The sequence below is a fragment of the Pseudomonas sp. AM14(2022) genome (assembly GCF_036346455.1).
Lineage (GTDB): Bacteria > Pseudomonadota > Gammaproteobacteria > Pseudomonadales > Pseudomonadaceae > Aquipseudomonas > Aquipseudomonas putida_A.
This window is the reverse complement of record NZ_JAOTNY010000009.1, coordinates 115032-230374: the sequence shown is the minus strand read 5'-3', so window position 1 is coordinate 230374 and position 115343 is coordinate 115032. Positions and strand designations below refer to the sequence as shown.

Sequence of the window (115343 nt, the reverse complement as noted above, 5' to 3'; positions counted from 1 at the left end):
CGCACATCGACCATCACGAACATCCCGCCATCCGGGCGGATCGGTTGCAACCCCGGGCAACCACGCAAGCGCTCGCACACCAGATCGCGGCGCAACCGATATTCCTCGCGCATCTGCGTCACCTCCGGCAGATCGCTTGCCAACGCGACCTCCGCTGCTTTCTGCACAAAATCCGGCAGGCCGAAAAGCATGCTCAACGACAGGTTCACCAGATGCTCGGCCAGCACCTTCGGCCCGATCGACCAGCCAATGCGCCAGCCGGTCATGGCATGGGATTTCGACAGGCTGTTGATGGTTGCCGTGCGTTCGGCCATACCCGGCAGACTCGCCGGGCTGATGTGCTCGCCCTCGTACAGCAGATCGCTGTAGACCTCGTCGCTGATCAGCCACAAATCGTGGCGCACGCACAGCGCCGCCAGCTCTTGCCAGATCAGCAGCGACAGGCTCGCGCCGGAAGGATTATTGGGACTGTTGAGCAACATCGCGCGGGTCCTCGGCGTGATCCGCGCGGCGACATCGGCGGGGTCAAAGCGAAAGCCATTCTCCGGCCTGACCGGCACCGGCACCACTGTCGCGCCGCACGCGCCGAACACACCCTCATACGTCACGTACATCGGCTCGGCGACGATCACTTCGTCACCCGGATCCAGCAGGCATTGCGCGACCGAATACACCGCGCATTGCGCGCCGGGCAGCACGATCACGTGCTCGGCATCCACCACCTGACCGCTGCGCCGCTGGTGGCGGGCGGCGATCAATTTGCGCAGCGCCAAGCGGCCACGCACTTCGGAATAATGCGTATCGCCGGCCAGCAGACTGTCGATGGCGCCGTGGATGATCGGCAACGGCGTGTCGAAATCCGGATCCCCTACACTCAGCAGCAGGATATCGACCCCCTCGGCGCGCAACTCCAGCGCTCGGTCATGAATCTGCCAGGCAGCGGCTCCCTCCCCGGCGATGCGTTGGGTCAAGGCTGAATAGCGCATGTACGTCTCCTGATTGCGCGGTTTCCAGCCTTCACCCTAGGTCAAATCACAAAGCGCGCCACCATCGCATTCAAATCCACCGCCAGACGCGACAGCTCATGGGTCGCGGCGCTGGTTTGATTCGCGCCGGCGGCGGACTGCGTGGCCAGATCACGGATGTTGACCAGGTTGCGATCAACTTCACGGGAGACCTGCGCCTGTTCTTCCGAGGCGCTGGCGATCACCAGGTTGCGTTCGTTGATCTGATGGATCGACTGGGTGATCTGCTCCAGCGCCACGCCGGCAGCGCGGGCCATTTCCAGGGTGGTTTGGGTACGCTGGTTGCTTTGCTGCATCGACGAAACCGCTTCGCCGGTGCCGTTCTGGATGCCGGCGACCATTTTTTCGATTTCCTGAGTCGATTGCGCGGTGCGATGGGCCAAGGCACGCACTTCGTCCGCCACCACCGCAAATCCGCGTCCGGCCTCACCGGCACGCGCCGCTTCGATGGCCGCGTTGAGGGCCAGCAGGTTGGTCTGTTCGGCGATGGCGCGGATCACATCCAGCACCTTGCCGATGTCGCGACCCTGCGCGGCGAGGCCTTCGATCATTTGCGCGGTGCTCTGCACGTCATGGGTCATGGTCTGGATCGCGTCGACGGTTTTCACCACTTGATCGCGACCTTCACGGGCGGCCTGGGTCGACTGGTTCGAGGCTTCGGACGTCGACACCGCGTTGCGTGCGACTTCTTCCACAGCGGCGGTCATTTCGTTGACGGCGGTGGCGGCCTGTTCGATCTCGTTGTTCTGCTGTTGCAGGCCACGGGAGGCTTCTTCGGTGACCGCGCTCAGCTCTTCGGCCGCCGCGCCCAACTGAGTCGCGGAGCCGGCGATCTGTTCGATGGTTTTGCGCAGGTTGATCTGCATCGTGGACAGGGCTTGCAGCAGTTGGGTGGCTTCGTCTTTGCCGTCGACTTCAATCGACTGGGTCAAGTTGCCGCCAGCGATGGTTTGCGCAGCCTGTACCGCACGGTTCAACGGGGTGACGATGCTGCGGGTCAGCAGCAGGGCCAACACGACCGTGGCGAGCGCGGCGACCACGGCAACAACGATGATGCCGGTAATGGCGCTGTCGTAATGCTCACCGGCCTGGGTGGAGGCGACTTTCGCACCCGCCGCGTTGATCGCGATCAGCTTGTTGAGTTGCTCGCCCATCTGGTCGGTGCCGTCCTTGATTCGCGTGTTGATCAAGGTGCGCATCTCGTCGACCTTGTCCTGACGCGACAGCTCCATCATCTGGTTTTGCGCTTGCAGGTAGTTGTCGAGCGTGGTCGCGAACGTCTGATACAACGCACGCTCTTCGCTCTCTGCCGGCAACGCGGCGTAACTGGCCTGAGCACTGCGCACCTTGTCCACCAGCACGCCGATGCGCGTTTGCGCTTCTTGCAGACCTGCCGGGTCGCGGTTGACCAGAATCCGGAACGACAGAATCCGCAGGCGCAGAACGTTTTCCGTGACCACGCCAAGGTAGGTGACGCTGGGCAGTTGGTTGGTATCCATGTCGATGGAAGCCTGGCGGATGGTCGACATACGGTTGACGGCGAACACACCAAGGACAATCACCAGCAAGGCGATAAAGGCAAAACCGAGGAAGGCACGGGGCGCGATATTCAGGTTACGCAAGGACATGGTTGGACTCTCGGATAGAGGTAACTGCGAGCGTCCTTGCCATCATCACTGGACCTTGGGGGCGGGACCAGTCAGGCGTCACTGTTCGAGGGAATCTGTGTGCGCCTGATCTCTGTATCGGCGGGGCTTTAGGAAGATTTCGTGTAAAGCGAAAATATTTTTCAAGGTGTTTCACCACTGAAACACCGTGAAGCTTGGCCTACTTCTGTGGCGAGGGAGCTTGCTCCCGCTGGGCTGCGAAGCGGCCCTATATCCTGCCACCACGTATCATAAGTCTCACCGCATCAGCCGGATTGACGACTGCTGCGCAGCCGAGCGGGAGCAAGCTCCCTCGCCACAACATCTTCAGGGCATCAGCTATTGAGTTTAGCCATCTGCCAGACCCGGGCGATGTCCGTCGCCCGTTCGCGCAACAAGCGTGGAGCTTCGGCACAGGCCTGCTCCAGGGTCATCGGGCCGCTGGTGACGGCGAATGCGGCGTCGATTCCGTGCTCGTAGAGTTCCTGATAACCCTCACCCAAGGTGCCGGCGATGACGATCACCGGCACGCCGTGCTGCTTGGCAATCCGCGCCACGCCGAACGGTGTCTTGCCGCGCAGGGTTTGCGCGTCGAACCGCCCTTCTCCCGTGATCACCAGATCGGCGCCGTTGACCGCTTCGGCCAGCCCGACCAACTCGGCCACCACTTCCACGCCGGCCTGAAATTGCGCGCCAAGAAACGCCTTGGCCGCAAAACCCAATCCCCCCGCCGCACCACTACCCGGCTCATCGCGAACGTCCTTGCCCAACGCTTGCGCGCAGAGCTCGGCGAAATGCCCCAGCGCCTGATCCAGTTGCTGCACTTGTGCCGGTGAAGCGCCCTTTTGCGGGCCGAAAATCGCCGAGGCGCCGTGCGGGCCGCACAGCGGATTGTTGACGTCGGCGGCGATGTCGAAGCGCACGTGGGCCAGACGCGGATCAAGCTCGCTCAAGTCCAGTCGCGCCAGTTGTGCCAGCGCCAAGCCGCCCGGCACCAATGGCTGACCCTGCGCATCGAGCAATTTCACCCCGAGCGCCTGCATCGCGCCGGCGCCGCCGTCGTTGGTGGCGCTGCCGCCAATCGCCAGAATCACCCGTTGCGCGCCGGCATCCAGCGCGGCGCGAATCAGTTCGCCGGTGCCGAAGGTGCTGGTGATGCAGGCATCGCGTTGCCCCGTAGGCACTAATTGCAAACCACTGGCCTCGGCCATTTCGATGATCGCGGTGTGATTGTGTGGCAACCAGCCCCACGCGGCGTCGACCGGCGCACCCAGCGGCCCGCGTACTCGGGTGCGGCGCAGTTCACCCTCGCATGCGGCGAGAATCGATTCCACCGTGCCCTCGCCGCCGTCGGCCATCGGGCATTTGACCAGTGTTGCTTGCGGCCAGACTTGCGCCAACCCCAGCGCAATGGCTTCGGCAACGCCTTGGGCACTCAGGCTGTCCTTGAACGAATCGGGGGCGATGACGATCTTCATGCGAATTCTCCAGTTCCAAGGCTCCTCATGCTGCCAGTCGGCCTGCGCATTGACGCCGGTCCGCTGCACAAGCGCGGTGGGCGTTTATTGTTCATTTCTACAAAAGCCTTGGGGATGAATGTTGTGGCCCTATCGCGAGCAGGCTCACTCCTACAGGGGAATGCATTTCAAATGTAGGAGTGAGCCTGCTCGCGATGGCGTCTCTGAAAACACCCGATCAACTCGGGTCAGTCTGCGGCAGCAATTGCACCCCGAGATATAGCGCCAGCATCCCGTCGAGCTTCAGCGGATCTACCCCGCTCAACTCGGCAATCCGCTCCATCCGATAACGCAAGCTGTTGCGATGAATGCCCAGCGCATCGGCGCAGGCCTGACTCTGCCCGTCGTGTTCACACCAACTGCGCAGGGTCGCGAGCAACTGGCCGTTACCGTCCTTGGCAATCACTTTGCGCAACGGTTTGAGCAGTTCATCCAGCGTGTCGTCATTGCGATGGCGCCAGAGCATCACCGGCAAGCGATAGCGATTGAGCGTCAGCAGTCGCGACTGCGGCAGCACCTCACGCCCATAAGCCAGCAGATCGCCAACCCGCCGATAACAGCGGCGTAACCCGGCCAGCCCATCCGCCTGCCCACCCACAGCGATGCGCAGAATGTTCCAGCCCAGGCCATCGAGTTTTTCCAGCAAACGATCATGCTCAACCGTTTGACTTGCGGGTCGGCACCACAGCAGCGATGACTTGGCCGAACTCACGCACCAGCTGTCCGGATAGCGCGAGGTCAACCACGCGCTCAGCGCCTCGACGGTCTGCCCCGGCCCATGCTCCAGACCCAGTTCGAACAGATACGGCACCCGGGTCAATTGCGGCTTGAGCCCCAGTTGCTGCGCCTCATCGACCAGCCGCGGCGAGTCGCCGGCTTCGCTCAACAGCAACGCCAGCAGGTCATCGCAACGCTGGCGCCGCCATTGCTGCTCGGCCTGCTGGTTGCGCTGACCGACGAGCATTTCGGCGGTCATGCGCACCAGTTCGGCGTAGGTGCGCAGTTGCTCCGGTTCGCCGGTGATGCCGAGCACGCCGATCAGGCGTTGATCGAGCATCAGCGGCAGGTTGATGCCCGGCTGCACACCCTTCAAGTGCACGGCGGTTTGTGCATCGATCTCTACCACCCGCCCGTTGGCCAGCACCAGTTGCGCACCTTCGTGACGGGTGTTGATACGCTCCAGCTCGCCGCTGCCAAGGATCAGGCCCTGGCTGTCCATGACGTTGACGTTGTAGGGCAAAATGGCCATGGCCCGGTCGACGATATCCTGAGCGAGGTCGTGATCGAGTTCGAACATGATCGGCAAAATCCTTAAGCAGCGGCGGCGGACGGTTGTTCACCCGCACAGGGTCTGGCGGCAAACCCTGTGCTCAGGCACAAAGACAATCCGGCCACAGGTGGCCGAGACTCTCGGGGCGATCAACGTTAACCTGTGCATCGCAAAAAATCATAATAAAGAGAGAGCCGCTATGTCGCAGAGCGCCGCAGCTACCCAGACCATCGACGACGGTAAAAACGCCGTCTACAAACGCATCACCCTGCGTTTGATCCCCTTCATCTTCATCTGCTACCTGTTCAACTACCTCGACCGGGTCAACGTTGGCTTCGCCAAACTGCAGATGCTCGACGCATTGAAGTTCAGTGAAACTGTATACGGCCTCGGTGCCGGGATCTTCTTCATCGGCTACGTGCTGTGCGGCGTGCCGAGCAATCTGGCCCTGACCCGATTCGGCCCGCGACGCTGGATCGCGCTGATGATGATCACTTGGGGCACGCTGTCGACCTGCCTGTTGTTCGTCACCACCCCGACCCAGTTCTACACCCTGCGCCTGTTCACCGGTGCGGCCGAAGCCGGGTTCTTCCCGGGTGTGGTGCTGTATCTTTCGCAATGGTTTCCGACGTTCCGCCGTGGCCGGATCATGGCGCTGTTCATGTCGGCAATTCCGGTCTCGGGCCTGCTTGGCAGCCCGTTCTCCGGCTGGATCCTCAATCATTTCGCCGCCGGGCAAGGCGGACTGGCCGGCTGGCAGTGGATGTTCCTGCTGCAAGGCATTCCGACCGTAATCCTCGGCGCCCTCGCCTATTTCCTGCTCAGCGACAGCTTCGCCAATGCCAAGTGGCTGAGCCCGCACGAGCGCGCGGTGCTTGAGGCGGATCAGGCCGAAGACCTGGCGAACAAACCGAAAACCACCTCGGACTCGCTGCTCGCGGTGTTCAAGAACCCAGCGATCTGGGCTTTCGGCTTGATCTACTTCTGCATCCAGAGCGGCGTGTACGCGATCAACTTCTGGCTGCCGTCGATCATCAAGAACCTCGGTTTCAGCGACAACCTGGTGATCGGTTGGCTGAGTGCGATCCCCTATCTGCTGGCGGCGGTGTTCATGCTGCTGGTCGGGCGTTCGGCGGACTTGCGCAAAGAGCGTCGCTGGCACTTGGTCGTACCGATGCTGATGGGCGCCCTCGGTCTGCTGATCGCGGTGAACTTCGCCGCCAACCCGGCCATCGCCATTCTCGGCCTGACCATTGCCACCATGGGCGCGCTGACCGGTCTGCCGATGTTCTGGCCAGTGCCGACTGCCCTGTTGAGCGCGGGCGCCGCGGCCGGTGGTCTGGCGTTGATCAACTCGATGGGGCAAATGGCCGGTTTCCTCAGCCCGTACCTGGTGGGTTGGGTCAAGGACAGCACCGGTTCGACCGATGCGGCGTTGTATTTGCTGGCGGGTGTGATTGTTGGCGGGAGTTTGCTGGCATTGCGCATGACGCGGACGCTGCGCGCGTAATCACGCTTCCAGATCAAAAGATCGCAGCCTGCGGCAGCGCCTGCACGGAAATACGCGTTTCCCTGTAGGAGCTGCCGCAGGCTGCGATCTTTTTTTGCTCACTGATTGCAACGCCCGAACTTGCCAATGACGGAAAAATCCCGCAAAAACGCACGAATTTTTAAAGGATTTTTACCAATGAGCTCGATACTCGATCTGGAGATCTTCGTTCGCGTGGCCGACTCCGGCAGCATCTCCGCCGCTGCCCGCGCGCTGGAACTGACGCCGGCCGCCGCAAGCATCGCCTTGAAGCGTCTGGAAACCCGCCTCGGCATCCGCCTGCTCGCGCGCTCTACCCGAAGCATGCGTCTGACCGAAGAAGGTCGGCGTTATCTCGACAGCGTGCGCCTCGCCCTGTCCGCCCTGGCCGAAGGTGAGCAGGCACTGAAGCAACACGGCGAAGGCCTCAGCGGTGTGCTGCAACTGGCGGCGCCCTCGGACTTCGGGCGCAACGTGTTGTTGCCGTGGCTGGACGATTTCAAACGTGAACACCCGAATATTCAACTGCAATTGCTGCTCAACGATCGGCACGCCGATCTGTTCCGCGAAACCGTGGATGTCGCGCTGCGCTTTGGTGTGCCCAGTGATTCGACGCTGGTAGCGTTGCCGATTCTGCCGGCGCATCGCCGTGTTGCCTGCGCCAGCCCGGACTATCTCGCCCGCCATGGCACACCGCAACATCCCGGCGAACTGCGCGAACACAGCGCCCTGCTCTACCTGCGCAATGGTCGGCCCTACAACACCTGGCGCTTCAGTCGCGAGGACGAAACGCTGGAAGTGGAAGTCCACGGCGATTACTTCAGCGATGACGGCGAAGTCGCGCGACGCTGGGCCGTGGCCGGGCATGGCATTGCCTACAAAGCCTGGCTGGACGTCGCCGAGGATGTGCGCGGCGGACGCCTGCTGACGCTGTTCGATGACTGGCATGGCGAGAGCGTGCCGTTCAATCTGCTGTGCCCGCATCGGGTGCAGGTGTCCGAACGCGTTCGGGTGTTGCAGGCGTTTTTGCAGACGCGTTGCGCAGCGCTCAGCCGATAATTCACTTTGCCCCGTCGGATGCTTCTGGTATTTGATTGGAGTTTTCCCACCCGATAAAAGGATTTCGGCATGAGCTACCGCACACTGGGGCACTCGGGGTTGCAGGTGTCCACCCTCACCCTCGGCACGATGATGTTTGGCGAGCAGACCAGCGCCGAGGACTCGCTGCGCATCATCGACAAGGCCTGGGATCAGGGCATCAATTTCATCGACACCGCCGACGTCTACACCAACGGCCGCTCGGAAGAAATCGTCGGCGAGGCGATTGCCCGCCATCGGCACGAATGGGTGTTGGCAACCAAGGTCGGTTTCGGCCCGGCGGACGGCGTGCCGAACCGCAGCGGCTTGAGCCGCAAGCACATCTTCAATGGTCTGGAGGCCAGCCTGACCCGTCTTGGCACCGATTATCTCGACATCTATTACCTGCACCGCGAAGACCACAACACGCCGCTGGAAGTCAGCGTATCGGCAATTGGCGACCTGATTCGCCAAGGCAAAATTCGCTACTGGGGCCTGTCGAACTATCGCGGCTGGCGCATCGCCGAGGTGATTCGCATCGCTGACAAGCTCGGTATCGACCGCCCGGTGATCAGTCAGCCGCTGTACAACATCGTCAACCGTCAGGCCGAGACCGAGCAGATCAGCGCCGCGCAAACCTATGGCCTCGGCGTGGTGCCTTACAGCCCGCTGGCCCGCGGCGTGCTCAGCGGCAAGTACGCACCCGACGCCACTCCCGACGCCAACAGCCGCGCCGGGCGTCAGGACAAACGCATTCTGGAAACCGAATGGCGCGTGGAATCGCTGCGCATCGCCCAGCAGATTCAGCAGTACACCCAGGGCCGTGGCGTCGGGATTGTCGAATTCGCGATTGCCTGGGTGCTGAATAACAGCGCGGTGACCTCGGCGATTGTCGGGCCGCGCACCGAACAGCAGTGGGATGCTTATACCAAGGCGCAGGCGGTGCAGATCACGGCGGAGGATGAAGCGTTTATCGACTCGCTGGTGACGCCGGGGCATGCTTCGACGCCGGGGTTTAACGATGTGAGCCATTTTGTGTCAGGCCGTAAACCGCGTCAGGCCTGAAAGCCTCACAAGCCGGGCATCAGCGGCGTCAGCAGATTACGAGGGCAACACAAATCCATTGTGGGAGCCTGCTCGCGAAGAGGCCGGCACATTCAACATCTGCGTTGTCTGGCACACCGCTTTCGCGAGCAGGCTCGCTCCCACAGGTTTTGTGCTTATCTTCAGGATGTGGGAAATATTGATCACTCGGCCAATATTCAGCACAAAAACCACGTATCCTGCGCGCCCTGTTTGATCACCATCCGCGAGGACAGTTTGTCTAAAGGTATCGCTCTATCGGTTTCAGCTTCGGTGCTGTTTGCCGTCATGTATTACTACACCTCGCTGCTCACCCCGTTGAGCGGCGTGGAAATCTTTGGCTGGCGGATGCTCCTGACCGTGCCGTGCATGACCGTGTTCATGCTGGTGTCGGGTGAATGGCGGCGGGTGCTGGAGTTGCTGCGCAAGGTGGCGGGCTATCCAAAGCTGATTGGCGGTCTGATTGTTTCGTCGGGTTTGCTCGGCGTGCAGTTGTGGCTGTTCATGTGGGCGCCGCTCAACGGCTACAGCCTCGATGTGTCGCTGGGTTATTTCCTGTTGCCGCTGGCGATGGTACTGACCGGGCGCATTGTGTACGGCGACAGCCTGTCGTACCTGCAGAAAATCGCGGTGTTCTTTGCCGTTCTCGGCGTGGCGAACGAGCTGTATCGGGTCGGCGGATTTTCCTGGGCGACCCTGGTGGTCGTGGTCGGTTACCCGCTGTATTTCGTCCTGCGCAAACGCCTGAAGACCGACAACCTGGGCGGTCTGTGGGTCGACATGACCTTGATGCTGCCGGTGGCGTACTGGTTCGTGCGCGGTGGTGAGCAAGGTTTCGCCGTGTTCGATCAGTATCCGGGCTTGCTCTGGCTGATTCCGCTGCTCGGTCTGATCAGTGCTTCGGCGCTGGTGGTGTACATCATTGCCAGCCGCTTGCTGCCGTTCAGCCTGTTTGGTTTGCTCAGTTACGTCGAGCCGGTGTTGCTGCTCGGCGTGGCGCTGTTGCTCGGTGAAAGCATCAAGGCCGGCGAGTGGCTGACCTACATTCCGATCTGGCTCGCCGTTGTGGTGCTGATCTTCGAAGGCTTCAAACACCTGATGCGACAACGCAGGTCTTAAAAGCAACACAAAACTACTGTGGGAGGGGGCTTGCTCGCGAAAGCGTCAGTTCAGTCAACAACGACCTTGAACGAAAGACCGAATTCGCGAGCAAGCCCGCTCCCACAGTTTTTTCTGACGCAAAAAAATCCCGGCTGTGCATGACTGCAAGCCGGGATTTTTTCATTCTGGCGGCGGATTACTCGGTCGCGAGCACACCACGACGCACCTGATCACGCTCGATCGATTCGAACAGGGCCTTGAAGTTACCCTCGCCGAAACCATCATCGCCTTTACGCTGGATGAATTCGAAGAACACCGGGCCCATCAGGGTTTCCGAGAAGATCTGCAGCAGCAGGCGCTTGTCGTCCGGGTTCGACGAGCCGTCGAGCAGGATGCCGCGCGATTGCAGCTGGTCAACCGGCTCGCCGTGGTTCGGCAGGCGGCCTTCGAGCATTTCGTAGTAGGTGTCCGGCGGCGCGGTCATGAAGCGCATGCCGATCTTCTTCAACTGATCCCAGGTCTTGATCAGGTCGTCGGTGAGGAACGCCACGTGCTGAATGCCCTCGCCGTTGAACTGCATCAGGAACTCTTCGATCTGCCCGGCGCCCTTCGACGACTCTTCGTTCAGCGGGATGCGGATCATGCCGTCCGGAGCGGTCATCGCTTTCGAGGTCAGGCCGGTGTATTCGCCCTTGATGTCGAAATAGCGGATCTCGCGGAAGTTGAACAGCTTCTCGTAGAAGTTGGCCCAGTAGGCCATGCGGCCGCGGTACACGTTGTGGGTCAGGTGGTCGATGATTTTCAGACCGGCACCGACCGGGTTGCGATCAACGCCCTCGATGAACACGAAGTCGATGTCATAGATCGAACTGCCTTCACCAAAACGGTCGATCAGGTACAGCGGCGCGCCGCCGATGCCCTTTATCGCTGGCAGGTTCAGCTCCATCGGGCCGGTTTCGATGTGGATCGGCTGAGCACCGAGTTCCAGTGCGCGGCTGTAGGCCTTTTGCGAATCCTTCACGCGGAACGCCATGCCACACACCGACGGGCCGTGTTCGGCCGCGAAGTACGAAGCGACGCTATTGGGTTCGTTGTTGAGGATCAGGTTGATCGCGCCCTGACGGTACAGGTGCACGTTCTTGGAGCGGTGGGTCGCGACTTTGGTGAAGCCCATGATCTCGAAGATCGGCTCCAGGGTGCCAGGAGTCGGCGATGCGAACTCGATGAACTCAAAGCCCATCAGGCCCATTGGGTTTTCGTATAAATCTGCCATGGTGACGCCTCATCATTCTTATCAATTAACCAGAGTTATTTGTCAGTAATGCTGAGACCGGCGGGAGGTGCGCAGGAGATGCCTCGCACACTGCGGGCGAGGAAGTCACCGTAGATCAGTTGAAACCCGAATATCTTCATTGTCGACCCAAGGCTCTTGCGGGCGAGGCTTCTGCTGCCAGAAGACGTTTATTATTGTATGCGTAACCCGATTCTACACAGCGTAAATAGGGTTGTCTGCCCTCTCTATAAAATCCGCCTTTTTCGCATCGGTGCAAGGGGTTTGTTGCACAGGTAAATCCCGACCAGCACCAACCCGCCGCCCAGGCACATGCTCAACGTCAGTTGCTCGCCGAGCAGCAGCGCGCCGAGCACCACCGCGGTCAGCGGATTCAGGGCAATGAACACGCCGGATCGGGTCGCGCCGATTTTGCGGATGCCATCGTAGTAGCCGATGTAAGCCAGCGCCGAGCCGAACACGCCGAGGTAAATCAGACTCAGCCATTGTGCCGTGCCAAGGCTGATCAAGGCTGCCCCGCTCACCTCGCCACTTAGCGTCGCCAGCGCCCACAGCATCGCGCTGCCGATCAACACCGAAAAGGTCACGGTCTGCAGCGGGCCGATGGATTGGTTCAGCCCTCGGGAAAACAGCGAGTAAACACCCCAGCTCAACACGCAGCCAAAAATCAATAGATCACCGATCCACGCATCGGGTGTCACGGCAAGTAATTGCGGGTCACGGCTGACAATCACCAGGCCGGCGCCCGTGATGCAGATCGCGATACCGGCGACTTTCGCCCGACCCAGGCGCTCTTTGAACAACAACCACGAGGCCAGACCGATCACCGCCGGGTTCAACGCGACAATCAACGAAGCCCGTGAAGCGTTGATGTACCGCAGACCATAAAAGAAGCACAGGTTGTAGAGGAAAATGCCGAAGAACCCGAGCAACGTCAGTTGCAGCCATTGCCCGGGTGTCGGTCGCGCCAACGGGATACGCGCTATCCACAGAAACCCGAGCAACGCCACGCTGGCGAGCAGGAAGCGCAGGCTGGCGGCGAACAACGGGCTGAGGCTGCCCGTCAGAAAACGCCCTGCGACAAAGGTCCCGCCCCAAATCATGGTTACCGCTGCCAGCGTCAGGTAAACCGGCCGGTCGGAGGCCGTTAGGTGGGTTTGCTCAAGGTTGCGCATGATGTTCCAAACGAAAGAAGTTGAAGGATGGCGTATCATTCACCTCATGCCCTCTCATCGTAAAATGAGTAAACACTCATGACCCTCACCCAACTGGAGATCTTCTCGCTGGTCGCCGAACTGCGCGGATTTACCCTCGCTGCCCATCGTCTGGGGATTTCGCAGTCGGCGATATCCCACGCGATGAAATCGCTGGAACAGGAGTTGGGCGTGGAGTTGTTGCGGCGACACCAGTCGCAGGTGGAGCTCACCGATATCGGCGAGCAACTGCTGCAGCGCGCACGGGCCATGCTCGGTCTGGCCAACACGTTGCGACAGGAGGCGGCCGATGCGCGGGGCATGAAAAGCGGTACGTTGCGTATTGGCTCATTCGGCCCGACGTCATCGATCAAGTTGCTGCCGAAGATTCTGCAGCGCTATCGCGAAGTGCATCCGGGCATTGAAGTACACATTGATGAGGGACCGGACCGGCAGGTGCTGCGGTGGCTGGAGGAGCGGCGAATCGACGTCGGTTTTGTGGTGCTGCCCGAGGAGCGCTTCGACACTTTTGCTCTGGTCGAAGATCAGATGGTTGCCCTGCTGCCGTCCAATCACCCATTGGCCGCACAGGCCGCACTGAGCCTCAAGGATCTGTGCACTGATCCATTTGTGCTGACCGAGGCCGGCTCATCGGAACTGGTTTCGCGTCTGTTCAGCGCCGCGCGCCTGCAACCGAACATTCGCTATCGTTGCTCGCAATTGCTCAGTACGCTGGACGTCGTCAGCCGGGGCGATGCAATCACCGTCGTCGCCGAAGGCTCGTTGCCGGACACTCCTGCCCCACGTTACGTGAAGAAACCGCTGTTGCCGGCGGTGCAACGCCTGATCGGCCTCGCTGTCCTCGATCAGCGTCAGGCGTCGCCCGCCACGCGGGCATTTATCGAACTCGCTATACAGATCAACCAGCCGTGAGCAGCACAAGCGCCAACGGCCATCTATCATCCCTTCTGACTCCGCTGTTTTCACCGGTGCGCCGTTGCCAGGCCAGCATTCGAGAGTTCCAATCCATCGCAACAGGATGCGCCTATGCCCTTGACCGTCAGACCCCGCCGCAAACGCAGCGTACGCATTTTTGTGAGCCTGCTTTGTGGTGTTTTGCCCGTCCTGCTAGGCGGCGGGATTCTGTATCTGCAAGCCGAACGCACCTTGCAACAGAGCACGCAAAATACCGCCGAGGAGGCGTTGCGCCAGTTTGAACTGATGCTCGACAACACCGCCCAGGCCGCCAGCGAACTGCTGCCCTTGGCCGGTCAGCCCTGCGACAGCGTCAAACTGGCCTTGCGTGAACAGGTGACCCGTCGACCTTTTGTGCGCTCGACCAATCTGGTGTGGGACAACAACCTCTATTGCAGCTCGCTGTTCGGGGAGTTCAAGGAGGCCGTGAACCCGGGTGACTATACGCAGGGCAAACTGTGGTTGATGAATGGCAACCCCGTCACGCCCAACACCGCGCTGTTGGTGTATCGCCTCAGCGAAGGTCGCGGCGGCGCGCTGACCACGCTCGACGGCTATCATCTGAGTAACATCCTGCGCCTGATCGGCCGGCAGACGCTGCTGTTGTTGCAGGTCGGCGATAACTGGCTGTCCGCCGATGGCAAAGTGCATCAGGGCGCCCTGCCGCCGTTGCCGGTGGCGCAAAGCATGCTCGCGTCTTCGCGCTATGCCTTCAGTGTCAGTGCAGGCTTCCCGCAGGGGCAAACGTGGCGCTACATGGCCGGCGAATACCCGCCGCTGTTCAGTCTGCTGATATTTTTCGGGGTGATCGCGGGCGCTATCGCCCACGTCCTGCAACGGCGCGCCACCTCGCCTAGCCATGAGATGCTGCGCGCGCTGGAGGCTGGCGAATTCATTCCCTACTTCCAGCCGGTGGTGCATGGCGACAGCCGGAAGTGGTCCGGCGCTGAAGTGCTGATGCGCTGGAATCACCCCAAGGAGGGTCTGGTGCGTCCGGATCTGTTCATTCCGTTTGCCGAACATTCAGGCCTGATCGTGCCCATGACTCGTTCGCTGATGCAGCAGACAGCCGCCCTGCTCGGCCCGTTGTCGGCGGAGTTCGACAAACCGTTCCACATCGGCATCAACATCACCGCCAGCCATTGCCAAGATCTGCAACTGGTCGAAGACTGTCGCGGGTTTCTCGCTGCTTTTGCCCCCGGCAGTATCAACCTGGTGCTGGAGCTGACCGAGCGCGAGCTGATTGAGCCAACCGATGTCACGCACCTATTGTTCGAGCAGTTGCACGCGCTGGGGGTAATGATCGCCATCGACGATTTCGGTACCGGCCATTCAAGTCTGGGCTACCTGCGAACATTCAATGTCGATTTTCTCAAGATCGACCAGAGTTTCGTCGCGATGATCGGCATTGATGCGCTGTCGCGGCATATTCTGGACACGATTATCGAACTGTCGGCCAAGCTCGATTTGGGTATTGTTGCCGAAGGTGTAGAAACTCAGGCTCAGGCTGACTATCTGACCGCACACCACGTCAACTTCCTGCAGGGCTATCTGTTCGGAAAACCCATGCCTGGCGCCGACTTCATCGATGCATTAAGTCACCATTAACTAAAAATAAATTAAGCCCGGCGCTGCGACCGGGCGCACCAAATTGATACAAAACACCACTGTTGTTACATGACGACAAGATCAGGATTTACTCTTGGCGCATTAACTACTACAATTTTTTCAGCCTGTGCAAGATTGGCAGGTGAGCCATTATCACCGAGTCGCTTCAAGGCTCTTGGCTTATAGCTTTGTTTGCGGTTGGTATCAGCCAAACACACTATTGGAGTAAAGATATTGTCCAGACTCGCTGAATTTCGTGCAGCTGAAAAGGCCCTTCAGGAACAGCTCAAGCAGTTGGAATCACTGAAGAACGATGCCGGGCTCAAGAAAGAAATCGAATTCGAAGAAAAGCTCCAGGGGCTGATGAAAACCTACGGCAAAGGCCTGAAAGACATCATCGCCATCCTCGATCCGAACCCGTCCAAGTCCGGCCTGCAAGTGTCTGCCGCACCGAAAACCCGCCGCGCTCGCGTGGTCAAGGTCTATCAGAACCCGCACACCGGTGAACTGATCGAAACCAAGGGCGGCAACCACCGCGGCCTGAAAGCCTGGAAGGAACAGTACGGTGCAGCCACCGTTGATTCCTGGTTGCGCGGTTAATCTTGCGTCAACAAACAAGCCCTGCTCTATGCAGGGCTTTTTTTTCGACAATATCTAACAAAAGCAACGATTTCCCCCGCGCTAATTATCAATTCGCTTTAACACCCACAAGACGTGAGGCCAAACAGTTTGCGCCAGGATGTTGCGGCCGTAACCGCTGCTAAACTTTGTGCTTAATTCCTTCGGGTATCTAAACCCGTAGCGGTGCAAACAGACGCTTAAAGTTTCAAGCTGTTTCTCACTGCGACTATTTCCTCGGCGCTCGCCTTATAAACCTCAGCCTGACCCGCGTAAGAAAGTACATAAGCCTTATCCGTCGCGACCGCAGCAACCAATGTTTGCGACAACACATGACGGCCGTTTTCGGTGATCGTGCAGGTGGTCTCCAGTGCATCCAGAGCGGCGAGTTTTGCCGGATGTATCTTGTTGCAAACGCTTTGATAGCCACCCTGGAAGAAGTCTTTCTGAATAGATTTGCGCATTTCCAGCAGGACACCCTGCACATTGACCTGATGGCCTGCCTCAACCTGGCTCATGGTCAACTCCATCACCATCACCTGATTGCCGTCAGCATCGTTTTTCACCGCGCGCTGGCGCGAAACCTGAGGGGCTTGATCAGGCAGCGCCTCTACTTCCCAGCCTGAAGGCCAGGTGATACTGGGCTGATCCGCCAGCGCCGGACCGGCAAGCAGCGATGAGAAAAGGCAAACGAACAGCGCTTTGAACGGTCGGATCATTACCAGAGGCACTCGCAGATTGAGCAGCAAAGTCTGAGGCCCGGCCGCCCACAGAGCAAGCCGCGCATTCGGTTTGGCGATGCCGCCCCGCATGCGTATCATTGCGTCCATTCACTCGCCCCATTGTTACGGAGGGCCTATGAGCCTGCACGAACTGAACACTTTCCCCGGCGTCACCGCCACTCCAGACAGCGCAACCCGCAACTTCGTCTTCAACCACACCATGCTGCGTGTGAAGGACATCACCCAGTCGCTGGACTTCTACACCCGCGTACTGGGCTTCTCGCTGGTTGAAAAGCGTGATTTCCCGGAAGCCGAATTCAGCCTGTACTTCCTCGCGCTGGTCGACAAGGCGCAGATCCCGGCCGACGCCGCCGCCCGCACCGAATGGATGAAGTCGATCCCCGGCATTCTGGAACTGACCCACAACCACGGCACCGAAAACGACGCCGACTTCGCCTATCACAATGGCAACACCGACCCACGCGGTTTCGGCCACATCTGCATCTCGGTGCCAGACATCGTCGCCGCGTGCGCACGTTTTGAAGAGCTGGGCTGTGATTTCCAGAAGCGCCTGACTGATGGCCGCATGAAAAGCCTGGCGTTCATCAAGGACCCGGATGGCTATTGGGTTGAAATCATTCAACCTGCGCCGCTGTAACTGACTGCAAATTTCTCCTGTAGGAGTGAGCCTGCTCGCGATAGCGGTGTGTCAGGCCATGATGTTTTGAATGTGCAGCCGCCATCGCGAGCAGGCTCACTCCTACAATTGGATTGTGTCAGGCATAAAAAACCCATGATCGCTCATGGGTTTTTTCGTTTCAGCGACTGCCGTTTTACGCCGGCGCGGAAGTACGGATCAAGTGATCGAACGCGCTGAGGGAAGCCTTGGCACCCTCGCCCACCGCAATCACGATCTGCTTGTACGGCACAGTGGTCACGTCGCCGGCCGCGAAGATCCCCGGGATCGACGTCTCGCCACGGTTGTCGACGATGATTTCACCACGCGGCGACAGCTCGATGGTGCCTTTGAGCCAGTCGGTGTTCGGCAGCAGACCGATCTGTACGAAAATCCCTTCCAGCTCGACGCTGCGCAGTTCGTCAGTATTGCGATCCTTGTAACGCAGGCCGTTGACCTTCTCGCCATTACCGGTGACTTCAGTGGTTTGCGCACTGGTGATCACGGTGACGTTTGGCAGGCTGTGCAGTTTGCGTTGCAACACCGCGTCGGCACGCAGTTGCACGTCGAACTCCAGCAGTGTCACGTGGGCAACGATACCGGCCAGGTCGATGGCCGCTTCAACGCCGGAGTTACCACCGCCGATCACCGCCACGCGCTTGCCTTTGAACAGCGGGCCGTCGCAGTGCGGGCAGTACGCCACGCCCTTGTTACGGTATTCCTGCTCGCCCGGCACGTTCATTTCACGCCAGCGCGCGCCGGTCGCCAGGATCACGCTCTTGGCTTTCAGGGTCGCACCGCTGGCGAAGTGGACTTCGTGCAGCTCGCCGTTCTTGCCGGGAATCAGCTTGTCGGCTCGTTGCAGGTTCATGATGTCGACGTCGTACTGCTTGACGTGTTCTTCCAGCGCCGTCGCCAGTTTCGGGCCCTCGGTTTCCTGCACGGAAATGAAGTTCTCGATGGCCATGGTGTCCAGCACCTGACCGCCGAAGCGCTCAGCCGCAACACCGGTGCGAATGCCTTTACGGGCAGCATAGATAGCGGCCGACGCACCGGCCGGGCCACCGCCAACTACGAGCACATCAAAGGCTTGTTTGGCGCTGATTTTCTCGGCCTGACGCTCGATGGCGCCAGTGTCGAGTTTGGCGAGGATTTCTTCCAGGCCCATACGGCCCTGGCCGAAGTTTTCACCGTTAAGATAGATGCTCGGCACGGCCATGATCTTGCGATCGTTGACTTCGTCCTGGAACAACGCGCCGTCGATGGCGACGTGACGGATGTTCGGATTCAGCACGGCCATCAGGTTCAGCGCCTGGACCACGTCCGGGCAGTTCTGGCACGACAGCGAGAAGTAGGTTTCGAAACTGAACTCACCCTTGAGCGAGCGGATCTGTTCGATCACTTCGGCACTGGCTTTCGATGGGTGGCCGCCGACTTGCAACAGGGCCAGCACCAGCGAGGTGAATTCATGGCCCATCGGGATGCCGGCGAAACGCAGGCTGATGTCGGCACCCGGGCGATTGATCGAGAACGACGGCTTGCGGGCATCGGTGCCGCTGTCGATCAGGGTAATTTGGCTCGAAAGACTGGCAACGTCTTTCAGCAGGTCAAGCATTTCCCGGGATTTCGCACCGTCGTCGAGGGAAGCAACGATCTCGATCGGCTGGGTAACCCGTTCCAGGTACGATTTCAACTGGGCTTTAAGATTGGCGTCCAACATACGGGCGATCTCCTGTGTCTTTATTCGAGGCGAAAAAAAGCCCGAGCGAATCTCGCCCGGGCTTTTTAATGGGCGGTGCAGCTTACTGAAGTAGGTGCGGAGTCCCGCCCTGTGTTGCGTGCGTCACAGACTCAGATCTTGCCGACCAGGTCCAGGGACGGAGCCAGAGTGGCCTCGCCTTCTTTCCATTTGGCTGGGCAAACTTCGCCTGGGTGAGCAGCAACGTACTGAGCAGCCTTGATCTTGCGCAGCAGCTCGGAAGCGTCACGGCCAACGCCGCCATCGTTCAGTTCAACGATTTTGATCTGGCCTTCAGGGTTGATCACGAAGGTGCCACGGTCAGCCAAGCCAGCTTCTTCGATCAGCACGTCGAAGTTGCGGGAGATGACGTGGGTCGGGTCGCCGATCATGGTGTATTCGATTTTGCCGATGGCTGGCGAAGTGTTGTGCCAGGCAGCGTGAGCAAAGTGGGTGTCGGTCGAAACGCTGTAGATTTCCACGCCCAGTTTCTGGAACGCAGCGTAGTTGTCGGCCAGGTCTTCCAGCTCGGTTGGGCACACGAAAGTGAAGTCGGCTGGGTAGAAGAACACTACGGACCATTTGCCTTTCAGGTCAGCGTCCGAGACTTGTACGAAGTCGCCGTTTTTGAACGCGGTAGCTTTGAACGGTTTTACTTGGCTGTTGATGATAGGCATTGATGACTCTCCGTCAGGGTTGTGAATTCGATGGGTGAATCCTACCCACTCACTCGACGGATGGCTCATTGGCAAACCTGATGCTGCTGATTTGTTTTCGCTATTAGCGGACTGTATTAATAGAAGAAAACCATATCTACGACGAAGCCGGTTTATCCGTGATCCGGGCCATCCCGTGAAAGGGGCTGGCTTCAACATAGCGCATGGCTGACTTCATATCCTTCCAGCCGACGTAACTCATCAGCGATTTCAGATCCCAGCCGCTTTGATGCGCCCACGTGGCAAAGCCGCGACGCAGGGAATGGCTGGTGTAACGCTCGGCCGGGATGCCGGCGCGCTCGAGCGCCTGACGCAACAGCGGAATGATGCTGTTGGCGTGCAAACCCTCCTCGCTCAGATGGCCCCAGCGGTCAACGCCGCGAAACACCGGGCCGCGTACCAGCGCTGCCTCGGTGATCCAGTCGATATAAGCCTGCACCGGGCACAGCTTGAGCAGCGCCGGCGCCTGATACGTCTGCCCGAGGTTGTCGCGGTCGCCCTTGCTGCGCGGCAGGTAGAGGGTGATGCCGCTGCCGGCGTGCGCCTGCACGTGCTCAATCTGCAGACGGCACAACTCGTCACTGCGGAAGCCCCGCCAGAAGCCCAGCAGAATCAGCGCCCGATCGCGATAGGCCTTGAGTAACTGCGGACGATCCTGATTCTGCCTGGCACTACTGGCTTCCTGTTCCAGCCAGTCAACCACTTGCTGCAGATCGTGCAATTGCAACGGTTCGGCCTGTTTTTCCTGCGCCGGATGCAGTGCGCGAATGCCTTTGAACACTTTGCGCACCACCGGCGCCTTGGTCGGATCGGCAAAACCCTGACTGTTGTGCCACTGCGCCAGCGCTGACAGCCGCAGTTTCAGTGTGTTGATCGACAGCACCCCGGCATGCTCGACCAGATACCGCGCCACGCTGTCGGCGGTCGCTGGCAGGAAGCCGCCCCACTTCACTTCGAAATGCTCGATCGCAGAACGATAACTGCGGCGGGTGTTGTCACGGGTGGCGGCTTGCAGATAGCGATCGATCTCGCTCATGGACAGTGTTCTCGCAGGCGTACTGATTGCTGGATGAAAAACCCGATTCAGGGGTCTGACATTGGGTAATACCAGTATATCCCGCCTGTGATTAATCAAGCATTTAACTTTATTTTCAGCGTGGTACACTGCGTACTTTGGTGGCATGTACCACAGTACGTAATGGTAGGAGTTAAAATGGCCCGTGGTGGCGTTAACAAAGCAGTGGTGCAGATCGCGCGCTCAGCGATTCTGGCCCGAGGCGAACACCCCAGCATCGATGCAGTACGCATCGAACTGGGCAACACCGGTTCGAAAACCACGATCCATCGCTATCTGAAAGAGCTGGATGACGGCAGCCAACCGGTCGAAGTGTCCGCGGAACCGATCAATGACGAACTGACCGCACTGGTCTCGCGTCTCGCCCAGCGCCTGAAAGAACAGGCGCAAGAGCCGATCGAACTAGCGCGCGAGCAGTTCGAAGAGCAGCGCGAAACCCTGGAAGCGGAACTCAAGCAGGTGCGCCAGGCACTTGAGCAACTGGAACAACAGCACGACATTCAAGGCGCGGCGCTGGCCAAGGAATCCGAAGCGCTAAAAGAAACCCGCTCGATGCTGCAGACCGAGCAAACCCGCAACGCCGGACTCAATCAGGCGCTGGCTGATTTCGAATTGCGCCTGCAGGACAAGGACGAGCAGATCCGCTCGCTGGAAGAGAAACACCTGCACGCCCGCGATGCTCTCGAGCATTACCGCAACGCCACTAAAGAGCAGCGCGAGCAGGAGCAGGCCCGTCACGAAGGACAGCTGCAGCAGTTGCAGATGGAATTGCGCCAGGCGCAACAAAGTGCACTGGTGCGTCAGGACGAGATCACTCAGTTGCATCGCGATAACGAACGCCTGCTCACGGAAAACCGTGGCACCCAGCGCGAACTGAGCCTGATGCAGGATCAGCTCAAGCACAGCAACCAGCGTCAGGATCAGTTGCTGGAGCAAGCCACTCGCGTCGACAACGAACGCACCCTCCTCCAGGAACGCCTGCGCGTGGCCCTGCTGGAAAGTCAGACGCTGAAACAGGATGCCGACGAACAGCGGCAGCTCAATCAGTCACTGGAAAAGGAACTGACCAAGACTCAGGCCAGCCTCGAGGACAGCTTGCGTCTGGCGGCTACCGTTGCGGCAGCGCCAGACACAGCCAAAGCGAAGGACGCTTAAGCGCCGACCGGCGTACGCATGGTGACGAACTCTTCGGCGGCCGTCGGGTGCACCCCGATCGTGTCGTCGAAGTCACGCTTGGTCGCGCCAGCCTTCAGCGCGATCGCCAAGCCTTGGACAATCTCCCCCGCGTCCGGGCCGACCATGTGGCAACCGAGGACTTTGTCGGTCTTGCCGTCGACCACCAATTTCATCAGGGTTTTCTCCTGACACTCGGTCAGCGTCAGCTTCATCGGGCGGAAGCGGCTCTCGTAAATAACCACTTCATGCCCCGCTTCCCGCGCCTCTTCTTCGGTCAAGCCGACAGTACCGATGTTCGGCAGACTGAACACGGCGGTCGGGATCATCTTGTAATCCACCGGACGGTATTGCTCAGGCTTGAACAAGCGCCGCGCCACCGCCATGCCTTCGGCCAGTGCCACTGGCGTCAGTTGCACCCGACCGATCACATCACCCAGCGCCAGAATCGACGGCTCGCTGGTCTGGTATTGCTCGTCAACCTTGATGAAACCTTTGTCGGTGAGCTGCACATCGGTGTTTTCCAGCCCAAGGTTGTCCAGCATCGGACGCCGGCCCGTGGCGTAGAACACGCAATCGGCTTCCAGCACGCGGCCATCCTTGAGGGTCGCTTTCAGGCTGCCGTCAGGCTGTTTGTCGATGCGCGCGATGTCGGCGTTGAATTGCAGATCCATACCGCGCTTGGTCAGCTCTTCCTGCAGATGCTTGCGCACCGAGCCATCGAAACCACGCAGGAACAGATCACCGCGATACAGCAGCGTAGTGTTCGCGCCCAGACCGTGGAAAATCCCGGCGAACTCGACCGCGATGTAACCACCACCGACCACCAGTACCCGCTTCGGCAGCTCTTTGAGGAAAAACGCCTGATTGGAACTGATCGCGTGTTCGTGCCCCGGGATTTCCGGAATCTGCGGCCAGCCACCCGTGGCAATCAGAATGTTTTTCGCGGTGAAGCGCTCACCGTTGACCTCGACCTCGTGCGGGCCGACGATCTTCGCGTGGGCTTCGTGCAGGGTCACGCCGCTGTTGACCAGCAGGTTGCGATAAATGCCGTTGAGGCGATTGATCTCGCGGTCCTTGTTGGCGATCAGGGTCGCCCAGTCGAAATTCGCTTCGCCCAGGCTCCAGCCGAAACCGGACGACTGTTCGAAGTCTTCGGCGAAATGCGCGCCGTACACCAGCAGTTTCTTCGGCACGCAGCCGACGTTGACGCAGGTGCCGCCCAGGTAACGGCTCTCGGCCACCGCCACTTTCGCACCGAAACCGGCGGCGAAGCGCGCTGCACGTACACCGCCGGAACCGGCACCAATCACATAAAGGTCAAAATCGTAGGCCATTGCTATCTCCTCGGCAGGCCAACAGCATACCCGCCGCCGTCTATTGGGCAAGCGCCGTGAGCAGCTTTTCGCCCGTCTCGGCGAAGTCGGGAAATATCTCCAAATAATAATATTTCTTGTTTGTTACTAAATCGTCGTGCTGCGTCTCGTCTTTGAACCAATGGATTTTTTCCCTCGAAGACAAGGAGTCGGCTGCGATGTTCGCGCCCATTACCCGTTCCATGACCCTGACTGTCGGCTTGTTCAGCATGGCGTTGAGTCCCGATCTGCTGGCTGAAACCGATCCTGAAACAGCGCCACCATCCGCCGCCCAGGCGCTGGAACTGGACGCCACCAGCGTCAGCGCCGAAGGCCTCGGCGTTAACACTGAAAACACTGATTCCTACACCACGGGCGCGATGAGCACCGCGACGCGGCTGAACCTGTCGATCAAGGAAACCCCGCAATCGGTGTCCGTGGTCACGCGCCAGCAGATGGATGATTTCAAGCTCGGTACCTTGTCCGAAGCCATGCGCCAGACCACCGGCATCGTCGTGCAACACAACGACTCGGATCGGGTCAGCTATTCGGCGCGGGGTTACCCGATCAACAATTTCCAGATCGACGGAATGCTCAACACCTTCGGGCGCATGAAGTCAGACTCGGACACCATCATCTACGACCGCATCGAAGTGGTACGCGGCGCCACCGGCCTGACCACCGGCGCGGGTGATCCTTCAGCGACGATCAACATGGTGCGCAAGCGCCCGACTGCCCAGTGGCAGGCACTGGCCGGGGTCAGTGGCGGCAGCTACGACAACTACTACAGCTATGTCGATGTCGGCGGGCCGCTGGCCTTCGATGGTCGGCTGCGCGGGCGTACGGTGCTGGCCTATCGCGACAGCCAGTCGTTCCGCGACAAATACGCGCTGCAGCGCGAGGTCGGCTACGGCATTCTCGAAGCTGATCTGACCGACTCCACGGTGCTTGCCGTCGGTTACGACTATCAGGACAAGCAGGTTCAGGGCACCTCCTGGGGCACCGTGCCGTACTGGAACGCCGACGGCAGCAAGGCCGGCCTCGGACGGTCGACCAACATGGCGACATCCTGGAGTTCCTGGCCGCTGAAGGACAAGACCGCGTTCGTTACCCTGGACCAGCAATTGGGTAATGGCTGGAAGCTGAAGGCCGCCTACACCCACCGCGAAAGTGATACCGACGGCAAGGTCTATTACGGCGGCGCCGGTTTTCCCGAGACCGACCGCAGCGGCATGACGGCCTACATGGGGCACATGCTCGGCACGCAGAAAATGAGCGTGTACGACTTCAACCTGTCAGGGCCGTACCAGCTGTTCGGCCGCGAACACGAGATGATGTTCGGCTACGGCGAGGCGGAAAACCGCTCGACTTCGCCCTACGCCTTCAACAGTCCCCAAGCCGCCGACTACGGCAAGATCCGCGACTGGAAATACATGGGTGACATCGGCAAATTCGCCGACACTGTCACCAGCCTGCCGGGCGCGCGAGGCATCACCCGGCAGAAAGCCGGTTATCTCGCGACACGTCTGAGCCTGACCGATGAGCTGCATGCAGTACTCGGCAGCCGCTATGGCAGCTGGGACGAATCCAGCACCGATTACTACTATGATGCGCAGCAAAAACTGACCAGCACCGATGCCACCCATCAACGCCAGAATGATATCTGGACACCCTACGCCGGCCTGCTTTACGACCTGACGCCGGAGTACACGGTTTACGCCAGCTACACCGACATTTTCAAACCGCAGAGTAAGCGCGACAGCAACCGCAATTACCTCGACCCGGTGATCGGCAGCAACTACGAAGTCGGGCTCAAAGGCAGCCTGCTCGACGAACGCCTGAACCTGGCGACGGCAGTGTTCTGGAGCAAACAGGACAACGTCGCCGAGCGTGACAACTCGGTACCCCCGGACCCGGTGAGCGGCGAGGAGTTTTTCAAGTCCGGCGGCAAGGGTAACAAGGTCAATGGCTTCGAGGCCGAAGTGTCCGGGGAAATTCTCAGCGGCTGGAACATGACCGCCGGCTACACCTACACCCACTCCGTCGACGGCGAAAAACAGCGCAGCAACACCGCTCAACCACTGAACATGCTGCGGCTATCCACCGCCTATCGTCTGCCGGGCAACTGGCACGCATTGACCGTGGGTGGCGCGGTGAACTGGCAGAGCGACGTCTACGGCGCGGCCAACCGCCCGGTCGGGCGCGGCGCCAACGGCCGGATCATCACCGAACCGGCGCGGATCAACCAGGAGGCCTACACCGTGGTCAAGCTGATGTCGCGCTATGAGTTCGACAGGCATCTGTCGGCGTCGCTGAACGTCGATAACCTGTTCGACAAGAAGTATTACGACAACGTCGGCTTCTACAACGGCGTGTACTGGGGCGACCCGCGCACGGTGACCTTGAGCCTGGACTGGAAGCTCTGACCAATCCACGCAAACAAAACCCCTGTGGTGAGGGGATTCATCCCCGATGGGTCGCGAAGCGGCCCCACTCTCGAGGTGACGCGCAATGCGTCACCAAATCCCGTCGCCACCGCTGTTAACCCCGAGTTAATTCCCCGCCGGGACACTGTGCCCCGAGATCTGCTTCATGGACGAACGGCTCCCACGTTTTTCAGTAGGAGGCACCATGAAAACCACCACCGCCATTCTTGCCGGGCTACTCGCCCTCGGTTCCGCCAGCGCCTTTGCCGAGGGCGGCGCCGAACGCATGCGGCATTACTACGACAACTTCCCGGTCCACCACGCGCCAAGCGAACAGCCGACCGATAGCAAAGCAGCGGAACTGAAGGTTCCGAACGATCAGACCGCGCAAGTCACCGAGTCTTATCGCGACTGATTCACCGAGCAACCGATGGACCTCCGATGGCTCCGCTCTGGCCTCGGAGACGACAGTTGGGCGCCCTGTCCGGGGCGCCTTTTTTTATGCCTGCAGATCCTTGATCCAGAACAGCATACGGCCATGTTCCGGGTCGAACATGCCGGGGGCGAAGCCGAATTTGCGGTAGGAGTTCTGTGCCACCTCGTTGCCTTCGAGCACTTCCAGGGTGATCTTGCAGCAACCGCGCTGACGGCAGATTTCCTCGACCTTGCGCAGCATTTTCTGACTCAAGCCGAGGCCGCGAAATTTGCTCACGACCGCCACGTCATGGACATTGACCAGCGGCTTGCAGGCAAACGTCGAGAAACCTTCAAAGCAGTTCACCAGCCCTGCCGGCTCGCCACCGACGAACGCCAGCACACTGAACGCATGAGGCCTGCGCGCAAGTTCTTCCGGCACGCGACGCAACAGTTCCGGGTCAAGCGAATGGCCGCCGCCCATGGGATCTTCTGCGTAATGATTGAGCACGATGCCGATGGCTTCGGCGTGCAGTGGATTGGTGTAACTGGCTTGCAGCACAAGAATTTCTGCGGAATCCATTTCCATCCCCGATCATGGCCCCGGCGTGCAAAGTGCGCACCTGAAAGGCTGTTCGACCTTACCGCGAGGATGTTGCGGGCCACAACCGGATCTTTTGATTTCCAGGCGTCAGCGCCCCCAGATCAGCTCTTCGGTCCAGCCCAACTCGGCAAAATCCTGAGCACGCAACCCGCTCTCGCCGGCGCAGAAGAACTCATCCAGTTGCGGCGGTTTCACCGTGGTCGCGCTGAGCATCGCGTGCACCTGCCCACGATGATGAATCTGGTGCTCGAACAGGTGCGACAGCATACGCAAGCGACTGTCATGCTGCGGCGTTTCCCGGGCGATGGTGACGATCCGCCCCAGATCGGCATCGCGCAGTTGTTCGCAATAAGCGATCAAGCGGCGGTCCACGTGTGCCTGCTCTTCACGCAGCGCCGCGGCCTCGGTAAACGGCTCGTCATGGTTGAAAAACACATAGCAATCAGGATGCGGTTCGTCACCGCGCAACTCGCGTTCCAGAGCGTCGACGTAGAACCAGTCGCACGTCAGTATGTGATTGAGGGTGAGGCGGATACTCGGAAAGAAGCTCGTTCGCGGCGCCGCCAGCTCAGTGGCGTCGAGCTGATTCCAGGCTTTGCCGAGGCGATGATTGGCCCACGCGTTCTGGTAGGCCATGGTCAGTAAATGATGCGACAGCGGTTGGCTCATACTCGCGCCCTCTTCGCTCAGGATTCGGCAAAACGCTGCAACTGCATCTCCTGCAACCGGCTGAGGGTGCGCCGGAACGGGAATTCCAGATAACCCTCGGTGTACAGCGCCTCCATCGGTACCTGGGCCTCAATGTACAGCGGCACCTTACGGTCGTAACACTCGTCGACCAAGGCAATGAAGCGACGCACGCCGTCGTCGTGCACCGACAGTTGCGGCAACTCACGGTCACCGGCCACCACCTGCGCCGAGCCGTCCTCGGTGCCGCGAGCGATGCGCCCTTCGCGTTTCTGCGCGCTGAGGTTCGGCACGTCGCTCAACAGAATAGACCGATAGTTGTCGCACAGTGCGATGAAATCCATCGCGGCAAATGGTTGCTCGCAGAGATCGGCATAGCGGCACCAGAGCACCGTCGCACTGGCTTGCACCACGTTCAGCACACGATGGCCGACGGGCACCGGCTCGGCGCTGGCGGGCTGCCCGGCGTTGAGTGACTGGAAGACCTGCTCCAGAGCACTGCCCTGTCCCGGCGCAGCGACAAAATAGCGCTGCTGACCCGCGCCCGGATGCAGGCGATGATCCTCGGCACCATTTACCGCCACCACTTGCATGTGCGCCTTGATCGCGGCAATCGCCGGGACAAACCGGTCGCGGTTGAAGCCGTCGGCGTACAGCTCATCCGGCGGCAGGTTGGAGGTGCAGACCACCACCACGCCTTCGTCGAACATCACCTGAAACAGCCGCCCGAGAATGATCGCATCGCCGATGTCGTTGACGAACAGCTCGTCGAAACACAGCACCCGCACTTCCGCCGCCAACTCTTTGGCCAGCGCTCGCAGCGGGTCGGCGATGCCGGTCAACTGGAACGAGCGCTGGTGCACCCAGCCCATGAAGTGATGAAAGTGCTGCCGTCGCGCCGGCACCCGCAGGCTCTGATAGAACTGATCCATCAACCAGGTCTTGCCGCGCCCGACCGGGCCCCACAAATACACGCCGGTTACCGAACGGGCACCGGCGTGCAAGGCTTCATGGCATTTTTGCAAGGCCCAGACCGCATGCTCCTGGGCTTCATCCTGGATGAAACCGTTGTGCTCGATCGCGTGTTGCCAGGCGCTTAAAGGAGAGTCGAAAGTCATGCGCGGCAGTATGCCACGATGTCCCTGAAAAACAGGTGCCCTTTTGTGGGAGCGGGCTTGCTCGCGAAGGCGTCAGGCCAGCCAGCAGCATCGTTGAATGACACACCGCTTTCGTGAGCAAGCCCACTCCCACATGGGTTTTGTGGGGGGCAAAGATCGACTGTATATCTCGCGACCTCAAAACAGCGTGCAGCAACTGCCTGGAATACAACCTCCTGTGGGAGCGGGCTTGCTCGCGAAGGCGTCAAGTCAGCCAACATCACCGTCGAATGACACACCGCTTTCGTGAGCAAGCCCACTCCCACATGGGTTTCGTGGGGGGCAAAGATCGACTGTATATCTCGCGACCTCAAAACAGCGTGCAGCAACTGCCTGGAATACAACCTCCTGTGGGAGCGGGCTTGCTCGCGAAGGCGTCAAGTCAGCCAACATCACCGTCGAATGACACACCGCTTTCGTGAGCAAGCCCACTCCCGCATTGGCTTTGTGGGGGGCAAAGATCGACTGTATATCTCGCGACCTCAAAACAGCGTGCAGCAACTGCCTGGAATACAACCTCCTGTGGGAGCGGGCTTGCTCGCGAAGGCGTCAGGCCAGCCAGCAGCATCGTTGAATGACACACCGCTTTCGTGAGCAAGCCCACTCCCGCATTGGCTTTGCGGTGTTTTAAAGGTCGACTTTGTGTCGGGCGGCGTAGAGGCAGAGCATTTCCATCGCCAGGGTTGCCGCTGCCAGTGACGTCACGTCCGCATGGTCATAAGCCGGCGCCACTTCCACCACGTCCATGCCCACCAGATTGATCCCGCGCAAACCGCCGAGGATTTCCAGCGCCTGCACCGTGCTCAGCCCGCCACACACCGGAGTGCCGGTGCCCGGGGCAAAGGCCGGATCCAGGCAATCGATATCAAACGTCAGGTACACCGGGTGATCGCCGACCCGTGCGCGAATCGCCTCGACAATCGCCTCGCTGCCACGCCGATGCACCTGGCGGGCATCAAGCACGGCAAAGCCCTGATGGTCGTCATTGGTGGTGCGCAACCCGATCTGCACCGAACGCGCCGGATCCACCAGCCCTTCCCTGGCCGCATGCCAGAACATGGTGCCGTGATCGACACGTTTGCCGCCCTCGTCCGGCCAGGTGTCGCTGTGCGCATCGAAGTGGATGAGTGACAGCGCGCCGTGTTTACGTGCATGGGCCTTGAGCAACGGATAAGTGATGAAATGGTCGCCGCCAAACGTCAGCATCGCGCTGCCGGCATCAAGAATGCGCTCGGCGTGGGCCTCGATGCTTTCCGGGATGGTGTGCGGCGAGCCGTAATCGAAATCGCAATCGCCGTAGTCGATCACCGCCAGATGATCGAACGGGTCGAACGCCCACGGCCAGTGGCGTTCCCAGGCGATCCCGGTGGATGCGGCGCGAACCCCCCGTGGCCCGAAGCGTGCGCCTGGGCGGTTGCTGGTGGCGGTGTCGAACGGCACCCCGCTGACCGCCACGTCGACGCCGCGCAAATCACGGCTGTAGCGGCGACGCATGAAACTGGTGATCCCGGCGTAGGTGCTTTCGGCACTCGTGCCGTACAGGCTATCGCGGGTCATGGCTTGGTCATTGAGCATCGGCACGTCCATCGGTGTGCTCCTTTTATTATTGATGGCTACGGAAAGTGGTCCACAGACGCGTGCGCTGACGCATGTCCTTGAGGCTCATGCTGCGGTCGGCGTACAGGCGTTCGCGCATTTCGGCGGGCGGATAGATGTCCGGATCGTTGCGCACGGCTTCGTCCACCAGCGGCGTCGCGGCCTGATTGGCGGTGGCGAAAAACAGCGTATTGGTCAGCTCGGCCACCGACTCGGGGCGCAGCATGAATTCGATGAACGCCCGCGCCGCTTGCGGGTTTGGCGCGTCCTTGGGAATGGCCAGATTGTCCTGCCAGATCAGCGTGCCTTCGCGCGGAATCCGGTAGGCGACTTCGTAGGCTTTGTTGGCCTTGTGCGCCTGATCGGCCGCCATGCTCACATCGCCGTTGTAGGTCAGCGCCAGACAGACGCTACCATTGGCCAAATCGTTGATCTGCCGGCCGGTGGCGACATACAGCACCGAAGGCTGGAGTTTCTGCAACAAGGCTTCGGCGGCGGCCAGATCATTCTTGTCAGTGCTGTAGGGATCCTTGCCCAGGTAGTGCAGCGCCAGACCAATGACTTCCTGCGGCGAGTCGAGCACGGCAATCCCGCAGTCCTTGAGCTTGCTGGCGTACTCGGGTTTGAACAGCAGATCGAGGCTGTTCAGCGGCACGTCCGGCAAGCGCTTTTTCACCGCCTCGACGTTCAGCCCCAACCCGAGTGTGCCCCAGGTATAAAGCACGGCGTAGCGATTGCCGGGATCGACGGCGGCGAGTTTTTCCAGCAGATCGGGATCAAGGTTGGCGTAGCCCTTGAGGCCTTGATGCGGGATTTCCTTCAACGCGCCCGCTGCCAAACCCCGGGCCAGCACGCTGGACGACGGCACCACCACGTCATAACCGCTGCCACCGGTCAGCAGTTTGGTTTCCAGCACCTCGGAAGTATCGAAGGTGTCGTAGCGCACATGAATACCGGTTTCCTGCTCGAAACGCTGCAGCGTCTGCGCCGGCACGTAATCGGCCCAGCTGTAGAGATTGAGGGTTTTATCCTCGGCCTGTGCCTGGATGACCACGGACAACAACAGCGCGGGAAAACACAGCTTGAACACGGGAGCCATGACGAACACCTGACCGGAGGAAGTGGTGGCAGGATGCGCCGTCGGATACATTGCAGAAATATCAAGTTTGTTAACCTGACTTTATCCCGGAGTAATGTAATGCTCGGTCAGCTTCACGACCTCGATTTGCAGTTGCTGCGCCTGTTTGTGCGGGTCGTGGAATGTGGCGGCTTCAGCGCGGCGCAAGGTGAGCTGGGCCTGAGCCAGTCCAGCATCAGCCAGCAAATGGCCAAACTGGAAACCCGTCTCGGCTATCGCCTGTGCAGCCGCGGCAAAGGCGGTTTCAACGTCACGCCCAAGGGTGAGCAACTGCTGATCGCCATTCGCGCCCTGTTCCAATCCATCGAGACGTTCCGGCATCAATCCAACGGCGTTGCCGGACGGTTGATCGGTGAGGTGCGGCTGGGATTGTCCGAGGCGGTTGATCAGTCGGTGCTGCTGCGGGTGGCGGATGCGATCAGGCGCTTTCGCGAGCGCGATGAGTCGGTGCGCATCGAGTTGATCAGCGCGATGCCCGGCGAGATGGAGCGCCTGCTGCTGCAACAGCGGCTGGACTTGGCCATCGGTTATTTCTCCCAGGTGCAGAGCGCTTTCGACTACCGCGAGCTGTTCCGGGAAACCCAGCATTTGTATTGCGCGCAGGGGCATTCACTGTTCAGCGTCGATACGCCCGATGATGCCGCGCTGCAGGCCTGCGATCGGGTGGATCATCCGTACCGGTTCATGCGCACGGGCGAGCCGTTCCCGGACAAACGCTTTTCCGCGCGTTCGGAGCAGGTCGAGGGCACCCTCGCCTTCATTCTCTCCGGCAAGCACGTCGATTATCTGCCCGATCACTACGCGCGCGTCTGGGAGGACAAGGGCTTGCTGCGCGCGCTGCGGCCCGGGGAATTGAGTTTCGAAGTGGCGTTTCATCTGGCCCGGCATCGTGCTCAGGTGCCGGGGGATGCGCAGAAGGCGTTTGAAGAGGATTTGCTCAGCGCGTTTACATGACTTCTAAGCTTTTGTGGCGAGGGAGCTTGCTCCCGCTGGGGTGCGAAGCAGCCCTCCGCATTATCCAGTCAATAGTGTTTTACGACTGCTACGCAGCCGAACGGGAGCAAGCTCCCTCGCCACAACAATGTGTGGCAGGGTGCGCGGATTACCGCCAACACCAATAAAACCTGACCTTTCAGGCAATTTTTGCTCGTTGCCCTCGCCGCCCTCTTCCGGCATCCTGCGCCTCCATTTTCTGACCCGGCCCCGCCTCGCGGCGCGCAAACACCATGACCGCCTCTGAAAAAGTCCCGCGCAACAACGATCTGATCTACGGCCTCAACGACCGTCCGCACCTGACTGCAACCGTCTTCGCCGCGCTGCAACACGTGCTCGCGAGCTTCGTCGGCATCATCACCCCGACCCTGATCATGGGCGGCGCCCTCGGTCTGCAAAGTGAAATTCCGTACTTGATCAGCATGGCGCTGTTCGTCTCCGGCCTGGGCACATTCGTCCAAGCCAAGCGTTTCGGCCCGGTCGGTTCCGGTCTGTTGTGCCTGCAAGGCACCAGTTTTTCCTTTATCAGCGTGATTCTCAGTGCCGGGTTCATGGTCAAGGCCCGGGGTGGCGGCACCGATGAAATTCTCTCGACAATTTTCGGCGTGTGCTTTTTCGCAGCCTTCATCGAAGTGGTGCTGAGCCAGTTCATCGGCAAACTGCGGATGCTGATCACCCCGGTGGTCACCGGCACCATCATCACCCTGATGGGCCTGTCGCTGATCAAAGTGGCGATGACCGACATTGCCGGCGGCTTCGGCGCGCCCGATCTGGGCGCTGCCAGCCATGTGTTTCTGGCCGCGTTGGTGATCGGCACTATCGTTGTGCTGAACCGCGTCGACGTGCCGTTTCTGCGCCTGGGTGCGATCGTCATCGGCCTGACCCTCGGCTACGTGGTCGCCTGGCTGATGGGCACGGTGGATTTCGCCTCGATGCCCGAAGTGCCGCTGGTCAGCGTGCCGGTGCCGTTCAAGTACGGCTTCAACTTTGACTGGGTGGCGTTCGTGCCGGTGGCGGTGATCTTCCTGGTTTCGCCGCTGGAAGCGGCCGGTGACCTGACCGCCAACTCGATGATCTCGCGGCAACCGGTCAAGGGTCCGCTGTACATCCGCCGAATCAAATCCGGTCTGCTCGCCGATGGCCTCAACTCGGCGATGGCAGCGGTGTTCAACAGCATGCCGATGGTCACGTTCGCGCAGAACAACGGCGTGATCCAGTTGACTGGCGTGGCCAGCCGCTACGTGGCGTTCTTCATCGCCGGCCTGCTGGTGCTGCTGGGGCTGTTCCCGATGATCGGCGCGGTGCTGCAACTGATGCCTAAACCGGTGCTCGGCGGCGCTGAACTGGTGATGTTCGGCACCGTGGCCGTGGCCGGGATCAAAATCCTCGCCGAGGCCGGCCTGCATCGGCGCAACATGTTGATCGTGGCGATCTCGGTGGGCATGGGCCTGGGCATCGCCGCCGTGCCGGAAGTGCTACGCGAGTTGCCGCAAGCGCTGCGTAACATCTTCGAATCGCCGATCACCGTCGGTGCGTTGTGCGCTATCGTGCTGAATATCTTCCTGCCGGAAGAATTCATTGAGCTGGAAGAAGACGATTTCGATCCGGAAGCGTCGATTCTGCAGGTCATGGAAAACCCCGATCTGCCGGCCAAAGCTGAACCTGCAACGGCCGCGGCGGTCGCACAGTTGAACCGCTGACGCTGCGCCATGAAAAAAGGGCTGAGCCGGCAACGGTTCAGCCCTTTTTCGTTGAGAGACTGTTTATGCGCCGCGTCCACGCCGTCATCCTGTCCCTGCTGCTGTTGTCCCTGAGCGCCTGCGCGCTGTTTCCCAATCGAGATCCGGTGAACATCAACGTGGTCGGCCTCGAACCGTTGCCGAGCCAGGATCTGGAAGTGCGTTTCGCGATCAAGTTGCGGGTGCAGAACCCCAATGAAACGGCCATCGATTACAACGGCATCGCCCTGGATCTGGAGGTCAATGGCCGACCACTGGCCTCGGGCGTCAGCGATCAGGTCGGCTCGATCCCGCGCTTCTCGGAAACCGTGGTCAGCGTGCCGGTCAGCGTTTCCGCGTTGTCGGTACTGCGCCAGACTCTGGGTTTGAGCCAGACACAAACCCTCGACAACCTGCCCTACGTGCTGCGCGGCAAACTCGCGGGCGGCGTGTTCGGCACCATGCGATTTGTCGACAGCGGCAAGCTGAGTTTGCCGAAGGCCACTGCTGCGACGTGGTAACCGACTGCACATACTCTCCCCTGTGGGAGCGGGCTTGCTCGCGAAAGCGTCAGATCAGCCAACATCATCGCTGAATGTGACACCGCATTCGCGAGCAAGCCCGCTCCCACAGGGTATGTGTCAGTCCCGAAGTCATGCGGTGAAGCGTACGCCGGGTTTGGCCCGCTCATCGACACTCAGCTCAAACACATCCGGCCGCGCATAGTGGCCGACCACGTCATAGTCGTACCGCGCCCGCACCAGCTCATCAGTATCGATCTCAGCCGTCAGCAACCCGGCCTCCCCACGTAGCGGCCCGGCCAGCACATCGCCCATCGGCCCGACAATCACACTGCCGCCGGCAATCAGCGGCCGATCCGCCGGCCAGTTGGCAATTTCCACGCCCAGCTCGTTCGGCGAGGCCTGTACCTGACAGGCGCTGACCACAAAGCAACGGCCCTCGTGGGCGATGTGACGCATGCTGACCTGCCACATCTCGCGCTCGTCCACGGTCGGCGCGCACCAGACTTCAATGCCCTTGGCGTACATCGCCGTGCGCAGCAGCGGCATCATGTTTTCCCAGCACACCACCGCGCCAAGTTTGCCGACCTGTGTGTCGAGCACCGGCAGCGTCGAGCCATCACCCTTGCCCCAGATCAGCCGTTCGGTGCCGGTCGGCATCAGTTTGCGATGCTTGGCCACCAGCCCCGCCTGCGGATCGAAATACAGCGCCGTGCAATACAACGTGCTGCCGGCACGCTCGATCACGCCGATCACCAGATTGGCCCCGGTGCGCGCCGACAAACCGGCCAGCGCCTCGGTTTCTGCCCCCGGCACGTCAATGGCGTTGGCGAAGTAGCGGGCGTAGGCCTCACGCCCCTCGGGCAAGCGATAGCCCAACTGCGTGCCGAAGCCCTCACCTTTCGGATAGCCACCGAGCAACGCTTCTGGCATCACCACCAGTGCCGCGCCGGACTCGCTGATCGCGTCTTCCCAGCTCAGGATCTGTTCCAGAGTTTCACCCTTGCCACCGGGCAAGGCGCCGATCTGCAGGGCGGCGACGATTGATTTGGGCATTGCGGTCACTCCATCGGGTTCAAGTGTTGCCGATTCTGCGGCGGCGCGGGATCATGAATAAACACCGATTCACTGCTGAATGATATGAGCCAAATGAATATCGCAACCGTCGACCTCAACCTGATGAAAGTCTTCGAAGCCCTGCATGAGGAGTCCAGCGCCAGCCGTGCGGCGCTGCGCCTGGGCGTGACGCAATCGGCGGTCAGCGCGGCGCTACGCCGCTTGCGCGAGGTGTATGGCGATCAATTGTTCGTACGCACCGGGCGCGGATTGGCGCCGACGCTCAAGGCCAATCAACTGAAACCGGTGGTCAGCGAGGCGCTGAACAAATGTCGGCAGAGCCTGGCGATGGTCGATCCGGCGGCCCACCACTATGACGGCCGATCAGTCACCGTCGGCCTGTCGGATGATTTCGAAATCGCTTATGGCCGGCGCCTGATCGAAGCCATCGCTCGCAGCGCTCCCAAGCTACGGCTGATCTTCCGCCAGACCCACAGCCAGATCGTCGCCCGCGCCCTGATGGAACGCAGCATCGACCTGGCGATCACCGCCGGTGGGTTCGCCGAGCGTCTGCTCAGTCGTCAGGTGCTGGGTGAAGGGGATTATGCGTGTCTGGTCGATCCGGGCAGTCTGGCGCCCGGCCAGCAGAACATCGATTTGCCGGAGTTCGTCGCCCGCGAGCACATTCTGGTGTCCTCGGGCGGCTTTATCGGCATCACCGATGAAGGCCTGGCGGCGCTGGGTCTGAGCCGGCGGGTCTGCGCCTCGACCACGCACTTTGCCGCGCTGCCGCATCTGCTCAAGGGCAGCGGCGCGGTGGCAACCATCCCCCGCCATGCCGCTCAGGCCATTGCCGAGCTCAGCGGGCTGGTGCTGCTGCCCTGCCCGCTGGCGTTGCCGCGTTACCCGATCGAACTGGGCTGGCGCACCAGCACGCAGATCGATCCGGTAGTGATCAAGGTGCGTGAGGCGATTGTCGGATGTTTCAATGCGGACTGAGGCGGGTGTTACTTGTTGGCTGCCATCAGTCGATTGACCTCACTGCGCACCATGTTGGCGAATTCCGGCGGGGACATGCCATCCAGCTCGGCGCGCACCCACTCGGCCCATTTGCCCTTGCGCTTGGAGCGTTCGCCGAACAACCGCGCGGCTTCGCCTTTGGCTTTGCCCAGATTGTTCTGCCAGAGTTCGAACAGACGGGATTTCTCGTCTTCCAGCGCTGCGCGCTCGGCGAGGGATTTGTCGGCCAGATTGAAACTCATGGGGAAATACCTGCTGCGTAAAATGGCGACATCTTACACGCTCGGCGGAAATCTCCCGCGCAGGTTTTTCTTTCGCACCTAAAATCAGTGCAACTTTTCAGTCAGCGCCACACTCCATTGATCACTGTTCATCCATCTGCAAGGAGTCACCCAATGGCCCGCAAATCCCGCGTGCAAGCCGTCGAAGACCAAATCAAGGATCAGGCATTCAGCGAACTTCAGGCTTTGATCGAAGAGTCCGACAAACTGCTCAAGAGCAGCGCCTCACTGGTGGGCGAAGAAGCCGAGACCCTGCGCGGACAAATCGCCCTGAAACTGCAACAGGCGCTGGATTCTGTTTCGAGCGTGCGTGAGCGCACCAAACCGGCGGTCGAGGCCACCGAGAGCTACATTGGCGGCCATCCATGGCAGACCGTAGCGATTTCCGCCGGTTTCGGTCTGGTGGTGGGCCTGCTGCTCGGTCGTCGTTAAGTGACATTTGCCTGATCCCATTCTGTGGGATCAGGCAGTAAACCTGTGGCGAGGGAGCTTGCTCCCGCTGGACTGCGCAGCAGTACCTCTGCTCTCAAGCAGACAACGGGGGGCCGCTTCGCGACCCGGCGGGAGCAAGCTCCCTCGCCACGTTTGTTCTATGCCAATTATTCCCCGGCCAATTCGCGCAACTGCGCCAGCGTCTGCTCCTCCAGCACAATCCCCTCGGCCAGCGACCGCGCGCGCTGCAAATGCCGACGATCACCCGGCAAGCGCTTCAATCCCACCCCATGCATCTGCCGCACCAGTTCTTCGCTGCGCTCGGCAAAACTTTGCCCGGCGGATTTGCTTGGGTCGATGACGATCAGCAGTTGTCCGGTCCACGGGGTCTTGGCCCCGGGATGGTTCGCCCAGTCGAACTCGAAGGAAAAATTGCCCCCCGTCAACGCCGCCGCCATTAGCTCGACCATCATCGACAATGCCGAACCTTTATGCCCGCCGAATGGCAACAGTGCGCCGCCCTCAAGAATGGCCTTCGGATCCTGCGTCGCCTGACCGAGACCGTCCACGCCCATTCCGGCGGGCAGACGTTCGCCCTTGCGCGCCGCGATCTGCACGTCGCCGTGAGCGATGGCGCTGGTCGCCAGATCAAAAACAATCGGCGCACCACCGGCCCGCGGCGCGGCAAAGGCAATCGGGTTGGTGCCGAACAGCGGCCGATCGGCGCCATGCGGCACCACGCAGGTCATGCTGTTGACCACGCTGAGCGCCACCAGCCCTTCTTCGGCAAACGGCTCGACGTCCGGCCACAGCGCCGCAAAGTGATGGGAATTGCGAATCGCCAACACCGCGATCCCGGCGTTGCGCGCCTTCTCCACCAGCAACGAACGAGCAGCGGCCAGCGCGGGCTGGGCGAAACCGTTGCCGGCATCGACTCGCACGAAACCCGAGGCTACGTCCTCGACTTGCGGCACAGCCTGTCCATTGACCCAACCGCTATTGAGGGTCGAAACATATCCGGGGATACGGAACACGCCATGACTGTGCGAACCGTCACGTTCGGCACCGGCGCAATTGGCAGCCAGAGTGCGGGCGACGGACGCCGACGTACCGTGGCGCAGGAAAACCTTTTCAAGCAATTGCGTCAGCGCTTCGAGCGAGAGTGTGGACGCAACGGGGGAAGACACGGAATCGTGTGGCGCAGACATCTGAAGCTCCAGACTAATTATTGGAGGGAACAACAGCGTACGAACAGCTTGCCCAGCGATTAACCACGCCCGGTACGGGTGCTGTCAACCGTTGTGGTGCCGGCTTGTCGCGGCTAGCACATTGCGCTGCCGCTGGTGCGGTAACTATGTACCACCTCTGTTATCGATCCGGTCTTTAGTCTCGTGTCTCAATTTACCGGTGCACCGGACGGTGCCCTGAACGAGACCCGATGATGCCTGCTCCCATTCCTCCCCTGCTGTTCCAGCCCATCCTCAACTCCCCCGGATCGTGGCGCGGACTCGGCAATCTCCATCACTTGTCGACTGCTGACTTCCAATGGCTGAGTCACGTGCAACTGGCGACCCACGCACTGCGCAGTCAGCAGACCCCGCCCATGCTTGCCCAGCGCATCCTGCTCAATACCGCTGGTGTGCCAGCGGTGCCTCTAGCCGGCAGTTTCATACTCAGTGCCACCCCGGATGATCACGGGATCCTGTTGTACACACCTTTCGCCGGGCTGAAAAAACATGCCAGCCTCACCGCCCTGACCGCGCACCTGGAACAGCAGCTGAACAGCGCCAGCGAGGACGACCGACTGCTGGCGTTCCTCGCCTTTTCCCAACGCAAACGACTGGCAGAACAGCACGGCATCAGCGTGACCTACCAGCTCGTCGAAGGCGATATCTTCGAAGATCAACGCGCCGTCATCGAGCATTGCCAGCAGCTCAACACGCAAGCGATGCTTGATGAATTGATGCAACTGCCCGAACTTGGCAGTCTGCTCCAGACCATAGTCGACGCACTGCTGACGCCAACGATGCGCGGCGTCGATCAGACACGCACGCGCGTGAACCTGTACGCGACCACGACTGCCACCGGCCCGGCATCGACCGACCTCGCTTCGCGGCATGGGCTTGAAGCGCTGTCGCTTGGCGATGCGCTGCTGTTGCACTATCGCCACACCGGATGGCCGGTTGGCCAGACCCATGAGTTTTCGCACCCCGACCGGACTTTCCAGGCCAGTGATCAGCAACACTGGGAGACAGCCGTCACCACGGCATCAGGCAAACTGCTGGTGTTGCTGTACCAGCAAATGGAGCGCTACTGGAATGGGCCCAGTGCTGACGGAGCCTCGCGGCGCGACGTATTGGCGCAGATCATTCGGCAGCAGGCGCTGGCGGACTTTTTGCTCAAACGCGAGGCTGGCATCATCGATCAGCGCCAATTCGACAGCCTGCTGACGTCGCTGGGTTTCAGTGAAAGTCTGGCACCTCGCGCGGCCGTGGAAACCGTGCGTTTATGGGAGCACCAGGCAAACTTCGTGGAGCTGGCCGGCGCGCTGATGATCGGCCATTCCGAAAGCTGCCTGTATACCCCGACGCACGGCTTGCAGGTGCTCAAGGACTACGCAGATCTAAAATCCATGCTGCTCGGCAAGTTCGCCAGCCCCGGGCACGAAGACGAACTCTATGGTCTGCTGAGTCTCGACGAGCGCCAGCGCTTCCTCGGTTTCGACCGGCCGCAGGTTTCCGGCAAATCGATCGCCGGAGACGTGTTCAGCGTACTGCTCGAATTGATCATCACCAAGCAACGACAGAACATCGACTATGCCTTGCAGTTGTACCGGCACAGCGACGGCGTCGTGGATATCCGCGCACTGTTCGATAAGGCCCTGGACATCCGCTCGATGCTCCACGAGCGCCTTGTCACCCTGGATGCTCGCGGGCGCTGGAGCACCCGGCCGATGCTCAGCGGCAACCCATTGCCTTCAAGGGTGCTGGCGGACACCGCCGCAGCCGAAGTGCGCAAGTTCGCCAGCATCATGCCAACCATCGCCGCAGACTTCGCCGCCCAGCCGTTGACCGTCACAGCGCTGCAGCGTACCTACCTGCAAGGTATCGCAGCGAAGCTGGCGCACGCCCTGTCTGTCGGCATCAATGGCGAAGCACGGTTGAGAGTCCTGGACGGAACGCTAAGCCGTCATGCGCAAACCCTGGTCGACACCGTGTTCAATCCGGATCTCCCGGATCGCAGCCGCCGCAAGGCACTCAACGGGATTCGGCCGGATGCCTGGTCATTGACGTTACAGGTCGCCGGTGAGAGCGAAGTGCTGCCGCTGGCCAACTGCGTCCTGCTCACGGAACGCGGTGGCCTCGATACGCAACACTCCGGACGCGCGATCTTGTGGACCCCGGCTCTGGGCCTGGAAGTCTTCCGCTCGATCGAGCACGCCAGACAGGTTTTGAACCAGCGGCTGCTGGATCCGCAAAAAAGCCTGGTGCTGCTGGAAAACCTTTCACCACAGCACCAGAGGTTCCATCAACACTACACGCTGGGACGATTACAGCTGATCAGCGGCAATGTCCTGCAGGATCGCACCGAATCAGCGCTCGAACACTTTCTCCAGCGCTGTGAACAGGTGCGGGGCCGCCAATGGCCAAAGCTGCGCGAAACCCAGATCCTCAAGACGTTGAGTGAGCAAGTCGTGGAGACCAATCTGCAACGCGCCAGCGCTCTGGCGCAGGCCCTCGCTAAACAGCATTCGCTGCCTGCCTGGCTGGGAATGGCCAGGCTTGACGATCAGCAGTTGCACCTGGAACTGCTGGAACAGTGGCGGCACAGCGTCATCGACGACGAGGATTATCTCCACGCGCTGCCAACCTTGCGTGATTACATCCGGCAGACCCTAAAGACGCTGCTGAGCACCCGCTTGCACAGGCAGGATCTCGACCCCGAACAGATCACCGTCACTCCCGCGCTGAGCCTGATCGGGTCTGCAATGAGCCTGACCGATTTCGCCTTGAACCATGCGCATATTGCCCAGGACACTGCATTCACTCTCAGTTCGAGCACCCACCGAGCGCTGCCGACCGGACTCGACCAACAAGCGGTCAGGAGCCTGCTGTTGTCCTTGAACGTTGCGACAACATTTGCCAATAAGATCACCTCGGTGTTGTCCGCGAATGACGTCGACGCCGAACAACGCAAGCTGCGTTTCATCCAGCAACTACCCTGGCAACTGCTGCAACATGCCCATCAGTTACAACTGCAACAACGCTTGTCGACAAAAGCCTTCGACTTGATTACACAGGTGCTCGACATGCCCGATGCCGTCGCTCGTGCGACCGTGCAAGGGGCCGATGCGATTGTCCGGCCGTTGGCGCTGATCAAGACCGCCGGGGCATCCGCGATCAAGGCGCTGGGGCTGTACTTGATCGGCCCTGCGGAAAAATCCGGCCCTCAGGTGCTTTATGCGCCCTACCATGGAGAGCACGCATTCAGTGAGTTCGAGGACGAGGCAGCAGTGATCGCCGCGCTGAATACGCCGGGCTCACTGCAGGACCTGCTGCTGCGCCGCTTGCCGGAAAGTCAACGTTCGATCTTCAGCGCGTTGTTCAAGGCGAGCAGCGGCCAGACGAGCGAGATGACCCTGGCCACCACCCCGGTCGACGGCAACTTGCTGCTGCAGTTGTTCGACGACAATCTGGCCTTGTTGCCACACTTGCTGAGCAGCCATTCGCTGCCATCGGCGCAGGCGGATCGGGACGCCGCGAAGCACCTGTTCAGTTCCGGCATCCAGCAGATCCGGGGCCTGCTGCCGGGCAAACTCGCCTATGTGCAGTTTCTCTGGCAAAGCTACAAGGACTTCATGGGTTCGGCCGAAGCGTTGCAGGATCACCACTGGAAACGTGCGCTGGAAACCTTTGTCGCCGGCGCAGCGCAGATGATCAGTCTCGGGCGACTGGCGCTGGAGTCACGTCTGGAATCTCAAGCCGTGGCAGCGCCGCAACCACCGCAGCCAACCACGCTGAGCGCCCCCGTCCTTGCGCAGACAAAGCCGACCGATCCGCTGCGCACCTCGCTGCAGACATTCGAAGCTCCGACTATCGCCCTGAAGGATCTGACTCACGATGCTGCCGAGGGCACGTATCAGGATCTGACAACCAAAGCGACTTACGCCCCTATCGCCGGCAAAGTCTATCCCGTGGAGCGGCCGGGAGCCGTCTGGCAGATCAAGGGCGCCGAGCAGTCAGGCCCGGTATTGCAACACACCGCTTCCCGGCAACTGGTGCTGGACCCGGATCGCCATACCGTGCATTTCGGCAAGGCCATGTCGACGATGTTCAACCATTACGCCACCCATCGCCAGGCGCGGTACATGCTGAATATCGAAGCGCAAGGCATGGAAGAAATCCGCGCCCGCCATCCGGAAAAGGCCCGCATGTTGATCGAGGCAATTGATCTGGCCCGGCATTACGCGTTCAACAGCCTGCACAATCTTGCGCAGCTGAGAAACTATGTGCCGGGCACCCGCCTCGATACTTTTCTCAAGTCTTTTTTTGACGTGCAACGGATTGATGCCGACATTCTCGACAAGCTGAAGCAGGCCATCGTGCCGATCTGTGATGCCTTGGTCGATCCAACAGAAGACCTGTTGAACACCAGTCGCTTTGTGGTCGGCTCGAACAGACACAGCAGCTCGGGTGTAATAGCCTTTGTACTGGGTGGCGATTTACTCAAGAAAGTCCATTTCACCGAAAAGTTCTTCAATCAAGGGCTGGATTGGTACAACACAGGCCTGACCGAACCGTTCAATGTTGACGGGCATGCACGGGCAGCGACGCTGATCCACGAGTTTTCCCATCAGTTCAGCAAGACCGTCGACATCGCCTCCCTGGAAGCGCGGCGCCCGTTTGCCGACTTGATTGCTACGGTGACCGGTTACGGAGCTGCCCGCAAACAGGTACAGACCCGATTTCAGCGCGAAGCACTGTCACTGTCCACGCGCCGTGAAGAGCTGTTTTCGCGCTGGAGCGGCAACCTTCAGGAGTGGCTCGATATCGACGAGTTTGAGGGCATGGAACATGTGCGCAGGGAAGTTCTCAAGACCACGGGGACGAGGAATCTCGAGGACGCGCGAACGGCATTTCTCAGCCCGACCAACCCGCATCCACGCATCGACACGATATTGCGCAATGCCGATTCGATCGCCTTCCTGATTTGCGAAATGGGCCGCCAGCTGGATCCGGTAACCCAACCTCACGGAGGGCTCAACTGAGGTAAAAAAAATGCGCAGGCGGTTGGCCTGCGCATGGTTAATCGCTGGGTGAACTCAGTCTTTCTGGTCACGCAATACATTGCCCGAGGCGCCATCGATGCGGAACTCATATACCGAACCGTCGGCCTTGCGGCCCTTGCCTTTCCAGTAGCCGTCATTGTCGGCCTCGATTTCATAGACTTCGACGTAACCGGCCTTGGTTTTCACGATCTCGATAGCCTTTTCAATGGTGACCCAGCCCGCACCGGGACGATCAGCCATGGCGGCACCGGCGCTGAACAAGGCGGCAGTGGCGATTGCAGCGGCTAAGGTTTTTTTGATCATTTTTTCACTCCATTTGTGGATGATGTTCCTCTGATGTCCTGTTTTTGGGCGTCTGCCGGAAAAATAAGTTCCACTTTGATGGGCAATTGCCATGACGGATGTTCTCGGCACCCGGCTCGCAAGGTTAGAATGCAGCAAATCAGGACGAGTCAATGACCCAAGAATCCCTCTCGGAAGCCGAATACGATGCGATCACCGATGCCGCCGCGCACTGGTGCATGCGTCTGCACGCCGTAGACTGCTCCGCCGAGGAGCGTCTGGCTTTCGAGCAATGGCGCGATGCGCATCCGCTGCATGCATTCGAATACGAAGCGATGCTGGAGATCTGGGACGTTGCCGAACATCTGCCGCGTCCGCCGCTACCCCCAACGCTCGATGTGCCGCTGACCGTTGCGGTGCCCGCCTGGCGGCGCTACGCAATTGCCGCGAGCGTCTGCGCCCTGGCCTTGCCACTGGCGGCTTACAGCGGCTGGAATCTGGGCTGGTTGCCCAACAGCTATCAGCACTTTGAAGCCACCGACAATGTCCGTCAGGTCACCTTGAAGGATGGCAGTCAGGTCGAGCTCAACCTCAACACTGAGCTGACCTTCAGCAATTACAAGGACGAACGCCGAGTCACCCTGAAAAAAGGCGAGGCGTTTTTCGAAGTCAGCCACGACCTCTCCCACCCGTTCGTAGTCAGGGCCGGCGAAGGCAAGATCCGTGTGACCGGCACCCGCTTCAATGTCTGGCTCTACGAAGATCAAGTGCGGGTCAACCTGATCGAAGGCTCGGTGCTGGTAACCAGCAACGCCGCCCTGCCCGGCGACGGTCTGCGCCTGGGGCCGGCCATGCAGGCGCAGTACCGGCATGGCGACTACACGCCACAGATCAGCCAGACCTACGCCTACGATAACGCCCTCGCCTGGCGCAGTGGCAAGCTGGTGCTCGACAACCTGGCACTGAACGAAGCCTTGCCGCTGATCAATCGCTACCTGAGCAAACCGCTGAAACTGGCCGACGCCAGTACCGGCGCAATCCGTGTCGGCGGCGTCTACAACATCAAAGAGCTCGGCGGCCTCGTCAACACCCTGCCCAAGGTGCTGCCGGTCTACCTGACGCGTAACACCGAGGGTGATCCGGTGATCAACTCGATGCCGCGGCAGCCACCAAAAACCTGAAACCGGGCACCACCTGCCAAGGTTAATTCAGAGCAAAAAAAAGCCGCTGTTCCTGTCAAGGAGCAGCGGCTTTTTCGTTCAGGACAACTTACTGCGCAGCTACCCCGGCAGTCTTGCCCGCCACCTCGCGAACCGTCTGCACCTGATACTGCGGATCGGCAGCGATCTGCTGCTCAGTGAACGGCAACACGCTCCACTGCTTTTTCGAAAATGCCTCGGTCTGATCGCGAGAGTATTTCGACTCAGGGTCGCTCGACAGCGAGAACGCCAGCAGCCCTTGAGCGTGCGGGCCTTTGTCGTCGAAGGTCACCACTTGCAGGTAGCTGGTGCCGCTGACCACTTCGAGTTTGCCGTCTTCACGCGGCACGCTCTGGATCGCGTTGTAGATCCCCAGTGTTCCCGGCCCGCCGTGAATTGCGGTTTGTTGAGCGCCGCTGCTCGCCACCTGAATATCGCCCCAGCGGGTTTCAGGTTTGAGACCCATTTTCTGCGCAGTGGCAGCCGACGCCAGCAGCGCTTCACGCAGTGCCTTGCTCACGGCCGGTTGCTCGATCGCCAAGCCGCGTGGCGTGTGTTGCGGGTCTTTTGGATCGAACGGCACACGCCAGACATCCGGCGACGCTTGCAGCGCCTGCATGATGTTCTGGAAATGCACCAGACCAATGCCCGAATCCAGATTCGCCCGGCCATCCCAACCCTTGAGACTGGCGCAAACCAGCTTCAACGCGGCCGCGTCCGCACCCAGATCCGCAGCGCAGAACTTCAGCAGATCGGGCAGCACCTGAGTCGCCAGATAGACGTTGTCGTCCATCACCATCTGTTGCAGATCCTTCACCGCCAGCGGCCCTTTTTTGCCGAGTGTGTTCAGGCGCTCCAGCGCAAATCTTGATCGCAGGCCCAGCGGCTGGCCGTCCTGACTGATCAGCGGCGAGAACCCGGTCAGCGGTTGTGCCGGGTTCGCCAGCCACGCGGAATCGTTGGAATGCTGGACGAAGTCCTTGCGCAACAGTTGCGGCAGCTGGCTGGCGGCATAGATGCCCTTCTGCGCAGCTTGCGGATCGATATCCCAGGCGCAAGCGCTGTTGGAACCGTCGAGCACGATCATCTGCAAGCCGATGCGCGGGTCGCTGCACTTGGCCAGTTTGTCGGCGCTGACGTTCGGCACCACCGACAGGTTCATGTACAGCGTCTGCCCCTTGTCATCCACGGCCAGGGTGTTGACCCAGGGGATGCCCTGAAGCTTGTGCACCGAATCCTGCAGAGCCTTGAGGCTCGACGCCTGGTTCATCGCGTACCACTGCGTCAGCACGCGATCATTGTCCAGGTTGGCGTCGCGCAGGCTGTAGGCGTACTGATGATCCCAGTCGAGTTTGCCCGGCCATTGCACGATCGGGCCGAACTGCGAGCTGTAGACATCGCGCGAGACCGGCACGACCTGGCCGTCCGCCTGTTTGACCTGCACGGTAACGGTCTGCTTGTTCAACGGCAGCGACTTGCCGTCGAGCAGGTAGCGGGTCGGGTCTTTCGGGTCGAGTTGCAGACGATACAGGGTGAAATGTTTGGATGAATCCACCGTGTGGGTCCAGGCCAGATGCTGGTTGAAACCGATGTTGATCATCGGCAACCCCGGCAAGGCTGCGCCCATGACGTCGAGTTTGCCCGGAATGGTCAGGTGCATCTGGTAAAAGCGCATGCCGCCAACCCATGGAAAATGCGGGTTGGCCAGCAGCATGCCGCGTCCGTTGAACGAGCGTTCGCTGCCGACCGCCACGGCATTGCTGCCGCGATCCAGAGCGAAGCGCTGCAGGCGCGCGTCCGCCAACTGATAGGCCCGGGCATCGCTGCCGAGCTGCGCCGTGGCCTGCGGCGGCGTCGCGCCAGCCAGGGCTTCGGCGAACTGTCCGACCCCGCCCTCGACCAGCAGGCGTCGAGTGAGTTTGACCAGATCCTCGGCGCTGATATCACGCACCCACTCACCCTGACACTGTTGCGGGAGACCCTGCTGGCGGCGCTCGGCGAGATAACGGTTGTAGCCCGCGGCATAACCTTCCACCAGGTCGTGCACCTGCGCCGGTTGCGCCTCCCAGAAGGCTTTCACCGCTGCGGGAGTGTTGAGCCAGGTGAAGAACAGGTCGCTGACGCGATTCTCGCGTTGTTCGACGGTGAACTGCTCCGGCCCGAAATAACGCGAGCGCTGGCCATTGACCGTGACGATCTCGTTGGCCAGCAGGCACAGGTTGTCCTGCGCGTAGGCGTAACCAATGCCGAAACCCAGTCCGCGTTCATTTTCCGCGCGAATGTGCGGCACACCAAAGGAGGTGCGGCGGATATCGGCACTGGCTTGTGCAGCGGGACTGAACGCATGGGCGGACAAACTGAGTCCGAGAAACGCACCGGCGAGAGCCAGTCCGGTTAACTGTCGGGAAATAATCACACTCGCTCCTGAACGACAAGACAAGGATCGGCGCTTGCGCCGGATCCACTCTGAAATTGATTCATGCGCCTGGGCGCAAGACGGCTGTTCAGGAAACGAATGCGAGAAAAAAAATTTAGCCCGATTGAGGAAGGTGAAATTCACTGATTACGGGAAAACAACGAATAACCGACAAAATTTCTACATATTTCCTTTCATGATTTGTCGTGCTGAAACGTCTTGTTTACTGAGAGCAGTCAAAACGTTTCCTGATCGGGCTCTGAAAAGGAGTAACCCCATGTACAACTCGCAACTACCAATGGACGGTAGCCAGGCGTCACAAGGAGCTTCCATGAGTTCCCGCGCGAGCAGCTTCGCCCCCAGCCCCGAGCGTCAGGGCAATGAGCGTATTCGTCTGTTGCTGAAAAGCTTCGGCCTGCGCACCAGTCTGATTCGTCTGAAAGTCATCGACGCCCTGCTGGTCGCCGCACAAAGTGATCGACGCCTGGGCGTGCGCGGCGTGCACAGTCAACTGCTGGATCTGGATATTCCGTTGTCCTTTCTCAGCGTGCGCGAAGTGTTGAAGCGTCTATGCGCCGAAGGGGTTGTCACCTTCAACCCGGACAAGAGTTACAGCCTGCATCCACAGGCTGCTGCCGTGCTCAATCACGATTGAAGCGTCCCGCGATCGCCGTCAGGGCTTGACCTTGCGGCGCATCACCCCGTTGATCACCACCACGACCACCGCCACACCCATGGCGATGTACTGGAACATCTTCTGACTGATCATCCCGGCATTTTGCAGCCAGGACAGGCCGAGCATGATCGCCAGCACCGACAGGGCGATCAGGATCGAGTATTTCAAACGTTGCTTCTGGGTCATTGCGGGTTCCTGAAACTTTCAAATGTATCCGGTTTGTATCCGGTTGCATGCCATGCACATACCGTGTTGCGGGGATGGGCCTGGCCGAACGCGGTCTCATGTTACAGCCGATGAAGAGTTTTGGCTTCATGCCGGCGTAACCATGAGGATCTTTGAAATGTTCCGTCGAATCACCTGGCTGATTCCCCTCCTTGCCGTACTGACCTTGAGCGGCTGCATCATTTTCCCCCACGGCGGTTGGCATGATGGCCACCATCGTTATCAGGAAGGCCCCGGTTATTACCATCGATAGAACAGGACCGTTCGCCCGCCGGTGCGCCTGAAATACCGGTCGGGATACCTCACCAGCCTTTTCAATGCCAACCATGCCCGCCCGCCAGCGGGCATTTTTGTTGGCGCGCCTGTGCCTCGCCAATGCCTTTTCGATCAGCCTGCGGGGGTCAGTAAATACGCTGTAAGTATTTGAAATTTCATGTCGCAGCAAAGGATTGGCTGCCGCGACAACTCTGCCTCTAGTCTCTGCGAACTTTTCTCGCTTACTGAAACAGGGATGTTTATGCAGAGAACCTTGATCGTAATGACGCCCGTGCAGATTATCGGATTCTGCCTGGCCATTACCGCTTTTGAACTGCTCACCTATATGGCCAGCGACATGATCATGCCGGCCATGTTGACGGTGACCGGCGAGTTCAACGCCGATACCCGGCATGTAGCCAACGCCTTCAACCTGTATCTGATTGGTGGCGTGTGCCTGCAATGGCTGATCGGCCCCCTTTCCGACCGTTACGGCCGGCGTCGCTTGCTGTTGCTCGGTTGTGCGCTGTTCGGCCTGGCGTGCAGCGCCGCAGTCATAACGCAGCGCATTGAAGCCTTTAATGCGTTGCGCCTGATCCAGGGCTTGGGCCTGGGCTTTGTGGTCGCCGTCAGCTACCCGACCCTGCAGGAAGTGTTCTGCGAGGCCGATGCCGTGCGCCTCATGGCATTACTGGGCAACGTGGCGCTGCTGTCGCCGCTGCTCGGCCCCTTGCTCGGAAGCCTGCTGCTGGAATGGCTGAGCTGGCGACAGATGTTTCTGGGGCTGACGGCAGCGAGTGTGGTTGTCTGGCTCGCTCTGTTTGCCTGGATGCCGGAAACGATCGACGTCCTGCGCCGTGACGGCCAGCGACAGGTTCCAGCGGCGTTTTCGCTCAGGCAGATCGGCCTGAGTTACCTCGCGCTGCTGCGCAACCGACGATTCATCGGCGCCAGTCTGACACTGGGCCTGATGAGCCTGCCGCTGATTGCCTGGATCGGACTCGCGCCGGTGCTGCTCATGCAACGCCTTGAGCTGTCTGCGCTGGAATATGGCCTGTGGCAAATCCCGGTGTTTGCGGCGGTGATCCTCGGTAATTTACTACTGGATCGATTGCTCGTCGGGCACACGCTCGCCCAGGTGATCGGTCTGGCCCTGTGGCCGTTTTGCCTCGGACTGCTGGGGCTGATCGCTGCTGCCCTGAGTTCGGCTGCGCTGCCATTGGCCGTTTGCGCACTGGCCGTGTATGCACTGGGGCTTGGTATGAGCAACGCCACGCTGTACCGCCTCGCGCTGTTCTCCAGCGATGCGGGCAAGGGGCTGGTCTCGGCCATGATCGGCATGCTGTCGATTGCCGTGATGGGCAGCGGCGGCTCGCTCATCGCCATCATCGGCGGTGGCTCGAACCTGCAATCCTTTTCCCTGCTCGCCGGCCTCGGCGGCCTGCTGTGCCTGCCCCTGCTTTACCGCCTTCTGCGGCACCCGCCGCGCCCACCACACATCAATAAGGATATTCGATGACTCTGTTCCCCCACAGCGATGCGCTTTGCGCATTGCCGCAGCCCTATTGCCAGGAGGCCGTCCCCAAAGGGCTGTTCAATCTGGCCATGAGCGAAATCACCCGGTTTCACGCTCGCCATACGCCCGGTTATGGCCACTGGTTGAACGCCCATGCAATCGCTGTCGATGACCTGGACGAGCTCGACGACTGGTCGCAATTGCCACCGATTTTCGCCAGTTTCTTCAAACAACAGATGCTGCTCAGTCCGACGGGCGAAGACGCCCTGGAACTGACTTCCTCCGGCACCAGCGGGCAGAAGAGCCGCATGCGCTACGACGCGCGCAGCCTCGGCGCCGCGCAGTACATGGTCGAACGGATTTTCGCCCAATATGGCTGGATTACCCCGCATGCCCCGTGCAACTACCTGTTGCTCGGCTATGAGCCCGAGCAGAAAAACACCTTGGGCACATCCTTCACCGATCAATTCCTGTGCGGTTTTGCTCCCGCCAATCGGGTGGTTTACGCCCTGCGTCGCAATGGTAACGGCCACCAGTTTGATCTGTTCGGCGTGATCAGCGCCTTGCAGGCCTTTGCCGAAGAAGGTCTGCCGGTGCGCATCTTCGGCTTTCCCGCCTTTCTCTGGGAAACCCTGCAACGCATGCGCGCCACCGGCGTGGCAGACCTGCAATTGCCGGCCGGATCATTGGCATTTTTCGGCGGCGGCTGGAAAACCCGCGCCGCCGAAGAAGTCCCCAGACAAGCCTTGTATGCACGGATCCAGCAACAACTGGGCATCGCTACCCAAGACTGTCGCGACGGTTACGGCGCCGTCGAACACGCGGTGCCTTACGTCGAATGCGCCCACCATCACTTTCACGTACCGGTCTACGCGAAAGTGTACATACGCTGTCCGGTGGATTTTTCGGTCTTGCCCTATGGCCAGCGCGGCCTGCTGAGTCTGGTCTCGCCCTACATTTCCTCAAGCCCGGCCCATGCCGTGGTCATGAGCGATCTGGCCACGCTGCATCCCGGCATCCGTTGTGCCTGCGGTCTGGCCAGCGACTGGTTCCAGTTGCACGGCCGCGCCGGCACCACAGCCGCGAGGAGCTGTGCCATGGCCGCGTCCGAACTGCTGGGGAGGCACTGATATGTACCTGATCAACGGTCAGTTGCACACCGAGTGCAGCCTCGACAGCGCCTTGCACCAACTTCAGCGGGAGTTGCCACGAAGGCTACAGCTTCCACTGCAAACCAGCACGCTGCTCGCCACTGCCAAGGCCTTCGCCGAACGTCTGCAACAAGAAGAAACGGAACTGCCACTGGCTCCCGGTCAGCGCGAAGCACTTATCGATTTCTGCCAGCCTGCCGCCCTGCAAGCCAAATTGGATCGTGAACTGGGCCTGCGCCCGGAATCGCTGCGCCGTATCGACTATCGACAATCACGCTTCGAGCGCTGGAGTCCGCTGGGCCTGGTGGTGCATATCACTCCGGCCAACGCGCCGCTGCTGGCGTTCTGTGCGGTGATCGAGAGTCTGCTGAGCGGCAACGTCAACTGGCTGCGTCCCAGCAGCAGTGACGCTGGCTTCACCGCGCGCCTGCTTCAGGCGTTGGTTGCATGCGACCCGAGCGGACAACTCAATGGTTACGTGGCGGTGCTGCCGACCCGCACCGAACAGATCGGTCAGTTGTGCAAGCACGCCAACGGTGTCGCGGCGTGGGGCGGCGAAACCGCGCTGCAAGCCATCCGCCAGCAGATCCCGCCAGGCTGTCGCTGGATCGACTGGGGGCACCGCATCAGCTTCGCCTACCTGACCCCGGACGCGGCATCGCCCGCTGTCCTCGATGCGATTGTCGATGAAGTCTGCCGCCTCGATCAGCAAGCCTGCTCCAGCCCGCAATGGTTGTTGGTGGACAGCGACGACGCGCGCGTACTGAACGATATCGGGGCACAACTGGCCGCCGCGTTCGAGCGCCGTGCCGGTCAATGGCCGGCCCTTGCACCGACGCTTGAAGAGGCTTCGCAAATCACCACCTGCACGGCAATGGCCCGGCTGGCCCAGAGTTTTGCCGGGCAGACCGGCCGGGTCTGGAGTGCGTCGGGCTGGCGGGTGATCTGGAGCCATGATCGCCAGCTCGAACCTTCTGCGCTGTTTCGCAGCCTGTTGCTCAAACCAATGCCCCGCGAGCGGCTCAGCGCCACGTTGCTGCCCTGGCGCAACGTGCTGCAGAGCTGCGCCTTGCTGTGCCCCGAGGCGCAGATCGCTGAACTGGCGCAAACGCTGATTGCCGCCGGTGTGACGCGCATTACCCCGATCGAGACTATTCACGATGGCTACGACGGCGAACCCCACGACGGTGTTTATGCGCTGCAGCGCCTGAGTCGACGCGTATCGGTCAGTCTGCCGGCGAACATACTGACCAGCCACTCCACGCTTGATCAGCTGCCTGCCCCACCACCACTGACCGGACTGGCGATCATGGACAAGGGACAATTCGTCGGCCAGCCGCCGGATTCAGCGGCGCAGCTGTTCTTTCGCTCCGGCGGCAGCAGTGGCGCACCTGTGCTTTCCGGCTTCAGTTACCACGACTTCCAGCGCCAGATGCAGGCGGCCGCCGATGGCTTGCTCGCAGCCGGACTGGACCCGGCGCAGGACAGGGTCATGAACCTGTTTTTCAGCGGCGGACTGTACGGCGGCTTTTCCAGTTTTGCCAAAGTACTGGAACAACTGCAGGCCCGACACTGGCCGATGGGCGCCCCGGCGGACGACGATTACCACGAGATCGCGCAGATGATCGAGGCTCAACGGATCACCGTGCTGATCGGCATGCCCGGCACCCTGCACCGGTTGTTTATCAACGAACAACAAATACTGCAGCGCTATGGTGGCGTCGCCAAGGTCTTTCTCGGTGGCGAACACCTGAGTGAGCAAACCCGCGAGCTCTTGCAAAGCTGCGGCGTCAGCCTGATCCGCTCGGCGATTTACGGCAGCGTTGATGCCGGTCCCCTGGGCCATGCCTGCCGGGCCACGGCAGATGGCGTTTTCCATCTGATGAGCGACATCCAGCACCTGGAAATTGTCGATTTCGAGCATGACGTGCCGGTCGGTGACGGCGAATCCGGTCGTCTGCTGGTGACCTCCCGCGAGCGTCAGGGTCAGTCCGTGCAGCGCTATGACATTGGCGACAGCGGACGCTGGTTACCCGGCCCGTGTGCCTGCGGTCTGACGTCGCCGCGCTTCGAACTGCTGCAACGCCACGGCAACCTGCTGCGCATCGGCACCGATTTCATTTCGCTGGCGATTCTGGAGCAGCACCTTCAGGTGCCGTTTCAACTGGTTCTCGACCACGGCCCTGACGGCCTGGAACGCATGCGTCTGCACTGCCCTCTGGAGCCGGCCGAGGCCCACCGCCGACTGCAGAATTATTCGACGCTGATCACGCTGGTGCAGACCGGTTTGCTCACGCTGGACGTCGAGCAATGTGCCGTCGAGCAGTTCGCCCGAAACCGGCACAGCGGCAAGACTCCCCTACTGATTGATACGCGCCGCTGACAGCAGCTATCTGCACGCGGCCCATCGCCACTTCATACAAGAAAAAATCATGAACACGATCGTTGAATTGAACAATTTGCTCGGTTACACCCGCCAACATTCGGCCTATTGCCGCGAACACTTCAAAGATGTCGCGGCCCCCATCAGCGCTTTGACCGAACTGCCCCTGATCGACCCTGAACAATACTGGCGTGACAGTCAGCATCCGCATCAATGGCCAGTGTTGTCAGGCCCGCTGGAAGACGCGATGGTCTTCAAGACCGGGGGCACCACCGGCTCAGGAAAACTCTCGCTGTTTGCCCGCGCAGAATGGCAAACCCTGGTGCGCGATTTCGGCAGCCACCTCACGGCGCAACTGAACCCCGGCGACCGGGTCGCCAATCTGTTCTTCGTCGGCGACCTGTATGCCAGCTTCATTTTTCTTCACGACGCGCTGGCACATGTCCAGACTCCCGTCAGCGAATTTCCCTTCACCGGGGCCGTCGACAGCGCCGTACTGGCCGAGTCGATCGTTGCGTACCGGATCAATGTGCTGGCCGGTCTGCCGGCGCAAATGCTCAAATTCGCCGCCTGGCTTGAGCGCCAGTCACGGATCCTGGAGGGCGTCGAAACCCTGCTCTACGGCGGCGAAAGCCTGTTCGCCGCCCAGTTGCAAACGCTCCAGCGGGTGTTCCCGAACGCACGCATTGCCTCTATCGGCTACGCCAGTGTCGATGCCGGACTGATCGGCGTCAGCACCCGCGATTGCGCCCTGGGCGAACACCGGATGCTGGAGCGGCACAGCGTGCTGGAGATCATCGATGAGGTGAGCGGTGCCGTCATCGAAGAGTGCAACCGTAACGGCAGGCTGGTCCTGACCAATCTCACCCGGCGCCTGATGCCGGTGATCCGCTATCCGGTCGGCGACCTCGCCTGCTGGCGTGAACCGGCAGAGACGCCGATGCGCAAGTTCGCCCTGATGGGCCGCAGCATGAACAGCCAGCGCGTGCGGGTGAGCGTGTTGAGTCTGGATACCGGTGACATCGGCGAGCTGGTGCGCAAGATCGCCGCCAGCGATGACTGGCAACTGCTCATCGAACAGCGAGCAAGCAAAGATCTGCTGAGCCTCAAGTGGGTACCCTGCACGCGAACGGCTGACATCAGCCAGGCAAGCTCAACCCTGCACCGTGCGCTGATCGACCAATACCCGCTGATCGAGAAGCTGCAGTCCGATCAATTGCTGGAGCTGAACGTGATCGCCTGTGCGAACGATGAACTGACCTGTCATCCACGCTCCGGCAAACATCAGCGGGTCGTGGATCGACGGGTTTACGACCATCCGCAACAGGGGCAAGCGTGATGGACACGACAATCATCCGCCGCTATCGCGTCGCCGATGCGCCGGCAGTCAGCCGCCTGTTCGAAGAAATCTACGGCGTTCATTATCCTCAACCCCACGTGTATCTGCCCTGGATGATCAGCCAGAACCACAGTGACGGTCGCTGGCACTCGCTGGTAGCGGTGGTCAACGAGCATATCTGCGGGCACGCCACGTTGTTTCGTCAATCTGGCCGAAGCGCACTGGCGGAGCTGGCACTGACCGTGGTGCACCCGGACACTCGCGGGCAAAACATCGCCACCCAGTTGGGCCAGCAGCTGCTGATTCATGCCCAGGCGCTGGATTGCCGAGGCGTGACGATCAAGCAGGTCACGCACCACCCGTATACGCAGCGCATGGCCGCCGGCCTGGGGTTTCACAGCTGTGGTCTGTTGCCCGATTACGCGCCTTCGCCGTTCGGTGGAACAGGGCGGGAGACGATTGTTGTGGGTCACTGCAGCATCGACGGTTATCGGCGCCCGCTGCCGGCACTCGCCTGGCCGCAGGATTGCCGCGAGCTGATGTCGCGTCTGGAGGCGGTGTTTGGTACCACCGACCATACCGTGCCATGGAAAGGCCCGAAGATCCGCTTCGATCACGTATCCGGGCGCTACGACCTGCTGCTCAAGGCCCTCGATGACAACCTGCTCGAGCAATTGGGACAACTGCCGGCGCACTGGCTGATTTCGATCAGACTCAGACTCGCCCAAGGGTTTTCCAGCGCGCTGCGCAAACTGGCCGATGCTGGTTTCGCTTTCACCGGGATTGTCCCCGATGACCACAGCGACGGCTGGCTGGCACTGTTTCATCGTGGCTACCAGGCCTCCACGCTGAGCCTGCACTGTCCACACATGCAGCACCTGCAGGATCAGGCGCAGCAGGCCGGCGAAAGGTATCAGGACTAAAAACGAAAACGGCCCACCCAATCAATGGGTGGGCCGTGGGTGACCGGCTCAGGCCTTGGACTTGACGCCTTGATCCACCGGTTTCGCCGCGTTGCCTTCACCGTAGGTTTTCAGGTTCTGCAGCACATAGATCGCCTTTTTGTATTCAGGGATCAGGTTCTTGCCGTAGGCATTGCCATTGAGGCCATTGTTCTGAATGGCGTCGAGCTGGGTGGCGAAATACTCCAGCGCATTGAATTTTGCATCAGGGTCTTTGGTCACGCCGAAACGGTCGAACTTGTCGCCGGCATTGAGCAATGTAAAGGAGGTGATGTCGGAAATCAGCCCGCGCTCACGCAGGAAAACACTCAGATTGCTCAGTTGCTTGACCGAGACATTCGCCGGATCGAACCCCTTGATATTTTTGCGCAGGCCCTGCTTGTCCATTTCGGCAGTGTTCAGCGCGGTCGGATTGGTGCCGACCTTGGCGAGCATCTGCTGCACCTTGAGGCTTTGCTTGACCTCCTTCTTCGCGCCTGTATTGCGAACCAGCACCCCTGCCTTGCTCTCCCAGCCGCCGACAATGCCGATCGTCATGAGAAGACTCCCTGTGAAATAACCATGAAATGTCCTTGCTGGACTACTTGAATGCCGGGAAGTATCTACCGGCGAACTGGTGGCACCAACCCTTTTAGTGCAGCCGCTTACAATTTTTGTACATTCTCGATACAAATTGCCAGAAGCTCACGGTGCCGCGGTTTCATGGCAGTTTGACGATTGCTCGCGAAGCTTTTTTTTGCGCTGGCTGACAAGAGGGTCGATCCATTTGTATCGGAGTCGACACGCCCCTTCCGTCAGCCCGACACTTTCTTGCACCAAAGTACTTAAAGCTTCCCCGTTCGCCGACGATACGCTGGTGTGACCCCGCCGTTTTTCCCTCGACCCCACAATAAGAATCGCAGCTCAAGGACCGGTATCCATGCCCGCATTCCGCACCATTCAGGCTCGCTACACGTTATTTCTGGTTCTGTTCATCCTGCTGCTGTCGGTGCTGACCGTGGTCGGTATCAGCCAATTGGTCGCGCCCAAGCTGCGGCATACCGAAGAACAGGTGGTGCTCAACCGGATTGCCGAAGTCGCCGAACAGATTCAGGGCGAACTGAACAAAGTCCAGGCGCAGCAGCGCAGCATCACCCAGACCATTCCCCTGCTCGACAGCGCGGCCATCGACACAGTGTTGCCGGGCCTGGTGGATCAATACGGCGAGCTGAAAGTCTTCGGTGGCGGGATCTGGCCACTGCCGGGTCAGCGTGAGGCCGGGCGCAACAAGTTCAGCACGTTCTGGCACCGCGATGCCTCGGGCAAACTGGCGGTGAATACCTTCTGGAACAGCGACGCGGCGCCCAACTATTACGACCAGAGCTGGTACAAGGGCGGCATGCAGACCCCGCGGGGCCAGTGCGCCTGGGCCGCTGCCTATAAAGATGACGCGAGTGCCGAGCCGCGCACCAACTGCGCCATGGCGATCCAGAAAAACGGTGCAGCGTGGGGCGTGTCGACCATCGACGTGACGCTGGGCTTCTTCAACGATCTGGTGGCGCGCAAGGAAAAAGACCTCAACGCCGAAATGCTGATAGTCGAGGCCGACGGCAAGATCATCAGCAACAGCTCGCGCATCAGCGGCCCGATCGTGCTGAAGAACATCAGCGAACTGGCCGCCGGTTCGACCTTCGCCAGTCAGGTCAAGGCCGGCCTGCAGAACCGCGATCAGGCGCAACGCGTCGAGTTCGACAACAACGGCGAAGCCAGCACCTTCTTCATGCGCCCGATCGAAGGCACGCCGTGGTTCCTCGCCACCGCCCTGCCAACGAAAATGCTCACCGCCCAGCGTGACGACGTGCTCAGCAGCCTGAGCCTGTTGCAGATTCCGCTGGTGATCCTGCTGGTGTTGTTGCAGGTGTATGCGATCCGCCAACTGGTGTCGCGGATGAAAGCGCTGAAGGCCAACATCGACTTGCTGTCCAGCGGCGATGCCGACCTGACCCGGCGCATCACCATCCGTGCCGAAGACGAACTGGGCGCCATCGGCCACTCGGTCAACACCTTTATTGCCTACCTGCAGAACATGATCGGTGAAGTCACCCAGGCCACCGGCGCCATGGCTTCGAGCCTGGACGACCTGCAGCGTACGTCGGCCAACACCAGCCAGATTCTGCTGCGCCATGCTTCGGAAACCGATCAGACCGTTACCGCCATCACCGAAATGAGTTCGACGGCCGAGAGCGTCGCGCAGAACGCCGCAGAAACCGCAGCGTTCACCCAGCGCGCCAACGAGAACGCCGACCGCTCACGGGTGGTGGTCGGTGAAGCGACCAACAGCGTAGTGGCCTTGATCGACGAAGTGGCCAGCGCCACCCAGAAAGTCGAGAACATGCAGCAGGACGCGCAGCGCATCACCGAGATTCTCGGAGTGATCGGCGCAATCGCCGGACAGACCAACCTGCTGGCGCTCAACGCCGCCATCGAAGCCGCCCGGGCCGGTGAACAGGGTCGCGGCTTTGCCGTGGTCGCCGACGAAGTCCGCGCCCTCGCCGCTCGCACCCAGGCCAGCACCTCGGAAATCAACGAGATGTTGACCCGCCTGACCCAAGGCGTGAGCTCGTCGGTCAGCGCCATGGAAAACACTCAGGCCAGCTGCCAGTCCGCCGCTGACGCCACGGCGCGGGTCAACTCGGGTCTGGATGAAATGGCCGGTTCGGTCAGCCACATCAACAGCCTCAGCACGCAGATCGCTACCGCTGCCGAACAGCAGAGTGCGGTCACCGAAGAGATCAACCGCAGCATGGTGCAGATCCGCCACATGGTCGAAGAACTGGTGCACAGCGGCCAGGCCAGCGAACTCAACACCCGCCAGCTGCTGGAAGCCAACAACCGGGTGAGCGCGATCATGGGGCGGTTCAAGGTTCGGTGAGTCCCCTACCAGTCTATTGTGGCGAGGGAGCTTGCTCCCGCTGGGTCGCGAAGCGGCCCCAACTCTGGCAGCGCAATAAACAGGAAGCCGAAATTAACCGATTGGCGACTGCTGCGCAGCCGAGCGGGAGCAAGCTCCCTCGCCACAGAGCGCATCTCCATTCCGCCTGACAGATTTGTAATCTCTCGCTCAGCAGGCTGTCAGGCTTGATCCATGATCATCCTGCCAGCCTGCCTTGTATCAACTTGAAACACTCCGTTGATGCCCGGCAGGATAATCCGGTCAAAATACTTTCCTTTTTGACCGTCATCCTTGTCGAGAGCCCACCATGCGAACCTCCCTGCGACTGGCCGCCCTCAGCGCCCTGCTCCTGTCCTCCCTGGCCCAGGCCGCCGAGCTGATCCCGATCGAAGTCCATCGCGACGCCAATTGCGGCTGCTGCAAAAAATGGATCAGCCACCTCGAAGCCAACGGCTTCAAAGTCGAAGACCATGTCGAAAGCGACATGAGCAGCTTCAAGCAGCAACACGGCGTGCCACCGCGCCTGGGCTCGTGCCATACCGCGCTGATCAACGGCAAGTTCGTTGAAGGCCATGTGCCGGCGGAACAAGTGCTGGCCCTGAGCAAGCGCGACGATCTGCTGGGTATCGCCGCACCGGGCATGCCAATGGGTTCGCCAGGCATGGAAATGGACGGCATGAGCGATGCCTATCAAGTGATCGGCCTGAAAAAGGACGGCACGGATGTGGTGGTGGCAGACTACCCGGCCCACTGATGGCTGCCGGTTACGTCGGGCTGTTCGCCGCCGCGTTCGGCGCTGCGACGCTGTTGCCGCTGCAATCCGAAGCGCTGCTGGTCGGGCTGATCGCCAGCGACCGTTACTGGCTCTGGGGCCTGCTGGGCGTGGCGACGCTGGGCAATGTCCTCGGTTCGCTGGTCAACTGGTGGCTGGGGCGCGGCCTCGAACGCTTTCAGGATCGACGCTGGTTTCCCGTCAGCCCGAACCACATGGCCACTGCGCGCAAACACTACGAGCGCTATGGTCACTGGTCGCTGCTACTGAGTTGGCTGCCGGTGATCGGTGATCCGCTGACCCTGATCGCCGGCGTCATGCGCGAGCCGCTCGGGCGCTTTCTGCTGATCGTCACGCTGGCCAAAGCTGCGCGTTACACCGTGGTGGCGATGCTGACGCTGGGCTGGCTCGGTTGAACATTCCGGCCATGGCGTTGCCTGTGGTTAACGTCGCCCTAATCCGGGCGTTCCAGCATCAGCCGATTTCCATGGAGTTTGCCCTTATGTCCGTCACGCTATCCCGCTGGCTGCCCGGCCTGGTCCTGACTGCTGCGCTGCCGCTGTTCGCCCACGCTGCTGCGCCCACTGAAACTGCACCCGCCGATGGCCAGACCTATGGCCCGGAGCTGCAAGGTTTCCAATACCCCTACACGCTCAAACACTTTGCCTTTCAGTCCCAGGGTAAATCCCTGCAGATGGGCTACATGGACGTCGCCGCCCACGGCAAGGCCAACGGGCGCACCGTGGTGCTGATGCACGGCAAGAACTTTTGCGCCGCCACCTGGGACAGTTCGATCAAGGCCTTGAGCGAGGCCGGTTACCGGGTCGTCGCGCCGGACCAGATCGGCTTCTGCACCTCCAGTAAACCCGATCACTACCAGTACAGCTTCCAGCAACTGGCGACCAACACCCAACAGCTGCTCAAGGCCCTCGGCATTCAGAAAGCCACCCTGCTCGGCCATTCCACCGGCGGCATGCTCGCCACTCGCTTCGCGCTGCTGTTCCCGGATCAGGTCGAACAACTGGCGCTGGTCAATCCGATCGGCCTGGAAGACTGGAAAGCCCTCGGCGTGCCGTATCGCACCGTTGATCAGTGGTATCAGCGCGAACTCAAAGTCACCGCCCAAGGCATTCGCGACTACGAGCGCAACACCTATTATGACGGGCGCTGGAAACCCGAATTCGACCGCTGGGTCGACATGCTCGCCGGCCTGAGCAATGGCCCGGGCAAAACCCAGGTGGCGTGGAACTCGGCGCTGATCTACGACATGATCTTCACCCAACCGGTGTACTACGAGTTCAAGGACCTGAAGATGCCGACCCTGCTGTTGATCGGCACGTCCGACACCACGGCCATCGGCAAGGACCTCGCGTCCCCCGAGGTCAAGGCGAAAATCGGCCACTATGAGGTGCTCGGCAAGCAGGTCGCCAAGCTGATTCCACAATCGACACTGGTGGAATTCCCCGGCCTCGGCCACGCGCCGCAGATGGAAGAACCGGCGAAGTTTCACCAGGCCTTGCTCGGCTGGCTGAACAACACCAATCCCGTTCGTTGATGAGGTAAGGCTGATGGCGGTGCAGATTGCAGTGATCGATGACTGGCAGGACGTGGCACGGGATGTGGTCGACTGGTCGGTACTCGACAGCATCGGCGAAGTGACGTTTGTGCATGACTACCCGGCGGACAACGCCACACTGGCCGCACGTCTGGGCCAGTACCAGGTGATCTGCGTGATGCGCGAGCGCACGCGTTTCGACCAGGACCTGCTGCAGCGCCTGCCCAATCTCAAGCTGCTGGTCACCGGTGGCATGCGTAACGCGGCGCTGGACATGCAGGCCGCCGCCGGGCTCGGGATCAAGGTCTGCGGCACCGACAGCTACAAACATGCGGCGCCGGAGCTGACCTGGGCGCTGATCATGGCCGCCACGCGCAATCTGCTGAATGAAGCCAACTCCCTGCGCGCCGGCGGCTGGCAGCAAGGGCTGGGCGGTGATTTGCACGGCAAGACCCTGGGCATTCTCGGTCTGGGCAGCATCGGTCAGAAGGTCGCGCAATTCGGTCAGGTATTTGGCATGCGCGTGATTGCCTGGAGCGAAAACCTCACCGCCGAGCGCGCGCAGCAGGCCGGCGTGACCTGGGTCAGCAAGCAGCAATTGTTCGAACAGGCCGATGTGCTGTCGGTGCATCTGGTGCTCAGCGAGCGCAGCCGCGGGCTGGTGGACGCACAGGCGCTGGACTGGATGAAACCCACCGCGCTGCTGGTCAACACCGCCCGCGGGCCGATCGTCGATGAGGCGGCGCTGATCAAGGCGTTGCAGAAACAGAAGATCGCCGGCGCGGCGCTGGATGTGTTCGATCAGGAGCCGCTGCCTGAACTGCACCCGTTTCGCACATTGGACAATGTGCTGGCCACGCCACATGTGGGGTATGTCAGCCGGCAGAACTATGCGCAGTTCTTTGCGCAGATGATCGAGGATATTCAGGGGTGGGCCGCCGGGAGCCCGCTGCGCCTTTTGAATTGATCGCAACATTTCGATTGCGCTGAATCGACTGACGCCTTCGCGAGCAAGCCCGCTCCCACATTGGAAATGCGTCGTACACAAATCAACTGTGGGAGCGGGCTTGCTCGCGAAGGGGCCTTAATAGACAACACATCAACAAACTGCCCGCACCACAACAGTGCGCCCTCCCTTTGCACTAGCACAAAATCGTGACCAACCAGTCACCGTTTTAGCCCTCTCCCTCAAAAAAACCTGCCCTTCGTCGGTGCGTTCCTGCTTGAACACCACGGATTTCGCTGCCTGCAAACCGATTGTCGAACAATTTACCCGTTTGCTCTCGCCCGCTCTAGGATCTGGCCTAGACTGACTTTCGCGGATTAAAACCGGCCAGTCACAAACCCGAAAAATTGTCGAAACTTTTGCAGATGGCGGCGGGTCATCTGAAAGGCAGGGTCAACGCGACTGGTGCAATCCTTGCAACGGCCCCTTCACCCATTCTGCTTGCACGTGTTGGGTAGCGTTTGCTCACCGATGCGTGGCGCGTTTGCGCCCGGCCACAGGATTTGGCCACAGCTTGTTCGATACAAGAATCAGATCAACGACACGGGAGATTCATATGATCAGTGCGGCATTGGATATTCAGGGAGAGCGTGCTCAGCAGGCGGTTGGTGAATCGAGCACGGTGAGTCTTCCCGGCAGCCGGTCGATCAACGTCCCGGGCACCAAAACGCTGACGCCGGTCGCCAGCCAGAATCCCAACAAGAAGAAAGTGTTGTTCGTCACCTCGGAAATCGCCGATCTGGTGAAGACCGGTGGTCTGGGGGACGTCTCCGCCGCCCTGCCCCGCGCCATGGCGCACCTGCACGATGTGCGCGTGTTGATCCCCGGTTACCCGCAGGTGATGCACAGCGAGAACCCGATCCACATCATCGGCGAACTCGGCGGGCATGCCGCATTGCCTCCGTGCAAGATCGGGCGCATGGACATGCCTGACGGCTTGGTGATCTACGTGCTGATCTGCCCCGAGCTGTATGAGCGTGAAGGCTCGCCTTACGGCGCCAACAACGGTCGCGACTGGCCGGACAACCATATTCGTTTCGCCCGCCTGGGCCTGGCCGCTGCCGACATCGCCGCCAACCTCGCACAAATTCACTGGTGCCCGGATCTGGTGCACGCCCACGACTGGCCCGCCGGTCTGGCCCCTGCCTATATGCACTGGCGCGGGCAGCGCACGCCCACTCTGTTCACCATTCACAACCTCGCCTACCAAGGCGTGACCAGCCTCGGCTCGTGCCCGGAGCTGGGTATTCCGACCCACGCCCTGCAACAGGAAGGCATGGAGTTCTACGGCAAGATGTCGTTCCTCAAGGCCGGCATGGCCTATTCGAGCCACATCACCACCGTCAGCGCGACCTATGCGCAGGAAATCACCACCCCGGATTTCGGCTGCGGTCTCGATGGCTTTCTCGCCGCCAAGACCCAGCAAGGCTTGCTCAGCGGCATCCCCAACGGCATCGACGAGAGCTGGGACGCGGCCACTGATCCGCACCTGTTCGCGCCGTTCGCCATCGGCGACTGGGAAGGCAAAGCGATCAACGCCGCCCATGTGCGTGAACTGTTTGGCTTGAACGATTCCAGCGGCCCGCTGTTCGCCGTGGTTTCGCGTCTGGTTTATCAGAAAGGTCTGGACCTGACTGAAGCCGTCTCCGAATACATCGTGCAGAACGGTGGCCAGATCGCAATCATCGGCCGTGGCGAGCCGGAAGAAGAACAGGCCATGCGTGAACTGGCGCTGCGCTTTCCTGGGCAGATCGGCGTGCGCATCGGCTTCAATGAAACCGACGCCCGGCGCATGTTCGCCGGCAGCGATTTCCTGTTGATGCCGTCGCGCTATGAACCCTGCGGCCTGAGCCAGATGTACGCCCAGCGCTTCGGCTCGTTGCCGGTGGCGCGCAATACCGGCGGCCTGGCCGACACCATCGAGAACGGCGTCACCGGTTTCCTCTTCGACGAATCCACTGTCGAGAGCTACCGCGAAGCCCTGAGCCGCGCGTTCAAGGTCTTTGCCTTTCCCGAACTGCTCAATGCCATGCGTTGCCGAGCGATGGCCGCGCCGTTCAACTGGTGCAAAGCGGTCGAACCCTACGCCGAACTCTACGAACAACTGGTCGCCAAGGCGCTGGGTAAAGCCGGCCACAAATAACTCAGGGAGCTTTTCACCATGCCGTTACGGACCCAAGAAAACTGGCCCCACGGCGCGATCATGCAGGACGCCGAACACACTCAGTTTGCGCTGTGGGCACCGGATGCGTTTTACGTCAGTGTCGAACTTGAAGACGGCCAGTCCTTGCCGATGTTACCGCAGGCCGATGGCTGGTTCGTGATCAAGACCCGGTGCCCGGCGGGCACCCGCTACCGCTTCAACATCGATGGTGAACTGGAGGTGCCCGACCCGGCCTCCCGCGCCCAGGACGGCGACCTTGACCGCCACAGTGTGGTGGTCGATCCGCTGGCCTATGACTGGCGCCACACCACCTGGCACGGCCGGCCGTGGAGCGAAGCGGTGATCTACGAGCTGCACGTCGGCGCGCTCGGCGGCTTTGCCGAAGTCGAGCAGCATCTGGCGCGTCTGGTCGAGCTGGGCATCACTGCCATCGAACTGATGCCCCTGGCGCAGTTTCCCGGCACACGCAACTGGGGTTATGACGGCGTGCTGCCTTTCGCACCGCAAGCCTCCTATGGCACTCCGGAACAACTCAAACACCTGATCGACAGCGCCCACGGCCATGGGCTGGCGGTGATTCTCGACGTGGTCTACAACCACTTCGGCCCCGACGGCAACTACCTCGGGCGCTACGCCAAAGGTTTTTTCCGCGAAGACAAGCACACGCCCTGGGGCGCGGCGATCGATTTCCGCCGCCGTGAAGTGCGGGACTTCTTCATTGAAAACGCGCTGATGTGGGTGCTCGAATACCGCTTCGACGGGCTGCGCCTGGACGCGGTGCACGCCATCGAAAGCCCGGACTTCCTGCCCGAACTGGCGCAGCGTATTCGTCAGCAGATCGATCCAAGCCGTCACGTCTGGCTGACCGTCGAAAACGAGCTCAACCAGTCGAGCTTGCTTGAAGAGGATTACGACGCGCAGTGGAACGACGACGGCCACAACGCCCTGCACGTGCTGCTGACCGGCGAAACCGACGCCTACTACGCTGACTATGCGCTGCAACCCACCGAACAACTGGTGCGCTGCCTAAGCCAGGGCTTCGTGTTTCAGGGCCACATCACCCGCCACGGCGAACCGCGCGGCGAGCCGAGCGAACACCTGCCCTCCACCGCTTTCATCCTGTTCCTGCAGAACCACGACCAGATCGGCAACCGGGCTTTCGGCGAACGTCTGCATCACCTGGCCGATCCACGCGCGGTGCAGGCCGCCACCGTGCTGTTGCTGCTGTCACCGATGATTCCGCTGATGTTCATGGGCGATGAGTACGCGGCCGAGCAACCGTTCCTGTTCTTCACCAGCCACCACGGTGAACTGGCGGATCTGGTGCGCGAAGGTCGGCGCAACGAATTCGCCGGGTTCAGCGCCTTCGCCGATCCGCACAAACGCGAAAAAATTCCCGATCCGAATGCCGAGCAGACCTTCCACGCCTCGCAGCCTCGCCTGGTCGGCAACGGCAGCGCAAAACAGCAGGAAACCCTCGCGCTGTACCGGCAACTGCTGCAATTGCGCCACCGCTACATCATTCCCAATCTGTCCGGCACCCAGGCGCTTGGGGCGCACATGCTCGGCTTCGGTGCGGTCAGTGCACGCTGGCGCCTGGGCGATGGCAGTGAGCTGCGAATTGACCTGAACCTCAGCGATACGCCAGTGGTCAACCCTGCACAGACCGACGCCGTGTGGCTGTTTCAACAGCCGCCCGCCGTTGCCCTGTCGGAACCGGGCGTACTGCCCGCGTATTGCGCGCTTGTCAGCCTCACGGCCGCAACCCCCTTGCAACCTCTGGATGGAGAGCGCCTATGAGCGATGCGCAACTGGAAATACTCGCAAGCCGCGCCGGCCTCGCCGTCGACTGGATCGACGCCAACGGCCGCCCGCAGAAAGTCGCCCCGGCGGTGCTGCGCAATGTTCTCACCGGCCTGGGTCATCCGGCCAATACCGCACAGGAAATCGACGCCAGTCTGCTGCAACTGCAGCAAGTGCAGCAGGATCGCCACCTGCCGCCGCTGTTGACCGCAGATGTCGGGGTCAGCGTTGATCTGGCCCGCTATTTCGAGCCTGAAACGCCTTGCGAAATCCACCTTGAAGACGGTTCACGGCTTAACCTCAAACTCGACGCCGAAGCGAAACTGCCCGGTTTGATCCCGGTCGGTTATCAGCAGGTGCACATCGCCGATCAATATTTCACCCTGGCCGTGGCCCCCGAGCGCTGCTTCAGCGTCGGCGATGCGGTAGACAACCCGATCCCTCGCGTCTGGGGGTTGAGCGCGCAGTTGTACAGTCTGCGCCGCCCCGGCGATGGCGGCTTTGGTGACACTCAGGCGCTGGAAGAACTGGCGCGGGTGGCCGGCGAGCGCGGTGCCGATGCGCTGGCAATCAGTCCGTTGCATGCGATGTTCAGCGCCGACACCGGGCGCTACAGCCCGTATTCGCCGTCCAGCCGCCTGTTTCTCAACGCCTTGTATGCCGCACCGGGCGCCATCCTTGGCGAACGCGCCCTGCGTGATGCGATCGACGCCAGCGGTCTGGCCGAGCAATTCCGGCAACTGGAAGACTTGAAGCTGATCGACTGGCCCGCGGCCGCCGACGCCAAACAGAAATTGCTGCAAGCCTTGTACGACGGTTTCGTCGCGGGCGAGCATCCGTTGCATCCGGACTTCGCCAGTTTCCGCCATGCCGGTGGCGAAGCCCTGGAAAACCACTGCCGTTTCGAAGCCATTCAGGAAATGCGCGCCGCCCGTGGCGAAAGCCTCGACTGGCGCGAATGGCCGGCACACTGGCATGAGCCGCGCGGCGCCGCCCTCGAAGCCTTTGCCGAGGAATACGCCGAACGCATCAGTTACTTCGCCTTTTGCCAGTGGTTGATCCACCGCTGCCTGGAGCGCGCGCAAACGGCTGCGCGCAGCGCCGGCATGGGCATCGGCCTGATCGCTGACCTTGCGGTCGGTGCCGACGGCGCCGGCAGCCAGGCCTGGAGCTTTCAGGACGAACTGCTCGCCTCGCTCACCGTGGGTGCGCCGCCAGACATTCTCAATCGCTCCGGTCAGGGCTGGGGGATTTCCGCGTTTTCCCCGGAAGGCCTGATACGCAACGGCTTTCGCGCGTTCATCGACATGCTGCGCGCCAACTTCGCCCACGCTGGCGGGCTGCGCATCGACCATGTGATGGGCCTGCAACGCCTGTGGGTGATCCCAAACGGCGCGGCCCCGGCCGATGGCGCTTATCTGTATTACCCGTTTGACGATCTGCTGCGCCTGTTGACCCTTGAGTCCCATCGGCATCAGGCGATCGTCCTCGGCGAAGACCTCGGCACCGTGCCCGACGGTCTGCGCGAAAAACTCAGTGCGCGGGCGATCCTCGGCATGCGCGTGCTGCTGTTCGAACAGGACAACACGTATTTCAAACCGATCCTCGACTGGCCGGACAACGCGCTGGCGACCACCAGCACCCACGACCTGCCGACGCTCAACGGTTGGTGGCATGGCCGCGATATCGACTGGAACGCGCGTCTGGAATTTGTCGACGCCAACGGTGAAATCGAATGGCGTCGCCATCGCCAGCGCGAGCGCGAAGGCCTGCGCGGGGCCTTGAGCCAAGACCCGCAAAACTTCCGCGAAGAGTCCCATGAAGCCGATCAAGTGGTCGATGCCAGCGTGCGTTTCCTCGGTCATACCCGCGCACCGCTGGTGTTGCTGCCGCTGGAAGATGCGCTGGGCATCGACGAGCAGGCCAACCTGCCGGGCACCATCGACAGCCACCCGAACTGGTCGCGACGCCTGCCCGGCAACAGCGAAGCCTTGCTTGATGGCGCCGATGCCGCGCGCCGTCTGGAACTGCTGGCCTGTGCCCGCCTGCAAGCTGCCGAGCGTGACCAATGAACCAGACCCTCATCCAACCCCTGCGCGCCACCCTGCGCCTGCAATTTCACAAGGGTTTCACTCTGGAACAGGCGGTGCCGCTGGTGCCGTACTTTGCCCGCCTCGGCATCAGCCACATTTATGCCTCACCGCTGCTCGCGGCCCGCGCCGGCTCGATGCACGGCTACGACGTGGTCGACCCGACCCAGGTCAATCCGGAACTCGGCGGCGAACCGGCGCTGCGTCGTCTGGTCAGCACCCTGCGCGAACACAGCATGGGCCTGATCCTCGACATCGTCTCCAACCACATGGCCGTCGGTGGCGGTGACAACCCGTGGTGGCTCGATCTGCTGGAGTGGGGCCGCCTGAGTCCCTATGGCGAGTTCTTCGACATCCAGTGGCACTCGCCGGACCCGTTGATGGAAGGCCAATTGTTGCTGCCGTTTCTCGGCAGCGATTATGGCGTCGCGCTGCAAGAAGGCACGCTGAAACTGCATTTCGATGCGCAGCAAGGTCGCTTCCACGTCGAGCATTACGAGCATCACTTTCCGATCTGCCCGAATGACTACGGCGAGTTGCTCAAACCGGTCGAATCTCTGAGATCCCTGGCTGATCGTTTCAGTACCCTCAGCTACCAGACCGACGCCCATGCGCTGGCAATGCCGCTCAAGGCTGAATTGAAGGAGCTGGCAAGCGATCCGCAAATTCTCGCCGCGATCAAGGAAAGTCTCGCGCATTACGACTCCACGACTGCAGAAGGCTTCGACAAGCTGCATCAATTGCTCGAACGCCAGAGCTACCGTCTCGCCAGTTGGCGTACCGCTGCGGACGACATCAACTGGCGGCGCTTTTTCGACATTAACGAACTCGGCGGTCTGCGCGTTGAGCGTCCGGCCGTGTTCGAAGCGACTCACGGCAAGATCTTTCAGTTGATCGTCGAAGGCTTGGTCGACGGTTTGCGTATCGACCACATCGACGGCCTCGCTGACCCGCGCGGTTACTGCCGCAAGTTGCGCCGGCGCCTCGACTTGCTTGCGCCGGATCGGCACTTGCCGATCTACGTCGAGAAGATTCTCGGTGCCGGCGAAACCCTGCGCACCGATTGGGCGGTGGATGGCAGCACCGGTTACGAGTTCATGAATCAGCTGTCGTTGCTCCAACACGACCCCGATGGCGAACATGTACTCGGCGACCTCTGGCAGCGGCGCACCGAGCGTCCGGCGGCGTTCATTGAAGAAGCGCAACTGGCGAGGCAACAGATCCTCAACGGCTCGCTGGCCAGTGACTTCGAAAGCGTCGCCCAGGCGCTGCTGCAAGTGGCCCGCGATGACCTGATGACCCGCGACCTGACCCTCGGCGCAATTCGCCGGGTGTTGCAGGCGCTGATCGTGCATTTCCCGGTGTATCGCACTTACATCAGCGCGCTCGGGCGCTCGGCGCAGGATGAACAGTTTTTCCAGCAGGCCATGGACGGTGCCCGCCAGACCTTGGGCGAAGGCGATTGGCCGGTGCTTGACTGTGTGGCGGCCTGGCTCGGTGGCACACCATGGCGGCACAAGCCGCGCGGGCGCTCGCGCAAGATCCTCAAGCACGCTTGCGTACGTTTCCAGCAACTGACGTCGCCGGCAGCGGCCAAAGCCGTGGAAGACACCGCGTTGTATCGCTCGGCGGTGCTGCTGTCGCGCAATGACGTCGGCTATAACACCGAGCAGTTCAGCGCACCGGTCAGCGACTTCCATGCGGTCAATCAGCAACGCCTGGACGCGTTCCCCGACAACTTGCTGGCCACTGCCACCCACGACCACAAACGTGGCGAAGACACCCGTGCACGACTGGCAGTGCTCAGCGAACGCAGCCACTGGTACGCCGAGCAGGTGGAGTTGTGGCGCGCCCTCGCCCGGCCGTTGCGCGACGATGACCAAGTGCCGTCGTCCGGTGATGAACTGATCCTGTATCAGGCGTTGCTCGGCAGTTGGCCGCTGCAACTGAGCGATGACGATCAGTCAGGTTTCAGCGACTACGCCGAGCGCATCTGGCAGTGGCAACAGAAAGCCCTGCGCGAAGCCAAGTTGCAAAGCAGCTGGAGCGCGCCGAACGAGGCATACGAAAACGCTGCGCAGACGTTCACCCAACGCCTGCTCACCGGTGCAGAAGGCGAGCTGCTGCGCGCCGCGCTGAGCAAGACCGTCAACAGCATCGCGGCAGCCGGCGCCCTCAACAGTCTGGCGCAAACCTTGCTGCGCATGACCGTGCCGGGGGTACCGGATCTGTATCAAGGCAACGAGTTCTGGGACTTCAGCCTGGTCGATCCGGACAACCGCCGGCCGGTGGATTACGCCGCGCGCGCGCAAGCTCTGGACGGACACGCGCCGCTCCCGGAGCTGCTGGCGAACTGGCGTGACGGGCGCATCAAGCAAGCGTTGATCGCCCAGGTGTTGAACCAGCGCGCCGAACACGCCGAGCTGTTTCGCCGGGGCACGTATCAGGCCTTGGAGGTGCTGGGCGAGCAGGCGCACAACGTGCTCGCATTCGCCCGTGAGCACGAGGGCCGCTACGCCATCGTGATCGTACCGATCCGCTGCGCGACGTTGCTGGAAAACAGTGCCGTGCCACAGGTGGATGCGCTGCGCTGGGGCGATACACGGGTGGTTTTACCGTTCGCCGCCTCTGACACAAACCTGAAGGGACTTTTTCACAGCAGCGCAGTCACAAAAAACAGGGAGCTGAACGTCAGCGCCGCGCTGGGGGATTTCCCGGTCAATCTGTTTACCCAACTCTTTACGTAACGACGAGTTCAGTTCAGGAGCATTGCGATGAGTACCGACGATAAACGCATCCGCGAGTTTGCCTATCAGATCTGGGAATCGGAGGGCAAACCTGAAGGTCATGAAGCGCGTCATTGGGAAATGGCGCGCAAACTGGCCGAAGCCGAGGCCCTCGCGCCGAAGAAGTCGCCAAAGGCTGCGGGCAGTAAAACCGCCGGCAAGACTGCGACCGGCAAAGCCACCGAAAGCAAGACCCCGGCGGCCAAGCCCAAGGCGCCTGCGGACGCCAAAGCCAAGCCTTCCAGCGCCGCCAAAGTGATTCCACCGGGCGAAAAAGCCGCCGAGAAAAAGCCGCGCGCCCCACGCAAGCCCCCGGCCAACTGACACACCCGGATTATTGAACTGAATGACCGTGTGGCGGGTGCGCTCGCCACCGAGGACTCACTCGTCCTCAAAAAACATACAACCTTCCTGTAGGAGTGAGCCTGCTCGCGATAGCGATGTATCAGGCGAAATCGCGATTGAATGTCAGACCGCTATCGCGAGCAGGCTCACTCCTACAAGGTTATGTATCAGCCGAGAATTTCCCCGATTTGCAGGAGCAATCATGACCCGTCCAAAGAATACCGAGCCCGCAGCGCACGCTGAACCTTCGAGAATCCGTGAAGGCCTGCCCTTCCCGCTCGGTGCGACCTGGGATGGTCTGGGGGTTAACTTTGCACTGTTTTCCGCCAATGCCACAAAGGTTGAACTGTGCATCTTCGACGATGCCGGCGAAGTCGAACTCGAGCGCATCGAACTGCCGGAATACACCGACGAGATCTACCACGGCTATCTGCCCGATGCCCATCCGGGGCTGATCTACGGCTACCGTGTCTATGGCCCGTATGACCCGGCGAACGGCCATCGCTTCAACCACAACAAACTGTTGATCGACCCGTACGCCAAACAACTGGTCGGCGAGTTGAAATGGTCCGAGGCGCTATTCGGCTACACCATCGGCCACCCCGACGCCGACCTCAGTTTCGATGAACGCGACAGCGCGCCGTTTGTGCCCAAGTGCAAGGTCATCGACCCGGCGCATACCTGGGGCAACGACCACCGCGTCAGCGTGCCGTGGGACAAAACCATCATCTATGAAACCCACGTACGCGGCATCAGCATGCGTCACCCTTCGGTGCCGGAGAACGTGCGCGGTACCTTTGCCGGTCTGATGGTCGACGACGTGCTCGAACACATCCGCAAACTCGGCGTGTCGAGTGTGGAATTGCTGCCGATCCATGCCTTCGTCAACGACCAGCATTTGCTGCACAAGGGCATGACCAACTACTGGGGCTACAACAGCATCGCCTTCTTCGCCCCGGATCCGCGTTATCTGGCCAGCGGCAAGATCGCCGAGTTCAAGGAGATGGTCGCGCACCTGCACGAGGCCAATCTGGAAGTGATCCTCGACGTGGTCTACAACCACACCGCCGAGGGCAACGAACAAGGCCCGACCCTGTCGATGCGCGGCATCGACAACGCCTCGTATTACCGGCTGATGCCGGACGACAAGCGCTACTACATCAACGATTCCGGCACCGGCAACACCCTCGACCTCAGTCACCCGTGCGTGCTGCAGATGGTCACAGACTCGCTGCGCTACTGGGCCAGCGAGATGCACGTCGACGGTTTCCGCTTCGATCTGGCGACGATTCTCGGGCGCTATCACGACGGTTTCGACGAGCGTCACAGCTTCCTCGTCGCCTGCCGGCAGGACCCGGTGCTGCGCCAGGTGAAAATGATCGCCGAGCCTTGGGACTGTGGCCCCGGTGGCTATCAGGTCGGCAATTTCCCGCCGGGCTGGGTCGAGTGGAACGACAAATTCCGCGACACCGTGCGCGCGTTCTGGAAAGGCGACGACGGCCAGGTTGCCGACTTCGCCAGCCGCATGACCGCCTCCGGCGAGATGTTCAACCAGCGCGGACGGCGGCCGTACTCGTCGGTGAACTTCATCACCGCCCACGACGGTTTCACCCTCAACGATCTGGTGTCGTACAACGACAAGCACAACGAAGCCAACGACGAGAACAACCAGGACGGCAGCAACAACAACCTGTCGTGGAACCACGGCGTCGAAGGCCCGACCGACGATCCCGAGATCAATGCGCTGCGCCATCGGCAGATGCGCAACTTCTTCGCCACGCTGCTGCTGTCGCAGGGCACGCCGATGATCGTTGCCGGCGACGAATTCGCCCGCACCCAGGACGGCAACAACAACGCCTATTGCCAGGACAGCGAGATCGGCTGGGTCAACTGGGACCTGAGTGAGGACGGCAAGGCGCTGCTCAAATTCGTCAAACGCCTGATCAAGTTGCGTATGGCTTATCCGATCCTGCGTCGCGGGCGCTTCCTGGTAGGCGAGTACAACGAGGACATCGGCGTCAAGGACGTCACCTGGCTGGCACCGGACGGCACCGAGATGACCACCGAACACTGGCATGACGCGCACAACCGTTGCCTGGGCATGCTCCTCGATGGTCGCGCGCAGGAAACCGGGATCCGCCGCAAAGGTGCCGATGCGACGTTGCTGCTGGTGGTCAACGCCCACCACGACATCGTCAACTTCAGCCTGCCTGAAGTGCCGGAAGGCAGTTTCTGGACCTGCATGATCGACACCAATCAGCCGTCGATTCGCGGTCAGGAACGCTTCGAGTTCGGCCATGAGTATTCAGTCACCGGGCGTTCGCTGCTGCTGTTCGAACTGCAACGCGAAGAAGAAGACTGATATGGACCTGCACAGTTATCTGGCGCGCCGCCCGCCGGACTATCACGACACCGCCGCACTCGGCCATTGCCTGCGGGCGCTGGTCGAGGCCGGTCTGGATCAGTTGCCGTTACCGGGCAGCGGCTGCACGCTGGAGCGCTTTCAACGTCTGGCGGAAGTCGGCGGGCATGATCTGGGCTTGTGCAAACTCTACGAAGGCCACACCGACGCATTGGCGATCATCGAACAGCTCGGTGGTTCGCCTACACCGGGCAGCACTTGGGGCATGTGGGCGGCTGAACCACCGCAGGCTCGGGTGCAGGTGCGACCGGCCGGGCACATGGTGCGCCTCGACGGGCGCAAGGCCTGGTGTTCCGGGGCGGCGGTGCTCAGCCATGCGCTGCTCACCGCGTGGGACGCCGAAGACCGTCAGCAACTGGTCGCAGTGGCGCTTGATCAACCGGGCGTGACCATCACCGATCAGGGCTGGCAAGCGGTCGGCATGGGCGCCACCGGCAGCGTCGAAGTGTTGTTCGACGGCGCTGAAGCCCAGGCCATCGGCGAACCCGGCGACTACCTGAATCGTCCGGGTTTCTGGCAAGGCGGGATCGGCATTGCCGCGTGCTGGTACGGCGCGGCAAGGGAAATCGCCGAGGCGCTGCGTAAACACTGCGCGCAACGTCAGGAGCCGCACGCCCTCGCCCACCTCGGCACGGTCGATGCGGCGCTGTACGCAGCCGCCAATGTGCTGCGTTTCAGTGCGTTGCACATCGATACGCATCCCGAAGCCAATGCCGAACTGTTAGCCCGACGTGCCCGCGCCGTGGTCGAGCAATCGGCTGAGCAAGTGATGCGCGAGACCGGTCGGGCGCTGGGTGCCGCTCCGTTCTGCAAGGATCGGCACTTCGCCCGGTTGAGCGCCGATCTGCCGGTGTTCCTGCGCCAGAGTCATGCCGAGCGTGATCTGGCGGCCCTTGGCCAAACGCTGGCTGAACACCCCGAGGAGGCCTGGACGCTATGAACGCCGCTAATAAGCCCGATCCGATCATCGGCCACCAAGGGACTTCGTTGCTGCAATGGCAACATTCCCGGCACCTGGCGGCGCTGGACAGCGTCGATGTCCTCAGTCTGGTGCCACCGGGCGCGCGGGCGGTGATCGTCGCCCCGCACCCGGACGACGAAGTGCTCGGCTGCGGCGGAATGTTGCAGTTGCTGGCCGCCGCCGGGCGTCAGTTGCAACTGATTTCGGTCACCGATGGCAGCGCCAGTCATCCCGGTTCCGAGCGCTGGCCAGTCGAACGCCTGAGCGTGGTGCGGCCGCAGGAATCGGCTGAAGCCCTGCGCCGCCTCGGCGTGCCATTGCACCGGATGAAATGGCTGCGCGGCGGTTTCAGCGATAGCCAGGTCGCCGCAGATGAGCCGTCGCTGGTCGCGTTCATCGAACGCCACCTGCGCCCCGGCGACGTGGTGTTCAGCACTTGGTGCGAGGACGGCCACTGCGATCACGAAGCCGCCGGGCGCGCCAGTATCGAAGCCGCGCGGCGGGTTGGCGCCACCTGCCACGAATTGCCGGTATGGACCTGGCATTGGGCCTCCCCCGAAGACGCCTCGGTGCCATGGCAGCGCGCACGCAAGATTCTGTTGTCCGCCGAGCAAGTGGCGCGCAAACGCCATGCGGTGCATGCGTTCGCCAGCCAACTGGAAGGCGACCCGCAAGCCGGGCTGCAACCGGTATTGGCGCCGTACGTGCTGGATCGTCTGCTGCAACCGTTCGAAGTGGTGTTCCTATGAGCGTCGATGATCGTTACTTCGACGGATTGTTCAGCGCTAACGATGATCCTTGGGCCTTCCGCGAGCGCTGGTACGAACAGCGCAAACGCGCTATCACCCTCGCCGCCCTGCCCCGCGCGCATTATCGGGCGATCTTCGAGCCCGGCTGCGCTAATGGCGAACTCAGCGCCGAACTCGCCGAGCGCTGCGACCGCCTGCTGTGTTGCGACACCGCCAGTGCCGCGGTGAATCTGGCGCGTACCCGATTGAGCCTGTTTGACCATGCCGAGGTGCGCCAAAGTCGCCTGCCCGGTGACTGGCCGGAGGAAAAATTCGACCTGATTGTATTTAGCGAAATCGGCTACTACCTCGATGCCCAGGATCTGACAGAAGTGATCCGCCGCATCAGTGAATCCCTGACGGCTGACGGCCAGTTGCTGGCCTGCCACTGGCGCCCGCCCATCGATGGCTGCCCGCTCAACGCGCGGCAGGTACATGACCTGATTCACGAGCAATTACCGCTACCGCGTCTGGCGCTGCATCAGGAGTCCGACTTTATCCTTGAAGTCTGGAGCCGTGAGCCGCGCTCGGTGGCCGCATTGGAGGGCCTGCGATGATCGGCATTCTGATTCCCGCGCATAACGAGCAAGACCTGCTGGAACAGTGCCTGACGGCCGCCGTGCGCGCCAGTAAACACGGGCTGCTGGCCGGCGAGCCGGTCGAAGTGCTGGTGGTGCTCGACAGCTGCACCGATCGCTCGGCACAGATCGTCAGCAACTTTCCGGTACTGAGCCTGCACATCGACGCCCGCAACGTCGGCCAAGCCCGAGCCGCTGGCGCGCAGGTGTTGCTGGAACGTGGCGCGCGCTGGATCTCCTGCACCGACGCCGACAGCCGTGTGGCCGAGGACTGGTTGGTGGCACAGTTGGGGCTGGGTGCGGATGCGGTGTGCGGCACGGTGACCGTTGAACATTGGGATCCGACATTCGACGAAAGCGCGCAAATCCGCTATCACAGCCACTATCAGGCGCGGGACGGGCATCGCCATATCCACGGCGCCAATCTTGGGGTCAGTGCCGATGCTTATCGTTGGGCCGGGGGATTCGCCCCCTTGACCTGTGATGAGGACGTGCAACTGGTGCGGCAACTGGAATTGCTCGGTGCCGACATCGCCTGGAGCCATCGCCCGCAAGTGCATACCAGCGCCCGTCTGGACAGCCGTGCCCGGGGCGGATTCGGGGACTACCTGCGAAAATTGGTACAGTTAGACATAAAAAAAGCGGATCAGATTGATCTGTGACGCGACGAACCGGTTTTCATGAGCAATACTCTGCTGCGCGGCAATCCAGGGTTCGGAGCGTCGCACAGCAATCCATTCGCCTTCACGGGTCGAGCGCACCTGCCTTTCTACGGTGCAGATTCGATTGAGGGCCTGACTCGACAAGGACGTAGCACCCATGAAACCGTTATTCCTCAACGAAAACCCGCCGCCGGTACAGATCTGGAACAGTTCCCCCCAGCTGGACAACATCCCCGTCATCAACACCCATAGCCTCGTTCCCCCCGGTGCTCGCGCCGTCGTCGTCGCCCCGCATCCGGGTGATGAAGTGGTGACCTGTGGCGGGCTCCTGCAATTGCTCTCCAGCCTCGGTCATCCGCTGCAACTGCTGTCGATCACTGATGGCAGCGCCAGCCATCCCGGCTCGCGACAGTGGTCGGAAAAACGCCTGAGCGTGTTCCGTCCGCAAGAGAGCGTCGAAGCCCTGCGTCGGCTCGGCCTGCCGATGCACAGTCTGAAATGGGTGCGCGGCGGGTTCACCGACAACGCGCTGCTCGAGCGCGAGACGGAAATCAGCAGTTTCATCTCACGTTATCTGCGCCCCGGCGACGTGGTGTTCAGCACTTGGCGCAACGACGGCAACGACGACCACGAAGCGGTCGGACGTGCCAGTGCCAACGCGGCGGCGCAAGCCGGAGCCACCTATCACGACGTGGCGGTCTGGGCCTGGCACTGGCCGGAGCGCGAGCAGAGCCTGATCCCTTGGGATCGTGCACGCAAACTGCGCCTCGACACCTGGACCGTGGCGCGCAAAAGCCACGCCACCCACGCCTATGCCAGCCAGCTCAAGGGCGAACCGGCGATCGGCATCGCGCCGATGCTGCCGCCGGTGATCCTGGAACGGATGCGCCTGCCCTACGAAATTGTCTTCATCTGAAACACCCATCCCCTGTGGGAGCGGGCTTGCTCGCGAAAGCGTCGGTTCAGTCACCTGTGATGTTGAATGTGCTGGCCTGTTCGCGAGCGAGCCCGCTCCCACAGTTGGAATGAGTGCATTCAGGTGGGAGGTTGGTCGGCTGGTAGGCCGCCATCGCTGGCAAGCCAGCTCCCACAATTTGACCGAGTGTATTCAGTTGGGGATTGGTCGACTGTTAGGCCGCTTTCGCGAGCAAGCCCGCTCCCACAGTTGGAATGCGTGCATTCAGTTGGGAGGTTGGTCGGCTTGTAGGCCGTCATCGCTGGCAAGCCAGCTCCCACCATTTGATCGAGTGTATTCAGTTGGGGACTGGTCGACTGTGAGGCCGCTTTCGCGAGCAGGCTCGCTCCCACAGTTGGAATGCGTGCATTCAGGCGGGAGGTTGGTCGGCTGGTAGGCCGCCATCGCTGGCAAGCCAGCTCCCACCATTTGATCGAGTGTATTCAGTTGGGGACTGGTCGACTGTGAGGCCGCTTTCGCGAGCAGGCTCGCTCCCACAGTTGGATTGCGTGCATTCAGGTGGGAATTGGTCAGCGGGTAGGCCGCCATCGCTGGCAAGCCAGCTCCCACCATTTGACTGAGTGCATTCAGTCAGGGATTGGTCGACTGTGAGGCCGCTTTCGCGAGCAGGCTCGCTCCCACAGTTGGAATGAGGACGAAATACAGGGACGGGTTCATGACCCGTCCCTTTCGATTTTTGCACTTCAGGCACAAGCCCGGCCAATCAGCTCCGGCAATCAGTCCCGCGCCAGCGCCTCGATCGGGTCCAGGCGCGATGCATTGCGCGCGGGGACGAAGCCGAAGACGATGCCGATCAGCGTCGAGCAGATCACCGCCGTCAGCACCGAAGCCATGGAGAACACCATCTCCCATTCCTTGATGAACAGCGAAAACAGATGGCCGATGGCGTACGACAGGGAAATGCCGATGGCCCCGCCGAGCAGGCAGACCATCACCGCCTCCACCAGAAACTGCTGACGGATGTCCGACTGCCGTGCGCCGACCGCCATGCGAATGCCGATCTCGCGGGTACGCTCGGTGACCGACACCAGCATGATGTTCATCACCCCGATGCCGCCGACCACCAGCGAAATCACCGCGATCAGCGACAGCAGCAAGGCCAGCGAACGGCTGGTTTTCTGCACGGTCTGCATCACGCTGTCGAGGTTGTTGGTGTAGAAGTCCTTGATGCCGTGGCGTTGCAGCATCAATTGGGTGACGTGATTTTCCACCACTTTGCTCGACTGGCCGTCCTTGATCCGTACGCTGATGCTGTCGAGAAAACGTTGGCCCAGGATACGCCCGGCGGCGGTTTCGTAGGGCACCCAGACGTTGAGGGTTTTGCCCGAGGCAAACAGGTTCTTGTTCTCGGCGGCCACGCCGATCACCGTGCATGGCAGGTTGCCGATCAGGATCACCTGCCCCAGCGGATCGACGCCCTCGCCGAATAACCGATGCCGGGTGTTGTAGTCGATCACCACCACCTGCGCCTGGCGCCGCGCGTCGCTCTCGCTGAAGGTGATGCCTGCCTCCAGTTTGATTCCGCGAACCTGGAAATACTGATCACTGACACCGTTGATCTGCGCATCGAGGTCGATGTTGCGATAACGCAGAAGCATGCTGCGACCGACCACCGGGGTGGCGCTGTCGACGTAATACAGCTGATTCAGCGCGGTGACGTCGGCCGGCACCAGTGTCTCGATCGAGGCGGCGCGCTTGTCGCCGAAACTGCTGCCGGAATAGATATCGATGGTATTGCTGCCGATCGCCGAAATGTCCTTGAGCACGTAGTTTTTCGCGCCCTCACCGATCGCCGAAATCGACACCACCGAGGTGATGCCGATGACAATCCCGAGCATGGTCAGCAAGGTGCGCATGCGGTGCGAAATCAGCGCCACCCAGGCCATGTTGAAGGCTTCCTTGAACAGCCCGAGGCTGGCGACCAAACGGCGTGTCGCCGGTGGTTTGGGCGGCACCTCCTCTTCGTCCGACAGTTGCCCGGTGTCGCGCTGGTTGCGCCGGTCGCTGAGGATTTCACCGTCGCTGACTTCGATGATGCGTTCGGCGTTGGCCGCGACTTTCGGGTCGTGGGTCACCAGAATCACCGTGTGCCCGGCCGCGTGCAGCTCCAGCAGGATGCGCATCACTTCCTTGCCGCTGGCGGTGTCGAGGGCGCCGGTGGGTTCGTCGGCGAGAATCACTTCACCGCCATTCATCAAGGCCCGGGCGATACTCACCCGCTGCTGCTGACCGCCGGAGAGCTGGCTCGGCCGGTGGGTCAGGTGCCCGTCGAGACCCAGTCGCGCCAACAACTCGCGGGCGCGGGCGTGGCGTTGCGGCGCGGGGATGCCGGCGTAGATCGCTGGCATCTCGACGTTGTGCATCGCGCTCAGGTGCGGCAGCAAGTGATAGCGCTGGAAGATGAAACCGAAGTAATCGCGGCGCAGTTCGGCCAGCGCCTGATCGTCAAGGTCGCGGGTCTCTTGGCCGTTGATCTTGTAGCTGCCGGCGGTGGCGTAATCGAGGCAGCCGAGGATGTTCATCAGGGTTGATTTGCCGGAACCGGAGGCGCCGATGATCGCCACCATTTCCCCGGCACTGATCGTCAGGTTGATGTTCTTCAGTGCGAGAAATTCACGGTCGCCGGCGGTAAAACTGCGGGTGATGCCGGTCAGTTGCAGTAACGGCTGCGTCATGCTCAAGCCCCCGCCACGGCGGGCAACGGATCACCGATCACCACCCGCTCGCCTTCGCTGAGGCCCTGATTGATCTGCACTTTGACGTTGTTGTTGATCCCGGTCTGCACGTTGCGCGACTGCGCCTGGCCCTTAGCGTCCAGCACCCGCACCGGAAAGCTGCCATCGGCGTTGCGCGGGCCGAGCGCGGCCACCGGCACGGTCAGCACCGATTGCGCGGTATCGAGGACGATGCGCACTTGCGCGGTCATCGAGATACGCAAGCGATGGTCGGGATTGGGCACCTCGAACAGCGCGTTGTAAAACACTGCGGTGTTTTGTTTCGGGGTGCCGGCCGGCGGCGTTTCGAGGAAGTTCTGCGGCGCCGGCTCAGTGCCGCGCAGCTTGCCGTAATAGCGTTTGTCTTCGCCGAGAATGGTGAAATACACCTGCTGCCCCGGCGCGATATGAATCACGTCGGCCTCCGACACCTGGGCCTTGATGGTCATGGTGTCCAGATCCGCCAGTTTCAGCAGGATCGGCGCCAACTGGTTGGCGATCACGGTCTGGCCTTCCTGGGTGACGATGCCGACCACGTCGCCATCGATCGGCGCGACGATCCGCGTATACGCGAGGTTGACCTTGGCGGTGTCGATCTGGATGTGCGCACTTTTGATCTGCGCGTCCAGCGACAGCAGGTTGGCCTGCTGCACCTCGTAATCCGACTGCGCGGTTTCGAAGTCCTGACGCGAGATCGACGCGTCTTCCTGCAGGTTCTGATAGCGCTGGTAAATCGCTTTGGTCTGCTTGAGCTGGGCTTGCGTGGCGCGCTTTTGCGCCTGCAGGTTTTCCTCATCGACCTGCGCCTGACGCAGGGTGTTCTGCAGCACCAGCGGATCGATCTCGGCCAGCCACTGGCCCTTCTTCACCTTGTCGCCCACCTTGACCTTGAGCGACTTCAACTGCCCCGACACCTGGGCACCGACGTCCACCTGCTTGACGCCTTCCAGCAAACCGGTGGCGAGCACGGTGTTTTCGATATCCGAGCGTTCGACCGGGGCGGTCTGGTATTTCGGCGCTTCGGCCGGTGCCTGCACCGTGTACAGCACCAACCCGGCCACCGCCGCCAACGCCAACCCCATACCGACTTTGCGCAACTTCGACTTTTCCATAAATAACCACAAGTCCGTTCAGGGATGAACCCGGCCAGCGGCCGGGTCTTGATAGAACAACCACACTCAGGACAGCACTTCGCCGACCGTCAGCGTCAGACCGTCATGCCACCACGCGGCGAAACTGAAGACGTTGGGCGCCTTGAGAATCGTGAAGTGGTTGCCCGGCCCGTACCACACCGCCAGATCGCTGACCTGTCGCTGCCAGCCTGCAAGCACCGCCGCCTGTTCGCGCTGATTGCCCCACTCGTCCAGCGTCGGGTCATCGACCAGCACCAGCCGCACCGGCCCGGTGTAGGCCAGACGCGGCTGATAGACCGTGCGCAGCGCCGCGGCGAAAGTGCGAACCGGGCCGTGCATCGCATCCGGCGCCGCCCGCTCCGACAACACCCCGGCGCGCACCATGCCGTCGTGCAGCAGACGCAGTTGCGTGGTGTCGTCGGCGTTGGCGAAGGTCGCAGGATCGATACCCAGCGATTTGCCACAGGACAACTGCAGGGTGTCGATCAGCCGTTGCAGCGCGGCAGTGGCCGTGTACGGCTTGCCCGCCGTGCCGTCACCGCCCGGTGCCTCGCTGTCGATCAAGGTCAGCGAAGCCACCTCGCGCCCGGCCGCCTGCAACTGCGCCGCCATGGCATGCGCGACCCAGCCGCCGAACGAATGGCCGATCAGGTGCAGCGGCCCCTGCGGGTGGATCTGCTCGATGGCTTGCAGGTAGAACGCGGCAGCGGCTTCGACCGCGCTGTGCGGCACACTGACGCCGTCCAGCCCGCGCGGTTGCAAGCCGATGATCGGCCACTCCGGGCCGATCGCCTCGGTCAAGTGAATGAACCCGGTGACGCTGTCACCCGCCCCCGGCACACAGAAAATCGGCGCATGCCCCGGCTGCCCGGTCTGAATCGTCAGCAGCGGTTGATACAGCGCCGGTTCCGGCGTCACCAGGGTTTCCAGCGCCTGGGTAATGGCCTGGCCAAGCGCTTGGATGTGCGGGTGTTTCATCATGGTCCGGTGATCGCCGGGGATGTCGATGCAACGCAGCAGGCCAATGTCGAAGCGCTCTTCCCAGCCGCGCGTCGGGCTCGGCATCGACTGTCCGTCCATCAATTCCTGGGCACGGAACAGGTGGATCGGCTGGCTCGCCGGGCTGACCCGGTAATGCGCCAGCGCCAGACGATGCGCCGCTTCGCGATCAAAGTAATGCCAGGCGTCCGCCGCGCTGACCGTGGCCAGTTCCGGATCGGTCAGCTGCTGCGCCTGACAGCGCTTGAACAGCTCGGGGAAATCCAGTTGTTCGACTTGCGCCTCCAGCACTTGCACCGCCGCCAGCGCCGCCTCGCTTTCGGCACCCAGCATCAGCGAACGCCCTCGGCAATGGCCAAGTAACTGGCGCTTGTCGAGGCCCTCGCCGCTCCACATTGCCTTGTCCTGGGCGAGCGGGTTTGGCGCATAGCTGTCGAGCATGCCGATGAAATCCACCGGCTCATCGAGGCCGAGCAATTGCTGCGCGACCTCATGCGCCAGCACCCCGCCGAACGACCAGCCCGCCAGCCGATACGGCCCGTGAGGCTGTACCGCGCGGATGATCCCGACCATGCGCTGCGCCATGCACTCAAGCGTGCGCAATTGCGGCTGACCGAGCGTCACGCCAGGCAGGCCGTAAATCGGAAACTCGCCACCGATGTGCTGGGCCAGCGTCGGGAAGTACACGTCCCTGCCGCTGAATTCATGCAGCAGGAACAGCGGCGTACCGTGCGCCCCGGCACGCACCACGACCAGCCCGTCAGGCTGACTGAGCGCCTCATCCTGACTGAGCAGCGCGGCGGCAGACTCGATGCTCGGATGCTGGAACAGTTCGGCCAGCGACAGTTGCAGCCCGGCCCGTTGCAGCAGATTGACCAGCTTCACCGCCAGCAACGAATGCCCGCCCAGTTCGAAGAAGTTGTCGTGACGTCCGACCTGCTCGACGCCAAGCACCTCGCTCCAGATCCGCGCCAGCGTGGTTTCGACTTCACCCTCGGGCGCCACGTATGGGCGGTTGATCACCGCATCTGCCCCCGGTTCCGGCAGGGCTTTGCGATCGATCTTGTCGTTTGGCGTCAGCGGCAACGCGTCGAGCAGCACAAACGCGCCCGGCACCATGTACTCCGGCAAACGCTCCAGCACATGCGCGCGCAAGGTCTCCAGCGATGGCGCGTCAATGCCGGCACGCACGGTGTACCACGCCACCAGACGCTCATCACGCACCATCACCACCGCTTCGCGAATCGCCGGATGTTCGATCAGCCGCGCCTCGATTTCCCCCGGCTCCAGGCGCAAGCCCCGCAGCTTGATCTGGAAGTCATTGCGGCCGAGGAATTCAAGTTCCCCGTGGTGGTTGTAGCGCGCCAGATCCCCCGTTCGGTACAGGCGATCACCCGCCACAAACGGGCTGTCGATGAAGCGCTCGGCCTGCATCTCCGGCAGTCCGTGATAACCACGCGCAACGCCGACACCGCCAATGTGCAACTCACCGCTGACGCCTTGCGGCACCGGTTGTCCGTACGCGTCGAGCACGTACAGGCGTGTATTGCTCAAGGCTGTACCGATTGGCACCACGTTGTCCGGCACCGGCATGTCCGGTTCCAGCGTCCAGCCCGTGCTGTCCACTGTGGTTTCAGTCGGGCCGTAAACGTTATGCAAACGCACCCACGGCAGCCGATCGCGCACCTGCCGCGCCAGCGCCGCACTGAGTTCACCACCGCCGTTGAGCACATCGGTCAGGCTGGTGCACTGCTCGACACCGTCCTGTTCGATGAACTGCTGCAACAGCGCCGGGACGAACTTGACCACCGTCACCTGCTGCTCGCGAATGGTCTGCACCACATACGCCGAATCGCGGTTGCCGTCCGGTCGCGCCAGTACCAGACGCATCCCCGAACACAGCGGCCAGAAGATCTCCCACACCGAACTGTCGAAGCTGAACGGTGCCTTTTGCAGCAACGCACCGTGTTCGGTCGGCGGCGAAATCTGCGAGCCCCAGTGCACCATGTTGCAGGCGCTGCGGTGTTCGATCATCACGCCTTTCGGCAATCCGGTAGAACCCGAGGTGTAGATCATGTACGCAAGGTTGGAGGCGCTGAGGCCCGGCACTGGCGAGTCGTGATCCGGCAGGTGCTGCCAGGTACTGCGGTCAAGGTCGATTACCGTGGCGACGGCGTCATCGAACAATCCGCGAGTCGCGGTCTGCACCAGCACCGCGGTCGGCGCGCTGTCCTTGAGCATGTAGGCCAGGCGTTCCGCCGGGTAGCTCGGATCCAGCGGCACATAGGCACCACCGGCCTTGAGAATGCCGAGCAGACCGACCACCAGATCCAGCCCGCGCTCGACGCAGATCGCCACCCGCGCATCCGGCTGCACACCGAGTTCGCGCAGATGCTGCGCCAAGCGGTTGGCGCGCTGATTGAGCTCGCGATAGGTCAGGTTTCCTTGCGCGAATTGCAGCGCGATTGCCTCCGGTTTACGCCGCACCTGCGCTTCGAACAAGCCATGCAGCGGTTGTTCCAGCGGACAATCGACCTCGCTGGCATTGAAGTCGATGAGCAAGCGCTGCTGCTCCTGCGGTGCCAGCAACGGCACTTGCGCAAGCACGGCCTGATCATCGTTGACCAGCGCCGCCAGCAGCCGCTGGAAGTAGCCGACAAAACGCTGCACCGTCGACTCATCGAACAAGGCCGTGGCGTAGCGCAACGAACCGCGAATGCCGTCGGGCGAATCGCCGAGGCTCAGTGAAAGGTCGAATTTCACAAAGTGGCTGTCGCCGGCCACCCCTTCCAGGGTCAGGTCGCCGAGGGTCAGGCTCGGGCCGTCGTTGTTGTCCCAACTGAGCATGGTCTGGAACAACGCGCTGTGCGACAGGCTGCGGACAGGCTTGCTGATATCCACCACTTGCTCGAACGGCAGATCCTGATGCGCCTGAGCGTTCAGGGTTTGCGCCTTGACCCGCGCCAGCAGCGTCTCGCCGCTCGGTTCGCCCGAGGTGTCGATGCGCAGCGCCAGGGTGTTGACGAACATGCCGATCAGGCCTTCGATCTCGGCGCGGGTGCGGTTGGCCACCGGCGAGCCGATCACCACGTCGTTCTGCCCGGACAAACGACTGAGCAACATCGCCCAGGCGCTCATGATCACCATGTACGGCGTCACCGCGCGACGCTGACACAAGGCTTTCAAACCGGCGCTCAAGTGTTGATCGAGCAGCATGTCGACGCGGCTGCCGGAATAGTCCTGCTGGGGCGGACGCGGGCGGTCAGTGGGCAGGGTCAGCAAGGCCGGCGCGCCGGCCAGGGTCTGCTGCCAGTAATCGCTTTGACGCTGCAGCACCTCGCCGCTGAGCCAGCGCCGTTGCCACACTGCGTAGTCGGTGTATTGCAGCGCCAGCGGCGGCAACGGATCGTCCTCGCCACGGCTGAAGGCCTGATACAACGCCGCCAGCTCGCGGGTCAGCACGCCCATCGACCAGCCATCAGCGATGATGTGGTGCAGCGTCAGCAACAGCACATGATGATCATCAGCCAGACGCACCAGACGTCCGCGCAGTAGTGCATCGTGCTGCAGATTGAACGAGGCGCAGGCTTGCTCTTCGATCAGACCGCGCAAGGCATTGTCAGCCTGCGGGTGCTGACGCAGGTCTTCTACCGCCAGCAACAAACTGCTCTCGGCCGGCAGAATAAGCACCTGCGGCTGATCGTCGATCTGGCTGAAGCGGCTGCGCAGGGTTTCGTGACGGGCGACGATGCGTGCCAGTGCCCGTTGCAGCGCGTCTTCATCCAGCCGACCGCGCAGGCGCAAACCGACCGGGATGTTGTAGGCGCTGTTGCCACCGTCCATCTGCGCCAGGAACCACAGGCGTTGCTGAGCGAAAGACAGCGGTAATAGCTGATCACGCGGTGCCGGCAAAATCTCCGGCAAGGTGCTGCGCCCCGCCCGGCTCAGCACCTCGGCGACAGCAGCCAGCTCGGGGTTGGCGAACAACTCGGCCAGTGTCAGCTCGACGCCCAACTGATGTCGCACCTGCGACAGCATGCGCATCGCCAGCAACGAATGCCCGCCCAGTTCGAAGAAGTTGTCGTGACGACCGACCTGTTCGAGCTGCAACAAGCCAGCCCAGATCCGCGCCAAATGTTGTTCCAGCGCCGAGATCGGCGCGACATACACCCGACTGAGCATCGCTGCCTGCGTCGGTGCCGGCAGCGCCTTGCGGTCAACCTTGCCGTTGTTGTTCAACGGCAGTACATCCAGTTGTACCCACGCGCTCGGCACCATGTATTCCGGCAGTCGCGCCAGCAACTGCGCGTGCAGATCGGCGCTGTCCAGGCGCCCGGCGTGGGCGGTGTAGTACGCCACCAGACGCGTGATGTCCTGACCATCGCGGCGCGCCAGCACCACCGCTTCCTTGATCCCCTGGCAGTTGAGCAGGCGGTTTTCGATTTCGCCCAGTTCGATACGGAAACCGCGAATCTTCACTTGATCGTCATTGCGTCCGATGCAGTCGAGCTGCCCCGGTGCCAGCCAGCGCGCGAGGTCGCCCGTGCGATACAGCAGCGCGCCCGGCTGCTCGCTGAACGGATCACGCAGAAACTTCTCGGCGGTCAGATCGGCGCGGTTCAGGTAACCCAGCGCCACGCCCTGCCCGCCGATGTACAACTCGCCGGTCACGCCCATCGGCACCGGTTGCTGATGCGCGTCGAGTACATACACCTGGGTGTTGGAGATCGGCGCGCCAATCGGCACGCTCTCGGCGTTTTCCGCTACTTCGTGCACTTCAAACGTCGTCGCGTAAGTGGTGGTTTCGGTCGGGCCGTAGCAATGCACGATACGCAGCGCCGGCGCCTCGGCCAGCAGTCGACGGAACGCTGCCGGATCGCCCCGTTCACCGCCACACAGCAGAATGCGCAGGCCTTTGAGCGCCTGCGGAATCAACTGCACATACTGGTTGAACAGCGCCGTGGTGACGAACAGCACCGTCGCCCCGGAGGCGCTCAACTCATGGCCGAACGCGTTCGGATCAAGCAGGGTCTGGTGATCGATCACCACCACGCGCCCGCCGTTGAGCAGCGGCCCCCAGATGTCCATGGTGCTGGCGTCGAACGCCGGGTTGGAGGCGAACACCACGCGGTCCTGCGCATTGAAATCGGCGTAACCGTTGTTCAGCACCAGGCGGCCGATAGCGCGGTGCGGCACCATTACGCCTTTCGGGGTGCCGGTGGAGCCGGAGGTGTACATGATGTACGCCAGCGACTCCGAGGACTGCGCCAGATTCGGGTTGTGCGTCGGTTGGCCGCTGAGGGTCAAGCGGTCGAGGTCGATGCGTGGCGCGGCGTAGTCGATGACTTCACGGCTGAGGGTCAGCAACGCCGCCGCGTGACAGTCTTCGACCATGAACGCCTGCCGCTCGCTCGGCGCGTTGATGTCCAGCGGCACATAGGCCGCCGCGCACTTGGCAATCGCCAGTTGCGCCACCAGCAGTTCCAGCGAACGCGGCAACAGGATCGCCACGTGGTCGCCCGGCTGCACGCCCTGGCTGATCAAATGATGCGCCAGACGGTTGGCCTGAGCGTTCAGTTCAAAGTAGCTCAGCGAATGCTCGCCATGCACCGCCGCCACCGCCTTGGGATGCGCCGCTGCCTGCTGCTGGAAAATCCCGTGCACGGTCAGGGTTTGCGGGTAATCGCATGCAGTGGCGTTGAAGTCGTAGAGCAAGCGCTGACGCTCAGACTCGGCGAGCAATTGCACCCGCTCCAGGACTGTCTGCTCATCGTTGACCATCGCCGCCAGCAGGCGCTGCAAGTAGCCGACATAACGCTCGACGGTCGCTTGATCGAACAACGCCGTGGCGTATTCCAGCGATCCGCGAATCACCCCGTTGACCTCACCCAGGGTCAGGGTCAGGTCGAACTTGGCCACCCGGCCCGGTGCGGCCACACCTTCGAGGCGCAGATCGCCCAGCGCCAGGTTCGGCCCTACGTTGCTGTCCCAGCTCAGCGTGCTCTGGAACAACGGGCTGTGCGCCAAACTGCGCGCCGGCCGGGCGATTTCCACCACTTGCTCGAACGGCAGATCCTGATGCGCCTGCGCCTCCAGCGTGCGCGCCTTGACCCGCGCCAACAGCGTGGCCACGCTCGGCTCGCCCGAGGTGTCGATGCGCAGGGCCAGGGTGTTGACGAACATGCCGATCAGGCCTTCGATCTCGGCCCGGGTGCGGTTGGCCACCGGCGAGCCGATCACCACGTCGGACTGCCCGGACAGACGACTCAGCAACAGCGACCAGGCACTCATCAGGGTCATGAACAGGGTCACGCCGTGACGCTGACTCAAGGCTTTGAGGCCGGCACTCAGACGCTCATCCAGGCGTACTTCGACGCTGCTGCCGGCAAAGTCCTGCTGCGCCGGACGCGGGCGGTCGGTGGGCAAGGTCAGCAAGGCCGGCGCGCCGTCGAGGGTCTGCTGCCAGTAATCGCTCTGCCGCTGCAGCACTTCACCGCTAAGCCAGCGCCGCTGCCACACGGCGTAGTCGCCGTATTGCAGCGCCAGTGGTGGCAATGGATCCGGCTGACCGTGACTGAAGGCCTGATACAGCGCCATCAGCTCACGGGTCAGCACACCCATCGACCAGCCATCGGCGACGATGTGATGCACGGTCAGCAACAGCACATGGTGCTCGTCGGCCAGACGCAGCAGGCGTCCGCGAATCAGCGGATCGTGCTGCAGATCGAAGGCAGTCGCGGCTTCCTGCGCGAGCAGTGCCTGCACCGTGGCTTCGGCCTGTGGATCCTGGCGCAGGTCTTCCACTTGCAACAGCAGACCGCTATCGACCGGTGCAATCGTCACCTGCGCCTGATCGTCGACGCTGACGAAACGGCTGCGCAGGGTTTCGTGCCGCGCGACGATCTGCGTCAGTGCGCGCTGCAAAGCTTCGACATCGAGCCGCCCGCGCAGGCGCAGGCCAAGCGGAATGTTGTACGCCGAATTGCCGCCGTCCATTTGCGCGAGGAACCACAGGCGTTGCTGGGCGAAGGACAGCGTGCCGTCACGCGGCACCGCTACGATCTGCGGTTGGCTACTGACCTGCGCTACGCACAGGCACTCGGCGACCGCCGCCAGTTCAGGGTTGGCGAACAGATCGGCCAGCACCAGTTCCAGCCCCAGTTGCTGACGCACCTGCGCGACCATGCGCATGGCCAGCAGTGAATGCCCGCCGAGTTCGAAGAAGTGATCATGGCGGCCAACCCGCTCGACCTGCAGCACCTCGGCCCAGATCTGCGCCAGCGCGGTTTCCAGCTCGCCTTGCGGCTCGATGTATTCGCGGGTGAATAGCGCAGTCAGGTCAGGTTTCGGCAATGCCTTGCGATCAACCTTGCCATTGGCGGTCAGGGGTAACGCGTCGAGCCGGACAAACGCCGCCGGCACCATGTACTCAGGCAATTGAGTGAGCAGGTGCGCGCGCAGATCAGCGACGCTCAGTGCTGCGCCCTGCTCGGTGTAATACGCCACCAACCGTGACTGACCGGGTTCGTCCTCGCGGGCCAGCAACACCGCATCCTGAACACCGGGGAGCTGATTGAGCCGGGTTTCGATCTCGCCCAACTCGATACGCACGCCGCGGATTTTCACCTGATCGTCGTTGCGCCCGAGGTATTCAAGCGTGCCGTCCTCGCGCCAGCGCGCAAGGTCACCGGTGCGGTACATACGTGCATTCGGCACGCTGCTGAACGGATCGCGCAGGAAGCGTTCGGCGGTCATCTGCGGACGGTTCAGGTAACCACGGGCCACGCCGGCACCACCGACATACAACTCGCCGATCACCCCCAGCGGTACCGGGCGTTGCCGTGCGTCGAGCAGATACACCGTGGCATTGCTCACCGGTTTACCGATATGCAGCACCTCGCCCGCCGCAATCAAACCGGAGGTGGCGACCACCGTAGCCTCGGTCGGGCCATAGTTGTTGATCACCCGGAACGGCTGGTTACGGTTGAACTGGCGCAGACGATCGCCACCGATCAACAGGGTTTTCAGGGTCGGATGCGCCGGCTCCTGACTGAAGGCGTATTCGGCCACCGGGGTCGGCAGGAAGCTCACGTCCAGCGGCTGCGCCCGCCACCAGGCGAGCAACGCGTCGATGTCTTCGTTGCCGTCATGGTTTGGCGCCAGATGCACGGTCGCACCCACGCACAGCGCCGGCCAGACTTCCCAGGCCATGGCGTCGAAACCGAACCCGGCCAGGCTTGAGGTATGGCTGCCGGCGTGCAGATCAAAGGCCGCGCAGTGCCAGTCCACGAGGTTGCTCAGCGTCTGGTGCTCGACCATCACGCCTTTCGGCAGACCGGTGGAGCCGGAAGTGTAGATCACGTAAGCCAGATGCTGCGGGGTCAGGGCCGGCAGCGACGGGTTGTCGATTGGCTCGTTTGGCCACTGGTGCAGATCAAGCTCGATCAGCGGCACCGACAATGCCGGCAGGCGTTCACGCAGATCGCTTTGGCTCAGCACCGCGACGGGCGCACTGTCTTGCAGCAGATAGCTCAGGCGCTCCGCCGGGTGCGCCGGATCCACCGGCACATAACCGGCGCCGGCCTTGAGAATCGCCACCAGCCCGACCAGCGTATCAAGACCGCGCCGGGCGACGATGGCCACGCGGTCGTCAGGCTGTACACCCGATGCAATCAGATGATGCGCCAGACTGTTGGCCTGCCGGTTCAACTCGGCATAGCTCAGCGAAGCATCGGCAAACACCGCCGCCAGCGCCTGCGGTCGCTCAAGCGCTTGCTGCTCGAAACGCTGGGCAATCGTCAGTCCCTGTGGGTAATTGGCGCGGGTCGCGTTGAAGCTGTGCAACAACTGCTCGCGCTCCGCATCCGGCAGGATCGACAGTTGCTCGAAACCTTGATGCGGCGCGTGCTCCAGCGCATCCACCAGCCTGTGCAAGGCGCATTGCAGATAGTCGCAGGTGCGCTGTGCATCGATACCGGCACCGGCCAGTGCGGTCAGGCTGAAGTCTTCGCCGAGATCGTCGACGCTGAGGGTCAGGCGATAGTTGCTGTGTTCCTCGGCCTCAAGCAATTGCATGCCCTGCCAGGCCGTTTGGGCCTCGGCAGAACCGCCACCCGCCGCGGCTCCGTGGCGATAATTGAACAAAGTGCTGAACAATGGCGTGGTCGGCGCCATCGCGCTGCAATGCTGGATGCGCGCCAGTTGCGCGTGTTCGTGTTGCAGCAACTGGCTCAACCGTTGATGCGTCGCCAGTGCCGCGCCCTTGACGCTGTGCGCACGCAGATCGATGCGCAATGGCAAGGTGTTGATGAACACCCCGAGCGCCCGTTCCGCGCCTTCGCCACCCTGCAAACGGCCAAGCAATACCGTACCGAAAACCACGTCATCTCGACCGGACAACTGCCCCAGCACCTGCGCCCACGCCAGGTGCATCAGGCTCGCCGCGCTGACACCCAGACGCCGCGCCTGACTGCGCAATTTGCGGCTCAGCGCGGTGTCGAGGCTCAACTGTGCCTGCGTGGCCAGCCCTTCCGGCGCCGGGTTCTGCCCGTAAGGCAAGGTTGGTTCGTCGACGTCACCGAGCATCTCGCGGAAGAACGCTTCGTGCTGCTGGTCGCTCATCCCCGACAGGGTGTGCGCCACGTAATTGCGATACGGCACCGGCTCGGCCAGACGTTGCGGCTGGCCGATCAGGAACGCCTGCATTTCGTGTTGCAGCACCTCAAGCGCCACGTGGTCCATCACCAGGTGATGGAACAGCAACAACGCCACCACCCGCTGATTGGCGGCGTCCCACGAGTGCACCACGCGCATCAGCGGCGCCTGATTGACGGCCATGCGGTACTGCGCGGCGTCGAAGCGGCGGCGCAATTGCTCCAGTACATCGCCGTCCGCGCCATTCAGTTCCAGCGCTTCGCACGCCAGCGGCGCCTCACGCCAGACCACTTGCACGGGGTCTTGCAGCCCGTCCCAGAACAGCGAAGTGCGCAGGATGTCGTGGCGCTGGATTACGTTCTGCAAGGCTTGAGTGAAGGTGTTCAGGCGTTGTTCATCGGCAAACGCGAACTGCGCCTGCAACACATACGGATCGCCCTGTGCGGCGGACAAATGGTGGAACAGGATGCCGGTCTGCAACGGCGCCAGCGGGTAAATATCCTGCACGTTGGCCACGCCGCCGGGGATGCTGGCGACGATGCGGTCAATGCTCGGCTGGTCGAGCGCCACCAGTGGCAGCAGCTCGGGGGTGATGCGCGTGCAGTCCGAAGTGATCAGGTTGGCCGCGACTTCGGCCTCGGGCTCACCGCCCACGGCAGCGGCCAGCGCGGCGAGGGTCGGCTGGTTGAACAGCACGCGAATGTCGGCGCTCAGGCCGGCACGGCGCATCCGCGCCACCAGATTCACCGCCAGCAGCGAGTGACCACCGAGTTCGAAGAAATGGTCGTGGCGCCCTACCCGCTCAACCTTGAGCAGTTCAGCCCAAAGCTGCGCGAGCGCGATTTCCACTTCACCGACCGGGGCTTCGTATTCACGGGCGGTCAGCGCCGCCAGATCGGGGGCCGGCAGTGCCTTGCGGTCAAGCTTGCCGTTGGGGCTCAGCGGCAGTGCATCGAGATGCACGAACACGGCGGGCACCATGTAGTCCGGCAGGTTTTCCAGCAGATGGCCGCGCAGTGTTTCGACTTCCAGCGGTGCACCGGTGTAGTACGTGACCAGACGTTTGTCCCCCGGCACGTCTTCGCGGGCCAGTACAGCGGCTTCCTGAATGCCCTCGATCTGGGTCAGGCGCGCCTGAATTTCGCCGAGTTCAATGCGCAAACCGCGGATCTTCACCTGATCGTCGTTACGGCCCAGGTATTCGATATTGCCGTCCGGCAGGTAGCGGGCGACATCGCCGGTGCGGTACATGCGTCCATTGGACTGGAACGGATCGGTGAGGAAGCGTTCGGCGTTCAGCTGCGGGCGATTCAGATAACCGCGCGCTACCTGCACGCCGCCGATGTACAACTCGCCGACCACGCCGTGCGGCACCGGTTGTTGCTGGGTATTGAGGATGTACATGCGGGTGTTGGCGATCGGTTTGCCGATCGGCGTGTTGTCCGGGGTGCTTTCCAGCGGCCCGGCGCAGTTCCACGCGGTGACGTCCACTGCGGCTTCGGTCGGGCCGTACAGGTTGTGCAGTTCGCTGCCCGGCAGTTGCTGTTTGAAGCGCCGCACCACGCTGCCCGGCAGCGCTTCGCCGCTGCACATCACTTGCCGCAGACTGCTGCAACGTGCGGTGTCGGCGTGGGCGAGAAATACATCGAGCATCGACGGGACAAAGTGCAACGTGGTGATGTGTTCGCGCTCGATGATTTCGCTGAGGTATTGCGGATCCTTGTGCCCTTCAGGTCGGGCCATGACCAATCGGGCGCCAGTCATCAGCGGCCAGAAGAATTCCCAGACCGAGACGTCGAAGCTGAACGGGGTCTTTTGCAGCACCGTGTCAGTGGAACTCAGTTGGTAAGCGTCCTGCATCCACAGCAGGCGGTTGACCACCCCGCTGTGTTCGTTGATCACGCCTTTCGGCTGGCCGGTGGAGCCGGAGGTGTAGATCACGTAGGCGCTGTGCTGCGGGGTCAGTTCTGCAAGCGATAGATTGCCCGTCGGCAGCGCTTGCCAATGCGGCTGATCCAGATTGATCACCGGCACCGCGACTTTGCCGAGCAACGAACGCGTGGTTCCCTGCACCAGCACCGCCAGCGGCGCGCTGTCTTCCAGCATGTACGCCAGACGCTCCAGCGGATACGCCGGGTCCAGCGGCACATAACCGCCGCTGGCCTTGAGGATCGCCAGCAGCCCGATCACCATGTCCAGACCGCGCTCGACGCAGAGCGCCACCCGCGCATCCGGCCCTACGCCCAATTCACGCAGGTGCCGTGCCAGTTGATTGGCCCGGGCATTGAGTTCGGCATAAGTCAGTTGCTGTTCGTCAGCGACCACCGCTGGCGCCTGCGACGAGCGCACCACTTGCGCTTCGAACAGACCATGAATGGTCTGCTCAAGGTTGTAATCGACCGCCGTGGCATTGAACTCGACCAACAAGCGCTGCTGTTCTTCCGGCGCCAGCAGCGGCGTCTGTTCCAGCAGCGCCTGATCGTTGGCGACCATCGACTGCAACAGACGCTGGAAGTAGCCGACGAAGCGCTCGACCGTGCTCTGGTCGAACAACGCTGTGGCGTATTCCAGCGATCCGCGAATGATGCCGTTGGACTCACTGAGGCTCAGCGAGAGATCGAACTTGGCGAAGTGGCTCGGCTCGGCCACGCCCTCCAGCGTCAGTTCGCCGAGGGCCAGCGCCGGGCTTTCGAGGCCATCCCAACTGAGCAAGGTCTGGAACAACGGGCTGTGCGCCAGGCTGCGCACGGGCCGGGTGATTTCCACCACTTGCTCGAACGGCAGATCCTGATGCGCCTGCGCTTGCAGGGTTTGCGCCTTGACCCGCGCCAGCAGCGCTTCGACGCTCAGCTCGCCGGAGGTGTCAATGCGCAGGGCCAGGGTGTTGACGAACATGCCGATCAGGCCTTCGATCTCGGCGCGGGTGCGGTTGGCCACTGGCGAACCGATCACCACTTCAGCCTGCCCGGACAAGCGGCTGAGCAGCATCGCCCAGGCACTCATCAGCGTCATGTACAGGGTCACGCCGTGGCGCTGGCCCAAGGCTTTGAGCCCGGCGCTAAGACGCTCGTCGAGCACGACGGCGACGCTGCTGCCGGCATAGTCCTGCTGCGCCGGGCGCGGCCGATCGGTCGGCAGCATCAACAGCGCCGGGGCGCCAGCGAGGGTCTGTTGCCAGTACTCGCTCTGGCGTTGCAGCACTTCGCCGCTAAGCCAGCGCCGTTGCCACACCGCGTAGTCGGTGTATTGCAGCGCCAGCGGCGGCAGCGGATCCGGCTGGCCATGACTGAACGCCTGATACAGCGCCATCAGTTCGCGGGTCAAAACACCCATCGACCAGCCGTCAGAGATGATGTGGTGCAGGGTCAGCAACAGCACATGGTGATCATCCGCCAGGCGTACCAGTCGCCCGCGAATCAACGGATCGTCCTGCAAGTCGAACGGCCCGGAGGCTTCGCCCTGAATCAGCGCCTGCAGGGTTTCCTCGGGTTGCGGGTGCTGACGCAGGTCTTCGACCCGCAGCAGCAGACCAGTGTCCACCGGGGCAATCAGCACCTGCGCTTCATCGTTGAATTGCGCGAAGCGGCTGCGCAGGGTTTCGTGGCGCGCGACGATCCGCGCCAGCGCGCGTTGCAGCGCCGCGTCGTCGAGACGGCCACGCAGCCGCAGGGCCACGGGAATGTTGTAGGCGGTATTCGCGCCTTCCATTTGCGCGAGGAACCACAGGCGTTGTTGGGCGAACGACAGCGGCAACGCGCCGTCACGCGGGACCGGCACGATCTGCGGTTGTGCACAGCGTCCGGCCTCGTTCAGCACTGCCGCGACCGCCGCCAGTTCGGCGTTGGCAAACAGATCGCTCAGCGCCAGCTCGACACCCAGACGCTGGCGCACTTGCGAGACCATGCGCATCGCCAGCAACGAATGCCCGCCGAGTTCGAAAAAGTGATCCTGCCGCCCGACCCGCTCGACCTGCAGCACGTCGGCCCAGATCTGCGCCAGCGCGGTTTCCACCTCGCCTTCGGGCGCTGCGTACTCGCGGGTGAAAAGCGCTGCCAGATCGGGCGCCGGCAAAGCCTTGCGGTCGACCTTGCCATTGGCGGTCAGCGGCAGCGCGGCGAGTTTGACGAACGCGGTCGGCACCATGTATTCGGGCAAACGGCTGAGCAATTGCGCGCGCAACTCGCCCACCGGCAGCGCTTCGACCTGCGCCTGCTCGGTGAAGTAGGCCACCAGGCGCGGCTGGCCGGGTTGATCTTCGCGGGCCAGCAGCACCGCCTCCTGAATCCCCGGCAACTGGTTGAGGCAGGTTTCGATCTCGCCCAGCTCGATGCGCACGCCACGGATCTTCACCTGATCGTCGTTGCGCCCCAGATACTCGATATTGCCGTCTTCACGCCAGCGTGCAAGGTCGCCGGTGCGGTACATCCGCGCATTCGGCAAGGGGCTGAACGGGTCACGCAGAAAGCGCTCGGCGGTCATGTCCGGGCGATTCAGGTAGCCACGGGCGACCCCGGCACCGCCGACGTACAGTTCACCGGCAACGCCAAGCGGCACCGGGCGCTGTTGTTCGTCGAGCAAGTACACCGTGGCATTGCTCAGCGGTTTACCGATGTGCAGCGCGTCGCCGCTTGCTACCCGCCCTGAGGTCGCGACCACTGTGGCCTCGGTCGGGCCGTAGTTGTTGATCACGTCGAAATGCTGGTTGCGATTGAACTGCCGCAAGCGGTCGCCGCCGATCAGCAGCGTGCGCAGGGTCGGGTGTTCGAGGTTCTGGCTGAAGGCGTATTCGGCCACCGGGGTCGGCAGGAAACTCACGTCCAGCGGCTGCGCGCACCACCACGCGAGCAAGGCATCGATGTCTTCGCCGCCCTCGTGAGTCGGCGCCAGATGCAGGGTCGCGCCCACGCACAGCGCCGGCCAGACTTCCCAGGCCATCGCATCGAAACCAAAGCCGGCGAGGCTTGAGGTGTGGCGCCCGGCGCAGAGGTCGAACGCCGTGCAGTGCCAGTCGACCAGATTGCTCAAGGTGTGATGCTCGACCATCACGCCTTTGGGCAAACCAGTGGAGCCGGAGGTGTAGATCACGTAGGCCAGGTTCGCGGAGCTCAGGCCCGGTACCTGCGGGTTTTGCGTAACCGTCAGCGGCCAGTTGCAGTGATCGAGGTCGAGCACCGGCACGTTTAGCGCCGGCAGTCGCTCGCGCAGATGACTTTGGGTCAGTACGGCGACTGGCGCGCTGTCGTCGAGCAGGTAGTTCAATCGCTCGGCCGGATGCGCCGGATCAATCGGCACATAACCGGCGCCGGCCTTGAGGATCGCCACCAGTCCGACCAGGGTGTCCAGCCCACGGCGGGCGACGATCGCCACGCGGTCATCCGGTTTCACGCCCAGGCCGATCAGGTGATGCGCCAAAGCGTTGGCCTGCTGATTGAGTTCGGCGTAGGTCAAATGCGCATCGGCAAACACTGCCGCCAGCGCCTCAGGCCGCTCGGCCACCTGTGCCTCGAAACGTTGCTGGATGGTCTGTGCAGCCGGGAAATCCACATGGGTGGCATTGAAGTCGAGCAGCACCTGTTCAAGCTCCGCCGCCGGCAGAATCGGCAGTTGGTTGATCGGTGTCTGCGGCGCCTGCTCCAGCGCGAGCACGAGGTTTTCCAGCGCGCAGTGCAGGTAATCGCAGATACGCTGCGGATCGGTCTGGGTGCTGGCCAGCAGGGTCAGGCTGAATGCATCACCGAGGTCATCGACACTCATCGTCAACGGATAGTTGCTGCGCTCTTCGGAATGCAACGTGGAGATACCGTCCCACGCCGCGAGGGTTTCGGCACTGGCGGTGGCGACGTTGTGGCTGTGGCGATAATTGAGCAGCGTGCTGAACAGCGGCGTCGGCGCCAGAACGTGACTGCAGCGCTGAGCCAGAGCCAGCGGTGCGTGTTCGTGACGCATCAGCGTGGTCAGCCGGGCGTGGGTGGCGTTGACTGCCGCGCGCACATCCTGGCCGTCGATGTTCACCCGCAACGGCAAGGTGTTGATGAAAATTCCCAGCGCCCGGTCAATCGCTTCGGCGCCTTGCATGCGACCCATCAGCACCGTGCCGAAGACCACCTGCTGCTTGCCGGTCAGCGCGGCCAGTACCTGCGCCCAGCCGAGGTGGAACAGGCTGGCGACACTGACGCCGAGCGTCCGTGCCTGCGCCCGCAGACGCTGGCCCAACAGCGCCGCGACCGGCACACTGAGTTCGACGATTTCGCTGCCGTCGCCTTGCACATCCTGCAGGCCGTAAGGCAGCGTCGGTTCATCGATGTCGCTGAGCATCTCGCGGAAAAACGCCTCGTGCTCGGCCTCGCTGACACCCAGAAGCGCCTGCGCCACGTAGTTGCGAAACGGCACCGGGCGCCCGAGCAGTTCACGCTGCCCGGTGAGGCAGGCGCGCATTTCGTGGCGCACCACGTCGAGGGCCGAGTGGTCGAGGGCCATGTGATGGAACAGCAGCGTGGCGATCACCCGTTGCCCGGCTTCATCCCAGGCGTGGGCCAGACGCATCAGTGGCGCCAGGGTAACGTCGAGGCGGAAGTGCCGGGCGTCGAAACGCTCATGCAGATACGCCAGCACGTCGCCATTTGCATCAGGCAACGTCACCTCTTCCACTGGCAGTTCGGCCCGACGCCAGACCACCTGCACCGGCGCGTCCAGCCCTGCCCAATGCACAGCGGTGCGCAGAATGTCATGGCGATCGATCACCGCTTGCAGCGCTTGAGCGAACGCTTGAAAACGCTCGCGGCTGGCGAAGGCGAAATGCGATTGCATGACATACGGATCACCGTCACCGCCACTCACGTGGTGATACAGGATGCCTTCCTGCAGCGGCGCCAGCGGGTAGATGTCCTGCACGTTGGCCGCGCCGCCAGGGACTTGTGCGACGAGGTGGTCGATGGTGGTTTGGTCGAGCTCGACCAGCGTCAGCATCGCCGGGGTGATGTGCGTGGTGCCTGCAACGATTCCGTTGGCCGGCACTTCGACCTGCCCATGCTTGCTGGCCGAGTACTGCCCGGCCTTGATCAGTTCGATCAGCGCCGGTTTGTGCTCGCGCAACAGCGCCAGCAACGCCGGGTCGTTCAACGCCTGCTTGTTGCCATTGACCCGCAATTGGTCGTCCGCGACCGCCAGCTGGATATCTTTAGCCTTCAATGTGGCCAACAGTTCGATCACGTTCACAGGACGATCTCCATTCGTTCGGTAATTGCGGCGTAGCCGGCCAGGGTCGGATGTTCGAACAGCGACCTGACATCGGCTTCCATGCCTTCCTGACGCAGCCGGCCGATCAGACTGACCGCCAGCAGCGAGTGACCACCCAGTTCAAAGAAATGGTCGTGGCGCCCTACCCGCTCGACGTTGAGCAACTCGGCCCAGAGCCGTGCGAGGGTGATTTCGACGTCGCCCACCGGGGCTTCGTATTCGCGCACCGGCAATGCCGCCTGATCCGGCGCCGGCAGCGCCTTGCGGTCGAGTTTGCCGTTGGGGCTCAGCGGCAATGCATCGAGATGCACGAACAGCGCAGGCACCATGTAGTCCGGCAGATGCTCCAGCAAGTGGCTGCGCAGCACGTCGATTTCCAGGCGTGCTCCGGTGTAGTACGCCACCAGACGCTTGTCGCCGGATGCATCTTCGCGGGCCAGTACGGCGGCTTCCTGCACGCCATCGATCTGGGTCAGGCGTGCCTGGATTTCACCGAGTTCGATGCGCAGGCCACGGATCTTCACCTGATCATCGTTACGGCCCAGATATTCGATATTGCCGTCCGGCAGATAGCGGGCGACGTCGCCGGTGCGGTACATCCGCCCGTTGCTCTGAAACGGATCATTGAGGAAGCGCTCGGCGTTTAGTTCCGGGCGATTCAGATAACCGCGTGCGACCTGCACGCCACCGATGTACAGCTCGCCGAGCACGCCGTGCGGCACCGGTTGTTGCTGGGCATCGAGGATGTACATGCGGGTGTTGGCGATCGGTTTGCCGATCGGCGTGTTGTCCGGGGTGCTTTCCAGCGGCCCGGCGCAGTTCCACGCGGTCACGTCCACCGCGGCTTCGGTCGGGCCGTAAAGGTTGTGCAATTGGCTGCCCGGCAGTTGCTGTTTGAAGCGCCGCACCACACTGCCCGGCAGGGCTTCGCCGCTGCACATGACTTGCCGCAGACTGCTGCAACGTGCGGTGTCGGAGTGAGCGAGGAACACGTCGAGCATCGACGGGACAAAGTGCAGCGTGGTGATGTGTTCGCGTTCGATGATGTCGCTGAGATACAGCGGGTCCTTGTGTCCCTCGGGCCGGGCCATGACCAGTCGGGCGCCGGTCATCAGCGGCCAGAAGAACTCCCAGACCGAGACGTCGAAGCTGAACGGGGTCTTTTGCAGCACAGTGTCAGTGGAACTCAGTTGGTAAGCGTCCTGCATCCACAGCAGACGGTTGACCACTCCGCTGTGTTCGTTGATCACGCCTTTCGGCTGGCCGGTGGAGCCGGAGGTGTAGATCACGTAGGCGCTGTGCTGCGGGGTCAGTTCGGTTACCAAAAGATTATCCGTCGCCAGCGCTTGCCAGTGCGGCTGATCCAGATTGATCACCGGCACCGAAACGTGACCGAGCAACGAACGCGTCGTCCCCTGCACCAGCACCGCCAGCGGCGCGCTGTCTTCCAGCATGTAAGCCAGACGTTCCAGCGGATACGCCGGATCCAGCGGCACATAACCGCCACCAGCCTTGAGGATCGCCAGCAGCCCGACCACCATGTCCAGACCGCGCTCGACGCAGATAGCCACCCGCGCATCCGGCCCTACACCCAATTCGCGCAGGTGCCGCGCCAGTTGATTGGCTCGGGCGTTGAGTTCGGCGTAGCTCAGTTGCTGCTCACCCGCGACCACGACGGGTGCCTGCGGCGTACGCGTCACTTGCGCTTCGAACAAGCCATGAATGGTCTGCTCAAGGTCGTAATCGACGTCCGTGGCATTGAGGCCGAACAGCAACTGCTGGCGCTCGGCATCCGCCAGCACCGGCAGGCGATTCAACGCCTGCTGCGGTGTCTGTTCCAGCGCTTCGACCAGCCCCGCCAACGCCTGCTGCATGTAGCCACACACCCGCGCCGCGCCGATCGGCGAAGGGGTCATGGCCGTGAGATCAAAATCCTCGCCCAGGTCATCGACGTTGACGCTCAGCGGATAGTTGGTGCGCTCCTCGCTGGACAGGTTTTCGATGCCTTGCCAGGCCAGGCGATTGGCTTGCAACTGTTCTGCACTGACGCTGTGCCGGTAGTTGAGCATCGCGCTGAACAGCGGCGACGGCGCGGCCACCCCGCTGCAGCGCTGAGCCAGCGCCAGTGATGCATGCTCATGGCCGAGCAATGCGGTCAGTTGCGCATGGGTGGCGCGCACCCCGGCACGCACCGAAACATCACCCAGATCCACCCGCAGCGGCAGCGTATTGATGAACATCCCCAGACCGCGATCAGCGCCGGTACCGCCCTGCATCCGCCCCAGCAGCACGGTGCCGAACACCACGCGCTTATGTCCGGAAGTCGCCGCCAATACCTGGGCAAACGCCAGATGGAACAGGCTCGCGACGCTCACGCCCAGCTGCCGCGCCTGGCTGCGCAGGCGCCGCGCCAAGGCTTCGGGCACGCGCTGACGGACTTCTTCGATGTCATGGCCGTCACCGTGCACATCCAGCAGACCGAACGGCAGCGTCGGCTCATCGATCTCGCCGAGCATCGTGCGGAAGAACGCTTCATGCTCCTGCTCGCTGACGCCCAGCCGGGTCTGCGCCACGTAATTGCGATACGGCACGGCAGGGATCAGGGCTTCGCCGTGACCGAAGAGCAGCGCCTGCAGTTCCTGCTGCACCACTTCCAGCGCCGTGTGGTCCATGGCGATGTGATGGAACAGCAGCATGGCGACCACTCGATCATTGGCCGGGTCTTGTGCATAGACCAGGCGAATCAACGGCGCCTGACTGAGGTCGATGCGGTAATGCCGCGCGTCGAAGCGCTCATACAACTGCGCCAGAACATCACCGCCCGCCGGATCGAATGCAACCTCCTGCAGCGGCAGCTCGGCTTCACGCCAGACCACTTGCACCGGCGTCGCCAGCCCTTCCCAGACCACTCCGGTGCGCAGGATGTCATGGCGAGTCATGACCTGACGCAGCGCGGCGGCAAAGGCCTGCAAGCGTTCAAGGCTGTCGAATGCCAGGCGCGATTGCAGCAGGTACGGATCGCCCTGCGCGGCGCTCAAGTGGTGATAAAGAATGCCTTCCTGCAACGGCGCCAGCGGATAAATGTCCTGCACATTGGCGGCACCGCCCGGCACCGTGGCGACGATACGCTCGATGCTCTGCTGATCCAGTTGCAGCAGGGTCAGCATGTCTGGAGTGATATGCGTGCAACCAAACGGAATCAGGTTGTCCGGCACCGCGACTTCGCGACCGCTGCCCACTGCGGCGGCCAGCGCGGCAAGGGTCGGCTGGCTGAACAGCACGCGCACGTCGGTGCTCAGGCCGAGCTGACGCATGCGCTCGATCAGGGTCACCGCCAGCAGCGAATGCCCGCCCAGTTCGAAGAAGTTGTCGTGCCGCCCGACCTGTTCGACTTGCAGCACCTCGGCCCAGACCTGCGCCAGCGCGGTTTCCACCGGCCCTTGCGGGGCTGCGTATTCGCGGCTGAGCCAGGCGTCCTGATCCGGTTCGGGCAAGGCCTTGCGGTCGAGTTTGCCGTTGGCGGTCAGCGGCAGCGCCTCAAGCCGGACGTAGGCTGCCGGCACCAGTGCCTGCGGCAGACGCGCTTGCAGATGCGCACGCAGCTCTTCGATATCGACCGCTGCGCGGGCAGTGAACCAGGCGATCAACCGCGCCTCGCGCACCAGCACCACCGCGTCCTGCACCGCCGCATGGCTGGACAGCGCGGCTTCGATTTCACCCAGTTCCACCCGCACGCCGCGCAGTTTGATCTGATCGTCGTTACGCCCCAGGTACTCGATATTGCCGTCGGCCAGCCAGCGCGCGAGGTCACCGGTGCGGTACATGCGCGCCTGCGGTTCGTCACTGAACGGGTCTTCGAGGAAGCGTTCGGCGGTCAGCTCGGGGCGGTTCAGATAACCACGGGCCACACCCGCGCCACCGACGTACAACTCGCCCGCCACGCCAACCGGCACCGGACGTTGCTGACCGTCGAGCAGGTAGACCCTGGCGTTGCTCATCGGCCGGCCGATATGCAGCAGCTGTCCGGCATGGATTTGTCCGGAAGTCGCGACCACCGTGGCCTCGGTCGGGCCGTAGTTGTTGATGACGTCGAACGTCTGCCCACGCGAGAACTGCCGCAACTTGTCGCCACCGATCAATAGCGTGCGCAAGGTCGGGTGACCCAACTCACGACTGAAGGCGTATTCGGCAATCGGCGTCGGCAGGAAGCTCACTTGCAACGGCTGCGCGCGCCACCAGTCGAGCAGGTCATCGAGGTGTTCGTTGCTGATCGACGGCGGCGGCAGGTGCAGGGTCGCGCCGACACACAGCGCCGGCCAGACCTCCCAGGCCATCGCGTCGAAACCGCAACCGGCGACGCTGGCGGTGTGGCTGCCGGCGCGCAGGTCGAACGCCTCACAGTGCCAGTGCACAAGGTTTTCCAGGGTCGCGTGTTCGACCATCACGCCTTTCGGCTGGCCGGTCGAACCCGAGGTGTAGATCACGTAGGCCAGATGCACCGGGGTCAGCGTCGGCAGTTGCGGATTGGTAGCCGGCAGGTGTTGCCAGAGGGCGTTGTCCAGATCAATCACCGGCACCCGGCCCAGCAGTTCGCGGGTCGCGCCCTGCGCCAGCACCGCCACCGGATCGCTGTCCTGCAACAGGTAGGCGATGCGCTCCGCCGGGTACGTCGGGTCGATTGGCACGTAACCGGCGCCGGCCTTGAGAATCGCCAGCAACGCCACCAGCATCTGCGGACTGCGTTGCAGGCACACGGCGATCCGGTCGTCCGGCTGCACGCCGAGGCCGAGCAGGTGATGCGCCAGGCGATTGGCCTGCTGATTGAGTTGCGCGTAGGTCAGTTGCTGCGTTCCCTGCACCACCGCCAATGCCTGCGGCTGCTGCTCGGCCTGCGCTTGTACCAGCGCCTGAATCGTTGCACCGCGCGGGTATGCCGTCGCCGTCGGGTTGAAACCGACCACCAGGCCTTCGTATTCCTCGACCGCAAGAATCGGCAAACGGTTGAGCGCACGCTGTGGCGTCTGCTCCAGTGCGTGCACCAGATGTTCCAGCGCGGTGTGCATGTAGCCGCAGATCCGTTGCGCGCCGATCTGCGCCAACGCCAGCACGGACAGGGAAAAGTCTTCGCCGAGATCGTCGACGCTGAGAGTCAGCGGATAGTTGCTGCGCTCTTCGCCGCCGAGCAATTGCACGCCTTCCCAGATGCCCTGACCGTCACGCGGCTGCGCTTCGGCAGCGGTATGCCGGTAGTTGAGCAGTGCGCTGAACAGCGGCGCCCCGGACACCGCGCTGCAACGCTGGGCCAGCGCCAATGGCGCGTGTTCATGGGCCAGCAACGCGGTCAGCCGTGCGTGGGTAGTCTTGACCGCAGCGCGCACGCCTTCGCTGACATCCACCCGCAGCGGCAAGGTGTTGATGAACACGCCGAGGGTGCGATCCGCGCCCTCACCGCCCTGCAAACGCCCCAACAGCACCGTGCCAAACACCACGTCGCGGCGGTTGGCAAGCACGCCCAGCACCTGCGCCCAGGCCAGGTGCATCAGACTCGCCGGGCTGACACCCAACTGCCGCGCCTGTTCCCGCAGGCGCAGGGTCAACCCGGCATCGACGGCTTGCTGCGCCTCCTCGATGTCGCCGCCATCGCCTTGCACATCGTGCAGGCCGAACGGCAGGGTCGGTTCGTCGATATCGCCGAGCATGTCGCGGAAGAACGTTTCGTGCTCCTGCTCGCTGGCCCCCAGACGCGCCTGCGCCACGTAGTTGCGATACGGCATCGGCGTGCCGAGGCTGTCAGCCTGATCGAACATGAAAGCACGCATTTCCTGGCCCACCACTTCCATGGCGGTGTGGTCGAGAATCAAGTGCTGGAACAGGATGATCGCCACCACCCGTTGCTGCGCCGGGTCTTCGGCATAGACGATGCGCATCAGCGGCGCCTGGCTCAGGTCGAGGCGGTTGTGCCGGGCATCGAACCGCGCGTGCAACTGTTCGAGAACGTCGCCCTGCGCCGGGTCCAGCGGCACCGCTTGCACCACCAGCGGCGCCTGACGCCAGACCACTTGCTGCGGACTCGCCAGCCCTTCCCAGACCATACTGGTGCGCAGAATGTCGTGGCGCGCGATGACCTGCTGCAAGGCTTGGCTGAAGGTGCGCAAGCGCTCGACGCTGTCGAAGATCAGCCGCGATTGCAGCAGGTACGGATCGCCCTGTTCGGCGCTCAGGTGGTGGTAAAGAATGCCTTCCTGCAACGGTGCCAGCGGATAGATGTCCTGCACGTTGGCGGCCCCGCCCGGCACGGTGGCGACGATGCGCTCGATGCTCGCTTGATCGAGTTCAGTCAGGCTGAGCATGTCCGGAGTGATGTGCGTGCAGCCCGGCGGAATGCGGTTGGCCGGCACCTCGATTTCGCGACCGCTGCCCACAGCGGCGGCCAATGCGGCCAGGGTCGGCTGATTGAACAGCACGCGCACGTCGGCCGCGAGGTCGATCTGGCGCATGCGCTCGATCAGGCTCACCGCCAGCAGCGAATGCCCGCCCAATTCGAAGAAGTTGTCGTGACGCCCGACCCGCTCGACTTTCAGCACGTCGATCCAGATCTGCGCCAGCGCGGTTTCCAGCGCACCCTGTGGCGCTTCATATTCGCGGCTGAGCCACGCGCCCTGCTCCGGTTCCGGCAAGGCCTTGCGGTCGATCTTGCCGTTGGCGGTCAACGGCAATGCGTCCAGCCGCACGTAAGCCGCCGGCAGCAGCGCATCCGGCAAGCGTGCCTGTAAATGCGTGTGCAACTGCTGAATATCGACCGCCGTGCGCTCGGTGAACCACGCAATCAGCCGCCCATCGCGAACCAGCACCACCGCCTCTTGCAGCGCAGCGTGGCTGCCGAGCGCGGCTTCGATTTCACCGAGTTCGATTCGCACGCCACGCAGTTTGACCTGATCGTCGTTGCGCCCCAGGTACTCGATATTGCCGTCAGCCAGCCAACGCGCCTGATCGCCGGTGCGGTACATGCGCGCCTGCGGCTCATCGCTGAACGGATCGAAGAGGAACTGCGCAGCGGTCAGCTCGGGGCGATTCAGATAGCCGCGCGCCACGCCCGCCCCGCCGACATACAGCTCGCCCGCCACCCCCACCGGCACCGGGCGCTGCTCGGCGTCCAGCACATAGATTTTGGCGTTGGCGATCGGGCGGCCGATATGCAGCGGCTGATCCAGTTCGACCCGACCCGAGGTAGCGACCACCGTGGCTTCGGTCGGGCCATAGTTGTTGATCACGTCGAAGGTTTGCGCACGACTGAACTGACGCAGTCGGTCGCCACCGATCAGCAGCGTACGCAAGGTTGGGTGCTGCAATTGACGGCTGAACGCGTATTCGGCCACGGGCGTCGGCAAGAAGCTGACCTGCAACGGCTGCGCGCACCACCAGTCGAGCAGCTCGTCGAGGTGCTCGTTGCGGATCGACGGCGGCGGCAGGTGCAAGGTCGCGCCAACACACAGTGCCGGCCAGACTTCCCAGGCCATGGCATCGAAACCGAAGCCGGCGACGCTCGCGGTCTGGCTGCCGGCCTGCAAGTCGAAGGCTTCAGCGTGCCAGTGCACGAGGTTTTCCAGGGTGGCATGTTCGACCATCACCCCTTTCGGTTGGCCGGTGGAGCCGGAGGTGTAGATCACGTACGCCAGATGCTTCGGCGTCAATGCCGGCACCTGCGGATTGGCATCCGACAGGTGCTGCCAGAGGTCGTTGTCCAGATCGATGACCGGCACGCCACCGAGCAGATCGCGAGTCGACGCCTGCGCCACCACCGCCACCGGGGCGCAGTCCTGCAACAGGTAGGCGATGCGTTCCGCCGGATACGCCGGATCGACCGGCACATAACCGGCGCCGGCCTTGAGGATCGCCAGCAGCGCGACCAGCATGTCCGGGCTGCGCCGGGCACACAGGGCAACCCGGTCATCGAGCTGCACGCCAAGGCCGATCAGGTGATGCGCCAGACGATTGGCCCGCTGATTGAGCTCGCCATAGCGCAACTGCTGCGCACCTTGCACCGCCGCCAATGCCTCGGGGTGCGCGGCCGCCCGGGCCTCGAACAAACGCTGCACGGTTTGCGCCGGCGGGTAGTCGCGACCGGTGATGTTAAAGCCGACCAGGACCCGCTGCCGTTCACTCGGTGACAGCACCGAGATCTGCCGCAGCGGCGTGGCCGGATTGTGCTCCAGCGCCGTAAGCAGATTGTGCAGCGCGGTCTGCAGGTAATCGCAAACCCGCGCGCCATCCACTTGCGGAACCGCCTGCACGCTCAGGCGGAAACCTGTGCCGAGGTCATCGACGCTGACCACCAGCGGATAGTTGCTGCGCTCGCGCGAGCTGAGAATCTCGATCCCGTCCCAGGCCACGCCTGCCGGTTCGGCCGTGCTGTGGCGATAGTTGAGCAAGCTGCTGAACAGCGGCAGCGATGCGGCAACACCGCTGCAACGCTGGGCCAGCGACAGCGAGGCCTGCTCATGCGCCAGCAGTTGCGCCAATCGCTCATGAGTAGCGCGCACGCCTTGCTCCACCGCAGTCGCGCCAACACTGACCCGCAACGGCAAGGTGTTGATGAACATGCCGAGTGCGCGATCGGCGCCCTCGCCACCCTGCATGCGCCCGAGCAGCACGGTGCCGAACACCACCTCTTCGCGCCCCGAAACCTGCGCCAGCACCTGGCCCCAGGCCTGGTGCACCAGGCTGGCGGCGCTGATACCGAGGCGGCGCGCCTGCTGGCGCAACCGCTCGGCTACGCCGGCGTCGAGCACCTGCTCGCTGTCGATAATGCTGCTGCCGTCGCCATGTACGTCGTGCACACCGAAGGCCACGGTCGGCTCGTCGATGTCGCCGAGCATGTCGCGGAAGAACGCTTCATGCGCCTGAGTATCGGCCTGCTGTTGCGCCTGCGCCACGTAGTTACGGTACTGCACCGGCGCCGGCAGATCCGCACCGCTCGGGTACAGGCTGTCGTTCATTTCCGCGAGCAACACTTCCAGTGCGGTGTGGTCGAGCACGATGTGGTGCAGCAACAGGATGCCGACCCAGCGCTGCTGTGCTCGGTCTTCGGTGTAGGCCAGACGCATCAGCGGCGCCCGGCGCAGGTCGAGGCGGTAGTGCCGTGGATCGAACCGCGCCTGCATCTGCTCCAGCACATCGCCCTCAAGCAGGTCGGCATCGACCCGTTCCAGCGCCAGCGGCGCCTCGCGCCAGACCACTTGCACCGGCTCTTCAAGCCCTTCCCAGAACACGCTGGTGCGCAGAATGTCGTGACGCGCAATCACCGCATTCAACGCACGGACGAAGGCCTTGATCTGCGCCAGACCGGCGAAGGCGAATTGCGCCTGCAATACGTAGGGATCACCGGCGCTGGTCGCCAGATGGTGGTAGAGAATCCCCGCCTGCAGCGGTGCCAGGCCGTAAATGTCCTGCACGTTGGCAACGCCGCCGGGCACGCTGGCGACCACGCGGTCGATGGCGGCCTGATCCAGCGTGGCCAAGGGCAGCATGTCCGGGGTGATCCGCGTGCAATCGGCGGCAATCAGATTGTCCGGCACCCGCAGGGCGTGACTGTGACTCAAGGTCGCCGCCAGTGCCGCAACGCTCGGCTGGCCGAACAGCACGCGCACGTCGCACTGCAAGTCGTGCTGGCGCATGCGTTCGATCAGTTTCACCGCCAACAGCGAATGACCGCCGAGTTCGAAGAAATTGTCGTGCCGCCCGACCTGCTCGACACCGAGCAGGGTCTGCCAGATCCCGGCAATCAGGGTTTCGACTTCCCCCACTGGGGCTTCGAAACCGCGACGGGCGAACGCATCGCTGTCCGGTTGCGGCAAGGCTTTGCGATCGAGCTTGCCGTTGGTGGTCAGCGGTATGGCGTCGAGGCGCACAAAGGCGCTCGGCACCATGTAGTCGGCCAGCGATTGCAGCAACGCGTCGCGCAATTGCGCGGCGCTCGGCTCAGCGCCTTCGGCGGCCAGCCAGTAGGCGACCAGACGCTTGTCACCGGGACTGTCTTCGCGAGCGATCACCAGCGCTTCGCGCACCCCGGCGCAGGCGGCGAGGCGAGCTTCGATTTCACCGAGTTCGATGCGGAAACCACGGATCTTCACTTGATCGTCGTTGCGCCCGAGGTATTCGAGGCTGCCATCCGCTGACCAGCGCGCGAGGTCGCCGGTCTTGTACAGGCGCGCCTCGGCACGGCCGCTGAACGGGTCGGCAATAAAGCGCTCGGCGGTCAGCGTCTCGCGGTTGAGGTAACCCCGGGCAACCCCGGCGCCACCGACGTACAACTCGCCGATCACGCCGACCGGCACCGGTTCGCGCTGCGCGTCGAGTACGTACAGTTGCAGGTCGGGAATGCCCACACCGATCGGGCTGCGCCCGACCAGTAGCGAGTCCGCTGCCTGCAGTGGCCGATAGGTCACGTGCACCGTGGTTTCGGTGATGCCGTACATGTTCACCAACCGCGTACCGGCATTGCCGACCCGCGCGTACCACGGTTTGAGCAGGCCCGGTTCCAGCGCTTCGCCGCCGAAGATCACTTCGCGCAACGAGTGCTGCAACGGGCTGCGGCCCTGCGCGGCGATCAACTGGCGGAAGGCGCTCGGGGTCTGATTGAGCACAGTGACTCCAGTGCGGCACAGCAGCGCGTAGCAGTCGTCCGGCGAGCGGCTGACCGCCTGCGGCACCAGCAACAACTGGCCGCCAAACGCCAGCGCGCCCCAGATTTCCCACACCGAGAAATCGAAGGCGAAGGAATGGAACAGCGCCCACACGTCTTGCGGGTTGAAGTTGAACCAGTCGTGGGTCGCCGAAAACAGCCGCACCACGTTGCGGTGTTCGACCATCACGCCTTTGGGCAACCCGGTGGAACCGGAGGTGTAGATCACGTAGGCGAGGTGATTTGGGGTCAGCTCGGGAATCTGCGGATTGCTGCTGAGTTCAGCCTGCAACTGCAGGCTGTCCAGATCGATGATCGGCACTTCGAGCGCGCCAACCCGATCCAGCGTATCGGCCTGGGTCAGCACCGCCACCGGGGCGCTGTCCTGCAAGGTGTAGGCGATACGCTCCAGCGGATACGCCGGGTCAATCGGCACGTAACCAGCGCCAGCCTTGAGGATACCAAGCAGGCCGATGAGCATTTGCGGGCCGCGCTCGACACAGATCGCCACGCGCTGATCCGGACGAATCCCCCGCGCCAGCAGGTGATGCGCAAGTTGATTGGCGCGGCGATTGAGTTCGCCATAGCTCAGCGTCTGCTCCTCGAACAGCAGCGCTGTGGCCTCGGGGCGCGCCGCCGCGTGGGCTTCGAACTGCTGGTGAATCAACGGGGTTTCCGGGAACTGCGGCAACGGCGAGTTGACCCCGTGCAGCAGGTATTCGCGCTCGGCCGCCGGCAGGATATTCAGGCGTTGCAGCGGTGCATCCGGGGTCGATTGCAAGGCCTGCAGCAGGCTGTGCAACGCGGTGTGCAGGTAAGCGGCGATGCGTTCGGCACCCAGCGCCGCATCCGCCAGCGCGGTGATGCGCAAGTCTTCGCCGAGGTCGTCGATGTTTATTGTCAGCGGGTAGTTGGTGCGTTCGCGGGCGCCCAGCACTTGCACGCCGGGGGCCAGTTCGCTGACCTCGGCGATCTCTTCACTGCTGCTGTGGCGATAGTTGAGGATCGCGCTGAACAACGGCGTCGGCACCGCCACTGCGCTGCAACGCTGGGCCAGGGCCAGCGAGGTCTGTTCATGGCCGAGCAACGCGGTCAGGCGTCGATGGGTGGCCAGCACCCCGGCACGCACGCCGTCCTGCCCGACATCCACGCGCAGCGGCAAGGTGTTGATGAACATCCCCAGCGCCTGTTCGCCGCCCTCGCCCGCCTCCATCCGCCCCAGCAGCACGGTGCCGAACACCACGGCGGTGCGGCCCGACAACTGGCCGAGCACCCGCGCCAGCGCCAGGTGCATCAGGCTGGCGACACTGACGCCGAGCTGACGCGCCTGGCCGCGCAGTTGCCGGCTGAAATCGGTGTCGAGCATCAGCAAAGCTTCTTCGATGCCTTGGCCATCGCCCTGCACATCCTGCAGACCACACGGCAAGGTCGGCTCGTCGATGTCGGCGAGCATCTCGCGGAAAAACCCTTCATGGGATTTTTCGTCCAGGCCCATGCGCGCCTTGGCCAGGTGATCGCGGTATGGCACCGGCGGCCCGACCTGCGCGGTCTGGCCCAGCAGATGCGCGCGGGTTTCACGGCGCACCACGTCGAGCGCGACGTGGTCCATGATCAGGTGATGGAACAGCAACAGCGCGACCACGCGCCCGTTGGCCGGATCCATGGCGTACACCAGACGCAGCAGCGGCGCCTGCTGGATGTCGAGGCGGAAGAACCGTGGGTCGTGGCGCTCCAGCAGTTGCTTCAGGACATCCGAGCCCGGGTCGAGGGCGATTTCTTCGCAGTGCAGACGAGCCTGCCGCTGCACCACTTGCAGCGGTTCGTCCAGGCGTTCCCAGACGAACGAGGTGCGCAGAATGTCGTGGCGTTCGATCATCCATTGCAGCGCCTCGGCGAAAGCCTCCAGACGTTCGCGGCTGTCGAAGGCGAATCGCGCTTGCGACACGTAGGGGTCGCCGGCGGGCGCCGACAGGTGCAGATAGAGCATGCCTTCCTGCAGCGGCGCCAGCGGGTAAATGTCCTGCAGGTTGGCGGCGCCGCCGGGTACTTTGGCGACCAGGCGATCGATGGTCGGCTGATCCAGAGTCACCAGCGGCAGCATGTCCGGGGTGATGCGAAACGCCGGGCTCAGCCAGTCGCCACCGTGCCGGGCGACCAGCTCCAGCAGCTGCGCTTTGTGTTGGCTGAGGCTGTCCCACAACGCATCGTCCAGCGCGTCGTCGCTGCCCAGAATGACCAGGTCTTCATCTTCCTGTTGAAGGCGGATCGCATGGGTGGAAAGAACAGCCATCAGTTCGCTGAAATGCATGGGATAACCTGCTGTAAATACGAGAAAAAGGAGCGCGCAGCCGCGAGTCCGTGCCTGCTGTGCGCAGCCTGGAAAAACTAAAACATCGGGGCCTGGGGGGCTGACATGGGAAGCGGGGACAAGCCACAGGCTCGGTCGCCGCAATACCCCTGTGGGAGCGGGCTTGCTCGCGAATACGGTGTAACAGTCGCCATCAACATCGACTGATCCACCGCATTGGCGAGCAAGCCCGCTCCCACAGGGTTTGGTTTACACAATCAGTTCCGGGTCAGAGCCGCCGTTTGCGGGTGAGGCTCGGGATGGTGGTTTGCGGAATGACCACGTGCTGCGCCTCTGGCGTGGTGCTGAGCGCCAGCGCCGCCAGCGTCGGCTGGCTGAACAGCGCTCGGGCGTCGGTGTGCAAACCGCTCTGACGCATGCGCGCCACCAGACTCACCGCCAGCAACGAATGCCCGCCGAGTTCGAAGAAATTGTCGTGCCGTCCGACCTGCTCGACGCCAAGCACCTCGCTCCAGATCCGCGCCAGCGTGGTTTCGACTTCACCCTCGGGCGCCACGTATGGGCGGTTGATCACCGCATCTGCCCCCGGTTCCGGCAGGGCTTTGCGATCGATCTTGTCGTTTGGCGTCAGCGGCAACGCGTCGAGCAGCACAAACGCGCCCGGCACCATGTACTCGGGCAAACGCTCCAGCACATGGCCGCGCAAGGTTTCCAGCGATGGCGCGTCGATGCCGGCGCGCAGGGTGTACCAGGCCACCAGACGCTCATCGCGGACCATCACCACCGCTTGGCGGATCGCCGGATGTTCGATCAACCGTGCCTCGATTTCCCCCGGCTCCAGGCGCAAGCCCCGCAGCTTGATCTGGAAGTCGTTGCGGCCGAGGAATTTCAGTTCCCCATGATTGTTGTAGCGCGCCAGATCCCCGGTGCGGTACAGGCGATCGCCGGCAACAAACGGGCTGTCGATGAAGCGCTCGGCCTGCATCTCCGGCAAGCCGTGGTAACCGCGCGCCACGCCGACGCCGCCAATGTGCAACTCACCGCTGACGCCTTGTGGCACCGGTTGACCGTACGCATCGAGCACGTACAGGCGGGTGTTGCTCAACGCCTTGCCGATTGGCACCACGTTTTCCGGCACTGGCATGTCCGGTTCCAGCGTCCAGCCCGTGCTGTCCACCGTGGTTTCAGTCGGGCCGTAAACGTTGTGCAACCGCACCCACGGCAGGCGATCGCGCACCTGCCGCGCCAGCGCCGCACTGAGTTCACCACCACCGTTGAGCACATCGGTGAGGCTGGTGCACTGTTCGACACCGTCCTGCTCGATGAACTGCTGCAATAGCGCCGGGACGAACTTGACCACCGTTACCTGCTGCTCACGAATGGTCTGCACCACATACGCCGAATCGCGGTTGCCATCCGGTCGCGCCAGTACCAGACGCATCCCCGAACACAGCGGCCAGAAGATCTCCCACACCGAACTGTCGAAGCTGAACGGCGCTTTTTGCAGCAGCGCGCCGTGTTCGGTCGGCGGCGAAATCTGCGAGCCCCAGTGCACCATGTTGCAGGCGCTGCGATGCTCGATCATCACGCCTTTCGGCAATCCGGTAGAGCCCGAGGTGTAGATCATGTAGGCGAGGTTCGAAGCACTCAGGCCCGGCACCTGCAGATTGTCTGACGGCTGCTGCTCCCAACTGCCGTGATTAAGATTGATCGTCGTCACACCCGGCTCGCCGAGCAATTGCCGCGTGGCGTCATGCACCAGCAGTGCGACCGGCGCGCTGTCCTGCAACATGTAGTTCAGACGCTCCAGCGGATAGTCCGGATCCAGCGGCACATAGGCGCCGCCAGCCTTGAGGATGCCGAGCAAACCAACGATCAGATCCAGTCCGCGCTCGACGCAGATTGCTACGCGCGAGTCCGGTTGCACGCCGAGTTCACGCAGGTGATGGGCCAGACGACTGGCGCGCTGATTGAGCTCAAGGTAAGTCAGGGTTCCCTGCGCGGATTGCAGCGCGATGGCGTCCGGCTTATGCCGCACCTGCGCTTCGAACAACGCGTGCAGTGGCTGCTCCAGCGGACAATCGACCTCGGTGACGTTGAAGGTGATCAGCAAACGTTGCAACTCCTCGGCTTGCAGGATCGGCAAGCGGTTCAACAGTTGTTGCGGCGTCTGCTCCAAGGCCTGTACCAGGCCGCTCAACGCGGTTTGCATGTAGCCGCAAATCCGCTGCGCGCCGATCTGCACCACGGCCCTGCCGGTGAGGCGCAAGCCGTTGCCAAAATCATCCACGCTCATGGTCAGCGGGTAATTGGTGCGCTCCTCGTTGGCCAGGGTTTCGATGCCTTGCCAGGCATGGCTGGATGGCTCCAGCAGTTCGGACTCGTCACTGTGCCGATAATTGAGCAGCGCGCTGAACAACGGTGACGGCGAGGCGACGCCGCTGCAGCGCTGAGCCAGTGCCAGCGACGCGTGCTCATGCCCGAGCAGCGCGGTCAGCCGCGCATGGGTGGCGCGCACGGCGTCGAGCACCCCCGCATCGACATCGATGCGCAACGGCAAGCTGTTGATGAACACGCCCAAGGCCCGGTCAGCACCCTCGCCCCCCTGCATGCGCCCCATCAGCACGGTGCCGAACACCACACGCTGCTGGCCGG

The 115343-nt window shown here is 62.2% G+C and carries 70 protein-coding genes (2 of these 70 cut by a window edge); 41 read left to right on the top strand and 29 right to left on the bottom strand.

Features of this window, described 5'->3' with window-relative positions; all coding sequences use genetic code 11:
* The 4 genes from V3W27_RS19060 to V3W27_RS19045 form a co-directional block, all read right to left on the bottom strand.
* A protein-coding gene (locus V3W27_RS19060; RefSeq protein ID WP_330207274.1) for a pyridoxal phosphate-dependent aminotransferase crosses the window boundary here: on the bottom strand, window positions 1-986 show its 5' portion. 202 nt of this gene lie to the left of the window's left edge; 986 of the gene's 1188 nt are visible here — the first part of the coding sequence; it begins with the start codon at window positions 984-986; its stop codon lies beyond the left edge, outside the window.
* 41 nt (window positions 987-1027) lie between these two features.
* On the bottom strand, window positions 1028-2653 hold the full coding sequence (locus V3W27_RS19055; RefSeq protein WP_150370522.1) for a methyl-accepting chemotaxis protein: 1626 nt from the start codon (window positions 2651-2653) through the stop codon (window positions 1028-1030).
* 353 nt (window positions 2654-3006) lie between these two features.
* Window positions 3007-4149 (bottom strand): glycerate kinase, encoded by a 1143-nt coding sequence (locus V3W27_RS19050; RefSeq protein WP_247841756.1) that lies wholly within the window; start codon window positions 4147-4149, stop codon window positions 3007-3009.
* 217 nt (window positions 4150-4366) lie between these two features.
* Complete coding sequence (locus tag V3W27_RS19045) at window positions 4367-5485, bottom strand: sugar diacid recognition domain-containing protein (RefSeq protein WP_330207273.1); 1119 nt, start codon at window positions 5483-5485, stop codon at window positions 4367-4369.
* 172 nt (window positions 5486-5657) lie between these two features.
* Between V3W27_RS19045 and V3W27_RS19040 the strand changes: the two genes are divergently transcribed.
* The 4 genes from V3W27_RS19040 to rarD all read left to right on the top strand — a co-directional run bounded on the left by V3W27_RS19040 (window position 5658) and on the right by rarD (window position 10265).
* Window positions 5658-6968, top strand: a complete 1311-nt coding sequence (locus V3W27_RS19040; RefSeq protein ID WP_027611996.1) for an MFS transporter — start codon at window positions 5658-5660, stop codon at window positions 6966-6968.
* Between the two features lie 177 nt (window positions 6969-7145).
* On the top strand, window positions 7146-8045 hold the full coding sequence (locus V3W27_RS19035; protein ID WP_330207272.1) for a LysR family transcriptional regulator: 900 nt from the start codon (window positions 7146-7148) through the stop codon (window positions 8043-8045).
* A gap of 69 nt (window positions 8046-8114) precedes the next feature.
* Window positions 8115-9128: an aldo/keto reductase gene (locus V3W27_RS19030; RefSeq protein WP_330207271.1), complete on the top strand. Its 1014-nt coding sequence runs from the start codon at window positions 8115-8117 to the stop codon at window positions 9126-9128.
* A 255-nt stretch (window positions 9129-9383) separates the two neighbouring features.
* Window positions 9384-10265 (top strand): EamA family transporter RarD, encoded by an 882-nt coding sequence (gene rarD / locus V3W27_RS19025; RefSeq protein ID WP_027611999.1) that lies wholly within the window; start codon window positions 9384-9386, stop codon window positions 10263-10265.
* 178 nt (window positions 10266-10443) lie between these two features.
* On the opposite strand, the gene hppD is transcribed toward rarD, so the two are convergent.
* The gene (gene hppD / locus V3W27_RS19020; protein ID WP_115989844.1) at window positions 10444-11520 is read right to left on the bottom strand and encodes a 4-hydroxyphenylpyruvate dioxygenase; all 1077 of its coding nucleotides are present in this window, start codon (window positions 11518-11520) and stop codon (window positions 10444-10446) included.
* A 245-nt stretch (window positions 11521-11765) separates the two neighbouring features.
* Complete coding sequence (locus V3W27_RS19015; protein WP_330207270.1) at window positions 11766-12713, bottom strand: DMT family transporter; 948 nt, start codon at window positions 12711-12713, stop codon at window positions 11766-11768.
* Between the two features lie 78 nt (window positions 12714-12791).
* Here V3W27_RS19015 and V3W27_RS19010 point away from each other — a divergent pair, with 78 nt between their 5' ends.
* From V3W27_RS19010 to V3W27_RS19000, 3 genes are all read left to right on the top strand, one after another.
* Complete coding sequence (locus tag V3W27_RS19010) at window positions 12792-13664, top strand: LysR family transcriptional regulator (protein ID WP_330207269.1); 873 nt, start codon at window positions 12792-12794, stop codon at window positions 13662-13664.
* Window positions 13665-13778: 114 nt separating this feature from the next.
* Complete coding sequence (locus tag V3W27_RS19005) at window positions 13779-15314, top strand: EAL domain-containing protein (protein WP_330207268.1); 1536 nt, start codon at window positions 13779-13781, stop codon at window positions 15312-15314.
* A gap of 234 nt (window positions 15315-15548) precedes the next feature.
* Window positions 15549-15914: a histone-like nucleoid-structuring protein, MvaT/MvaU family gene (locus V3W27_RS19000; protein ID WP_003224630.1), complete on the top strand. Its 366-nt coding sequence runs from the start codon at window positions 15549-15551 to the stop codon at window positions 15912-15914.
* Between the two features lie 218 nt (window positions 15915-16132).
* Here the strand turns inward: V3W27_RS19000 and V3W27_RS18995 are convergent, their stop codons facing one another.
* Entirely contained in the window at window positions 16133-16651 is a 519-nt protein-coding gene (locus V3W27_RS18995) for a DUF4946 domain-containing protein (protein ID WP_330207291.1), read from the bottom strand.
* Between the two features lie 139 nt (window positions 16652-16790).
* Here V3W27_RS18995 and gloA point away from each other — a divergent pair, with 139 nt between their 5' ends.
* Entirely contained in the window at window positions 16791-17312 is a 522-nt protein-coding gene (gene gloA, locus V3W27_RS18990) for a lactoylglutathione lyase (protein ID WP_003224626.1), read from the top strand.
* Between the two features lie 175 nt (window positions 17313-17487).
* Here gloA and ahpF read toward each other — a convergent pair whose 3' ends face one another.
* From ahpF to V3W27_RS18975, 3 genes are all read right to left on the bottom strand, one after another.
* Window positions 17488-19050, bottom strand: coding sequence for an alkyl hydroperoxide reductase subunit F (ahpF, locus tag V3W27_RS18985; RefSeq protein ID WP_027612006.1), 1563 nt, complete (start codon window positions 19048-19050; stop codon window positions 17488-17490).
* Window positions 19051-19181: 131 nt separating this feature from the next.
* A complete protein-coding gene (ahpC, locus tag V3W27_RS18980; RefSeq protein ID WP_003224621.1) occupies window positions 19182-19745 on the bottom strand; it encodes an alkyl hydroperoxide reductase subunit C in 564 nt (187 codons plus the stop codon).
* A gap of 136 nt (window positions 19746-19881) precedes the next feature.
* Window positions 19882-20820, bottom strand: a complete 939-nt coding sequence (locus V3W27_RS18975) for a site-specific integrase (RefSeq protein WP_007963337.1) — start codon at window positions 20818-20820, stop codon at window positions 19882-19884.
* Window positions 20821-20997: 177 nt separating this feature from the next.
* Here V3W27_RS18975 and V3W27_RS18970 point away from each other — a divergent pair, with 177 nt between their 5' ends.
* Complete coding sequence (locus tag V3W27_RS18970; RefSeq protein WP_330207267.1) at window positions 20998-22014, top strand: DNA-binding protein; 1017 nt, start codon at window positions 20998-21000, stop codon at window positions 22012-22014.
* Here the strand turns inward: V3W27_RS18970 and gorA are convergent.
* Window positions 22011-23369 carry a glutathione-disulfide reductase gene (gene gorA / locus V3W27_RS18965; protein WP_047602277.1) on the bottom strand — a complete coding sequence of 453 codons (1359 nt, stop codon included), beginning with the start codon at window positions 23367-23369 and terminating at the stop codon, window positions 22011-22013. The two genes, V3W27_RS18970 and gorA, sit on opposite strands and share 4 nt — an antisense overlap.
* Before the next feature lie 40 nt (window positions 23370-23409).
* Entirely contained in the window at window positions 23410-23580 is a 171-nt protein-coding gene (locus tag V3W27_RS18960; RefSeq protein ID WP_143503118.1) for a GPO family capsid scaffolding protein, read from the bottom strand.
* Here V3W27_RS18960 and V3W27_RS18955 point away from each other — a divergent pair.
* Both V3W27_RS18955 and V3W27_RS18950 read left to right on the top strand, forming a co-directional pair.
* The gene (locus tag V3W27_RS18955) at window positions 23567-25813 is read left to right on the top strand and encodes a TonB-dependent siderophore receptor (RefSeq protein ID WP_330207266.1); all 2247 of its coding nucleotides are present in this window, start codon (window positions 23567-23569) and stop codon (window positions 25811-25813) included. The two genes, V3W27_RS18960 and V3W27_RS18955, sit on opposite strands and share 14 nt — an antisense overlap.
* 205 nt (window positions 25814-26018) lie before the next feature.
* Window positions 26019-26228, top strand: a complete 210-nt coding sequence (locus tag V3W27_RS18950; protein ID WP_097089648.1) for a hypothetical protein — start codon at window positions 26019-26021, stop codon at window positions 26226-26228.
* A gap of 84 nt (window positions 26229-26312) precedes the next feature.
* Here the strand turns inward: V3W27_RS18950 and V3W27_RS18945 are convergent, their stop codons facing one another.
* The 5 genes from V3W27_RS18945 to V3W27_RS18925 all read right to left on the bottom strand — a co-directional run bounded on the left by V3W27_RS18945 (window position 26313) and on the right by V3W27_RS18925 (window position 31370).
* On the bottom strand, window positions 26313-26810 hold the full coding sequence (locus V3W27_RS18945) for a GNAT family N-acetyltransferase (RefSeq protein WP_098968408.1): 498 nt from the start codon (window positions 26808-26810) through the stop codon (window positions 26313-26315).
* A gap of 108 nt (window positions 26811-26918) precedes the next feature.
* Window positions 26919-27500, bottom strand: coding sequence for a DinB family protein (locus V3W27_RS18940; protein ID WP_098963951.1), 582 nt, complete (start codon window positions 27498-27500; stop codon window positions 26919-26921).
* Window positions 27501-27517: 17 nt separating this feature from the next.
* Window positions 27518-28636 (bottom strand): cell division protein ZapE, encoded by a 1119-nt coding sequence (gene zapE, locus V3W27_RS18935; protein ID WP_330207265.1) that lies wholly within the window; start codon window positions 28634-28636, stop codon window positions 27518-27520.
* Between the two features lie 666 nt (window positions 28637-29302).
* A complete protein-coding gene (speB, locus tag V3W27_RS18930) occupies window positions 29303-30262 on the bottom strand; it encodes an agmatinase (RefSeq protein WP_330207264.1) in 960 nt (319 codons plus the stop codon).
* A gap of 16 nt (window positions 30263-30278) precedes the next feature.
* Window positions 30279-31370 (bottom strand): polyamine ABC transporter substrate-binding protein, encoded by a 1092-nt coding sequence (locus V3W27_RS18925; RefSeq protein WP_330207263.1) that lies wholly within the window; start codon window positions 31368-31370, stop codon window positions 30279-30281.
* A 99-nt stretch (window positions 31371-31469) separates the two neighbouring features.
* Between V3W27_RS18925 and V3W27_RS18920 the strand changes: the two genes are divergently transcribed.
* From V3W27_RS18920 to V3W27_RS18910, 3 genes are all read left to right on the top strand, one after another.
* Window positions 31470-32363, top strand: coding sequence for a LysR family transcriptional regulator (locus tag V3W27_RS18920; RefSeq protein WP_330207262.1), 894 nt, complete (start codon window positions 31470-31472; stop codon window positions 32361-32363).
* A gap of 272 nt (window positions 32364-32635) precedes the next feature.
* Window positions 32636-34102: a nucleobase:cation symporter-2 family protein gene (locus V3W27_RS18915; protein WP_027612018.1), complete on the top strand. Its 1467-nt coding sequence runs from the start codon at window positions 32636-32638 to the stop codon at window positions 34100-34102.
* A gap of 65 nt (window positions 34103-34167) precedes the next feature.
* A complete protein-coding gene (locus tag V3W27_RS18910) occupies window positions 34168-34641 on the top strand; it encodes an LEA type 2 family protein (RefSeq protein ID WP_330207261.1) in 474 nt (157 codons plus the stop codon).
* A 132-nt stretch (window positions 34642-34773) separates the two neighbouring features.
* On the opposite strand, the gene V3W27_RS18905 is transcribed toward V3W27_RS18910, so the two are convergent.
* Entirely contained in the window at window positions 34774-35697 is a 924-nt protein-coding gene (locus V3W27_RS18905) for a carbon-nitrogen hydrolase family protein (protein ID WP_097089638.1), read from the bottom strand.
* An 84-nt stretch (window positions 35698-35781) separates the two neighbouring features.
* On the opposite strand from V3W27_RS18905, the gene V3W27_RS18900 reads away from it, so the two are divergent.
* On the top strand, window positions 35782-36696 hold the full coding sequence (locus tag V3W27_RS18900; protein WP_330207260.1) for a LysR family transcriptional regulator: 915 nt from the start codon (window positions 35782-35784) through the stop codon (window positions 36694-36696).
* A gap of 8 nt (window positions 36697-36704) precedes the next feature.
* Here the strand turns inward: V3W27_RS18900 and V3W27_RS18895 are convergent, their stop codons facing one another.
* Entirely contained in the window at window positions 36705-36959 is a 255-nt protein-coding gene (locus V3W27_RS18895) for a hypothetical protein (RefSeq protein ID WP_003224595.1), read from the bottom strand.
* A 153-nt stretch (window positions 36960-37112) separates the two neighbouring features.
* Between V3W27_RS18895 and V3W27_RS18890 the strand changes: the two genes are divergently transcribed.
* Entirely contained in the window at window positions 37113-37430 is a 318-nt protein-coding gene (locus V3W27_RS18890) for a DUF883 family protein (RefSeq protein WP_007961870.1), read from the top strand.
* Between the two features lie 167 nt (window positions 37431-37597).
* On the opposite strand, the gene V3W27_RS18885 is transcribed toward V3W27_RS18890, so the two are convergent.
* Window positions 37598-38638: an Ldh family oxidoreductase gene (locus tag V3W27_RS18885; RefSeq protein WP_330207259.1), complete on the bottom strand. Its 1041-nt coding sequence runs from the start codon at window positions 38636-38638 to the stop codon at window positions 37598-37600.
* A 233-nt stretch (window positions 38639-38871) separates the two neighbouring features.
* Between V3W27_RS18885 and V3W27_RS18880 the strand changes: the two genes are divergently transcribed.
* Window positions 38872-43698 carry a hypothetical protein gene (locus tag V3W27_RS18880; protein ID WP_442962671.1) on the top strand — a complete coding sequence of 1609 codons (4827 nt, stop codon included), beginning with the start codon at window positions 38872-38874 and terminating at the stop codon, window positions 43696-43698.
* Window positions 43699-43752: 54 nt separating this feature from the next.
* On the opposite strand, the gene V3W27_RS18875 is transcribed toward V3W27_RS18880, so the two are convergent.
* Complete coding sequence (locus V3W27_RS18875) at window positions 43753-44022, bottom strand: PepSY domain-containing protein (protein ID WP_330207257.1); 270 nt, start codon at window positions 44020-44022, stop codon at window positions 43753-43755.
* A 152-nt stretch (window positions 44023-44174) separates the two neighbouring features.
* Here V3W27_RS18875 and V3W27_RS18870 point away from each other — a divergent pair, with 152 nt between their 5' ends.
* Entirely contained in the window at window positions 44175-45182 is a 1008-nt protein-coding gene (locus V3W27_RS18870) for a FecR family protein (RefSeq protein WP_330207256.1), read from the top strand.
* Between the two features lie 88 nt (window positions 45183-45270).
* Here V3W27_RS18870 and pvdQ read toward each other — a convergent pair whose 3' ends face one another.
* Window positions 45271-47616 (bottom strand): bifunctional acylase PvdQ, encoded by a 2346-nt coding sequence (pvdQ, locus tag V3W27_RS18865; protein WP_330207255.1) that lies wholly within the window; start codon window positions 47614-47616, stop codon window positions 45271-45273.
* A gap of 277 nt (window positions 47617-47893) precedes the next feature.
* Here pvdQ and V3W27_RS18860 point away from each other — a divergent pair, with 277 nt between their 5' ends.
* A complete protein-coding gene (locus V3W27_RS18860) occupies window positions 47894-48271 on the top strand; it encodes a fe2+ zn2+ uptake regulation protein (protein ID WP_027612026.1) in 378 nt (125 codons plus the stop codon).
* A gap of 18 nt (window positions 48272-48289) precedes the next feature.
* On the opposite strand, the gene V3W27_RS18855 is transcribed toward V3W27_RS18860, so the two are convergent.
* Window positions 48290-48478, bottom strand: coding sequence for a hypothetical protein (locus V3W27_RS18855; RefSeq protein WP_007961862.1), 189 nt, complete (start codon window positions 48476-48478; stop codon window positions 48290-48292).
* Window positions 48479-48635: 157 nt separating this feature from the next.
* Here V3W27_RS18855 and V3W27_RS18850 point away from each other — a divergent pair, with 157 nt between their 5' ends.
* The 6 genes from V3W27_RS18850 (at window position 48636) to V3W27_RS18825 (ending at window position 56084) form a co-directional block, all read left to right on the top strand.
* Window positions 48636-48770: a hypothetical protein gene (locus V3W27_RS18850; RefSeq protein WP_256214187.1), complete on the top strand. Its 135-nt coding sequence runs from the start codon at window positions 48636-48638 to the stop codon at window positions 48768-48770.
* A gap of 264 nt (window positions 48771-49034) precedes the next feature.
* Entirely contained in the window at window positions 49035-50291 is a 1257-nt protein-coding gene (locus V3W27_RS18845) for an MFS transporter (protein ID WP_330207290.1), read from the top strand.
* Entirely contained in the window at window positions 50288-51418 is a 1131-nt protein-coding gene (locus V3W27_RS18840) for a LuxE/PaaK family acyltransferase (protein ID WP_330207254.1), read from the top strand. Before V3W27_RS18845 ends, V3W27_RS18840 begins: the two co-directional genes overlap by 4 nt.
* A gap of 1 nt (window position 51419) precedes the next feature.
* Window positions 51420-53822, top strand: a complete 2403-nt coding sequence (locus tag V3W27_RS18835) for an aldehyde dehydrogenase family protein (protein ID WP_330207253.1) — start codon at window positions 51420-51422, stop codon at window positions 53820-53822.
* A gap of 49 nt (window positions 53823-53871) precedes the next feature.
* Window positions 53872-55161: a phenylacetate--CoA ligase family protein gene (locus V3W27_RS18830; RefSeq protein ID WP_330207252.1), complete on the top strand. Its 1290-nt coding sequence runs from the start codon at window positions 53872-53874 to the stop codon at window positions 55159-55161.
* Entirely contained in the window at window positions 55161-56084 is a 924-nt protein-coding gene (locus V3W27_RS18825) for a GNAT family N-acetyltransferase (protein ID WP_027612031.1), read from the top strand. Before V3W27_RS18830 ends, V3W27_RS18825 begins: the two co-directional genes overlap by 1 nt.
* Before the next feature lie 48 nt (window positions 56085-56132).
* Here the strand turns inward: V3W27_RS18825 and V3W27_RS18820 are convergent, their stop codons facing one another.
* Window positions 56133-56660, bottom strand: a complete 528-nt coding sequence (locus tag V3W27_RS18820) for a hypothetical protein (RefSeq protein ID WP_027612032.1) — start codon at window positions 56658-56660, stop codon at window positions 56133-56135.
* Window positions 56661-57042: 382 nt separating this feature from the next.
* Here V3W27_RS18820 and V3W27_RS18815 point away from each other — a divergent pair, with 382 nt between their 5' ends.
* The 16 genes from V3W27_RS18815 (at window position 57043) to V3W27_RS18740 (ending at window position 77903) form a co-directional block, all read left to right on the top strand.
* Complete coding sequence (locus tag V3W27_RS18815) at window positions 57043-59034, top strand: methyl-accepting chemotaxis protein (protein ID WP_098963936.1); 1992 nt, start codon at window positions 57043-57045, stop codon at window positions 59032-59034.
* Between the two features lie 328 nt (window positions 59035-59362).
* Complete coding sequence (locus V3W27_RS18810) at window positions 59363-59809, top strand: DUF411 domain-containing protein (protein ID WP_103369533.1); 447 nt, start codon at window positions 59363-59365, stop codon at window positions 59807-59809.
* Window positions 59809-60243, top strand: a complete 435-nt coding sequence (locus V3W27_RS18805) for a YqaA family protein (RefSeq protein WP_330207251.1) — start codon at window positions 59809-59811, stop codon at window positions 60241-60243. Before V3W27_RS18810 ends, V3W27_RS18805 begins: the two co-directional genes overlap by 1 nt.
* Before the next feature lie 86 nt (window positions 60244-60329).
* Window positions 60330-61382: an alpha/beta fold hydrolase gene (locus tag V3W27_RS18800; RefSeq protein WP_330207250.1), complete on the top strand. Its 1053-nt coding sequence runs from the start codon at window positions 60330-60332 to the stop codon at window positions 61380-61382.
* Window positions 61383-61395: 13 nt separating this feature from the next.
* Window positions 61396-62349 (top strand): D-2-hydroxyacid dehydrogenase family protein, encoded by a 954-nt coding sequence (locus V3W27_RS18795; RefSeq protein WP_330207249.1) that lies wholly within the window; start codon window positions 61396-61398, stop codon window positions 62347-62349.
* A 595-nt stretch (window positions 62350-62944) separates the two neighbouring features.
* Window positions 62945-64531, top strand: a complete 1587-nt coding sequence (gene glgA / locus V3W27_RS18790; RefSeq protein WP_096797490.1) for a glycogen synthase GlgA — start codon at window positions 62945-62947, stop codon at window positions 64529-64531.
* An 18-nt stretch (window positions 64532-64549) separates the two neighbouring features.
* Window positions 64550-66352, top strand: a complete 1803-nt coding sequence (gene treZ / locus V3W27_RS18785; protein WP_183784917.1) for a malto-oligosyltrehalose trehalohydrolase — start codon at window positions 64550-64552, stop codon at window positions 66350-66352.
* Window positions 66349-68427, top strand: a complete 2079-nt coding sequence (gene malQ, locus V3W27_RS18780) for a 4-alpha-glucanotransferase (protein ID WP_330207248.1) — start codon at window positions 66349-66351, stop codon at window positions 68425-68427. Before treZ ends, malQ begins: the two co-directional genes overlap by 4 nt.
* Window positions 68424-71192, top strand: a complete 2769-nt coding sequence (locus tag V3W27_RS18775; protein ID WP_330207247.1) for a malto-oligosyltrehalose synthase — start codon at window positions 68424-68426, stop codon at window positions 71190-71192. Before malQ ends, V3W27_RS18775 begins: the two co-directional genes overlap by 4 nt.
* Window positions 71193-71219: 27 nt before the next feature.
* A complete protein-coding gene (locus V3W27_RS18770; protein ID WP_047602241.1) occupies window positions 71220-71555 on the top strand; it encodes a DUF2934 domain-containing protein in 336 nt (111 codons plus the stop codon).
* A gap of 223 nt (window positions 71556-71778) precedes the next feature.
* On the top strand, window positions 71779-73938 hold the full coding sequence (gene glgX / locus V3W27_RS18765) for a glycogen debranching protein GlgX (protein WP_115984515.1): 2160 nt from the start codon (window positions 71779-71781) through the stop codon (window positions 73936-73938).
* Window position 73939: 1 nt separating this feature from the next.
* Window positions 73940-74938 (top strand): acyl-CoA dehydrogenase family protein, encoded by a 999-nt coding sequence (locus V3W27_RS18760; protein ID WP_027612044.1) that lies wholly within the window; start codon window positions 73940-73942, stop codon window positions 74936-74938.
* On the top strand, window positions 74935-75708 hold the full coding sequence (locus V3W27_RS18755; RefSeq protein WP_027612045.1) for a PIG-L deacetylase family protein: 774 nt from the start codon (window positions 74935-74937) through the stop codon (window positions 75706-75708). The genes V3W27_RS18760 and V3W27_RS18755 overlap by 4 nt, the downstream gene beginning before the upstream one ends.
* A complete protein-coding gene (locus V3W27_RS18750) occupies window positions 75705-76304 on the top strand; it encodes an SAM-dependent methyltransferase (protein ID WP_097089609.1) in 600 nt (199 codons plus the stop codon). Before V3W27_RS18755 ends, V3W27_RS18750 begins: the two co-directional genes overlap by 4 nt.
* Window positions 76301-76987, top strand: coding sequence for a glycosyltransferase (locus V3W27_RS18745; protein WP_115989875.1), 687 nt, complete (start codon window positions 76301-76303; stop codon window positions 76985-76987). Before V3W27_RS18750 ends, V3W27_RS18745 begins: the two co-directional genes overlap by 4 nt.
* Window positions 76988-77144: 157 nt before the next feature.
* The gene (locus tag V3W27_RS18740; protein WP_027612047.1) at window positions 77145-77903 is read left to right on the top strand and encodes a PIG-L deacetylase family protein; all 759 of its coding nucleotides are present in this window, start codon (window positions 77145-77147) and stop codon (window positions 77901-77903) included.
* Window positions 77904-78679: 776 nt separating this feature from the next.
* On the opposite strand, the gene V3W27_RS18735 is transcribed toward V3W27_RS18740, so the two are convergent.
* The 5 genes from V3W27_RS18735 to V3W27_RS18715 form a co-directional block, all read right to left on the bottom strand.
* On the bottom strand, window positions 78680-80638 hold the full coding sequence (locus tag V3W27_RS18735) for a MacB family efflux pump subunit (RefSeq protein ID WP_150368025.1): 1959 nt from the start codon (window positions 80636-80638) through the stop codon (window positions 78680-78682).
* Window positions 80639-80640: 2 nt separating this feature from the next.
* Window positions 80641-81789 (bottom strand): macrolide transporter subunit MacA, encoded by a 1149-nt coding sequence (macA, locus tag V3W27_RS18730; RefSeq protein WP_096797354.1) that lies wholly within the window; start codon window positions 81787-81789, stop codon window positions 80641-80643.
* Window positions 81790-81855: 66 nt separating this feature from the next.
* A complete protein-coding gene (locus V3W27_RS18725; protein WP_330207246.1) occupies window positions 81856-99678 on the bottom strand; it encodes a non-ribosomal peptide synthase/polyketide synthase in 17823 nt (5940 codons plus the stop codon).
* Window positions 99675-112688, bottom strand: coding sequence for an amino acid adenylation domain-containing protein (locus V3W27_RS18720; protein WP_330207245.1), 13014 nt, complete (start codon window positions 112686-112688; stop codon window positions 99675-99677). The genes V3W27_RS18725 and V3W27_RS18720 overlap by 4 nt, the downstream gene beginning before the upstream one ends.
* A gap of 268 nt (window positions 112689-112956) precedes the next feature.
* On the bottom strand, window positions 112957-115343 hold the end of the coding sequence (locus tag V3W27_RS18715; RefSeq protein WP_330207244.1) for an amino acid adenylation domain-containing protein. Its footprint extends 4027 nt past the window's final position; 2387 of the gene's 6414 nt are visible here — the last part of the coding sequence; its start codon lies beyond the right edge, outside the window; its stop codon occupies window positions 112957-112959.

Bases quoted from the DNA above. Each gene is read 5' to 3' on its own strand.
- V3W27_RS19055 (WP_150370522.1), bottom strand. From the start codon at position 2,653: ATGTCCTTGCGTAACCTGAATATCGCGCCCCGTGCCTTCCTCGGTTTT.
- V3W27_RS19050 (WP_247841756.1), bottom strand. From the start codon at position 4,149: ATGAAGATCGTCATCGCCCCCGATTCGTTCAAGGACAGCCTGAGTGCC.
- V3W27_RS19045 (WP_330207273.1), bottom strand. From the start codon at position 5,485: ATGTTCGAACTCGATCACGACCTCGCTCAGGATATCGTCGACCGGGCC.
- V3W27_RS19040 (WP_027611996.1), top strand. From the start codon at position 5,658: ATGTCGCAGAGCGCCGCAGCTACCCAGACCATCGACGACGGTAAAAAC.
- V3W27_RS19035 (WP_330207272.1), top strand. From the start codon at position 7,146: ATGAGCTCGATACTCGATCTGGAGATCTTCGTTCGCGTGGCCGACTCC.
- V3W27_RS19030 (WP_330207271.1), top strand. From the start codon at position 8,115: ATGAGCTACCGCACACTGGGGCACTCGGGGTTGCAGGTGTCCACCCTC.
- hppD (WP_115989844.1), bottom strand. From the start codon at position 11,520: ATGGCAGATTTATACGAAAACCCAATGGGCCTGATGGGCTTTGAGTTC.
- V3W27_RS19015 (WP_330207270.1), bottom strand. From the start codon at position 12,713: ATGCGCAACCTTGAGCAAACCCACCTAACGGCCTCCGACCGGCCGGTT.
- V3W27_RS19010 (WP_330207269.1), top strand. From the start codon at position 12,792: ATGACCCTCACCCAACTGGAGATCTTCTCGCTGGTCGCCGAACTGCGC.
- V3W27_RS19005 (WP_330207268.1), top strand. From the start codon at position 13,779: ATGCCCTTGACCGTCAGACCCCGCCGCAAACGCAGCGTACGCATTTTT.
- V3W27_RS18995 (WP_330207291.1), bottom strand. From the start codon at position 16,651: ATGATCCGACCGTTCAAAGCGCTGTTCGTTTGCCTTTTCTCATCGCTG.
- gloA (WP_003224626.1), top strand. From the start codon at position 16,791: ATGAGCCTGCACGAACTGAACACTTTCCCCGGCGTCACCGCCACTCCA.
- ahpF (WP_027612006.1), bottom strand. From the start codon at position 19,050: ATGTTGGACGCCAATCTTAAAGCCCAGTTGAAATCGTACCTGGAACGG.
- ahpC (WP_003224621.1), bottom strand. From the start codon at position 19,745: ATGCCTATCATCAACAGCCAAGTAAAACCGTTCAAAGCTACCGCGTTC.
- V3W27_RS18975 (WP_007963337.1), bottom strand. From the start codon at position 20,820: ATGAGCGAGATCGATCGCTATCTGCAAGCCGCCACCCGTGACAACACC.
- V3W27_RS18970 (WP_330207267.1), top strand. From the start codon at position 20,998: ATGGCCCGTGGTGGCGTTAACAAAGCAGTGGTGCAGATCGCGCGCTCA.
- gorA (WP_047602277.1), bottom strand. From the start codon at position 23,369: ATGGCCTACGATTTTGACCTTTATGTGATTGGTGCCGGTTCCGGCGGT.
- V3W27_RS18955 (WP_330207266.1), top strand. From the start codon at position 23,567: ATGTTCGCGCCCATTACCCGTTCCATGACCCTGACTGTCGGCTTGTTC.
- V3W27_RS18960 (WP_143503118.1), bottom strand. From the start codon at position 23,580: ATGGGCGCGAACATCGCAGCCGACTCCTTGTCTTCGAGGGAAAAAATC.
- V3W27_RS18950 (WP_097089648.1), top strand. From the start codon at position 26,019: ATGAAAACCACCACCGCCATTCTTGCCGGGCTACTCGCCCTCGGTTCC.
- V3W27_RS18945 (WP_098968408.1), bottom strand. From the start codon at position 26,810: ATGGATTCCGCAGAAATTCTTGTGCTGCAAGCCAGTTACACCAATCCA.
- V3W27_RS18940 (WP_098963951.1), bottom strand. From the start codon at position 27,500: ATGAGCCAACCGCTGTCGCATCATTTACTGACCATGGCCTACCAGAAC.
- zapE (WP_330207265.1), bottom strand. From the start codon at position 28,636: ATGACTTTCGACTCTCCTTTAAGCGCCTGGCAACACGCGATCGAGCAC.
- speB (WP_330207264.1), bottom strand. From the start codon at position 30,262: ATGGACGTGCCGATGCTCAATGACCAAGCCATGACCCGCGATAGCCTG.
- V3W27_RS18925 (WP_330207263.1), bottom strand. From the start codon at position 31,370: ATGGCTCCCGTGTTCAAGCTGTGTTTTCCCGCGCTGTTGTTGTCCGTG.
- V3W27_RS18920 (WP_330207262.1), top strand. From the start codon at position 31,470: ATGCTCGGTCAGCTTCACGACCTCGATTTGCAGTTGCTGCGCCTGTTT.
- V3W27_RS18915 (WP_027612018.1), top strand. From the start codon at position 32,636: ATGACCGCCTCTGAAAAAGTCCCGCGCAACAACGATCTGATCTACGGC.
- V3W27_RS18910 (WP_330207261.1), top strand. From the start codon at position 34,168: ATGCGCCGCGTCCACGCCGTCATCCTGTCCCTGCTGCTGTTGTCCCTG.
- V3W27_RS18905 (WP_097089638.1), bottom strand. From the start codon at position 35,697: ATGCCCAAATCAATCGTCGCCGCCCTGCAGATCGGCGCCTTGCCCGGT.
- V3W27_RS18900 (WP_330207260.1), top strand. From the start codon at position 35,782: ATGAGCCAAATGAATATCGCAACCGTCGACCTCAACCTGATGAAAGTC.
- V3W27_RS18895 (WP_003224595.1), bottom strand. From the start codon at position 36,959: ATGAGTTTCAATCTGGCCGACAAATCCCTCGCCGAGCGCGCAGCGCTG.
- V3W27_RS18890 (WP_007961870.1), top strand. From the start codon at position 37,113: ATGGCCCGCAAATCCCGCGTGCAAGCCGTCGAAGACCAAATCAAGGAT.
- V3W27_RS18885 (WP_330207259.1), bottom strand. From the start codon at position 38,638: ATGTCTGCGCCACACGATTCCGTGTCTTCCCCCGTTGCGTCCACACTC.
- V3W27_RS18880 (WP_442962671.1), top strand. From the start codon at position 38,872: ATGCCTGCTCCCATTCCTCCCCTGCTGTTCCAGCCCATCCTCAACTCC.
- V3W27_RS18875 (WP_330207257.1), bottom strand. From the start codon at position 44,022: ATGATCAAAAAAACCTTAGCCGCTGCAATCGCCACTGCCGCCTTGTTC.
- V3W27_RS18870 (WP_330207256.1), top strand. From the start codon at position 44,175: ATGACCCAAGAATCCCTCTCGGAAGCCGAATACGATGCGATCACCGAT.
- V3W27_RS18860 (WP_027612026.1), top strand. From the start codon at position 47,894: ATGTACAACTCGCAACTACCAATGGACGGTAGCCAGGCGTCACAAGGA.
- V3W27_RS18855 (WP_007961862.1), bottom strand. From the start codon at position 48,478: ATGACCCAGAAGCAACGTTTGAAATACTCGATCCTGATCGCCCTGTCG.
- V3W27_RS18850 (WP_256214187.1), top strand. From the start codon at position 48,636: ATGTTCCGTCGAATCACCTGGCTGATTCCCCTCCTTGCCGTACTGACC.
- V3W27_RS18845 (WP_330207290.1), top strand. From the start codon at position 49,035: ATGCAGAGAACCTTGATCGTAATGACGCCCGTGCAGATTATCGGATTC.
- V3W27_RS18840 (WP_330207254.1), top strand. From the start codon at position 50,288: ATGACTCTGTTCCCCCACAGCGATGCGCTTTGCGCATTGCCGCAGCCC.
- V3W27_RS18835 (WP_330207253.1), top strand. From the start codon at position 51,420: ATGTACCTGATCAACGGTCAGTTGCACACCGAGTGCAGCCTCGACAGC.
- V3W27_RS18830 (WP_330207252.1), top strand. From the start codon at position 53,872: ATGAACACGATCGTTGAATTGAACAATTTGCTCGGTTACACCCGCCAA.
- V3W27_RS18825 (WP_027612031.1), top strand. From the start codon at position 55,161: ATGGACACGACAATCATCCGCCGCTATCGCGTCGCCGATGCGCCGGCA.
- V3W27_RS18820 (WP_027612032.1), bottom strand. From the start codon at position 56,660: ATGACGATCGGCATTGTCGGCGGCTGGGAGAGCAAGGCAGGGGTGCTG.
- V3W27_RS18815 (WP_098963936.1), top strand. From the start codon at position 57,043: ATGCCCGCATTCCGCACCATTCAGGCTCGCTACACGTTATTTCTGGTT.
- V3W27_RS18810 (WP_103369533.1), top strand. From the start codon at position 59,363: ATGCGAACCTCCCTGCGACTGGCCGCCCTCAGCGCCCTGCTCCTGTCC.
- V3W27_RS18805 (WP_330207251.1), top strand. From the start codon at position 59,809: ATGGCTGCCGGTTACGTCGGGCTGTTCGCCGCCGCGTTCGGCGCTGCG.
- V3W27_RS18800 (WP_330207250.1), top strand. From the start codon at position 60,330: ATGTCCGTCACGCTATCCCGCTGGCTGCCCGGCCTGGTCCTGACTGCT.
- V3W27_RS18795 (WP_330207249.1), top strand. From the start codon at position 61,396: ATGGCGGTGCAGATTGCAGTGATCGATGACTGGCAGGACGTGGCACGG.
- glgA (WP_096797490.1), top strand. From the start codon at position 62,945: ATGATCAGTGCGGCATTGGATATTCAGGGAGAGCGTGCTCAGCAGGCG.
- treZ (WP_183784917.1), top strand. From the start codon at position 64,550: ATGCCGTTACGGACCCAAGAAAACTGGCCCCACGGCGCGATCATGCAG.
- malQ (WP_330207248.1), top strand. From the start codon at position 66,349: ATGAGCGATGCGCAACTGGAAATACTCGCAAGCCGCGCCGGCCTCGCC.
- V3W27_RS18775 (WP_330207247.1), top strand. From the start codon at position 68,424: ATGAACCAGACCCTCATCCAACCCCTGCGCGCCACCCTGCGCCTGCAA.
- V3W27_RS18770 (WP_047602241.1), top strand. From the start codon at position 71,220: ATGAGTACCGACGATAAACGCATCCGCGAGTTTGCCTATCAGATCTGG.
- glgX (WP_115984515.1), top strand. From the start codon at position 71,779: ATGACCCGTCCAAAGAATACCGAGCCCGCAGCGCACGCTGAACCTTCG.
- V3W27_RS18760 (WP_027612044.1), top strand. From the start codon at position 73,940: ATGGACCTGCACAGTTATCTGGCGCGCCGCCCGCCGGACTATCACGAC.
- V3W27_RS18755 (WP_027612045.1), top strand. From the start codon at position 74,935: ATGAACGCCGCTAATAAGCCCGATCCGATCATCGGCCACCAAGGGACT.
- V3W27_RS18750 (WP_097089609.1), top strand. From the start codon at position 75,705: ATGAGCGTCGATGATCGTTACTTCGACGGATTGTTCAGCGCTAACGAT.
- V3W27_RS18745 (WP_115989875.1), top strand. From the start codon at position 76,301: ATGATCGGCATTCTGATTCCCGCGCATAACGAGCAAGACCTGCTGGAA.
- V3W27_RS18740 (WP_027612047.1), top strand. From the start codon at position 77,145: ATGAAACCGTTATTCCTCAACGAAAACCCGCCGCCGGTACAGATCTGG.
- V3W27_RS18735 (WP_150368025.1), bottom strand. From the start codon at position 80,638: ATGACGCAGCCGTTACTGCAACTGACCGGCATCACCCGCAGTTTTACC.
- macA (WP_096797354.1), bottom strand. From the start codon at position 81,789: ATGGAAAAGTCGAAGTTGCGCAAAGTCGGTATGGGGTTGGCGTTGGCG.
- V3W27_RS18720 (WP_330207245.1), bottom strand. From the start codon at position 112,688: ATGCATTTCAGCGAACTGATGGCTGTTCTTTCCACCCATGCGATCCGC.